This is a genomic window from Streptomyces sp. NPDC104096, assembly GCF_055584385.1.
This window is the reverse complement of sequence record NZ_JBVJMD010000001.1, coordinates 260,209-375,257: the sequence shown is the minus strand read 5'-3', so window position 1 is coordinate 375,257 and position 115,049 is coordinate 260,209. Positions and strand designations below refer to the sequence as shown.

Below are 115,049 nucleotides of genomic sequence, written 5' to 3'. Positions count from 1 at the left end.
GGCCGGGCCGGTCCTGCCGGTGCCGCCGGCTCCTCCCCCGGCTCCACCGCGAGATGCGGCAGCCGCTTGTCCAGCCAGGCCGGCAGCCACCAGTTGGAGTCGCCCAGCAGATGCATCGCGGCCGGCACCAGCGCCGTACGCAGGACGAACGCGTCCAGCGCCACCGCGGCCGCCAGTCCGACGCCCGCCACCGCCGCGCCCGCGTCGCCGCTCAGGACGAACGCCAGGAACACACAGACCATGATCAGGGCCGCGCTGTTGATGACCCGGCTGGTCTCCGCCAGGCCCACCCGGACCGCGCGGGCGTTGTCACGGGTGTGCACCCACTCCTCGTGCATCCGGCTGACCAGGAACACCTGGTAGTCCATCGACAGGCCGAAGAGCAGCGAGAGCATGATGACCGGCAGGAAGGCGTTGATCGGCCCCTCCTTGCCGAGGCCGAGCAGGCCCAGGCCCCAGCCCCACTGGAAGATCGCGACCAGCACGCCGAAGGAGGCCGCCGCGGCGATCAGGTTCATCACCGCGGCCGTCAGCGGCACCATCAGGGAGCGGAAGGCGACCAGGAGCAGCAGGAAGCTCAGGCCGATGATGGTGACGACGAACAGCGGCAGCCGGTCGCCGGTGACGGTCGCGAAGTCCTTGGAGACCGCGGTGACCCCGCCGACGTGCGCGCTCACGCCCGAGCGCGGGATCACGTCGTCGCGCAGGGTGTCGATGAGGTCGTCGGTCTCCTCGGACTGGGGTGAGGTGGTGGGCACGACCTGGATGACGGTGACACCCCGCGCGGGCGGCAGCGCGGCGACCCGGGCCACCCCGTCGGTCGCCTCGATCCCCTTGACGAGCGCGGTCGTGGCGGCGTCGGACGTGACCACCTGGAGCGGGCCGTTGAAGCCGGGCCCGAAACCCTCGGCGAGCAGGTCGTACGCCTGCCTGGTGGTGGTCGTGGTGTCGTCGTTGCCCTGGTCGGTGGCGCCCAGCCGCAGCGACAGGACGGGCACGGCGAGTACGGCCATCACGGCCACGGCGACCACCGCGACCAGCCGGGGACGCCGCTGCACGCCCGCCGACCAGCGGGCCGCGATCCCGCTCGCCCGCTCCGGCTCGGGCCCCTCGGCGGCCAGCCGGCGCCGCTGCCCGCGGCTGAGGACGCGCGGGCCGAGCAGGCCGAGCAGCGCGGGCAGCAGGGTGGTGGCCGCGAGCACGCTCAGCACCACGGTGAGGGAGGTGCCGATGACCACGCCGTCCAGGAAGCGCAGGTTCGTCACCAGCATCCCGGCCAGCGCGATGCACACCGTGCCGCCCGCGAACAGCACCGCCCGGCCCGAGGTGTTCAGGGCGGTGACCGCCGCCTCCTCCGGGTCGACGCCGCGCAGCAGGCCGCGCCGGTGCCGGGTGACGATGAACAGCGCGTAGTCGATGCCGACGCCGAGGCCGATCAGCGAGGAGAGCAGCGGGGCCAGGTCGGGGATGGCGGTGACGTGGCTGAGCAGCTGGGTCGAGAACAGGCCCGTGCCGACGCCGAAGATCGCCACGCCGATCGGCAGGGACATCGCGGCGAGCGAGCCGAAGGCGAGGAACAGCACGACCGCCGCGGCCGCGAGGCCGACCATCTCGGCCAGGCCCGTGGGTGGTTCCTGCGCGCGCTGGATAGCCTGGCCGCCCAGCTCGACCTGGAGTCCCCCGGCCTGGACGCCCACCTTCCGCGCGGTGTCGACGACGTCCTGGACGAGCTCCTTCGGGACGGCGTTGGCCCGCTCGGTGAAGGTGATCTGGGCGTAGGCGATGCGTCCGTCGCCGCTGATCTGCGCCGCGCCGCGCGGGGTGTAGGGGTCGACGACCTCCCCGACACCGTCCATCTTCGCGATCTCCGCCAGCGCGGGCTCGATCCGCTCCCGTACGTCCTGGTCCCGGACCGTGCCCCGGTTGCCGTCGTCGACCTTCCACACCACCGTGTCGGTGTCGCCCGCGCGCTCGGGGAAGGCCTTCTCCATCAGGTCGTAGGCCTTCGTGGAGTCCGTGTCCGGCAGGGCGAAGACGTTCGCGTAGTCCGTGCCCGCCGTCGAGGCCGAGAAGCCCAGACCGAACAGCGCCCCCACCCACAGCAACAGGACCACGAGCCGGTGCCGGTAGCACCACCGTGCCAATGCCGCCACGTTCACATCTCCTTGTTCGATGACCGGCCGGTCGACCGGTCCCCCCGGGCCAGGGCAACAGCATCGGCGGCGCCGGGCGCGCGGGGACACGGCCCACGCACGACTCTCAAGGAACTCCAAAGCGGCAACCCGCCCGGCGCCGGGCCCGCGCACCGATACTGGGGGCATGTCGACCGCCCCCGGCACCGTGCTGGTCGTGGAGGACGAGCCGAGCATCGCGGACGTCCTCGCCATCGCGCTGCGCTACCACCGCTTCGAGGTGATGACCGCGGGCACGGTCCGCGAGGCGCTCGCCCTCGCCGACCGCACCCGGCCCGACGTCGCGCTGCTCGACGTCATGCTGCCGGACGGCGACGGCCGCGCCCTGGGCCGCGAACTACGCTCCATTCAACCGCAGTTGGCGCTGGTGTTCCTGACCGCGCGGGACTCCCCGGCCGAGATCGTCGGCGCGCTCGGCTTCGGCGACGACTACATCACCAAGCCGTTCAACATCGACGAGGTGGTCGCCAGGATCACCGCGGTGCTGCGCCGCACCAGGTCCGTCGACGTCCTGCCGCAGCGGCCCCCGCTGCGCCACGGCGACCTGGAACTGGACGAGACGACGTACTCGGTGCACCGCGCCGGCCGCACGGTCGAGCTCACCCCCACCGAGTACGCGCTGCTGCGCTTCCTGGTGCGCAACGGCGGGCGGATCGTGCCCAAGGAGCAACTCCTGCGCCATGTCTGGCAGTACGAGCACAACCCGCCGGAGTCGACGGTCGTCGAGACCTACATCAGCTATCTGCGCCGCAAGCTGCACATCCCGGGAGAAGCGCCGGTGATCACCACCCGGCGGGGTGTCGGATACGGACTGGCATGAGACTCCCGGCGCTGCCGTACCCCGCGCTCCCGCGGCCCCGCCGTGCCCGGGGCACCTACTCGCTGCGCGTCAAGCTGACCCTGGCCAATGTGGCGCTGCTCGCCCTGGGCATCATCGCCGCCACCGCCGTCAGCATCATGGGCATGCAGCACTACCTGCTCGGCCAGATCGACTCCCAGCTCACCAAGACCCGTGACTCGCTGTCCGGTTCGCATCTGACGCTGCGGCAGATCGACTCGTTCGCCGCGCTGGGCCTCATCCGTGAGCACATCACCTCCGAGCGGACCGAGGACCGCCCGGCGCCGGACACCGTCTTCGTCGCCGTGGACGGCGAGACGGGCACCGCCGTCTCGGTCCTCGGGGTCGCCCCGACCGACACCCAGCGCGGACTGGCCCGCGCGGTCGGCGACCCGCGCGCACTCGTCGACGACGCCGAACCCCGGGACGTGACGGTGGACGGCACCCCGTACCGGGCCACCGCGATCCGGCTGTCCGACGGCACGGACATCCTGCTGGCCATCTCGACGGACGTCCTGCACAAGGGCATCGCCAAGGCGCTCAAGCTGGACCTCGCCGTCGGCACGCTGCTGCTGGCGCTGCTCGCCTGCCTCACCCTGTTCAGCGTGCGCCGCCGGATGCTGCCGCTGGAGGACATGGTGGAGACCTCGTCGGCGATAGCCGAGGGGGACCTGACCCGGCGGATACCCTCCCGGCACCAGCCGACGCACGAGGTCGAACAGCTGCGGCTGGCCCTCAACGCCATGCTCCACCAGGTGGAGTCGGCCTATCGCACCCGCGAGCGCACGGCGGCCCAGCTCCGCCGTTTCGTCGCCGACGCCTCGCACGAGCTGCGCACCCCGTTGTCCGCGATCCGCGGCTACCTCCAGCTCTACGACCGGGGGATGCTGCGCGAGCCCGCCGAACGCAAGCGGGCCTGGGACCGGATGATGGCGGAGGCCGACCGCATGGGGCATCTGGTGGACGAGCTGCTGCTGCTCGCCCGTCTCGACCAGCAGCCCGAACTGCGGCTGCGCAACGTCGACGTCAGCGCCCTGGTGCGGGACGCGGCCGAGGACCTGCGGGCGCAGCAGCCCGGACGGCCCGTCTCGGTCGGCGCCGACGGCGCGCTGCTGGTGCGCGCCGACGAGTCGGGGCTGCGCCAGGTGCTCGGCAACCTGGTGGCCAACGTCCGCACCCACACACCGCCGGACGTGCCGGTGCGGCTCGGGGTGGAACGCTCCGACGGTGTCGTACGGCTGTGTGTGGCGGACGAGGGGCCCGGGCTGGCGGCGGAGGACGCGGCGCGTGTCTTCGACCGCTTCTTCCGGGCGGGCGGCGGTGCGGGCAGCGGTCTGGGCCTGGCGATCGTGCAGGGCGTCGTACGGGCGCACGGCGGGGACGTCGCGGTGCGCACGGCGCCCGGCGCGGGCCTCGCGGTGACCGTGACGCTGCCCGCGGCCCGTGGCACGGCCGTGCGGGCCGGCTCCGGCTGAGGCGGTGTGCCCGGGTTCTGTCCGGTGTTCAGGCGCCGGGGGCCACGACCAGCGCCCAGACCGTCTTGCCGTGCCGTCCCCGGCTCCACACCCCCCAGGCCGCGGCGACCCGCTCCACGAGGTGCAGGCCCCGCCCGGCCTCCGCGTACTCCTCGACCACCCGCAGCCGGGGCTGCACCCGGCCCTCGTCGGACACCTCGATGAGACAGGAGCCGTCGGCGAGCGCGGTCACCGCCACCTCGAACTCCCGCTCCCGCAACGGCCCGTGGCGCACGACGTTGGTGGCCAGCTCGGACACCAGCAGCACCGCGTCGTCGAGCGCCGGTTCGCCGGGCGAGTGCCCCCAGTCGGACAGGTGGTCCCGCACCCGGCGCCGGGCCAGTCCGACCGACGCCGGATGCCGGGGCAGCCGGAAGGAGTTGCGTCTCATCACGTCTGCTCCCCGTCCCGCGCACAGCTTCGCCACAGAGTGCCGCGTGGGGTGACTGCCCGCCGCGGCCCCGGTCCAAGCGGGGTACCCGGGTCCGGTCCGGGCGCGCTGGTCAGATCCAGGTCAGCCGCCAGAGCCGGAACATGCCGTTGCCGTCCGAGAGGTACTGACCGCCGCCGACGTCCTCGGTGCTGACGACGTACTCCTTGCGCTGCCACAGCGGGATCAGCGGTACGTCCGCGGCGACGTCCGCCTGGAGCGCCCGGAAGTCGTCGGCGACCCGGCCGCGGTCGGCGGTCTGCCGGGTGGCGAGGATCAGTTCGTCGACGTGACGGTTGCGGTAGCCGGTGTTCATGGTGCTGCCGGTGCCGACGAGCGGGGCGGCGAAGGTGTCCGGGTCGGGGTAGTCGGCGACCCAGCCGACGGCGTACGCGTCGAGTCGGCCGGCGGCCCACCGCTTCTGGAAGTCGGTCCACTCGTAACCCTTGACCGTCACCCGGAACAGGCCGCCGGTCTCCAGCTGGCGCTTGAGCTCCGCGGCCTCCTCGGCGGCGGCACCGCTGCCGCGGGCGTAGCCGTAGGCGAGGCGGACCGGGGTGCTCACCCCGGCCTCGGCCAGCAACCGCGCCGCCCGGGCCGGGTCCGGGCCGGGGTAGGCGTCGAAGAACGAGGTGCTGTGGCCGGTGATACCGGCCGGGATCAGCGAGTACAGCGACTCGACGGTGTTCGCGTACACGGTCGCGGCCAGCCGGTCCCGGTCGACCAGCCAGGCCAGGGCGCGCCGGACGCGGGGGTCGTGCAGCGGGGAGTCCGCGCGGGTGTCGAGGTAGAGGTTGCGGGTCTCCGAACCGTCCGCCTCGAAGACCCGCCGGTCGGGGTCGCTCGCCGAGAGGCCGGTCAGGAACCGGGGCGGCAGCTGTCGCCCCGCGACCTCGACCCGGTGGCCGCTCCAGGCGCTCTCCAGCGCTCCGGCGTTCTGGTAGTAGCGCAGTTCGACGGGCCGCCCGATGCCCAGGGCGCCCTTGTACCGCTCGTTGGGCGACAGGACCGCCGTCCGGCCCTTCGTGTACGACGACAGGGCGTACGGCCCGCTGCCGTCGACGTCGGAGCCGGTGCGCAGGGCGTCCCCCGGATAGCGCGCGCTGTCGACGATCGAGCCCGCTCCGGTGGCCACCTTGAACGGGAAAGTCGCGTCGGACGCCGACAGATGGAAGGTGACGGTCGAGCCCTGGGCGTCCACCGAGGCGAGGGTGGAGAACAAGGACGCCGGCCCGACCGGTGAATTGATCTTCTTGATCCGGTCGAAGGAGAACTTCACGTCCTCGGCGGTCATCGCGCGACCGTCGGTGAATGTGACGTCCTTGCGTAACTTGCACGAATAGGTGCGTAAGCCGCCGTCCGGGAAGGAACAGCTCTCGGCCGCGTCCGGCACGGGTTCGCTGCCGCCCGGCTCGAAGGTGAGCAGCGACTGGAAGACATTGCTGTACAACGCCCAGGATCCGGCGTCGTAGGCGCCGGCCGGGTCGAGCGACGTCACGTTGTCCGTCGTGCCGACCGTGATGGTCCGGTCCTTGTCGCTGTTCGACGGCAGCAACTGCCGGCCGCCTGCCGCGACCGCCGCCAGCACGAGCAGCGTCGCCAGAATTCTTCCGCGAACGGATCGCACGGTGCCCTCCCCAGGCGCCCCAGCGCAATGCCGCTCCTCTCGGGGCCTGCCCGGCAGGCCCTGGCGGCGCCGTCACCCAACCACAGGTGATTCCGGTGGGGGAAGTGAATTCTGGTGAGTTTCCGGTGACCGGAGAAAGAACATGTCGGCGGTTATTCACGACGGGTCGCACAGGCTTCTCACAAGGCGCTGGTGAGGGCCCGGAATCCACTGGGCAAAGAGTTTCGGAACGAATTCCGATCACTCTTGACCCGATCACCTTGATTCGATCAGACCTGATCTGATCAGGCTTGCTTCGACGCCAATTCGATCACGGTGATATCCGAAGGCGCGCCCACCCGGGTCGGCGGCCCCCAGGCGCCCGCTCCCCGGGAGACGTACAGCTGGGTGTCGCCGTAGCGCTCCAGGCCCGCCACCGTCGGATTGGCCGCCGCCGCGATGAAGTTGCCGGGCCACAGCTGGCCGCCGTGGGTGTGACCGGAGAGCTGGAGGTCGACGCCGTGCTCGACCGCCTGGTGGATCTGGACCGGTTGGTGGGCCATGAGCACGCACGCGCGTGCCGGGTCGCGGTCGTCGAGCGCCTTGGCGAAGTCCGGCCCCTGGCCCTCGCTCTCGCCGCGCAGGTCGTTGACGCCCGCGAGGTCGAAGTACGGCATCTCGGTACGGGCGTTCTCCAGGGGGTGCAGGCCCAGACGGCGGACCTCCGCCACCCACTGCGCGGCGCCGGAGAAGTACTCGTGGTTGCCGGTGACGAAGAAGGACCCGTGCCGCGCCCTCAGCTGCGCGAGCGGTGCCGCGGCCGGGCCCAGGTCCTTGACGCTGCCGTCGACCAGGTCGCCGACGACCGCGATCAGATCGGGCTGGGTCGCGTTGATCGTGTCGACGACCTTCTGGGCGAAACCGCGGCCGAGGACCGGGCCGAGGTGGATGTCGCTGACGACCGCGATCCGGTAACCGTGGGCGGCGCGCGGGAGTTTGGCCAGCGGGACGGTGACCCGCTTGACCCGCGGGCCGCGCAGGACGCCGTAGGTGCCGTAGCCGACCGTGCCGACGGCGGCCGCGGCCGCGGCCCCGGCCACGACGCGGGAGACGAAGAGCCGACGGGAGGGGTCGGCGGGCGGAGGGGCCGACTCGGGGGATCCCGCCGGGTCGGCGGGGGCCGCCGGGTCGGCGGGGGCCGCGGGGTCGGCGGAGGTCGCCGGGGCCGGGGAGGCGGACGGGGCTGCGGAGTCCTGGAGCGGGGGGTCCGCGGGCGCGGAAGGGCCCGCGGGGGCCGGGGAGTCCGGGAGCCCGGCCCGCTGCGTATCGGCCTGCGGCACGGTCGCCGGTACGGTCTCGCGCCGCGGTACGGCCACGGTGGCGTCCGCCCGCCGGTCGAGGAAGCGGCGCAGCAGAGGACGTACGGCCTCGCCGGCCAGCACCGCGAGCAGCAGGTAGATCGACAGGGCCAGCCACAGGAAGCCCGGCCAGGCCAGCGTCCGCTGGAGCCAGAACGGGGCGCCGGCGCGCTCGGCGACGAGGGCGCCGACCGCCAGTGCCCAGCCGCCCGCGATGACGAGGGCACCCGCGCGGCGCGCGCGTCCGGGGCCACGGGTCGTGTCGCGGAACAGCCGTTGCCACAGGTAGCGGTTGGCCGCCACCAGCACGCCCAGGACCGTGAGGGCGACCAGCCCGAAGACGATGACCACTGTGCCGTATCCCCTGTGTCCGTTATGACGTGCGGCGCAGTGCGCGCAGTCCGCGCAACCCGATGAGCCCGATGACCGTCCCCCATGTGAAGGAGGCGACGGCGAGCGCCAGATGCACCCAGAAGTACGCGGTGGGATGCCCGTCGTCGAACGCGAGCCCGCTGACGTCCTTGATCAGGTTCTTTACGAAAGTGACCCAGATGACCAGACTCCACACCCCGAAGGCGAGCAGGAACCAGGAGACCCGGCGGCTGAGCTTCATGCGTTCAGTATCGCCGCCCGGCGTCCGGCTCCGTGACCGGGGTGGGGTGGCTGCTGGGAGTTCACGGGGTGTGGCATGTACGTTCTCGATCGTGCCCGCACCTCATACGACCGTCAGGCGATCCCTGCTGGTCGCTTCCGCGACCTTTTTGTCCCTCGCGCTGACCGCGCCCGCCTCCTTCGCGACCCCGAGTCCGTCGACGAGCCCCTCCACGAGCCCGTCCACGAGCCCGACGCCCACTCCCCCGGCGAACATGTCGCGGGTGGGCGGTGAGCGGCTCGGGCGGGCGGGGGCGCAGGTCGATCTGGGCGCCGGCGCCCCGGTACTGCCGAAGGACCTGACCGCGCGCTCCTGGATCGTCGCCGACGCCGAGTCCGGCCAGGTGCTCGCCGCGGCCAACGCGCACTGGCGGCTGCCTCCGGCGAGCACGCTGAAGATGCTGTTCGCCGACACCCTGCTGCCGAAGTTCCCCAGCGGCGAGAAGCACAAGGTCACCACCGCCGACCTGGCGGGCATCGGGTCCGGCTCCAGCATGGTGGGGATAAAGGAGGAGGAGACCTACACGGTCCACGACCTGTGGCTCGGTGTCTTCCTGCGCTCCGGGAACGACGCGGTGCACGTGCTGTCGGCGATGAACCAGGGCGTGGACAGGACCGTCGCGGAGATGAACGAGCACGCCGAGGAACTCCAGGCGCTCGACACGCATGTGGTGACGCCGGACGGCTACGACGCCGCGGGGCAGGTCTCCTCCGCCTACGACCTCACCCTGTTCGCGCGCTCGGGGCTCCAGAAGAAGGACTTCCGCGAGTACTGCTCGACCGTGCGGGCCGAGTTCCCCGGCAAGACGTCGAAGAACGCCAAGGGCAAGACGGTCCGCGAGACCTTCGAGATCGAGAACACCAACCGACTGCTCAGCGGCGACAGCGACCTCTCGGTCTACCAGGGCATCGCGGGCGTCAAGAACGGCAACACCACCAACGCGGGCGCCACCTTCACCGCTGTCGCCGAGCGAGGCGGCCGGGTGCTGCTCGTCACCGTCATGCACCCGGGCAAGGACGAGCACAACGAGGTCTACAAGGAGGCCGCGAAGCTCCTGGACTGGGGCTTCGAGGCGGCGGGCAAGGTGCGGCCGGTGGGCGAGTTGGTGGCGCCGAGGGGCGCCGCCCGGTCCACCGCCCAGCCGGGCGTCACCGCCCCCGCCGCGGAGGACCACGGCACCGGATCCGACGCGGACGGCGGCATCGCGGGATCCGCGAAGCCGGTGGCCTCGGCGTCCGGCGGCGGCTCCAGCGGGATGGGGATCGCGCTGGCGATCAGCGGCGGCCTGCTGGTGCTCCTCGCGGCCGGCGCGTTCCTGGTCAACCGCCGTTGGCCGCTGCCGGATCTGATGCGCCGCCGCCGCTGACCCCGGCGCCGCCGGTCTCGGCGGCCGCGCCGGGCGTGGCCGTCCAGGCGGCGCAGAACAGCAGCAGCTTCGCGGTGAAGTTGATCCACAGCAGCAGGGCGACGGGCACACCGAACGCCCCGTACATGCTCTTGGTGGCCACCCCCTGCATGTAGCCGCTCAGCAGCAGCTTCAGCAGCTCGAAGCCGACCGCGCCGAGCAGCGCGGCCACCAGGAGCCGGCGGCGCTGCGGTTCGACGCCCGGCAGCAGGGTGAGGAGATAGAGCAGCAGCAGGAAGTCGGCGAGCGCGGAGACGGCGAACGCGGCGACCCGCAGCAGGACGTCGCCCCAGCCGTGCTCGTCGAGCCCGACGCTCCGGGCGCCCCACCCGACCGCGGACGAGGCGAGGGTGGACGTGCCGAACGTGATCATCAGGGCGCCGCCGAGGCCGACGAGCACACCGGCGTCCTTGGCCTTGCGCAGGAGGGGGTTCTCCTCGCTGTCGGGCAGCTCCCAGACCGCGCGCAGACAGTCGCGCATCTGGCCGACCCAGCCGATGCCGGTGACCAGCAGCAGGGCGGCGGCGATGAGACCGACGGTGCCGGCGTTCTGGATCAGGGCGTCGAGGTCCAACTGGTCGGAGATGCCGGGGACCTGCTCGGCGATCTTGTCCTCGATGTCCTTCTGCCGTGCGGGGCTGAGGGTGGCGGCGGCGATCGCGGCACCCACCGTCAGCAGCGGGAAGAGCGCGACGAAGCTGATGAAGGTCATCGCGGCGGCCAGTCTGGTCCACTTCACCCGGTCCAGACGTTCGTACGAGCGCCACGCGTGCGTGGCCATCAGGCGCGTGACCGACGGCCCGATCCCGGGGAGCTTCTTCAGCCAGTCCATGGTCCGCCCCTGCCCTCTTCGCTGTCGTCGGGCCCGTGCCCGCGCCCGTGCCCGTGTTCCGCGTGAAGGAACACCGGTGTCCTCGTACCCCGAGAGCGCGGGATCGTGACCACCGCCGCGCCGACGGCCGTCCCATCGGCCGGACGGAAGGGACGGGAGCGTCGGGCGGGAGTCGCGGGACGGGCTCGCCGGGCGGGAGTCGCGGGACGGGCTTGAGCGGAACGGGCTTGAGCGGGCGGGCTCTAGCGGGTCGGGAGGGTGTCCTGTTCCACGTCCGCGTGGGTGCTCTGCGACGGCACCATCGAGCCGCCGAAGGGGAAGTCCCGCAGTTTGCGCCACACCCCGTCGGGGCCCTGCTCGTACAGGGCGAAGCCGGTGCACAGCCAGTCGGCCTCGTAGTCGGCGAGCTCGGCGAAGGCGCGGTCCATGGCGGCGTCGTCGATGCCGTGCGCGACCGTGACGTGGGGGTGGTACGGGAACTGGAGCTCGCGGGCCACCGGCCCGGAGGCGGCGCGGATCTGCTGCTGGAGCCAGGCGCAGGACTCGGCGCCCGCCACGATCCGCATGTACACCACCGGCGACAGGGGCCGGAAGGTGCCCGTGCCGGACAGCCGCAGCGGGAAGGACCGGCCGGCGCACGCGACCTCGACGAGGTACGCCTCGACCGCGGGGACCAGGGCGCCCTCGATCTCGGTCGGGGGCAGCAGGGTGATGTGCGTGGGGATGGCGTGGGCCGCGGCGTCGCCGAAGCCCGCGCGCAGCTCCTGGAGGGCGCTGCCGTGAGGCTCCGGGACCGCGATCGACACTCCGATCGTTACGGTCCCCACGTCATCTCCTGTCGTCGTGTCGGATGTGCTCGGCGGGTGCCGGTGGTGTGCCGGGTTTGTTCTCAGCCGTCCGGCTTCGACTGTACGGCCACGACCGCGCTCTGGGCAGGCGCAGCCGTAGTGATGTGCAGCGCTCTGCCCGGTGGTGCGTGTGTGCGGTGGTGCGCCTCAGTGCTTGGCGGGCAGGAAGCCGACTCTGTCGTACGCCCGGGAAAGGGTTTCCGCGGCGACCGCGCGCGCCTTCTCCGCGCCCTTGGCGAGGACCGAGTCGAGGGTCTCCGGGTCCTCCAGGTACTGCTGGGTGCGCTCCCGGAACGGTGTGACGAACTCGACCATGACCTCGGCGAGGTCCGTCTTGAGCGCGCCGTACATCTTGCCCTCGTACTCCTGCTCCAGCTCGGCGATCGACCTGCCGGTGAGGGTGGAGTAGATGGTGAGGAGGTTGCTGACGCCCGGCTTGCCCTCGGCGTCGTAGCGGATCACGGTGTCCGTGTCGGTGACCGCGCTCTTGACCTTCTTCGCCGTCGCCTTGGGGTCGTCGAGAAGGTTGATGAGGCCCTTCGGCGTGGACGCCGACTTGCTCATCTTGATCGACGGGTCCTGGAGGTCGTAGATCTTCGCCGTCTCCCGGAGGATGTACGGCTTCGGGATGGTGAAGGTCTCGCCGAAGCGGCCGTTGAAGCGCTCGGCGAGGTCGCGGGTCAGCTCGATGTGCTGGCGCTGGTCCTCGCCGACCGGGACCTCGTGGGCCTGGTAGAGCAGGATGTCGGCGACCTGGAGGACCGGGTACGTGAACAGGCCGACGGACGCCCGGTCGGCGCCCTGCTTGGCGGACTTGTCCTTGAACTGGGTCATCCGGGAGGCCTCGCCGAAGCCGGTGAGGCAGTTCATGATCCAGGCGAGCTGGGCGTGCTCGGGGACGTGACTCTGCACGAAGAGCGTGCAGCGCTCCGGGTCGAGGCCGGCCGCGAGGAGTTGCGCGGCCGCCAGGCGGGTGTTCGCGCGCAGCTCCGCGGGGTCCTGCGGGACCGTGATCGCGTGCAGGTCGACGACCATGTAGAACGCGTCGTGGGACTCCTGGAGTGCCACCCACTGGCGGACGGCGCCGAGGTAGTTGCCGAGGTGGAACGAGCCTGCGGTGGGCTGGATTCCGGAGAGCACGCGGGGTCGGTCAGAGGCCATGTTCATCATTCTCTCAGGTCTCGCGGTGCGGTCCTGAACTGGTGGGGAACTGATGGAGGAACGGGCCCGCCACGGGAGTTGCGGAACCCGTGTCGTCCGGAGGGCCTCGCCGGGCCCGAAGGGCAGGGAGGGGGAGGGGATGGGATCCCGGGGCAGACGAGGGGAACGTGTGAGCGGGCGTCGCGGCGGGCGTGCCGACGGGTGCCGAAGCGGACGTCGGGGCGGGCGCACGGCGGCGCGGGGCGGGTCCGTCGCGCTGCTGCTGGCGGCCCTGTGCGAGGTGGCCCTGTGCGGCGCGCCCGCGGCCGCGTCGACCGCGCGGACCCCGGACCGCGACGTCCCCGACCTGGCCCTGATCGTCGCGGACCACACGGGACGGACGCGGACCCTGCGCTTCGGACAGCCCGGCTTCGACGACCTGTGGCAGCTTCTGCAACCGATGCGCACGCGGACCGAGCCGGTGGCGGACGCCTGGGCGGAGGGCCGGTATCCGTCGGTGCGGATCACCGTGGTCTGGGGGCTCACGGGTATCGGAGGCTGGCCGCAGACCCGCCGGGCGCCGGGCGCCGACGTCGCCATGGAGCGGGAGGACCAGTTGTTCGTGGCCGCGGACGGCACCCCTTGGGTGCGCTCGGACCTGTCGCCGGACGTGGAGGACGACGACATCCGCTGGAACCGGCTCTCACGGCCGCTCTACGAGCGGGTGGACCGGACGGGGCTGCTCGGTACGGCCGGGGACGGACCCGGTGCGGGTTCGTCCGGCGCGACCGGTTGGCCGGAGCGGGCCGGCTGGGCGGCGGCCGGTCTGGCCGCCGGGGTCGGCGGCACGCTGCTGGCGCGCCGCGCGGCGGCCCGGCGCGAGGCCGGACCGCCCGGGGAGGAACCCCGGCAGGAGCTGATCGATCTGTAGTCCGCGCCGCCGGGGTCCGGGCGCGCCGGTCAGGCGCCGAGGTCGATCTCCGGGTACAGCGGGAAGCCCGCGACCAGGTCGGTGGCGCGGCGGGAGATCTCGTCCGCGATCTTGGGGTCGAGGACGTGCTGGGCCTTGGAGGGGGCGCCCTTGGCGGTGGTGCCGGCCTCGGTGGTGGTCAGGACGCGGTCGATGAGTCCGGCGACCTCGTCCATCTCGGCGGTGCCCAGACCGCGGGTGGTCAGGGCGGGGGTGCCGATGCGGATGCCGGAGGTGTACCAGGCGCCGTTGGGGTCGGCGGGGATGGCGTTGCGGTTGGTGACGATGCCCGAGTCGAGCAGGGCGGCCTCGGCCTGGCGGCCGGTGAGGCCGTAGGAGGAGGCGACGTCGATCAGGTTGAGGTGGTTGTCGGTGCCGCCGGTGACCAGGGTGGCGCCGCGCCGGATCAGACCCTCGGCCAGGGCGCGGGAGTTGTCGACGATGCGCTGGGCGTAGTCCTGGAAGGACGGCTGCCGGGCCTCCGCCAGGGCCACCGCCTTGGCCGCCATGACGTGCGGGAGCGGGCCGCCGAGGACCATCGGGCAGCCGCGGTCGACCTGGTCCTTGAGGGAGTCGTCGCACAGGACCATGCCGCCGCGCGGGCCGCGCAGCGACTTGTGGGTGGTGGTGGTGACGATCTGGGCGTGCGGGACCGGGTCGAAGTCGCCGGTCAGGACCTTGCCCGCGACCAGGCCCGCGAAGTGGGCCATGTCGACCATGAGCGTGGCGCCGACCTCGTCGGCGATCTCGCGCATGATCCGGAAGTTCACCAGCCGGGGGTACGCGGAGTAGCCCGCGACGACGATCAGCGGCTTGAACTCGCGGGCCTGGGCGCGCAGGGCGTCGTAGTCGATCAGGCCGGTGGCCGGGTCGGTGCCGTAGGAGCGCTGGTCGAACATCTTGCCGCTGATGTTGGGCCGGAAGCCGTGGGTGAGGTGGCCGCCCGCGTCCAGGGACATGCCGAGCATCCGCTGGTTGCCGAAGGCCTGGCGCAGCTCGGCCCAGTCGGCCTCGGAGAGGTCGTTGACCTGGCGGGCGCCGGTCTTCGCCAGGAAGGGGACCTCGACCCGGTCGGCGAGCACGGCCCAGAAGGCGACGAGGTTGGCGTCGATGCCGGAGTGCGGCTGGACGTAGGCGTGGCGGGCGCCGAACAGCTCGCGGGCGTGCTCGGCGGCGAGGGACTCGACGGTGTCGACGTTGCGGCAGCCGGCGTAGAAGCGGCGGCCGACGGTGCCCTCGGCGTACTTGTCGCTGAACCAGTTGCCCATGGCCAGCAGGGTGGCCGGCGAGGCGTAGTTCTCGGAGGCGATCAGCTTGAGCATCTCGCGCTGGTCGGCGACCTCCTGGCCGATGGCGTCGGCGACACGGGGCTCGACGGCTCGGATCACGTCGAGGGCGGCGCGGAAGGCGGTGGACTCGGTGGAGAGGGGCTGCTGCTCTGTCATCTCGGCCTCCGGGTGGCGTGGCATCGAATGCGGTCACGGTTCACGGCACGGCCCAGGCGCACGGCACTGGTCACTACCGGGCCGCTCCCCGATGGTTCGTCCCATCCCAGCGCGCCAGTCACGGCCCGCGGGAAAGCCTACCGGGCTCGTCGTGGCGCATGGTCCCGCGTCCATCATGCGAGCGACGATAGGAAGGGGGCCCGTCCCACGTCCTGGAGGGCACCGTGACCGCCACAGAGTCCCTGGTCCGAGCGGCCGAGGAGCACAGCGCGCACAACTACCACCCGCTGCCGGTGGTCGTCGCCACCGCCGACGGCGCGTGGATGACCGACATCGAGGGGCGCCGGTACCTGGACCTGCTGGCCGGTTACTCCGCGCTCAACTTCGGGCACGGCAACCGACGGCTGATCGAGGCGGCGAAGGCCCAGCTCGACCGGGTGACGCTGACGTCCCGGGCGTTCCACCACGACCGCTTCGCGGCGTTCTGCGCCGAGCTCGCCGAGCTGTGCGGGATGGAGCTGGTGCTGCCGATGAACACGGGCGTGGAGGCGGTCGAGACGGCCGTGAAGACCGCCCGGAAGTGGGGCTACCGGGTCAAGGGCGTGCCGTCGGAGATGGCGAAGATCGTGGTCGCGGGCAACAACTTCCACGGCCGTACGACGACGGTGATCAGCTTCTCGACCGATCCGGAGGCCCGGGCGGACTTCGGGCCGTACACGCCGGGCTTCGAGATCGTGCCGTACGGCGATCTCACGGCGCTGCGGTCGGCGCTGACCGAGAACACGGTGGCCGTGCTGCTGGAGCCGATCCAGGGCGAGGCGGGCGTACTGGTGCCGCCGGCCGGCTATCTGCCGGGGGTGCGGGAGCTGACCCGGGAGCGGAACGTGCTGTTCGTCGCCGACGAGATCCAGTCGGGCCTCGGCCGGACCGGACGTACGTTCGCGTGCGAGCACGAGGGTGTGGTGCCCGATGTGTATGTGCTGGGCAAGGCCCTGGGCGGCGGGATCGTGCCGGTGTCGGCGGTGGTGTCGAGCACCGAGGTGCTGGGGGTGTTCCGGCCCGGGGAGCACGGGTCGACGTTCGGCGGGAACCCGCTGGCCTGCGCGGTGGCCCTGGAGGTGATCGCGATGCTGCGCTCGGGCGAGTACCAGGCCAGGGCCGCCGAGCTGGGCGAGCACCTGCACCGGGAGCTGACCGGGCTGACCGGGAGCGGCCGGGCGACGGCGGTGCGCGGGCGCGGACTGTGGGCGGGCGTCGACATCGCTCCGGCGTACGGGACGGGCCGGGAGGTCTCCGAGAAGCTGATGGACCGGGGCGTACTGGTGAAGGACACCCACGGCCCGACCATCCGGATCGCACCCCCGCTGGTGATCGCGAAGGAGGACCTGGACTGGGGGCTGGACCAGCTGCGCGCGGTACTGGACGTGTGAGCGGGCGGCGGGCCGCCTGCTCGCCCTAGAGGATCACGTGGGGCAGGAAGCGGGCGTACTCGTCCGTGATCGGGCCGGTGGACTCGCGGATCCCGAGACCGGCCGACTCGTCCCCGACCACCCAGGCACCGAGGACGACGTGGTTGCCGTCGAAGACCGGCAGCTCCGCCAGTTCCTGGTAACAGCGGGGTTCGTCACCGGGCGCCGGGGCTGCGGGAGCGGCGGAGCCGGGCTCGTGGATCGTCACCCCGGCGCCTTCGCGGCCGAGGAGGGGCTTCGCGACGTAGCCGGTCGTGGCCGCCAGGTCTCGGGGGCCGTCGAGGAAGGCGGGGAGCAGGTTGGGGTGCCCCGGGTACAGCTCCCAGAGGATCGCCAGCAGCGCCTTGTTGCTGAGGAGCATCTTCCAGGCGGGCTCGATCCAGAGGGTGGAACCGGTGCCGCCGCCGTTGTCCAGGGTGTCGAGGACATGGCGGGCGAAGGCGTCGGTGGTGAGCCATTCCCACGGGTAGAGCTTGAAGATGCTGCGGATGAAGCGGAGCTGCCGGTCCACGAAGCGGCCGGAGAGGGTGTCCCAGCCGATCTCCTCCATGGAGATCCACTCGGTGGCGAGGCCGGCCTGCTCGGCGGTCTCCTTCAGATAGGCGACCGTCATCAGGTCCTCGCCCAGTTCGTCGGCGGAGGAGTGCGCGAAGTGCAGGGGGCTGCCGGGCGGAAGCAGCCCGGCCTGCTTGCGCCAGCTGTCGACCAGCCGTTCGTGCAGGGAGTTCCACTGGTCGGCGCCGGGAAAACGTTCCTCCATCCAGAACCACTGGGGTGAGGCGGCCTCGACCAGGGAGGTGGGCGTGTCGGCGTTGTACTCCAGCAGCTTGGCCGGGCCGGTGCCGTCGTAACGGAGGTCGAAGCGGCCGTACAGCGAGGGCAGTTCGGCACGCCGGTGCCAGGCCTCGGTCACGGCCGCGGCGACCCGCGGGTCGGTGATGCCGAGGTCGGCGAGACGGTCCTGCGCCACGATGTGCCCGGCCGCGGCGAGGCACATGCGGTGCAGTTCCTCGACGGTCTCCTCCAGCGCCTCGACCTCGTCGAGCGTGAAGACGTAGTAGGCGCTCTCGTCCCAGTAGGGGCGCAGCGAGCCGTCGGGATGACGGGTGAGGGGGTAGACGAGTCCCTGTCCCTCGACGGTCTGCTGCCAGCCGGGGCGAGGGGTGGTCGTACGGCGTTCCACGGTCCGGATACCCGTCAGCCGCCGGAGCTGCCGTGGCCGCCGCCGAAGCCGCCGCGGTGGACCCCGCTCTTGTGGCTGTCGTCGTCCGAGGAACCGCGCGAACCCGAACCGGAGCCGGAGCCGGAGCCCTTGCCCGGCTTGGTGAAGGAGCCCCCGGTGACCCAGGACTTCTTCTCCTTGCCGCCGTAGTACCAGGCGCCGTTCACGGAGGTCTTGGACGTCTTGGAGGTCGTGGTGGACCTGGTGGACTTGCAGTTCTTGTCGGAGACGACCTTGTAGCCCTTGGCGAGCTGGTAGCTGTTCCGGTCGACACAGCGCTGGTCCGGGGCGGAGGAGCAGGCGGTCAGGGCGGTGGCGAGCAGGCCCATGCCGCCGAGGACCACCGTGCCGGAGCGTAGTTGTCTGCGTGTGTCCGCCATTGTCGTGTCCCCCGTCGGTCGGTGATGTCCGGCGGTCATCCTAAGGACAGGCGCGCCGGACCCGGCAGGGGGCCCGGCGGTCTCCCGCTCCGTTGGAGTCGCTTTCGTGCTGTTCGGGATGGTGTGTGCGCTCGGTGCCGCGGTGTGTTTCGGCACGGCGACGGTTCTCCAGGCGATGGCCGCGCGGGAGGCGGGCGCGGCCGGCGGCGGCGGGGATGCCGCGCTGCTGCTGCGGGCGCTGCGGCAGTGGCGGTATCTGGCCGGACTCGCGCTGGACGGGCTGGGGTTCCTGCTCCAGATCGCGGCGCTGCGTTCGCTGCCGATCTACGCGGTGAGCGCCGCGCTGGCCGCGAGCCTCGCGGTGACGGCGGTGGTGGCGGCGCGCCTGCTGAAGGTGCGGCTGAGCGGGGTGGAGTGGGCCGCGGTCGCGGTGGTGTGTCTGGGGCTGGCGATGCTGGGCCTGGCGTCCGGGACGGAGGGGGCCGAGGACGGGCCGGGGGCGCTGCGGTACGCGATGGTGGCCACGGCCCTGGCGGTGCTGCTGCTGGGCCTGCTCGGCGGACGGCTGCACGGGCGCACCCGGGCCCTGGTGCTCGGACTGGGCGCGGGCTTCGGCTTCGGGGTGGTCGAGGTGTCGGTCCGGCTGGTCGACTCGTTGCGGCCGGTCGACCTGCTGACCGACCCGGCCGTCTATGCGCTGCTGCTCGGCGGGGGCGCCGCGTTCCTGCTGCTGACCTCGGCCCTGCAACGCGGTTCGGTGACGACGGCGACGGCCGGCATGGTGATCGGCGAGACGATCGGTCCGGCGGCGGTGGGCGTGATCTGGCTCGGCGACCGCACCCGGGAGGGGCTGACCTGGCTGGCGGCGCTGGGATTCGCGGTGGCGGTGGCGGGCGCGCTGGCGCTGGCGCGGTTCGGGGAGGCGCCGCAGGAGACGTCGGCAGCGCAGGCCCCGACGGTGCCGCCCCCTACGGCAACGCCCTGAGCAGTGCCTCCAGCGTGCCGGTCCACGCGTGGTCCGGCGGGGTGCCGTAGCCGACGACCAGGGCGTCCAGCGGCTCCACGGTGGCCAGTTCATGGCGGAAGCGGGACAGGCCCTGGACGGCCAGTCCCTGCCAGGCGGCCGCCCGGACCACCGACTGCTCGGTTCCCGGCGGCAGCCGTACGACGGCGTGCAGGCCCGCCGCGATACCGGTGACGCGGATGCCCGGCGCGCGGTCGGCGAGGGCCGCGACCAGGGCGTCGCGGCGGCGGCGGTACCGCTGGCGGACGGCACGCACATGACGGTCGTAGGCGCCGGAGGCGATGAACTCGGCGAAGGTCAACTGGTCCAGCACGCCGGTGGCGGATGTCTCCCCCACCACCTCCTCGGGGGCCAGGGACGGCGGCAGCACCAGCCAGCCCAGGCGCAGGCCGGGGGCGAGGGACTTGCTGGCCGTGCCGAGGTAGACCACGTGCTCGGGGTCCAGGTCCTGGAGGGCGCCGACGGGCTGACGGTCGTAGCGGAACTCGCCGTCGTAGTCGTCCTCCAGGATCAGACCGCCGGTGCGACGGGCCCAGTCGACCAGCGCGGCCCGGCGTTCGGGACGCAGCGCGACGCCCATCGGGAACTGGTGGGCGGGGGTCAGCAGCATCGCCCGTACGCCGGTCAGGTCCCCCGGACGGGTGCCGCGTTCGTCGAAGGGCAGCGGGACGGTGCGCAGGCCGGTGCGCTCGACGAGGTCGCGGTGCGCGTCGAGGCTGTACGACTCCACGGCCAGGGTGCGCAGCCCGCGGGCGTGCAGCAGTTCGCCGAGCAGCCGCAGACCTTGGGAGAACCCGGAACAGACGAGGATGCGGTCGGGGTCCGCGCGCACGCCTCGGGCCCGGGAGAGGTAACCCGCGAGCGCGGTGCGCAGTTCGACGCGGCCGCGCGGGTCGCCGTAGCCGAGGGCGTCGTTCGGGGCGGCGGCCAGGGCGCGGCGGGCGGCCCTGAGCCACTCGGCGCGCGGGAAGGTCGCGAGGTCCGGGTTGCCCGGGAGAAGGCTGTAGGCGGACCGGCCGGGCGGGCGCGGCCGGAGTGCGGGGCGGCCGGCCGGCCGGGGCAGCGCGCTCCCCCACTGTCCGAAAGACGTGGGAGGTACCCCCATGGCGACCCGGGTGCCGGAACCCTGCCGGGCGGTCAGCCAGCCCTCGGCCACCAGATCGGCGTAGGCGTCGGCGACCGTGTTGCGGGCGATGCCCAGGTCGGCGGCGAGGGACCGGGAGGACGGCAGCCGGGTGCCCGCGGTCAGCCGTCCGCTGCGGACCGCCTCGCGCAGGGCGTCGGTCAGCCCTCGGCGCAGGCCCGGTCCGGACGGTTCCAGATGCAGGTCGATGCCCAGATTGGCCCAGGGTTCAGCCATGGAAATGGACCATACCCGCGGGCTGCCTCGCGCCTAGGGTCGACGTCATGAGTACGAACGACGACCACGACAGCCACGACGCCCACGCCTCCGACCCGACCGGCACGTCCTCAGCCACCGAGTACGCCCCCGAGCACACTCCCCGGCTCGCCTGGGCCCGGCACTCGCCCGAGGTCTACAAGGCGATGGTCCAGCTGGACCGGGCCGCGCGGGCCGGGCTCGATCCGCGGCTGGCCGAGCTGGTGAAGATCCGCTCCTCGCAGCTCAACCACTGCGCGTTCTGCCTCGACATGCACACCAAGGACGCGCTCGCGGCGGGCGAGAGCGTGGAGCGGATCATCCAGGTCGCCGCCTGGGAGGAGTCCCGGCACTTCTACACGGAGAAGGAGCTCGCGGCGCTGGAGCTGACCGAGGCGGTCACGGTCCTCACCGACGGGTTCGTACCGGACGAGGTGTACGAGCGGGCCGCCAAGCAGTTCGACGAGGCCGAGCTGGCCCAGCTCATCGCCGCGATCACGGTGATCAACGCGTGGAACCGGTTCGCGGTGACCACCCGGATGGTGCCGGGGCACTACCGGCCGGGACAGCACGGATGACGGGGACGGGACGCCGACCGTGAACAAGGCCGAGACCTTACGCGCCCTGCACCTGGGCCGCTCGCCGGACGACCCGCTCGTCCTGCCCGGCCCGTGGGACGCGGCGAGCGCCCGGGTGTTCGCCGACGCCGGGTTCCCGGCCCTGGCCACGCCGAGCGCCGGAGTCGCCGCCTCGCTGGGATACGCGGACGGGGCGACCCCGGCCGACGAGATGTTCGCGGCGGTGGCGCGGATCGTACGGGCCGTGGACATCCCGGTGTCCGCGGACGTCGAGGACGGGTACGGACTCCGGCCGAGGGAGCTGGTGGAGCGGCTGCTGGAGACGGGGGCCGTGGGCTGCAACCTGGAGGACTCCTCGGGCGGCGTCCTCAAGGATCCGCGGGAACACGCCGACTGGCTGGCCGAGGTGCGGTCGGCGGCCGCCGGCCGGCTCTTCGTCAACGCGCGGGTCGACACCTTCCTGCGCGGGGTCACCGACCCCGGTCAGACCGTCGAACGGGCCGCCCGGTACGTGGCCGCCGGGGCCGACTGCGTCTATCCGATCGGCGCCCCGGCCGAGCTGCTGCCGCGGCTGCGGTCGGGCATCCGGGGCCCGCTCAACGTGTTCGCCCGGCTCGACGGCGACGGCCCCTCGCCGGGCGAGCTCGGCGCGCTGGGAGCCACCCGGATCACGTTCGGGCCCGGCCTGCAGAAGTGGTCGTCCCACGCGCTGCTGAGCATGGCCGAGGAGCTGCGGAAGCGGTGAGCGGTGCCTGGCCGGAGGGCGGTCCCCGGCCCGCTCTCCGACCGGGCCGCCATCAGCTCCCGCACCCGCCGCCCGGTGGGCAGAAGGACGTGACCGCCGTGGTGAGCGGGGCGCGGACCAGGTCGGCGGCGAGGTTTTCCGGACCGCTGGAGCGGATCGCGTAGAGCGTGCCGTCGGCGGCCCGGAAGCGGTGGTCGATCACCTGGCGGGGGCCGGTGTCCGCGTCGTCGTAGCGGTAGGTCAGCTCGGCGAAGGCGGTGTCGGACCGGCGGTCGAGGACCCGGTAGCCGGGCTGGCGGGCGAAGCCGTAACCGGGGTCGTGCTCGGCGAGGTCCAGGGACTCGGCCGGGGTGCTCTCGGCGAGCGCGAAGATCTGGAGCCGACGGCCGTCGTCCGGCGAGTCGTAGGAGACGACCGGGGCCAGCTCGCCCTGCTTCTGCCTGCGGGTCCAGCCCTCGGGGACGGCCACGGTGTAGCCGACCGGGTCACGGGCCGTGCGGTAGCCCGGGGCGGCCGTCCCGGTCGGCGCGGCGGGCGACTTCGCCGGTGCCGTGGCCGCCGGCGGTGCCGAGGTCGCGTCGGCGGCCGGGGTGGTCGCGGTGTCCTCGCCGGTGGCGGTGTCGTCGGTGGTCGCGGTGCCCCCGGAGACCGGGGCGGCGACGGTCGGGGCGGCCCCGGGCAGGGTGACGGGGTCGCGGGTGAGGTACCAGAGCCCGGTTCCGACGCCCCCGCCGAGGACGACCGTGGCGGTGGTCACGAGCAGCAGACGCGCCACCCGGGAACGGACGGGGGCGGAGACGGGAGCGGGCGCCGGGGTGTGACCGGCGGCGGGTGCCCAGGGGGGCGGGAGGGGAGTCGGGGGCCGGTCCGGCGCGGGTGTCCACGGCGGTGGCAGCGCTGTGCCGGTCCGGGTCTCGGCCGACGCCCACGGCGGCGCGGAGCCCTCCTCGCCCGGCTCGTACCCGAAGCCGGGCTCACGCCCCGCGCTGGACTCGTGCCCCGCGCTGGACTCACGCCCTGAGTTCGGCTCACGCCCTGGGTTCGGCTCGTAGCCTGAGCCCGACTCATGTCCCGCGCGCGGCTCGCGTCCTGAGCGAGGCTCATGTCCGAAGCCGGCGTCACGTCCGGCACCCGGCTCGTGCGCCGGACCGGAGCCGTCCCATCCGAATGCGTCCATCACGGACCCCCCGAACGCCCTGTTGGCCACCGCTTTCGACGTTAGCGGCGAAAACGGCCACAGGCCCCGTTCCGGTCGGAACCGGAACGGGGCCTGTGCGAGGTCGTGACAGAACCGCGAAGGCGGATCGGCCCAGGACGGCTCAGATGAGGCCGAGGCCGCGGACCGCGTCGCGCTCCTCCTCGAGCTCCTTGACGGAGGCGTCGATGCGGGCACGCGAGAACTCGTTGATGTCCAGGCCCTGGACGATCTCGTACTTGCCGTCCTTGGTGGTGACGGGGAAGGAGGAGATCAGGCCCTCCGGGACGCCGTAGGAGCCGTCCGACGGGATGCCCATCGAGGTCCAGTCGCCGTCCGCCGTGCCGTTGACCCACGTGTACACGTGGTCGATGGCGGCGTTGGCGGCGGAGGCGGCGGAGGACGCGCCACGGGCCTCGATGATCGCGGCACCGCGCTTGGCGACGGTCGGGATGAAGTCCTCGGCCAGCCACTTCTCGTCGTTCACGACCTCGGCGGCGTTCTTGCCGGCGACCGTGGCGTGGAAGATGTCGGGGTACTGGGTGGCGGAGTGGTTGCCCCAGATCGTCAGGCGCTTGATGTCCGCGACCGTGGTGCCGGTCTTCTTCGCGAGCTGGGTCAGCGCGCGGTTGTGGTCGAGGCGGGTCATCGCGGTGAAGCGCTCGGCCGGTACGTCCGGAGCGGCGGCCTGCGCGATGAGCGCGTTGGTGTTGGCCGGGTTGCCGACGACGAGGACCTTGATGTCGTCCGCGGCGTGGTCGTTGATGGCCTTGCCCTGCGGCTTGAAGATGCCACCGTTGGCGGAGAGCAGGTCACCGCGCTCCATGCCCTTGGTGCGCGGACGGGCGCCCACGAGAAGGGCGACGTTCGTGCCGTCGAAGGCGACGTTCGGGTCGTCCGTGATGTCGATGCCCTGAAGCAGCGGGAACGCGCAGTCGTCCAGCTCCATGGCCGTGCCCTCGGCCGCCTTCAGCGCCGGGGTGATCTCCAGCAGGCGCAGCTTGACCGGCACGTCCGCGCCGAGCAGCTGACCGGAGGCGATGCGGAAGAGGAGGGCGTAACCGATCTGGCCGGCCGCGCCGGTGACGGTGACGTTCACGGGAGTGCGGGTCATGGCGTTCTCCGTATGACAGCTGGCGGTGGGGCGTCCCTGCCCCGGGGGTCCGGGATCCCCGCCGTCGGCTCGTGACCGGCGCCGGCCGCGATGATCGATCACCGGTACGAATGATCGATCTCTTGGCGTCAAGAGAGATCCAGCGGTCAGGCTATCGCGCATCCGGGATGCCGCACGCGCGGGCCCCTGTGGCCCGCCCCACAGAGGGACGCCGACCGGGCCAACGACCGGGCGGAAAAGGGTCGATCGGCGTTCACCCCGAAGGGTGAGGACGGCGGCCGGGCCTACGGCCCGAAGAGTGAGCGGGAGCGTCGGACGGGCTGACGACCCGGAAGGTCGGCGCGGCGGCCGGGCTCACGGCCCGGAGGGCGAGACCGGCGGCCGCCGGTCTCGGAGAGGACACGGGCGGCCGCCGTGGGGTGCCGGATCACCGGACTCCCGTGGGGGTGATGTCCGCCTGCCCCGGATGCCGACGACCATGCGTGTCCGGCACCGAATTGTTCGTGACGCCGGTCGCGCCCCACGATTCGCACCGTCACGGCCCGCGCGGACCGCACCACTACGCCCCGGACCGCTACCGCGCACATCCCCACGCTCCGGACCGCTACCGCGTGCACCCCTTCGGCCCGGACGCCAGGGTCGCGCACGCCTTCGCCTCGGCCGCGTTCTTCACCGCCAGCATCGGCGTGTACGCGATGGTGTCCCCGGCGGCCGTGATGCTGCCGGACTGCCGGGCGGCACCGACGGCGACCTGGACCTCGTCCCCCCGCGCGGCGCCCGTGATGCGCCCCCACGCGGCCTTGCAGGTCTCGCTGTAGCGGACCTCGACGACGGTCGTGGCGACGGTGGCCTTCTCGGCGGTGGTCACCAGGGCACCGCTGCACCCCATGCTCTCCGCGTCCTTGCCGGTGCAGCCCGCTCCGCTGCACTTCACCCCGGCGGGCAGCGCGACGGTGGTGCCGACCGACGCCGAGGGCGAACCGCCCGTCCCCGCCTTCCCCTTGCCGTCGCCGTCGCCGGTGGCGAACCAGAACACTCCGGCCATGACGACGAGGACACCGACGAGACCCGCGAGGAACATCGTCGCCCGCCGCTTTCCGGGCGAGCCGGCCGAGTCGTCGGCCGGACCGGCGGCTCCCGGACCGTCGCCCCGCGGCGGCGCGCCGTACGGACTCGGGTCAGGGCCTGGACCCGGGCGCGGGCTCGAACCGAGGTGTGCGGCGTGGTCGCGCCGCCGGACGTCGGTGTCGGGTCTTCCCGACTGCTGCGGCACTGTCGGGGCGACCCCCGCGGGGCCCGCGGTCCCGGGGGTCACCGTGGCGCTGCCGCCCTGCCGGGCCGCTCGGCCCGGCCGGGCCTTCCCGGGCGGCTCGGCGTTCACCGGCGGGGCGCCGAACTCCCCCAGCGCGGCCCGCGCCTGGGAGATGCGGAAGGCCTCCATGGTCATGTCGTGACGCATCTCCGAACGGCTCCAGGCGCGTTCGGCGAGTTCCCACATGGTGGTCAGATGGACCGGGCTGGTGCCGGTCACCTCGGCCAGGGCCACGATCGCCCCTTTGGGCGCCAGGAGCCGGCCGTTGAGATAGCGCTCCCAGGACGTCTTGCTGTAGCCCGTGCGGTCGGCCACCGCAGCGACGCCCAGACCGCCGCGGTCCACCAGCCGCCGTAACTGGCTGACGAACTCCCTCACCTGCGGATCGAGTTCATCCGGCAAGGCCCTCCAACGAGGCATCGAACCCCCCCTCTTCCCCCGGTAGGTGCCGATCGTTCCCGTGCGTGACGCCCTCCGCCAGGCCCCCGTTCCGGCTACCCACAGAGATGCGTCCGGCCGTGGTCCCAGTTCCCGGGACGACGGCGCACGGGAGTGCGCGGACCGCGCGCGGGCGGCTCCGCACGCCCGACTGATCACCGGACGCCCCGGACCACCCCGACCCGTCCTGGACCGTCCTCATTGGACACGTTAGTCGCGGTGTACGGCCGGTTCGGGACGCTTTCCGAACTTGTCAACTCATCGACACAGTGGGCACACAAGCGTGACCTCACATGCCTCAAATGCCTCCGGATCACCGGTCGAGGCAGCACGCCCGCGGCAGCACGCTCACGGCGTCACGCCCCTGGCAGCACGCTCACGGCAGCACGCTTGTGGCATGGCGCGGACACGGTAGCGGAACGGTCACTTCCGTGACACAGCGCGTCGGCAGCGGTTGAACCGCGCGTCCGCGGCGGGGGAGGGTGGTGTCCGGCGGCGGGCCGTCCTCCGACGGGGGTGAGGACGGACCGCCGTACGTCGTACGCGGGGATCAGCCGCTGACGCTGAAGTGCAGCGCGCCCTTCAGGAAGGGGATCACCAGCCACGGGTCCGGCTGCGCCATCAGGGCGAGCAGCACGATGGCGAGACCCAGCACTCCGTACGTCGCGATGTCCGTGAAGCGGGAGCGCACCGCGAGCATGCCGACGCCGGGGAGCATCCAGCGCATGACCGCTCCGGCGAGGAGGGCGGCGCCGATCAGGATCGTCCCGACCCGGAACTGGTCCAGCGCCGTCAGCAGCAGGCCCAGCCCGACCACGACCAGCACCGCGAGGATCGGCCACTGCCGCGCGGGGGCCGGCGCGTCGCCGGGCGCGGCCCGGCCGCCGCCCTCGGGGCGCGCGGTGTCCTTGGTGAACAGCGGGAACCGGCGCGTCGCGCGCTTCGGCCGCCCGGCGGCGTCGGGCGCGCTGATCGGGTCGAGGACGGTGGGCTCCGCGTCCGCCTGCTCGCCGCCCTGCCCACCGGCCCGCGCGTCGACGCTGGCGTCGGCCTGTCCGTCGACGTGGGCGTCACGTTCCCCGTCGGCCCGCTCGCCGTCCCGGCTCCCGTTCCGCACGTCGCCCTCCGCGGGGTCCGGCGCGGCGACCCGCGCGGACGCCCGTACGGAGGTCTGCGCGGAGGTCCCTGCGGCCCCCTGCCGGGTCTCGTCCGCCTCAGCCGGCACTGCGCTCCGCCGCCTCGACCACGTTGACGAGCAGCTGGGCACGGGTCATCGGGCCGACCCCGCCCGGGTTCGGGGAGATGAAGCCGGCCACCTCGGCGACGCCCGGGTGGACATCCCCGACGATCTTGCCCTCGGCGTTGCGCGAGACACCGACGTCGAGGACGGCGGCACCCGGCTTGACGTCCTCGGGACGGATCAGGTGCGCGGAACCGGCCGCGGCGACGATGATGTCGGCCCGCTTGAGGTGGGCGGCCAGGTCACGGGTGCCGGTGTGGCACTGGGTCACCGTCGCGTTCTCGCTGCGCCGCGTCAGCAGCAGCGGCATCGAACGCCCGATGGTGACGCCGCGGCCGACGACCACCACCTCGGCGCCCTTGGTCTCCACGCCGTAGCGGCGCAGCAGCGTCAGCACACCGTTGGGGGTGCAGGGCAGCGGGGCGGGCTCGTTGAGCACCAGGCGGCCGAGGCTGGTCGGGTGCAGACCGTCGGCGTCCTTGTGCGGGTCCATCAGTTCGAGGATGCGGTTCTCGTCGATGCCCTTGGGCAGCGGCAGCTGAACGATGTAGCCGGTGCACGCCGGGTCCTCGTTCAGCTCCTGCACGACCGCCTCGATCTCGTCCTGCGTGGCGGTGGCGGGCAGTTCGCGCTGGATGGACGCGATGCCGACCTCGGCGCAGTCGCGGTGCTTGCCGGCGACGTACTTCTGGCTGCCGGGGTCTTCCCCGACGAGGATCGTGCCGAGGCCGGGCGTGACGCCCTTCTCCTTCAGCGCCGCAACGCGGGCGGTCAGATCGGACTTGATCTCGGCTGCGGTGGCCTTGCCATCGAGAATCTGGGCGGTCATGACCCCATCCTCCCGGATGACCGCCCCCGTGTTCCAATCCGGGTCCGTCACACGGTGCCCACATCCGCCACAACAGCCGAAACCCCTGGATCCGCCCATGATCGGCGATGTTGCACTTGCACAACACATGCGGAATGCCGCTGGACAAGTAAGAGGCGTCTAAAGAACGATGAGCAGCGCAGTGTCGCGGGCAGTACCGGGGGGACGGACCGCATCTGTAGAACTTTCCTCCGAAACCGTGCCGCGCGTCGTCCCCGCACCTGGGCAACACGGAGGAAGGACCGCCATGAGTTTCGGCGACCCGAACAACCCCTACGGGCAGCCGCCCCAGCAGCCGCCGGCCGCTCCCGGTTACGGCTACCCCCAGCAGCCGCCCGGCGTCCCGCCGCAGCAGGGCTACGGATACCCGCAGCAGGGCTACCCCGGCTACGCCGGTGTGAACGCGATGCCGCAGACGATGCCGGGTCTGATGACGACCGCGCGGGTCCTGCTCTACATCGTCGCGGCCGTGCAGGTCATCCTCGGCTTCGTCGCGATCTTCGGGGCCGCCGCGGTCAACGACGTCTCCAACTCGGGCGAGGACACCTTCGGCAGAAACGGCTTCTCCGACATCGGTCACGCGTCGGCGGGCATCTTCTTCGTCGTCGCGGTGCTCTTCCTGGGCCTCGCGGGGCTGTCGATCACCCTCGGTGTGAAGTTCGGCCGCGGCGGCCAGGGCATCCGCATCACCACCATGATCTACGGCATCCTGGGCGCCCTGTTCGGCGTCCTCATCCTGATCAGCGCGGCCAGCGCCAGCTCCTCGGCCGCGCTGGTGTGGGCGCTGCTGTGGATCGGCTTCGGCGGCATCATGGCGGCGGCGATGATCGTCCCGTCCGGCGCCGCCTGGTTCAGCCGTCCGCGGTACTGACCGGACGACGCGCGCGGCAGCAGCCGTACCGGCACGTCCAAGGGCCGTGTCCCGTCCCCGCGCAGGGGAGGGACACGGCCCTGGTGCTTTCCCGCCGTGGCGGCCCGGGCCCGACACGGGCCGGACCGCCACGGCGGGGCCTGCGGTCAGTGGAAGAAGTGCCGCGTCCCGGTGAAGTACATCGTGACGCCCGCCTTCTTCGCGGCCTCCACGACCAGCTCGTCACGGACCGAACCGCCGGGCTGGACCACGGCCTTCACCCCGGCCGCGGTGAGGATCTCCAGACCGTCGGGGAACGGGAAGAAGGCGTCGGAGGCGGCGTACGAACCGCGCGCCCGCTCCTCGCCGGCCCGCTCCACGGCCAGCTTCGCGGAGTCGACCCGGTTGACCTGGCCCATGCCCACGCCGACCGAGGCGCCGTCCTTGGCGAGCAGGATGGCGTTGGACTTCACGGCCCGGCACGCCTTCCAGGCGAAGGCGAGCTCGGCCAGTTCGGCCGCGTCGAGCGCCTCGCCGGTGGCGAGGGTCCAGTTGGCGGGGTCGTCGCCGTCGGCCTGGAGACGGTCGGTCACCTGGAGCAGCGCGCCGCCGTCGACCGGCTTGACCTCGACCGGGTTCGCGGGGGCGCCCGCCGCCTTCAGCACCCGGATGTTCTTCTTCTTGGCGAGGGCCTCCAGCGCCCCCTCCTCGTAGTCGGGCGCCACGATGACCTCGGTGAAGATCTCCGCGACCTGCTCGGCCATCTCCTTGGACACCGGGCGGTTGACGGCGATCACACCGCCGAACGCCGACAGCGGGTCGCAGGCGTGCGCCTTGCGGTGCGCCTCGGCGACGTCCGCGCCGGTCGCGATGCCGCACGGGTTGGCGTGCTTGATGATCGCGACGGCCGGCTCGGCGTGGTCGTACGCGGCACGGCGGGCGGCGTCCGTGTCCGTGTAGTTGTTGTACGACATCTCCTTGCCGTGCAGCTGCTCGGCCTCGGCGAGGCCGGAGCCCGAACCGTCGACGTAGAGGGCGGCCGGCTGGTGCGGGTTCTCGCCGTAGCGCAGCGTGCTCTTGCGCTCCAGCGTGGTGCCGAGGAAGTCGGGGAACTGCGAGTCGTCGACGGGCGCGTAGGAGCTCGCGAACCAGCCCGCGACCGCCATGTCGTACGACGCCGTGTGCTGGAAGGCCTCGGCGGCGAGCCGCTTGCGGGTGGCGAGGTCGAAGCCGTCCTCCTTGACCGCGGCGAGGACGTCGCCGTAGCGGACCGGGCTCGTCACCACGGCGACCGACGGGTGGTTCTTGGCGGCGGCGCGGACCATCGACGGGCCGCCGATGTCGATCTGCTCCACGCACTCGTCGGCGGAGGCACCCGAGGCGACGGTCTCGCGGAACGGGTAGAGGTTGACGACGACGAGGTCGAACGGCTCGACGCCCAGCTCGGCCAGCTGCTCGCGGTGGCTGTCCAGCCGCAGGTCGGCGAGGATGCCGGCGTGCACCTTCGGGTGCAGGGTCTTGACCCGGCCGTCCAGGCACTCGGGGAAGCCGGTGAGCTCCTCGACCTTGGTGACGGGGACGCCGGCGGCGGCGATACGGGCGGCGGTGGACCCGGTGGAGACCAGCTCGACTCCGGCCTCGTGGAGCCCGCGGGCCAGCTCTTCGAGCCCGGTCTTGTCGTAGACGCTGACGAGCGCGCGACGGATGGCCCGCTTGTTCTCGGCGGTCACTGGATAACTACCTTTCGTCCCTCAATGCGATAGCCGTTGCGGGCGAGCCGCCCCACGACATCGACGAGCAGCCTTCGCTCGACTTCCTTGATGCGCTCGTGCAGAGCGCTCTCGTCGTCCTCGTCCCGGACCTCCACCACGCCCTGCGCGATGATCGGCCCGGTGTCGACGCCGTCGTCGACGAAGTGGACGGTGCAGCCGGTGACCCTGGCGCCGTACGCGAGCGCGTCCCGCACACCATGGGCTCCGGGGAAACTGGGCAGCAGGGCGGGGTGCGTGTTGACGAACCGCCCGCCGTACCTGGCGAGGAATTCCTTCCCCACGATCTTCATGAACCCGGCCGACACCACGAGGTCGGGCTCGTGGGCGGCGACGGCCTCGGCGAGGGCCGCGTCCCACTCCTGCCGGCTGCCGTGGTCCTTGACCCTCGTCACGAAGGTCGGCAGTCCGGCGCGCTCGGCGCGGGCGAGCCCCTCGATGCCGTCGCGGTCCGCGCCGACGGCCACGATCTCGGCTCCGTACGCCTCGCTGCCGACGCTCTCGATGGCGTCGAGGAGCGCCTGGAGGTTGGTGCCTGATCCGGAGACCAGCACGACCAGGCGCTTGACCACGGGCTTGGCGGCCACGATGGGGCCCTTTCTCGGGGAAGCGTTTGTACAGTCGTACGAATGCTTCGCGCTCCCGGATACGGGGAAGTCTACGAAGCGGCCGACCGCCAGCAACGATACCGGCACACGAAGCGGCCCCCACGGGACGGGGGCGTGGCCGGAAGGTAGCGTCTGGGAGGAGCGGGCTCGGGAACGCCGTCGGTCTGCGACGCGTTCACCAGGGAGACGGCTCACGGAGACAGCTCACGCAGGATCCGCCGCGCCACCCGTCGTATTCACCAACGCGACATCAGTCGTACTCACCAAGGGGAAGACGCTCACTTGATGCCGGACCGCAGCCAGCGACTCCTCACGCTCGCCCCGCAGTCGCCGCAGGGCGTGGTGCGCAGCGGCGTACTGCTGCGCGAGCGCCCCAGCTCGCCGCCCGACGCGCCCTCGGGCCGCGGCGGCGGTGGCGAGCAGGGCGGCGGCGACGGACCGGCCCGGGAGGACAACCCGTACGCGCCGCCGCCGGAGGGCACGCCCGACCGGCCGTGGCAGCCCCGCCGTCCGGCGGGCGGCGAGAGCGAGGGCGGCGGCTCCCCCTGGGGCGGCCACTGGAGCGACCGGCAGCCCGGCCGCTCCCAGGGCGGCTTCGGCGAGCGCCCCGGCGGCAACGACAACGGCAACGGGCCCGAGGGTCCGTCCGGCGGCGACCCCTCCTCCGGGACGCGCTGGGACCCGATGGACCCCGCCCAGCGCCGTGCGCGCTACGCCCTGCTGGGCGGCATGTGGGCCTTCTTCTTCGCGCTCTTCGGCTGGTCGTACCTGAGCCTGCTGCTCGGCGCCCTGGCCGTGTACTGGGGCGTCAGCGCCCTGCGGATCAAGCCCCGCACCCCCGACCCGAACACCCCGGCCCAGCCCACGACCGGGCGTCCGCAGACCACCGCCGCGGTGAGCGGCCTGGTCACGGCGTCGCTGGCCATCGCCCTGGTCGCGGCGGGCTTCACCGCCCAGCTCGTCTACCGCGACTACTACACCTGCACGAACGACGCCCTCACCAACGCGGCGAAGCAGTCCTGCAAGCAGCTTCTCCCGGAGGAGCTCCGCGGGGTGCTGAGCACCGACTGACAACCGGCCCCGCGTCCCCTGCCCCCCCCGCCTCCCCGGGCGGGGGCCGGGCGCGTGGGGAGGCGGGGTGCGCAGGAGTCGCGGCGGGCAGGGAGCCGTGACGGCAAGGGTGCTCACCGGGCCTGGATTCCCGACGGGCCGGGGCTCTCGGCGGTTCCCCGTGTCCGGCTTCAGGGGCGTGGTCCGGTGGTGTCGTCCGGTGGGCCGGACGCGTCCCGCAGCGCCGCCCAGCGTGCCTCGCGCGCCGCGTCGCCGTGCCAGGGTCCGGGCAGCGGCTCGACGGCGGGGGGATCGGCGGGGAGCAGGTCGTACGGGCTCTCGTCCTCGCGGCGCCGTGCCGCACCCCGAGCACTCCCCGGCTTCGTCCCGGGTCCTCTCGAACGCCGGCCCCGCGGCAGTCGGCCGGGCGCCGGGCGCCGCGGCTTCCAGAACCGGCGCCCGTGCGCGTCCCGGCCTTCCTCCGTCCGCCCGGCTTCCGCCGTCGACGCCCGCTCCGGTACCGGCCGGGGCACCGGCTTCGGCGCCTCCCCCGGCCCCGTCGGCCGGTCGGTCCGCGTGCGCCCCGGGAGGCGCGGCAGACGTCGGCGCGCACGCGCCCCCTGCTCCGTCTGCTCCGCCTGGTTCCCCTGCGTCTTCGGCGGCTGCCCGGCGGCCGTCCCTGTGCCCGTCTCCGGTGCCTGCCCCGGCTTCGGGGCCGGGTTCGGCTTCGGGGCCGGCACCGGGTGGGGCGCCGCCTCCGGCGTCGGGTGCGCGGACGGGTTCGGCACCGTCCTCGTCCTCGTGATCAGCCTCCACGTCCGCTTCGGCTTCGCCCCCGACGTCGACGCCGATGCCGACGCCGATGCCGGAGCGAGTACCGGTGCCACGGCGGGTACCGGGTCCGAGGCCGATGCCGGAACCGAGGGCGGCATCGGCTCCGGCATCGGCATCGGCGTCGTCCTCGTCCTCGTCCTCGTGATCAGCCTCCACGTCCGCTTCGGCTTCGCCCCCGGCCTCGGGGCGGGTGTCGGCGCGGGCTCGGCCGCCTCGGCCCGTTGTCTGCCGATCGTCGATTCGGAACCCCGCGCCGGGGCGGTGCCCCGGTTCCGCCACCACCGCGCCGCCAGCGCCACCGGCGCACCCACGCCCGCCGTCCAGACCAGCGCCGCGCAACCCACCTGCCACCACACCGGCCCGAACCGGGCGAGCGCGGCGACGCCGAGCGGGCCGCCCGCCAGCGCGGCCAGTACCGCGAGCGCCCCCGCACACAGCACGGCCGCAAGACCGGCCGAGGCCGCGGTCCGCTCGCGCGACCAGCCCCGGGTCCCCGGCCTGCGCAGCGCCGCCCTGGCCGTGAACCAGCCCACCGTCACCCCGGCCGTCACCGGCACCGCCGCGGACGCCCAGTTCAGCGGCGTACCCGGCCCGGCGTCCGGCACCGCGGCCAGCAGCGGGAACGGCGGGAACAGCGGAGCGGGTGCCGAGTGGACGGGGGCCGTGACATGGCCGACGCCCAGTGCGAAGCCGGGGCCGAGGGCGTACGCGGCCGCCCACACCACCGCGTTCGGCATCAGCGCGAGACACAGCAGCAGCACGGCGAACCGCCCCGACCAGCCCTCCGTGAGCTGCCAGAAGGACGCGCGCGCCGCGTCCCCGTGCCACACCAGCGACACCCCCACCAGCAGCGCGCCGCCCCCGAAGTACACCGCCGTCCCGGCGGCCGCGGTCCGTACGGCGGCGCCGAGCCGCGCCCGCGCGTCCGCTCCGAGGACGAGCCGCCGCAGCGCGCCCGGCAGCAGGGCCAGCATCCTGTCGACCGGCCGGCGGGGTCGCCCGTACGCCGTCCAGACGCCCGCCCCGGCCATCACCACGGCGACCAGCGGCAGGCTCACTCCCGTCGATCTCCACGAGGGGCGCAGATCGCCGCCCGCGGCATAGAGGGCGGCGGCCGCGCCGACGGCCAGGTAGCCGAGGACGACACCCGCCCAGGCCGTGTGCGCCGCGACCGGTGGCACGTCCGCGTCCACATCCGTGTCGCCGTCCACCGCGTCCCGTGCCGCCCGGTACACCAGCCAGGCAGGCAGGGCGCACAGCAGCAGCGGGGTGACGCCCACGGGGGCCGGGACACCGGAGAGGGTGTCGGTGCGGATCAGTTCGGCGCCGTGCGCCAGCAGCCACAGGGCGGCGGCGACGTGCAGGGCGCCCCCCGGGCCGCTGTCGGGATACGGCGAACTGATCCAGAGCACCATCACGAGCACGGCCAGTGCGCCGAGCCCGAGCCCCGCGGCGACGGCACCGCCCAGGAGGCTGGGGCCCAGTCCCGGCGAACGGTCGCGCATCCGCATGAGCAGGGGCGACAGCAATGATCGGCGAGCGGTCATCTGGATCACGTCGCCATGCTCCCAACGACACGCGCTTTACCGTCGTAACAGGCGAACCTCCGACGTGTCACTCAATATAAATTTATGTACTTTTTCGTACGGAGGGGCGTCCTGTGACACAGAGCCCTGCACCCCCGCTCCCCTCGCCGGGCGAACGTCGACGCCTTCGCGAGCAGGGCGCGCTGACGCAGGATCAGGTCGCCGCGCGGCTCGGCGTGCCCCTGAAGACGGTGCGGGCGTGGGAAGCCGGCCGCACCGCTCCACGCGGCCGGAAGCGGGAGGAGTACGCCAGGCTGCTGGCCGCGTTCGCGGAACCCGGCCCCGACATGACGGCCGGTCGGGGGACGGACGGGACCGGGACGACCGCGCCGCAGGAGCGGCAGACGTCCCCGGACTCCGAACCGTCGCGGGCCGCGCAGGCGGCCGGAACCCTGACACCGGTTCAGGCCTTCGACGCGCTGTACTCGTTCTGCGCCCCCGCTCTCGTGCGGCAGGCGTATCTGCTCACCGGCCGCCGCGCACTCGCCCGCGAGTCGGTCGAGCGCGCCTTCCAGCTCGCCTGGCAGCGCTGGCCCGAGGTGGCCCAGGACCGGGACCCGGCCGGCTGGGTGCGGGCGACGACGTACGAGTACGCGCTCTCGCCCTGGCACCGGTTCCGTCCGAGTCACCGGCGCGGCGAACCCCCGCCCGCCGACGCGGCCGACCGTGTGCTGCTGGAGGTGTTCCTGCGGCTCCCGCCGCCGTACCGCCGCACCCTTCTGCTGCACGACGGGGTCGGTCTCGGTCTGGCCGAGACGGCGGCGGAGACGGAGGCGAGCAGACGGGCGACCGCGAAGCGACTGCTGCACGCGCGCGAGGCCGTCGCGGCGCGGCTGCCGGAGCTCACGGACCCGTCCGGCCTGCACCGGCGGCTGACCGAACTGGCCGCCGCCGAACGCCTGCAGACGACCAGGCCGACGACGGTGCGGGTGAACGGGGAACGCAGGACGCGTTTCTGGACCCAGGCCGCGATCGCGTTCACGGTCGCCCTCATCGGCGTGACCTCCCTGACCCTGCGCTCCGCGCCCACGCGCTACGAGCCGCCCGCGCCCGCCGGGGAGACGGTCCAGGGAGTCCCGCCGAAGACGGCGCCGGGCCCGCTGTCGTACGAGCAGGTGACCTTGCGGGACAAGCTGCGCTCGCAGACGCAGAACGGACCGGAGCGGCTGGTGCCGGAGGTCCGGTGAGGGCGCCCGCCGCCATCGGCGCGGGGAAGGGCGACACGCCCGGTGCCCGGAGGCGGGGCGGCGGGCGACATGCGGCAGGGCCCGCACCCCGGTGGGGGTGCGGGCCCTGCCGCGGCCGCGACGCGCGGGGCGTCCGCCGGCCGGTGGTCCGGTGTCCGGTCAGCCGGCGAGGATCTCGCGCGCCAGCTTCGCCGTCTCGGTCGGCGTCTTGCCGACCTTGACGCCGGCGGCCTCGAGGGCCTCCTTCTTCGCCTGCGCGGTGCCGGAGGAGCCGGAGACGATGGCGCCGGCGTGGCCCATGGTCTTGCCCTCGGGCGCGGTGAAGCCCGCGACGTAGCCGACGACCGGCTTGGTCACGTTGGCCTTGATGTAGTCGGCCGCGCGCTCCTCGGCGTCGCCGCCGATCTCACCGATCATGACGATCAGGTCGGTGTCGGGGTCGGCCTCGAACGCGGCGAGCGCGTCGATGTGCGTGGTGCCGATGACCGGGTCGCCACCGATGCCGACGGCCGACGAGAAGCCGATGTCACGGAGCTCGTACATCATCTGGTACGTCAGCGTGCCGGACTTCGACACCAGGCCGATGCGGCCCGGCTTGGTGATGTCGCCCGGGATGATGCCGGCGTTCGACTGGCCGGGGGTGATGAGACCCGGGCAGTTGGGGCCGATGATGCGGGTCTTGTTGCCCTGCGACACGGCGTACGCGTAGAACGCGGCCGAGTCGTGGACGGCGATGCCCTCGGTGATGACGACCGCGAGGGGGATCTCCGCGTCGATCGCCTCGACCACGGCGGCCTTGGCGAACGCCGGCGGCACGAAGAGGACGGACACGTTCGCGCCCGTCTTCTCCATCGCCTCGGCCACCGAGCCGAAGACCGGGATCTCGGTGCCGTCGAAGTCGACGGAGGTGCCCGCCTTGCGGGGGTTCACGCCACCGACGATGTTCGTGCCGTCGGCCAGCATGAGCTTGGTGTGCTTCATGCCCGTGGCACCGGTCATGCCCTGGACGATGACCTTGGAGTCCTTGTTGAGGAAGATAGCCATGGCTGTCTGAGTCCCTCTTCCTTACTTCGCAGCCGCGAGCTCGGCGGCCTTGTCGGCCGCGCCGTCCATGGTGTCCACGCGCTGGACCAGCGGGTGGTTGGCGTCGGAGAGGATCTTGCGACCCAGCTCGGCGTTGTTGCCGTCCAGACGGACGACGAGCGGCTTGGTGACTTCCTCGCCCTTGTCCGCGAGCAGCTGGAGCGCCTGCACGATGCCGTTGGCGACCTCGTCGCAGGCGGTGATGCCACCGAAGACGTTGACGAACACGGACTTGACGTCCGGGTCGCCCAGGATGATCTCCAGGCCGTTCGCCATCACGGCCGCGGACGCGCCGCCGCCGATGTCGAGGAAGTTGGCGGGCTTGACGCCACCGTGGTTCTCACCGGCGTACGCGACGACGTCCAGGGTGCTCATGACGAGACCCGCGCCGTTGCCGATGATGCCGACCTCGCCGTCGAGCTTGACGTAGTTGAGGTTCTTCGCCTTGGCGGCGGCCTCGAGCGGGTTGGCGGACTCCTTGTCCTGGAGGGCCTCGTGCTCCGGCTGGCGGAACTCGGCGTTCTCGTCCAGGGAGACCTTGCCGTCCAGGGCGATGACGTCGCCGGAGGCGACCTTGGCCAGCGGGTTGACCTCGACGAGGAGCGCGTCCTCGGCGATGAAGGTCTTCCACAGGGTGACCAGGACGTTCGCGACCTTGTCGGCGACCTCGGCCGGGAAGTTCGCGGCCTCGACGATCTCGCGCGCCTTCTCCGGGGTCACACCCTCGTTGGCGTCGATCGGGGTCTTGGCGACAGCCTCCGGACGGGTGGCGGCCACCTCCTCGATCTCCATGCCGCCCTCGACGGAGGCGATGGAGAGGAAGGTGCGGTTGGCACGGTCCAGGAGGAAGGAGACGTAGTACTCCTCCAGGATCTCCGGGGCCGTCTCGGCGATCATCACCTTGTGGACCGTGTGGCCCTTGATGTCCATGCCGAGGATGTCCGTCGCGCGGGCGACGGCCTCGTCCGGGGTCGCGGCCAGCTTCACGCCGCCGGCCTTGCCGCGGCCACCGACCTTCACCTGCGCCTTGACGACGGACTTGCCACCGAGACGCTCGGTGGCTGCGCGGGCCGCCTCAGGCGTGTCGATGACTTCACCGGCCAGCACCGGTACATCGTGCTTGGCGAAGAGGTCCCTCGCCTGGTACTCGAACAGGTCCACGCGCTTCCGTCCCTATCAGTGATCTCGCGGTTCGTTGGATGCGTGGGCGTGCCGCGAGGGCAACGTGACGACCGCTGTGTCACAGGGGGTGCGCACACGGTGTCCGAGCGCGCGGCATGTCCGTCTCGCAGGTTATCGCCGGTTGCGGAGGGTCTCTAAATCGAGGGTCACACCGCAGCGGTGATACCTGTCACATGATGCCGTGTATGCGCCACACTTTGGCACGCCGTGCCGCGAAGGCGGGGTCTCACCGGGCTGGGGTTGACCCGGTGAGACCCCTGGAACGGACCCCGGAAGGGGCCAGGACGGCTGATCCTCTCCCCAATGAGGATCTTTCCGTCCTCCTCCGCCGGAACCGTCCCGGACCGACCGACGGCTTTCGGCCGTCCGGGTCCTTCGGTTCCGCGGAGTCGCTTGTCCCGCCGGGCGTGCATGCTCTGCGTGCACGCCCGGCGTGCACAGAACGTCCGGCCCACGATCCCGCGCGCCCCGCAGGCCGACGGCGCGGGAAGGACTCGTCCCGCTAGGCGGGGGACACGGGGATGTCCCGGTGCCCGTCCCCGGTCCCGGTGGCGTCCGCGCCCGCCGTGGGGCCGGACACGAACCACGGCGGAAGCTTCCGGTCCAGCGGGACGGCCCGCGCGTCGCCGTGGCGCGGCGACGCGTCGTCGAGGTCCGACCGGCCGGCCTGCACGCTGCCGGGAACACCGGACCGCGGCTCGTACGACGCGCCCGGCGCCCGGACACCGCCCACCGCGACCGCGGGGACGGCGGAGGCCGGTACGTGAGCCGGGGCGAAGGCGGGAGCGACGGAAGGGGCGGAGGCCGGAGCGGAGGAAGGGGTGGAGAAAGGGGCGGAGGTCGAGGCCGGGGCGAAGGCGGCGGCCGGTGCGCGAGCCGGAGCCGGGGCGGCGGCCCGGGAAGGTGTGGCCTCCGCCGCGTGCGCCCGCTCCCCGCAGAGGAACCCCAGCGCGAACAGGCCGCCCGCCAGCAGCACGCCTTGCAGCGCACGCCGCCCGGCCGCCGTGCGCACCACGCGCAGAGCGGCTCCGGACAGGACGGCCGGCCAGATCAAGACGGGGGAATCCTCGGATGCGGCGGAACGGGTGACAGGTGATCGGCGGCGTCGATCCTCGCACGCGCGTCCCGTCGTCGCGCAAGCCCCCTGTTACCGATGAGTAGTCATGTCCGTTTTCCGCTTCACCCGGTGTCCGGCACCGGGATCGGCCGTTTCTCGATCGCCGCCGCCATCACCTCCGGGAACAGGTCGGGTGTGCAGGCGAACGCCGGTGCCCCCAGTGCGGCGAGCGCGGCCGCGTGTTCCCGGTCGTAGGCCGGTGCCCCCTCGTCCGACAGCGCGAGCAGCGTCACGAACTGCACGCCCGACGCCTTCATCGCCGCGACCCGCTTGAGCATCTCGTCGCGTATCCCGCCTTCGTAGAGGTCGCTGATCAGCACGACCACCGTCTCCGCGGGCCGGGTGATCTGCGACTGGCAGTAGGCGAGCGCCCGGTTGATGTCCGTCCCGCCGCCGAGCTGGGTCCCGAAGAGGACGTCCACGGGGTCGTCGAGCTGGTCGGTCAGGTCGACGACCGCAGTGTCGAAGACGACGAGCCGGGTGCTGATGGACCGCATGGAAGCCAGCACCGCTCCGAACACGGACGCGTAGACGACGGACGCCGCCATCGACCCCGACTGGTCGATACAGAGGACGACCTCCTTCTTCACGGACTGCGAGGCACGTCCGTACCCGACGATCCGCTCCGGCACGACCGTGCCGTACTCCGGCAGGTAGTGCTTGAGGTTGGCCGCGATCGTGCGGTTCCAGTCGATGTCGTGGTGGCGCGGCCGGGTGATCCGGGCGCTGCGGTCGAGGGCGCCGGTGAGGGTGGCCCGGGTGCGGGTGGCGAGCCGCTTCTCCAGGTCCTCCACGACCTTGCGCACGACGGCCCGTGCGGTCTCCTTCGTGGTCTCGGGCATGACCTTGTTGAGAGAGAGCAGGGTGCCGACGAGGTGCACGTCGGCCTCCACCGCCGCCAGCATCTCCGGCTCCAGCAGCAGCGCGGACAGCCCGAGCCGGTCGATGGCGTCGCGCTGCATGACCTGGACGACGGAGGAGGGGAAGTAGGTCCGGATGTCGCCGAGCCAGCGGGCCACGGACGGCGCCGACGCCCCCAGCCCCGCCGCCCGGTCCCGCCCCGACTGCGGCCGGTACCCCTTTCCGTAGAGGGCGGCGAGCGCCCCGTCCATCGCGGAGTCCTGCCCGGACAGCGCGTACCCGGTGCCGTCGGCCTCGTCGCCGCCGAGCACGAGCCGCCAGCGCCGCAGCCGCTCCCCCGCCGGGTCCGCCGGGTCGGTCACCGTCATGTCCGTCACCGCCCTGTCCGTCACCGCTCGATCCGCGGCGACCGGATCCGTCGCAGCCGTCGGTCCGGTCGTCATGTGTCCACCCCCACCAGGTCGTTCGTCGGGCTGTCGGGTACGTGGTCGGCGGCGGACGTGGGGTCGGTGTCGGGGCCGGTGCCGAGGCCGAGCAGCAGCCGCACCACCGGCAGCACCGCGTCCGCGCGCTCGGTGTCCGGCCGCGGGTCGAAGCCGGGTATGCCGGAGCCCGGACCGCCCGCCGTCCGCCCCGCTCCTCGGGGCCCGCGCCGCACCAGCTCCCCGAGCGTCCTGCGCACCCCCGGTTCGTACGCCGAGAAGGTGCGCCGCAGCAGCGGCAGCACGTCCGTGAACGCCCGGGCGGGTACGGCGGTGAGCCATCCGTCGACCAGGGCGAGCAGCCGCTCGTCGTGCACCAGGAGCATGCCGCCCCCGCCGCCGGCGAAGCCCTCGATCCACGCGGCCGCGTCCGCGGGCGGTGTCCCCGGTGACAGGGCGAGCCCCATGAGGCGGGCCGCCTCGTCCTGGGCCAGCTCCCCGTCGTCCAGCAGCAGTCGCACGGCACGCCCGCGCACCACGCCGGGAACGGTGTCCCGTCCCGACACCACCCCGAGCACCCGGTGCCAGCGCCCCCGCAGGTCCGCGCGCTCGGGTGCGAGCACGTCACCCAGCAGGGCCACCGCCCCGTGCACCTCGTCGAGCCGGCGTCGCATCTCGTCGGCCGCGTCCGCGTCGAGTCCGGCGCAGGCCGGGGGCAGGCCGACGAAGATCCGCTCGGCGAGGCCCGCGGCGACCTCGGCGAGCGCCCCGGTGTCCGTACCGCGCACATCGCCGTAGCGCAGGGAGCGGACCAGGGCGGGCAGCGCCTGGGCGAGATGGCCCACGTCCGTGTCGAGGGCCGCGCGGTCGGCGAGGACCCGCATCACCGTGGGGAGCGCCGCGGGGAGGCCGGCCAGCAGACAGTGCTCGGCGAGCGCGGTGACATCGGCGAGGCTCCGCGCGCCGACGGCGTCGGCCCGGGCCTTGCCGGTCGCGGCGGCGAGCACGGTGGTCCCCCACACCCCGGCCTCGGCGACCCGCACGGACAGCTCCGGCTCCCAGCACAGCCGCCAGGTCTCCCGGAACGTGCCCGTGCTGCCCCGCGAGGCGGTCGGCTCGCCCCAGCCGACGTCCAGCAGCCGCAGCCGGTGCAGGAGGGTGCTGCGGCCCGCGTCGGTCTCCTTGCGCAGGTCGAGTTCCAGGTCCCGCGCCGACGCCTCCGGTCGGAGCCGCAGCCGGCGCTGCGACCGGTCGAGGTCGCGCTGCAACGGCACCGCCGGGGCGGTCCGCGGCACCTCGCCCAGGACGTCCCCCACCACCAGCCGGTCGTGCACCAGCGCCAGCGGCACGTCCGAGCCGTCGCACATCACCGCGCGCACGGCGTCCGTCATCTCGCTCAGTCCGGGCAGCGGGCGGCCGCGCATCGCCGCCAGTGTGTCCGCGAGCCGCACCGCCTCGATGACGTGCGCGGAGGAGACCGGCCGGTCCTCCTCGCGCAGCAGTCCGGCGACCCTGGTCATCCAGCGCTCGACCGGCCGGTCCGGCGCGGCGAACAGATGCCCGTACCAGCCCGGCGAGTCGACACCGGCGCCGTACCCACCGGCTCTGGAGAGGCGGCGGTGGGTCCACGGCACCCAGGTGACTTCCGTCCTGACCTTGGGCAGCCCTTTCAGCAGGGCCCGGTCGGCGGCCGCGGTGGTCCGCTGCCGGAGCGCGGGCACGTGCCAGGCGCCGCACACCACGGCGACACCGTCCCCGAACTCCCGCCGCGCCGCCCGCAGCCGGAGCCGCATGTGCGCCTCCCGCACGGGATCCCGGTCGTACCCCCCGCTGCCGTACGTCGCGCGCAGCGCCGCCATGGCCTCCTCCAGTGCCGTGAACGGTGCGAGCGCGTCGCCCTCCCCCGCGCCCCGGTGCTCGACGACGTCCTCCCACCAGCGCTCGGGATCGTCGTGACCGGCGATCCCGGCGAGCACGCCGAGGGGGTCGATCCGCAGATCGGCGCCGGGAGTGCGCCCCTCCGCCCCACCGGCCGCGTCGCCCCCACCGCCCGCGTCCGCACCGTCCCCGTCGGCCTCCGCCGGTCCCCAGGCCAGGGTGTGGGCGGCCGGGAGGTCGATGAAGCGGGCCGGCACGCCGTGTTCCAGGGCCCAGCGGATCGCCACCCACTCCGGGGAGAACTCCGCCAGCGGCCAGAACGCCGAACGGCCGGGCTCGTCGACGGCATGGGCCAGCAGGGCGACCGGCGGCCGCATGTCCTCGTCGGCGGCCAGCGGGATCAGGACGCCGGCCTCGGCCGGTCCCTCGACCAGGACCGCACCCGGCCGCGCGGCGTCCAGCGCGGCCCGCACGGCCCGCGCCGACCCCGGCCCGTGATGCCGCACGCCCAGCAGCAGTGGTTCCCGCCCGCCCCCGGTAGTCATCCCGCCCCTCCCCCTCGTCCCCTTCGTCCTCGACGGCGTCGCTGTCGGTGCTGCCCTCCACGGCACCCCGTGGGCCGGTCCGGGAGGCAGCGCCCGGTGGCGGTCATCCGCTCACCTCCCGGCAGGCGCGGTAGAAGTCCTGCCAGCCGTCCCGCTCGCGCACGACCGCCTCCAGGTACTCCCGCCAGACCACCCGGTCGGCGGCCGGGTCACGGACCACGGCGCCGAGGATGCCCGCGGCGACGTCACCCGCCCGCAGCACGCCGTCGCCGAAGTGGGCGGCCAGCGCGAGGCCGTTGGTGACTACGGAGATCGCCTCCGCGGTGGACAGGGTGCCGCTGGGCGACTTCACCTTCGTACGGCCGTCGGCGGTGATCCCGTCGCGCAGTTCGCGGAAGACGGTCACCACGCGGCGGATCTCGTCGATGCCGTCGGGCGCCGGCGGCAGGTCGAGGGAGCGGCCGATCTGGTCGACGCGGCGCGCGACGATGTCGACCTCCGCGTCGACGCTCTCCGGCAGCGGCAGCACGACCGTGTTGAAGCGCCGGCGCAGCGCGCTGGACAGGTCGTTGACGCCGCGGTCGCGGTCGTTCGCCGTGGCGATCAGATTGAACCCGCGGACCGCCTGCACCTCCTGGCCCAGCTCCGGGATGGGCAGCGTCTTCTCCGACAGGATGGTGATGAGCGTGTCCTGCACATCGGCCGGGATGCGGGTCAGCTCCTCGACGCGCACGGTCATCCCCTCCGCCATGCCCCGCATGACGGGGCTCGGCACGAGGGCGTCGCGGCTCGGGCCGTGGGCGAGCAGCTGCGCGTAGTTCCAGCCGTAGCGGATCGCCTCCTCCGGGGTGCCCGCCGTGCCCTGCACCAGCAGGGTGGAGTCACCGCTGACCGCCGCGGCCAGATGCTCGGAGACCCAGGTCTTCGCGGTGCCGGGCACCCCGAGCAGGAGCAGCGCGCGGTCGGTGGCGAGGGTGGTGACGGCGACCTCGACGAGGCGGCGCGGGCCGACGTACTTGGGTGTGACGACCGTGCCGTCGGGCAGGGTGCCGCCGAGCAGATAGGTCGCCACCGCCCAGGGCGACAGCTTCCAGCGGGCCGGGCGCGGACGGTCGTCCTGCGCGGCCAGGGCGGCCAGTTCGGCGGCGAAGGCGTCCTCGGCGTGCGGCCGCAACGCCTCCCCCGCACCTCGCGCGGGCGGATCGACCACCGTCGGTTCCACGGACACAGTCATGGCTGAGGTCCCCTCCAGCTCGGCCGGTTCGGATCTGGTGTCCACCGTGCACCACGCCACTGACAATCCGTTCCGACCTGCGCGGATACCGGATCCGCAGGGGGCCGGTCCCGGCCTCGGGGCCGATTGTCAGTGGGGGGACCTACCTTCGATGTCATGACTCAGCAGGGGGTGCGCTGGACGGCGGACCAGGTGCTGGCACTGGCACCTGACGCCGCCTCACGCAAGGCGGGGAGCAGGCTCGGTGAGGCCGGGCCGTGGTCCGAGGCGGGCAGTTCCGACGAGGGGGCGGTGTGGGGGCTGTGCAAGGGGAGCGGCAGCGATCCGTACCGGACGGTGGTCGATGTCGCGGACGCGTCCGGTCCGGCGTACCGGTGCAGTTGTCCGAGCAGGAAGTTCCCGTGCAAGCACGCGCTCGGACTGCTGCTGCTCTGGGCGGGCGGGGACGGCGCGGTGCCGCCCGGGCAGCCACCGGCGTGGGCCGGGCAGTGGCTGGCGGGGAGAAGGAACCGGGCGCAGGCACAACGGACGGAGGGCGCCGGGGGTTCCGCGCCGGGGAGCGCCGATCCCGAGGCGGCGCGGCGCAGGGCGGAGCGCAGGGCCGCCTCGGTGACGGCGGGGGCGACCGAGCTGGAGGAGCGGCTGGCGGACCTGCTGCGCGGCGGTCTGGCCGCGGCGGAGCAGACGGGGTACGGGCTGTGGGAGGAGACGGCGGCCCGCATGGTCGACGCCCAGGCGCCCGGACTGGCCTCCCGGGTGCGGGAGCTGGGGGCGGTACCGGCGTCCGGTTCCGGCTGGCCCGTGCGGCTGCTCGAGGAGTGCGCCCTGCTCCACCTGCTGGCCCGGGGCTGGCTGCGCCGCGAGCTGCTGCCGGACGGCCTGGCGGCGACGGTCCGTTCCCGGGTCGGCCTGCCCGGCGCGGCGGACGGCCCGCCGCTGCGCGACCACTGGCTGGTCCTCGCCCAGTACGACACGGGGGACACGAAGCTGACGACCCGCCGGATCTGGCTGCACGGTGCCACGACAGGGCGTACGGCGCTGCTCCTCTCCTACGGGGCCGCCGGCCGGTCCCCGGAACTCGCGCTGCCGGTGGGGCTGTCCCTGGAGGCCGAGGTGTCCGCCTACCCGGGCACCGGGCAGCCGCGGGTGGCGCTGGGCGAGCAGTTCGCGTCCCCCGTGCCCACGCGGACGCGGCCGGCCGGTGTGTCGACGGCCGCCGCGACCGCCCGCTACGGCGCGGCGCTGCGGGACGATCCGTGGCTGGACTCGGTCCCGGTGACGCTGGAGCGGGTGATACCGGTCCCGGACGGCGACTCCTGGCAGCTCGCCGACGCCGAGGAGGACACGGCCCTGCCGCTGACGCCCGCCGCCCGCTCCCGGCCCGGCCTGTGGCGACTGGTCGCCCTCTCGGGCGGCGGCCCCGTCAAGGTCTTCGGCGAGTGCGGCCACCGGGGTTTCACCCCGCTGACGGCCTGGCCCGAGGGCGCGGGCGAGGCGGTGTCCCTGTGCTGACCCGTCGCCCGTCGCACGGCCCTGACCTGCCGCACGACTCCGGTCTGCCGCACGACTCCGATCTGCCACTCGGCCCCCTTCTGCGGGAAGGAACCCGATGAACAGGACGTCCCCGCCTGTGGACCCGCCCGCGCCGGGCTCCTGGGAGGACCTGGTCACCACGGCGCTGCTCGGCACCGACCGGCGTACGCCCGCCGTCTCCGTGCCGGGCCGGGCGGCCCCGTCGGCGCTGCTGGACACGGCGGCCGTCCAGACCGTACGCAGACGGGCCGGACTGCGGCCGGCCCGCGCGGCCGGGCGACCGCAGGCCGCGCCCGCCGACCCGCGCCCGGCGCTGCCCACGGCGGCGGCGCGCCGGCTGACGATGCTGCTGGCCGACCGTCCCGGTGCGGGCGGCGGAGGCCGCAGGGGTACCGCGCCGGACCTGCTGGAGCTGCTGCCCCAGTGGCTCCAGGTGGCGAACTCCCACGGCTTCGCCGCACCGCCCCAGACGATGCCCGCCCTGCTGGACGCGGCCCGCGGTCGTACGGATCTGCGGCCTGCGGTGCTGAGGTTCGTGGGTCCTCGTGCCGTGTGGCTGGCGCGGCTGAACCCGGACTGGAGGTTCGCCCTGCGGGCGACGCCCGGTGCGGGGGCGGCGCTGCCGGATCCGCGGGAGGCCGACCGGGTCCGGCTGCTGTGGCAGGAGGGTCTGTTCGCCGAGCGGGTCGCCCTGTTGTCGGCGATCAGGGCGCGGGAGCCCGAGGCCGCTCGCGAGCTGCTCGACTCGACCTGGGCGACGGAGCGCGCGGAGGACCGGCTGATGTTCCTCGACTCGCTGCGCACGGGCCTCGGCCCGGAGGACGAGGACTTCCTGGAGCGGGCGCTGGCGGACCGCAGCCGCAATGTGCGGGCGACGGCGGCGGAGCTGCTGTCGGCGCTGCCGCACTCCGCACTCGCCGCCCGGATGGCGGTGCGGGCCGGGGCGTGCGTGGCCGTCGATCACATGCGGACCGCGCCGACGCTGGCCGTGGAGGCACCGCACGCGTGCGACGCGGACATGGAACGCGACGGGGTGGTGGCCAAGGCACCGGCGGGCCGTGGGGAAAGATCCTGGTGGTTCGGCCAGCTGGTGGAGGCGGCGCCGCTCGCCACCTGGCCGGCCCGGCTCGGCGGGCGCACGCCCGGGGAGATCGTGGCGCTGCCCGTGGCGGACGACTGGCAGGGCGAGCTGCACGCGGCCTGGTGCCGGGCGGCGGCGCGGCAGGGGGACGCCGGGTGGGCGCGGGCGCTGCTCGGCACCCCCTCGGCCCCCGAGGCGGGCGGGCCGGGGGCGGTGTCCCTCGCGGAGCGGGCGAAACTGCTGGGGACGCTGCCCTCGGGCGAGCGGGCCGAGTGGGTCGCCCGGTTCGTCGCCGCGCACGGCCTGTCCGAGGCGTTCCAGCTGCTCGGGGTGTGTGCGGTGCCCTGGGCCGAACCGCTCGGCCGGGCGGTGGTGGACGCGCTCAACATCGCACGGGACGCCGGAAGCTATCCGTGGAGCTTCAGCGGGGTGATGGGGCTGGCCGAGCGCTGTCTCGACCCGGCGGAGGCGGGCCGGCTGGACGGGCTGCTGGCGGTGCCGGACGAGCCGGAGGACGCGTCGCCGGGTGCCGGGGGCTACTGGGCGGAGGCGTTCCAGCGCCTGGTGACCACCTTGCGCCTGCGCGCGGTCATGATCCATGAGCTCGGGGCGGCGGCCGCCGATCACCACTCGCCGCCACAGCCCACCGTTCCGCCCCACTCCACCCCGGACGCCCCAGCCCCAGGCCACTTCACCTCGGACGTCCCAGCCCTGGACCACGACACCCCGGACCACTCCACCCCGGACAACCCCGTCCCGGACGCCCCCGCCCCGGAACGCACCGAGACGCACCGTCCGTAGCAGGGGCCCATCCAGCGACGCGCTCATCCGCAGGAACGCGCCCCTCCGCAGGAACGCGCAAACGGAGCGCCACGCCCGTGCGCAGCGAGGCGCCCGTCCACGCCGGCGTGGCCGTCCGCGGCGGCGGCCCGTCCGTAGCAAGGCGCCCGTCCACAGCGGCAGGGCCGTCCGTGACGGCGGCCCGTCCGTGGCGGGGCGCTAGGCCCCCGTGGGCTGGCGGGCGTTGGCGCGGACCCAGTCCACGATCGACGCCGTGGTCGCGCCGGGTGTGAAGATCTCCGCGACGCCCTTCTCCTTCAGCGACGGGATGTCCGCCTCGGGGATGATCCCGCCGCCGAAGACCAGGATGTCCTCCGCGTCCCGCTCCTTGAGCAGGTCGATCACCGCCCCGAAGAGCGTGTTGTGCGCCCCGGAGAGGATGGACAGCCCGATGGCGTCCGCGTCCTCCTGGATCGCCGTGTCGACGATCTGCCCGGGGCTCTGGTGGAGCCCGGTGTAGATGACCTCCATACCGGCGTCGCGCAGGGCTCGCGCGATCACCTTGGCCCCACGGTCATGACCGTCGAGCCCCGGTTTGGCCACCACGACGCGGATCGGGCCGGCTGCCACACCCATCACTGCCTCCATGAAGCGACTGCATCCATCCCTACCGACGAGTACCGCACACACCGCGCCGTCCGGGAAGTGAACGAACGTTATCGCCAGCATCCCGCAACCGGCAGTTTCGCGAAGGTGGCCAGAGGGGAAATCACACGATGGGACACGTTCGCCGCGCACCGTTCCGAGTCTCCGCGGCCCCCGAGCCACACACCCGTGCGGCCGAGGGGCGAGGAGGGAACCCGCGCACGGGAGCCGCAACGAGGTCGCCGCACCACCGGGCCGCGGAGCCGCGCGCCCCGGCGGTACGGCGGGTCGACACAGGAACGCCGGGCACACCGACCGCACAACCCACCCGGAGCACCCGCTCGGGGCACACCGTCCGATCAGAGCCGCAGAGCGCTCGGAGCACCAGGAGCGCGGAAGGCAGAGGGAACAGAGAGCCGCAGGAGACCATCGCGCACCCGGCGCGCCCCCACCGACACGCTCCGTCGCGACTTCCACGAGAGCACACGGGGAACAGAGCCGTCCTCCGCGTGCCGACAGGAGGTCGGCCATGAAGGTCACCCGGGCGCTGCCGCCCTTTCTGCCGCTCTGCCAGCGGATTCTGCCGGTGCTGCCGGTCAGGCTGGCGGGCCTCTCCCTGACCCTCCTGAAGGCCACGGCCCTGGAGATCGCGATCCTCGCGGGACATCTGCTTCTCTACCCGTCCGGAATCGTCCAGGAGCGAAGCGCGTCGGCCGCCCTGGACAGCACCGGAACCTCCGGCACCCCGCAGCTGCCGGCCCGGCCCGATCCACCCGTCGTCCTGCTGCACGGCTTCATCGACAACCGCTCCGTGTTCGTCCTGCTGCGGCGCTCTCTCGCGCAGCACGGCCGGCACCAGGTGGCCTCCCTGAACTACTCGCCGCTCACCTGTGACATCCGCACCGCCGCGGAACTGCTCGGCCGCCACATCGAGGAGATCTGCGAGCGCACCGGCAGCACGCAGGTCGACATCGTCGGCCACAGCCTCGGCGGCCTGATCGCGCGGTACTACGCCCAGCGGCTCGGCGGCGACCTGCGCGTGCGCACCCTGGTCACGCTCGGCACCCCGCACTCCGGCACCCGGGTCGCGCGCCTGGCGAACGCGCACCCCATCGCGCGCCAGATGCGGCCGGGCTCGGCGGTCATCGAGGAACTCTCGCTGCCCGCGCCCGGCTGCCGTACGCAGTTCGTCAGCTTCTGGAGCGACCTCGACCATGTGATGGACCCGCTGGAGACGGCCTGCATCGACCACCCGGACCTGCTGGCGCAGAACGTGCGGGTGAGCGGTATCGGGCACCTCGCCCTGCCGGTGCACCCGGCCGTCGCGACCGGCATACGGCAGGCGCTCGACACCGTACGCCAGACGGCCGCGGACATCGGTGCCGGCACCACCGGGCGCCCCGGCGACGCGACGGTGGCCTGAGGGCCCGACAGAGACAACGGACATAGGGAATATTCCACCCGGGAGGCGGCGCATCGGGGCCGCCTCCCGCGGCCCTGAGAGCCCTTCATATTCGAACAATCCTCGAACGCCAGGCCAAACTCGTGCCCGCAGTCCCCCGAAACGCGGCCGATTGCCCGTTTCCCGCAAGCACGAAACCTGGCGAAGATTGTCGTGCGCTCATACCGACGGGTACAGTCGCCGCACTGCTCTGGCAGCCCCTGTTGTCGAGGCGAAAGAGAAGTTGGTGAACGACCGTCACCCGTCGGGGACCATGACCACCCCGGCTCCGGCTTCCGAGCCCGCCTCGGCGCACTATGCGCCGTACGGCACCCAGGAGGCCCAGTACGGCGGCTTCACCACGTACGGCGTCGGCTACGACGCGAGCGGTTTCGGCACGGTCGGCTTCGACCCCGGAGCCCACGCCTCCGGGACCTTCCCGGCCGGCCCCTTCCACGGCGACGGCAGCCTCCAGGGCAACGCCCCCGACGCGGGCGCCTACGACAGCTCGTACCACGCCGGCGGCACCTACGACACCGGCGCGTACGACGGCGGTCACCACACCGGCCACCATCACACCGGTCACCACACCACCGGCCACCACACCGCTCACGACTCCGGCTCCTACGACGCGAGCCAGTGGTCGGCCGACGCGCACCAGAACCAGGCCTACGACCCGTACGCGGCCCAGCATTCCGGCTACGACACGGGGTCGTACGAGACGACGGCCTGGTCCACCGGTCACCAGCAGTTGTCCGCCGTACCGCCGCAGGCAGCGGCCTCCGACACCTCCGGGCAGTGGGACGCGCACACCTGGCTCCAGACCGACGGCGCCCCGGCCGACCCGACCCAGCAGTGGGAATGGGGCACCCAGGCCTTCGACACCGGCGCCTACGACGCCACGCAGTGGAACACCGACGGCGACACGCCGGACCTGTCCGACGAGCACCCCGAAGCCCCCTCCGAAGAGCCCTCCGCCGAGGAGCCGGCCCCGGGGGCCGAGGAGGAGCCCACCGCCACCGGTGAGCTCCCCGCCGTGGCACCGCTCCTCGACGACCAGGAGGAGCTCACCCCGCTCCCGGCACCACGCACGACCTCCCGCTCCCGCCGCCGTACGCCCGCCAGACGCTCCGCGCTGCTGACCGTGGCGGTGCCCTCGGTGTGCGTGATGGGTGTCGCCGGGGTCGCGGCCGCCTCGGTGGTGGGCAACCTGACGGACGACGGCAGGGAGACGACGGCGTCCGCCTCGGACGCGAAGGCGGTGAAGCCCTCCGCCGCCAACAACAAGCTGGACAGCCAGCTCCGGAGCCTGTCCGCCGGCGCCGACGACTTCGCCGACCGGGCCAGCCGTACGCAGGAACGCATCGACCTCAGGGCCCAGCAGGAGTCCGAGAAGAAGAAGGCGGCGGCGGAGGCGGCCCGCAAGGAGCGGCTGCGCCCGAAGTACGCCATTCCGGTCGAGCGCAAGGGCCTGAGCGCCTACTTCGGCCAGGCCGGGGTGAACTGGATGTCGGTGCACACCGGCATCGACTTCCCGGTCTCCTACGGCACTACGGTGATGGCCGCGACCGACGGGACCGTCCGCACGCAGTGGAACAGCGCGTACGGCAACATGATGATCGTGACGGCGATGGACGGCACGGAGACCTGGTACTGCCACCTCTCCACCTACCGCGTCGCCTCCGGTACGACGGTGAAGGCCGGCGACCCGATCGCGTACTCCGGGAACTCGGGCAACTCGACCGGTCCCCATCTGCACTTCGAGGTGCGGCCCAGCGGCGGCTCGGCCATCGACCCGCTCCCCTGGCTGCGCAGCCACGGTCTCGACCCGACGTAACCCCGCACCACCCCCGAATCGGTGTCACCGCCCCCGAATCGGTGTCGCCGACCGAATCCGTGTCGATCGAGCCCCCGGGAGATCCCGAGGGCCCTTTCCACGACCGCTAGAGCTTCTCCACCGGCGCGTACCGCAGCAGCAGCCGCTTCGGCTTGGTGTCGCCGAAGTCGATCGTCGCCTCCGCGTTCGAGCCCGTGCCCTTCACACCGACGACCGTGCCGAGTCCGAACTGGTCGTGCGTGACCCGGTCACCGACGGACAGGGAGACCACCGGCTTCTCGGAGGTCCGGCGCGTGGCGAAGCCCGCCGCACCGGACGCCGACGAACGCGAGCGCGAGGACGACAGCGAGGCCGCCGGTCCCGAGGCGGGACCGGAGGACATGGGTGCCGTGGCGCCCGTCCGCTTCCACTCCAGGTGGGCCGGCGGGATCTCCTCCAGGAAGCGGGAGGGCGGGTTGTACGAGGGCTGCCCCCAGGCGCTGCGCAACGCCGACCGGGTGAGGTAGAGCCGCTCACGGGCGCGGGTGATGCCGACGTACGCCAGCCGGCGCTCCTCCTCCAGCTCCTTGGCCTGACCGAGGGCGCGCATGTGCGGGAAGACGCCGTCCTCCATGCCGGTCAGGAAGACGACCGGGAACTCCAGTCCCTTGGCGGTGTGCAGGGTCATCAGCGTGATGACGCCGTCGCCGTCCTCCTCGTCGGGGATCTGGTCGGAGTCGGCGACCAGCGCGACCCGCTCCAGGAAGTCGGAGAGCCCGCCCGGCGCCTCGCCCTCGCCGGCCTCCTGCTCGAACTCCAGGGCCACGGCGGCGAGTTCCTGGAGGTTCTCGATGCGGGTCTCGTCCTGGGGGTCGGTGGAGGCCTGCAACTCGGCGAGGTAACCGGTCCGTTCGAGGACGGCCTCCAGGACCGTCGCCGGGCCGGCGCCCGACTCGACGATCGTGCGCAGGTCGTCCATCAGCACGTTGAAGCGCTGGACGGCGTTGGTGGAACGCGCGGCCATTCCGTACGCCTCGTCGACGCGCCGCAGCGCCTGCGCGAAGCTGATCTTCTCGCGGTGGGAGAGGGCGTCGATCATCGCCTCGGCGCGCTCGCCGATACCGCGCTTGGGCACGTTGAGGATGCGGCGCAGCGGGACCGAGTCCTCCGGGTTGGCCAGGACGCGCAGGTAGGCCAGGACGTCCCGGACCTCCTTGCGCTCGTAGAAGCGGACACCGCCGACGACCTTGTACGGCAGGCCGACCCGGATGAAGATCTCCTCGAAGACACGGGACTGGGCGTTGGTGCGGTAGAACACCGCGACATCGCCGGCCTTGGCCTGGCCCGCGTCGGTGAGGCGGTCTATCTCGTCGGCGACGAACTGCGCCTCGTCGTGCTCCGTGTCGGCGACGTATCCGGTGATGCTCGCGCCCGCGCCGGCGTTGGTCCACAGGTTCTTGGGACGGCGGGACTCGTTGCGCTCGATGACCGCGTTGGCCGCGGAGAGGATGGTCTGCGTGGAGCGGTAGTTCTGCTCCAGCAGGATCGTCGTCGCGTCCGGGTAGTCCTCCTCGAACTGGAGGATGTTGCGGATGGTGGCACCGCGGAAGGCGTAGATCGACTGGTCGGCGTCACCCACGACGCACAGCTCGGCGGGCTGGAGGTCGAACTCGCCGGACGGCGCGTCCACGGGGTGTTCCGAGGTGCCGACGAGCTCGCGGACCAGGGCGTACTGGGCGTGGTTGGTGTCCTGGTACTCGTCGACGAGCACGTGCCGGAAGCGGCGGCGGTAGTGCTCGGCGACGTCCGGGAAGGCGCGCAGCAGGTTGACCGTCGTCATGATCAGGTCGTCGAAGTCGAGCGCGTTGGCCTCGCGCAGCCGCGACTGGTACATCGCGTAGGCCTGGGCGAGGGTCTTCTCGAAGCCGTCGCCGGCCCGGGCCGCGAAGTCCTCCTCGTCGATCAGCTCGTTCTTCAGGTTGGAGATCTTGGCGCTGAAGGACTTCGGCGGGAAGCGCTTGGGGTCGAGGTCCAGGTCGCGGCAGACCAGGGCCATCAGACGCTTGGAGTCGGCGGCGTCGTAGATCGAGAAGGACGACGTGAAGCCGAGGCGCTTGCTCTCGCGGCGCAGGATGCGCACACACGCGCTGTGGAAGGTCATCACCCACATCGCGTGGGCGCGCGGGCCGACGAGCTGCTCGACGCGCTCCTTCATCTCGCCCGCGGCCTTGTTGGTGAAGGTGATCGCGAGGATCTGGCCCGGGTGCACGCCCCGCTCGCCGAGCAGGTGGGCGATGCGGTGGGTGAGCACCCGGGTCTTGCCGGAGCCTGCGCCGGCCACGATGAGCAGCGGCGAGCCGGAGTGGACGACGGCGGCGCGCTGGTTGTCGTTCAGCCCCTCCAGGAGGGCGGCCGGATCGACCGCCGGACGCGGGGCGCCGTCGCGGTAGTAGTCGTCCCGGTCCGGAGGCAGGTCGAACTTCCCGCCGAACAGATCGTCCGGAACCGGCTCCGGCACGTGCTCGTCCTCGGGCGGAGGCGGGGGCTCCTCCCCATGGGCCCGGGGGGCCTGGAGATCCGCCAGGAAGCTGTCGTCAAAGAGGCTGCTCATCGCTCTCCGAGTCTAGGGCGCCGCACCGACAACCCGCCGCCGTCCCGGGAACATCCCCGCCGCCGTCCCGGGAACATCCCCGTGGCCGGGCGGCCTCGACCGTAGGGCCGGGAGGGGAACGTCACACTCCGCAGCCGGGTCGGAAGGGGCCCTCGCCACCCTCGGTGGCCCGGGTGCCGCGGTACGGCAAAGCGGGAAAAGATGTCCGAGCACCATCAAGCGTGAGCATCCGTGCCGGATCGACCGCACCCCGGCACAGCCGAGTCCCAGGTCACGAAAATGTATCGGGCATATCGCCCATCAACCTTCACAAGGGCCACAGGAGTTGGCTAGCGTGCCGGGCGGGCCGCACGACCCCCACCGGCGAACGTCGCCGGGCCGCGTGGCCTCCGCCGAGTCCAGTACGCCCGCACGGCGACCGGAGCCGGGGACCCGACCGAGACCTGGGGTGAATCGGCCCCCGTCCCCCATCGGGGACCGGCCGTAGGGCAAACCTTCCGATCATCCGCCCGAACCCGACAGCTAACCCGGTAGGCGGAGTGTGGAAGGAGTCGCCTCCCTTGGCGTCGCACCGCAAGTCGCGTCCCACCGGCACACGCGCAGCAGGCATACGGACCCCCGCCCTGGCCACGGCGGCCCTCACCTCCGTCGCCCTGTTCTCCCAGACGGCCCACGCGGTCCCCTCGGCCGACGACAGCCGGCCGAGCCTCGAAGAGGTCGAGAAGAAAGTCGACGACCTGTACCGCCAGGCCGAGTCGGCGACCGAGAACTACAACGCGGCCAAAGAGAAGACCACCAAGCAGCGCAAGCACGTCGACACCCTGCTCGACAACGTCGCCCGGCGCACCCAGAAGCTCAACGAGGCACGCGAGGAACTCGGTTCCTTCGCCGCGGCCCAGTACCGCACCGGTGCCACCGCGCCGGACACCGCGACCTTCCTGCTCGCGGACTCGCCCCAGGACTACTTCGACCAGGCCCAGCTCATGGGCCGGCTGACCTCGCGGCAGAAGGGCGCGGTCGACGACTACGTCACCGAGCAGGCCGCGACGATGAAGGAGCGCCGCAAGGCCACCGAGAGCCTCGACACGCTCACCGACGCGCAGAACGATCTCCAGACCGCCAAGGCGACCGTCCAGAAGAAGCTCGCCGCCGCGCGGGTGCTGCTGTCCCGGCTGACGGCCGAGGAGAAGGCCCGGCTGGCCGCGATCGAGAAGCAGAAGCAGGAGGCCGCGGTCAAGGCGGCGGAGCTCGCGAAGCAGCAGGCGGAGGCGGCAGCGGCGAAGGAGAGCGCGGCATCGAGTTCGGACTCGTCCTCCTCGTCCGGCTCCTCGTCCTCGTCCTCCTCCTCGTCCTCGTCCTCCTCCTCGTCCGCGGACTCCGCCGTCGGCACCAAGGCCGAGAAGGCGCTCGCGTTCGCCCGCGCGCAGATCGGCAAGCCGTACGTCTGGGGCGCGACCGGGCCCGGCTCCTACGACTGCTCCGGCCTCACCCAGGCCGCCTGGAAAGCCGCCGGGGTCACCCTGCCGCGCACCACCTACGACCAGGTGAACGCCGGCACCACCGTCTCCCTCGCCGACGCCCGGCCGGGTGACCTGGTCTTCTTCTACGACGACGTCAGCCACGTCGGCATCTACATCGGCGACGGCATGATGATCCACGCCCCCAAGCCCGGCGCGTACGTCCGCGAGGAGTCGATCTACTACGACGGCGAGTCCGGGATCCACAGCGTGGTCCGCCCGGCCTGACGCCCGGCCCCGGCACCGCCCGTCCGCCCGGCACCTCCACGCAGGCGCCGGGCGGACGGGCGGTGCCTGCGGCCGCGGGTATTTACGGGTGCCCGCGCGCGTGCCCCGCTCGCGACGCGCACGGCGCTCCCTAGCATCGGCGCATGCCCTCCACCCCCCGTATCCCACCGCTCCGCGCCCGGTGGGCGTGGCGTGAGCCGGCGACCGGAGCCGCGGTGCTGGCGACCGGCATCCTGTCGGTCGGACTGGAGCAGACCGGGCACGAGGTGCTGTCCCGGATCGCCCTGGTGCCGGCCTGCGCCGCCTGGCTGGCCCTGGCGGCGGGGTTCGCCGTCCAGCTGCTGTGGGAGCGGGAGGCCTGGGTGCGCCGGGCGACCGCACCGGCCGCGCTCACCGCGGTCGCCGCGACCGCGGTGCTCGGCAGCCGCTTCTCGCTGCTGGGACGGCAGACCCTGGCCGAGGCGCTGCTGGCGCTGGCCGCCGTGCTGTGGCCGGGGCTGCTCGTGGCCGTCCTGCGGCACTGGGGGAACCGTATGGCGGGAGCCGTGTTCCTCGCGTGCGTGGCCACCCAGGGGCTCACGGTGCTGGCGGCCACCCTCGCCGCGGCCCTGTCGACGGCCTGGCTCGCGCATACGGCGCTGGTGCTGTTCTGGCTGGGGCTGGTGCTCTACGGCCTGGCGCTGGCCCGCTTCGACCCGCGCCAGGTGGTCGAGGGCGCCGGCGACCAGTGGGTGGCCGGCGGGGCGCTCGCCGTCTCGGCGCTGGCCGGCGCGCAACTGCTAGCCGCCGACAGCGCGCGCCTTTACCTGTGGAACGACGACGACCGCGGCGTCCTGCGCGCCGTGACCGCCGCCCTGCTCGCGCTGGACCTGTGCTGTTACGCCGTGCTGCTGGCGGCCGAGCTGCGGTGGCCGCGGCTGCGCTACGACGTGCTGCGCTGGTCGACCGTGTTCCCGATGGGGATGACGGCGGCAGCGGCGTCGGCCGTCTCCTCGGCCCTCGGTGTGCCGTGGCTGAAGGGGATCGGGGAGGTGCTGCTGTGGGTCGCGGTGGCCGTGTGGCTCACGGTCGCCGTGGCGGCTCTGCGGGCGGTCCCGGAGGCCGTCCGCGCCGATGTCAGGTCCACAGCACCGCGATGAAGACGTTCGCCGTGGTCAGCAGGCCCACCAGGCCGAACAGACCCTTGTCCACCGTCTCGTCGTCCCGCTTCACGTAGACGAGGCCGAGGATCACGATCAGCAGGGCCAGTTTCACGCCGATCTTGATGTTGTTGACCGGGTGGTCGTCGGCCTGATCGAGGCCGACCAGGATCACGCCGGTGACCAGCATCGTCGCCGCGCCGTGCAGCATCGCGGGGACGAAGCGGGCGGCGCCGCGGCCCATCGCCTTCATCTGGGTGAGGAAGCCGCCGAGGAGCGCGGCGATGCCGATGATGTGCAGGCCGACGAAGAGATGGATGAGTACGTCCATGAGGCCGGAGCCTAACCAGGGGCGTCTCCACCGCCCGACACCACCCCGTCGGCGATGCCTGCATATATGCGCGCCATAGCACCGCGTAACCCGCCTGCGTCCGGAAATCCTGCCATCGGTCATCACACTGCGTGAAGGCGACGGCTCCCGGTTCGGATCCCGGTCACTCGAGGCCATCATTCGATCCACTCGCGACAGTTCCGTACATGACGTTATCCACCCGACATAAACGGGCCTAGCGTCCTCCCCCAGGTGACCGGCTCCCCACCGCCGCCCGGACCAGGGGCGGCAGTCGGCCACCACCGCCGAGAAGGTCCGGCGGCGGCCCGCTCCCCCTGTGTGTGGTCGCCGCCGGACGCGTGGACCGCCCCCGGGCGGCCGTACGTCCGCTCCCCTGGCGGCCGTGCGTCCGCCCGGGAGCCGTTCCGGGACGGGCGGTCGTACGAAAGGACGTGCAAGGCCACGTGGCAGCGCACCGCAAGCCCCGACCGCGCTCGCTCAGCGGCAATACGGTCCGTACCGCCGCCACGCTCGCCCTCGCGGGCGCGGCGACCGCCACCGTCTTCGACGGGACCGGTCACGCCGAGCCGAATCTGACGCCGGGGCAGGTCAGGGCCAAGGTGGACCAGTTGTACCGGGAGGCCGAGGCGGCCACCGAGAAGTACAACGGCGCGCACGAGAAGGCGCAGGCCGCCGAGAAGCGGCTGGGGACCCTGCGCGACGAGGCGGCCCGCCGGGAGGAGCGGCTCAACTCGGCCCGGGACGCCCTGGGTTCGATAGCCGCCGCCCAGTACCGCGCCGGCGGCATGGATCCCGCGCTGCAACTCGCGCTCTCCGACGACCCCGACCGGTACCTCGACGGTGCCGCCTTCGCCGAGCGGGCCGGCGACCGGCAGGCGGGCGCCGTCGCCCGGGTCCGCGGGCAGTTACGGGAGATCGAGCAGTTGCGCGGGGCCGCACGCGTCCAGCTCACCTCGCTCAAGGCCCGGCAGGCGGAACTGCGGCGCGAGAAGCGGACGATCACCGGGAAACTGGACGCGGCACGGCAGTTGCTGGCCCGGCTGCCGGCCTCCGAGCGCGCGCGGTCGGCCGGCGTCGGCGGCGGCACGACGAGCCGGGCCTCGCGGGGGACGGCGGACGCCCGCGTCGGCCTCCGGGCGCCGGGCGCCGCGACGGCCTCGGCCCCCGACGCCCGGGCGGCGGACGCCGTCGCCTACGCCTACTCCAAGCTCGGCAGCCCCTATGTGTGGGGCGCCACCGGGCCGGACGCCTTCGACTGCTCGGGGCTCGCCCAGGCCGCGTACCGCGCCGCCGGGGTCTCCCTGCCCCGCACGACGTACACCCAGATCGGCGCGGGACGACGCATCTCCCGCTCCGAACTGCTCCCGGGCGACCTGGTGTTCTTCTACTCGGGCATCACGCACGTCGGCATCTACGTCGGCGACGGCCAGATGATCCACGCCCCCAACCCCTCGGCGCCGGTGCGGCTCGCGCCCATCGACGAGATGCCGTTCGCGGGGGCGACGCGGGTGGTGTGAGGGCCGCGGCGGACGGGCCACGAGGACGGGCGACGAGGTGCCCGGCGAGCCCGACGACGGTCGGCAGCCGCGCGGGTACGGCCGGAAGAGGGCGGACGCGGCGACGCCGTGACGATCAAGTGCGCCACGGCACGGTAGCGTCGGCGCGCGGAGCGGCAGTGTGCCGCCCGTACGCCGTCCGCCGTCGCGCCGTCCGAGAGGGTCCCGATGCCCGGGTCCATGCTGCCGCCTCCCCCACCGCCGCCCCACGACCGGACCTGGCCGGACCGCGGGGCGCTGCTGGCCGACCGGTCGCGGGCGCTGGAGGAACTGCGGGGGCACAGTCTCGGGGTGCACCGGGTGCTGCTGCTGTGGCTGCTGGCGCTCGCGGCCGTCATCGGCTGGTCGCTGCTGGTCCTGCCGCTCCAGCAGCGCGAGGAGGCGCACCCGACGGGCCTCCTCCTCGCTCCCCTCTTCGTGCTCCTCGGCCTGGCCGCCCTCACCCCGCCGCTCGTCGCCGTCTTCCGCGCCATCCACCGGGACCGCCAGCTGAGCGGGCTCCTCGACGCCTGGCTGGCCCTGGACAGCCACCCGCAGACGGACGCCCGGCTGCGCTCTCCCGGTCTCAGCCTGTTCTGGCTGCTGTCGTCCTCGGCGATCGGCGCCACGGGGCTGTGGGCGTCCCTCGCGGCCGCGGCGGGCGCGGAGCCCGGCCGCTCGACCTACGGCGATGTCGCCCTGCGCATGGGCGTCGGCACGATCCTGTGGCTGACGGGCCTGATCGGCGTGGTGAAGGCGGTACGGCACTACCGGTGGGCGCTACGGGCACTGGGTCCCGCGCCGACCCCGGGGCACCGCTGAAGAGCTTGGAGGCCGCCGCTCACACCAGCCGTCGCGCCGTCGCCCACCGGGTCAGCTCGTGCCGGTTGGAGAGCTGGAGTTTGCGCAGTACCGCCGAGACATGGGACTCGACGGTCTTGACCGAGATGAAGAGCTGCTTGGCGATCTCCTTGTAGGCGTACCCGCGGGCGATCAGGCGCAGCACCTCCCGCTCGCGCTGGGTGAGACGGTCGAGGTCCTCGTCGACCGGCGGGGCGTCGGTGGAGGCGAAGGCGTCGAGGACGAACCCGGCCAGCCGCGGGGAGAAGACCGCGTCGCCGTCCTGGACGCGGAAGACGGAGTCGACCAGATCGGTGCCGGTGATCGTCTTCGTCACATAGCCCCGCGCGCCGCCGCGGATGACCCCGATCACGTCCTCCGCCGCGTCGGAGACGGACAGCGCGAGGAAGCGCACCGGCCGTTCGGCGTCGGCCATCAGCGGGGCGCAGCGGCGCAGCACCTCGACCCCGCCACCGCCCGGGAGATGGACGTCGAGCAGGACCACCTCGGGCCGGGTGGCGGTGATGACCGTGACCGCCTGGTCGACGTCCGCGGCCTCACCGACGACCTCGACACCGGTCTCGTCGGTCCGTCCGATCTCGGCCTGCACCCCGGTACGGAACATCCGGTGGTCGTCGACGAGGACCACGCGCACATGACGCCCGGCCCCACCGCCCGTCCCCGCCGTGCCGTTCGTCTCGGTCGGCTCGCTCATGACGTCTTCTCCGCCCTCTCCATCTCCAGTTCGACCTCCGTGCCGCCGTCCGGCACCGCCCGCAACCGGGCCGTGCCGCCGTACCGCTCCATGCGGCCGATGATCGATTCTCTGACGCCCATGCGGTCGGCGGGTATCGAGTCGAGGTCGAAACCGGGACCTCGGTCCCGGACGGACACGAAGACCGACCTCCCCTCGACCTCCGCGTAGACCTGCACGGCGCCGCCGTCGCCACCGTACTTGGCGGCGTTCACCATTGCTTCCCGCGCGGCCTGCATCTGTGCGCCGGTCCGTTCGTCGAGCGGGCAGTCGCCGACGACCACGACCTCGATGGGGACGCCGTGCTTGTCCTCGACCTCGGCGGCGTTGCGCCGCACCGCGTCGGCGAGGGTGGTCGGCTCGTCGGCCTCGTCCTTGCCGGTGCCCTCCGGCTTGTACAGCCAGGTGCGCAGGTCGCGCTCCTGGGCGCGGGCGAGCCTGCGCACCTCGCTCGCGTTCTCCGCGTTGCGCTGGATCAGGGTCAGGGTGTGCAGCACCGAGTCGTGCACGTGGGCGGCGACCTCCGCGCGCTCCTGGGCGCGGATGCGCATCAGCCGCTCCTCGGAGAGGTCCTGGGTCATCCGGACCAGGTAGGGCCCGGCGAGCAGGGTGATGCCGACGAGGACCGCGAGGGCCGCCTGGAGCACCGAGCCGAGGTGGGCGGCGGAGCCCTGGAGCACGAAGATGCCGGAGACACCCGCGGTGACCAGCAGGACACCGCCCACGGCGCGCAGCAGGGACAGCGTGCGCCGACGCCGCCCGACCTCCACCCAGCGGGCCCGCCGGGCGTTGTCCGCCTGGCGCCAGACGAGGGCGACGCCCGCGCCGACCAGGACGGCCGGCACGAGGTACGCCTTGGCGCCGCTGCCCAGGTTCACACTGCTGACGAAGATCATGGCCACGGAGACCATGAGCAGCAGGGCGACGATCTGTCCCTTGTCCGGCTTGCGCGCCACGAGTCTGCGCCGACCGTCGGGCGAGGTCTCGGTGCTGACCAGGGACGGGGGTTTCTGGTCGCCCACGCCGCCGACGCCGAGCGGGACGAAGAACCAGAACGCGGCGTACAGCAGGGCGCCGAGGCCGTCCGCCATGAACAGGCCGACGAAGACGAGCCGCACCCAGATCACGGGCAGCCCGAGATGTCCGGCGAGCCCCCGCGCCACACCGCCGAGCCAGCGTCCGTCGCTGCTGCGGTAGAGCTTGCGCGGGGGCCGTGGTTCGGCGAGGGGCTCTGTGACGACGTCCGGCATGCCACCGATGGTCACACGGACGGCAGGTCCGGGACATCAGGGTGGAGCCCCGAGACTCCCCTGATCTCCGCCGGGTCCGACGGGCGCCCTCCCGGGGGCCGAAATATCAGGGTCCGGCCAGGGTCGTCCCGGCTGCCGTCACGGTGGCCCGCCCGTCACCATGGACCCATGACCGATCACCCGCGTGCCGCGGACGCCGTGCCGGACGAGGACGCCTCGTCCGGCGCGCACGCCGACCCGGCCGCCGGTGAGGAAGCGCGCGCGGCGGAGCGGGCGGGAGCAGGCGAGGGGACGAACGTGGCGGAGGAGGCGGTGATGGCCGGCGCGACGGGAAGGACCGGGGACCGGACGTCGGCCGACGGTACCGACGGGGCGGCGGGAGCCGGCCGGGCCGGGAGCGCGACCGGCCGTGCCGACGGTGAGGCCGGTCGGGACGACGACGGCCGGTCGCCCGTCACGCCTCACGGATTCCGGCGGGACCGGCGGTACAAGACGCTCGCCGGGGTGTGCTCCGGGCTCGGGCGGCACTTCGACATGGATCCGGTGATCTTCCGGATCACGCTCGCGGTGCTCGCCGCGACCGGCGGCGTCGGCCTGATCTTCTACGGCTTCGCCTGGCTGTTCGTCCCGTACGAGGACGAGGACGAGAACGAGGTCCGCAAGCTCCTGACCGGCCGGGTCGACGGCCAGGCGCTGACCGCCGTGCTGTTCGCGCTGGTCGGCTGCGGGGTCTTCCTGTCGATGCTGAACAACGGCAGCGTGCTCGCCTTCGCCGTCGTCCTCTCCTTCCTCCTCGCGGGCGCGGGGTACTGGTCGCAGCGGCGCGGCGCCCCCGACCCCGATCCGCTGGCCGCGCAGGCCGTGGCCGACGCTCCGCCGGAGGCCCAGGCGCCACCGGTGCCCGCGGCCTACCCGTCCTGGTGGCGCGACCCGATCGTCAAGGACGGGACGCATGTCGGCGGCACGGGCTATCTGTGGGGGCCCGCGGACTCGCGCCGCCGTGACGTCGACGCGGCCGTCGGCACCGGCCCGGTCGGCGACGCGCGCGGCCACGACGGGAGCGGCACCTGCCGGACCCGTCGTTCCGGGCCGCGCCGGATCGGCGGCCGGATCTTCCTGCTCGCCCTGCTCGCGGGAGCCCTCGGCAGCCATCTGACCCGGCAGGACCATCCGTTCGGCACCAGTCTCCAGATGGGTCTGGCCTGCGCGCTCGTCGTCTTCGGCGTGGGCATCGCGGTCAGTTCGCTGCTGGGCCGCACCGGGGCGGGGTCGGTGTTCCTGGCGGTGGTCACGGCCGCGCTGCTCGGGGTCGCGGCCGCGCTCCCGGCGGACGTCGACGCGCACTGGACGCACACGACCTGGCGGCCCGCCGCGGTGGCGGACGTCGCGCCGAAGTACGACCTGGGCAACGGTGTCGGGAAGCTGGACCTGTCCCGGCTGGAGCCGGCCGAGGGCACCACGGTGTCCACCGAGGCAAGTGTGGGGGTGGGCCGGCTGCTGGTGGTCGTACCGCCGGAGGCGACGGTCCGGCTGAGCATCGACGTCGGGCTGGGTGACATCCGGTTGCCGGGCGACAACGCGAAGGACGTGGACGTGGAACCGGGCAAGCACACGCAGGTGACCCTGCCGCCCGTCTCGGGCGGCACGCGGGCCGGCACGCTCGATCTGGATCTCCAGGTCGGCGCGGGACAGGTGGAGGTGGCTCGTGCCGCGTCATGAGTTCCAGCCGGGGAGGCTGGTCGCCGGGTTCTTCCTGGGCCTCGCGGGCGTGGTGTTCGCCGGTGACGCGGGCGGGCTCTGGCGGACCCCGTGGTTCGCGGTGATCCCGCTGGTGGTGGGCGGCCTCTGCCTGGCGGGTGCCGCCGGGATCCTGGCCAAGGGGATACGTCTGCGCCGGCGCCGGAACCGCGGACCCGAAGCGGGGGCGCGGCAGAGGACGCCGGTCTGACCTCGGACTCTGCTCGGGGTGAGGCGCCGGTGACCGGGGAAAGCGACCGGCGCCCCGCCACCGGCTACGCGTAACTGCCGCGTCGTCGCCGTGCGCTCAGCAGGGCGTCCAGGGAGAACACCGGGGCGCCCGCGAGGACCAGGGGCAGCCAGGCCATCAGATAGGGAAGATCGTTGCCGAAGTAGTAGGGGTCGGTGGACCAGCTCACGGTCAGCCAGAGACTGAGGGAGATCAGCGCGCCGCCGAGTGCGGCGAGGCGTGACAGCAGACCGAGCAGGGTGCCGAGACCGACGGCGAGTTCACCGAAGGCGATGGCGTAGCCGAAGCCGACCGGGCTCTTCAGGGCCAGGTCAACGAGGGCCGGGATGGCCGAGGAGTCGCGGACGGCACGCATCGTCTCGCCGATCGACCCCGCGCCGGAGGCTTTCATGAAGGCGCTGTCGGTGAGTTTGTCCAGTCCGGCGTAGACGAAGGTGACGCCGAGGAAGATCCGGAGGGGAAGCAGGGCGTAGCGGCTCGCGGTGTCCCGCAACGAGCCGCCGCCGTTGAGATAGGAGGAGTGCGTATCCGTACGAATGCCATGAGTCATCGCTCGTAGTCGCCTCTCGCCGCAGGACGTGGTCCCTGGACAGACCATACGTACGAAAGGGGCCCGCGGCTCACCCCCGGCACCGCCGTTTTCCGATTTCCGCCCCCGGCAGCGCACCGTGGCCGGCGTGGTCCCCGTCCACCCCGAGGACCGACGGCCGGCTGCCGCGTCAGTCCGTCACGTCGATCTCGTAGCGGTTGGTCTCCACCCCGGCCGCGGTGACGACCTGCACCTCCACCCGTCCCGGTTCCACGTCCGCCGGGACCGGCACCGTCAGCAGGGCGTCCGTGGGGTTGCTGAAGCCGCCGGTGACCGGGACCAGGGGCACGTGGACGTGCACCGGGCCGATGCGCACGACCATCCGGGACAGCCGGTCCGCGCCCTGCGCGCCGGGCGGTACGAAGCCGGCCCCGCGGATCTCGATGTCGTCGCCCGTGCGGATGGGGGCGTCCAGGTCTCCGGCCTCCCGGGCCCGTACGACGGAGAGGATCACCGGGCGGCCGCCCTCTGCGTACTTGCCCGCCAGGTAGGTGGCCGCCGACACCAGGACCACCACGGCCAGCCCCCAGGGCAGGTCGGGCAGCTGGTCCGGACGGCGGGCCAGCCGGACCGCGCCGAACAGCAGGGCGACCGTGCTGATCACGACGTACTGGATGTCGGCGAACGTGCCGCGTCCGTCGTCGTCGGTGAGCAGGTCGGCCGCGCGGGGGCGGTGGGCGCGTACCTTCTGGAGCTTCTGCCCCAGCACCCGCAGCCCGACCACCCGCCGCACCAGGACGGCGATCCCGCACACCACCGCGAGCACGGTGACCACGCCCGCCCCGCGGGCCAGTTCGAAGCCGGAGATCAGCGCGTCCCGCTCGGCGTGGTCGGAGGCGGCGGCCAGCCGGCCCACCAGGACGAGCACGGCGTAGGCCACGAACAGCACCCAGGCGGCCGCGACCGCACGCGAGGTCGACAGACGGTTGTCCTCGCCGATGACCGGGGCCAGCGCGCCACCGCGCGTCCGGTGCAACCACGACGCGGCGGTCAGGGCGCCGGCCACCACCAGCGCCGCCAGCAGTCCCGCCGTGCGGGCGGCCGTCCAGCCCGCGCCGATCGCCGTCAGCGCCTGGGCCAGCAGCAGGGCCACGACCACCGTCCACGCGGTGCCGGCGGTGCGCCCCCACAGCCGGGCCAGCCAGGCCCCGCCCTCGGCCCGGCCGCGTTCGGCGACGGCCTCGGCGGACTGCGTCAGCTCCTCCGAGACCCACTGGCGGGAGGCCGGGACCGAGTGCGCCACCGCCGCCGGCAGCCCCTGTCCGGCGGCGAACCCGTCCCGTTTCAGCAGGAACGCGGCGACCGCGCGCCGATGTCCCTCGCGGGCCCCGTGCGGGCAGTCACCGCAGGTGCAGCCGCCCGCGTGCGCGCCCGTCTCCGCGCTCTGTCCAGCCTCCTGTGCCGCCACGCCCGACGCCCCGCTCTCCCGCAACCACGACCATGACCAACCGGACCGGCGGCTCTGCCCGGAGCCCGGACACCGCCGTCGCCCCCTCCCGGACAACTCCGGTGCGACAACAGCGAATTGTGCCCTACGACACATGGCGCGCATTCGGCAGGTCCGGTCGGGGCGGGACACGGGACGACAGCCCCGGCGACCCGCTCGGATCCCGGCGGGCGCTCAGCTCAGCAGGTCGGGTTCGCTCCGGCTGATGTCCTGCCACGTCGGCTGGTAGTTGATCCATGCCACCAGGTCGCCGCCGAGCTGTTCCCGGGTGGCCGCCGCCAGCTTGTGGTCGATGAGCACCGGACGGCCCGCCGCCTTCGCCATCAGCTGCACCTGGCAGGACCGCTCCAGCGACAGGAACCACCAGGCCGCCGCGTCCACCGAGTCGCCGACGGTGAGCAGGCCGTGGTTGCGCAGGACGAGCGCCTTGCGCGAGCCGAGCGCCTCCGCGACACGCCGGCCCTCCTCGGCGTCGACGGCGACACCGGTGTAGGCGTCGTAAAGGGCGTGGTCCTCGTAGAAGGCACAGCTCTCCTGGGTGATCGGGTCCAGGAGGTCGCCGAGCGCCGACAGGGCGCGGCCGTGCACCGAGTGGCAGTGGGCGACGGCGACGACGTCGGGGCGGGCCGCGTGGACCTGGGAGTGCACGGTGAACGCCGCCTGGTTCACGTGGTAGCGGCCCTCGATCACCTGCCCGTCCTGGTTGACCAGCACCAGATCGCTGACGGTGACGTGCTTGAACGGCATTCCGAACGGGTTGACCCAGAAGCAGTCGCTGAACTCGGGGTCGCGCGCGGTGATGTGCCCCGAGACGCCGTCCTCGAAGCCGAGCCGCCCGAACACCCGCAGCGCGCCGGCCAGCCGCTCCTTGCGATGCCTGCGCTCGTCCTCGGGCGCGTCGTGCATCGGCGGCATGGCGAACCGCAACTGGTCGGTGGGCAGGGGCGGGGGCGGGGTCCCGTGCATAGGTCCTCCAGCACTGAGTTTCTTACCGGGCGGAAGTTACCGTCGGTCAGCGCAGGAGAACAGGGATGTTATGCAAAGATGACGCGCGCCACAGAAATTCACGGGCCACGGAAATTCACGCGCCACCTATACCTGACAGCAGATGTCCGGTATAGGCCCAAGACTGGTCCGTATGACCTGGGCAGACTTCTCCGCGGCCGAACCCGAACTCGCCGGAACCGTCGAAGAACGGTTCGGCGCCTTCACTCATCACGTCCTGGCGACCCTGCGCCGGGACGGCTCCCCGCGCACCAGTGGCCTGGAGGTGCGCTTCCTGGCCGGCGAGCTGTGGTTCGGCATGATGCCGGACTCGCTCAAGGCGCTCGACCTGCGCCGCGACCCGCGCTTCACCCTCCAGGCGAACCCCGGGGACGGCACCGGGATGGGTGGCGGGGACGTGCGGATCGGCGGACGGGCGGTCGAGGTGGACGACCCGGTGACGAAGGGCGCGTACGTGAAAGAGGTGGAACCGCCGCAGCCGTTCCACCTCTTCCGCACCGAGTTGACGGAGGTCGTGCGGACCTTCGTCGAGGACGACACCTATCTGGTCGTCCAGGTCTGGCGGCCCGGAGCGCCGGTGCGGACGCTCAGGCGGACCTGACCTTCACCTGCAGGAGGGCTACTCCCACTCGATGGTGCCCGGGGGCTTCGAGGTCACGTCGACGACGACGCGGTTGACGTCGCGGACCTCGTTGGTGATCCGCGTGGAGATCTTGGCGAGGACCTCGTACGGCAGTCGGGACCAGTCGGCGGTCATGGCGTCCTCGGAGGAGACCGGGCGCAGCACGATCGGGTGGCCGTAGGTGCGGCCGTCGCCCTGGACGCCGACGCTGCGGACGTCCGCGAGCAGGACCACCGGGCACTGCCAGATCTCGCGGTCGAGGCCGGCCGCCGTCAGCTCCTCGCGGGCGATGGCGTCGGCGTCGCGGAGCAGGTCGAGCCGGTCCTTGGTGACCTCGCCGACGATCCGGATACCGAGGCCGGGGCCGGGGAACGGCTGGCGCTGGACGATCTCCTCCGGGAGCCCGAGCTCCTGGCCGACCATCCGCACCTCGTCCTTGAAGAGCTTGCGCAGCGGCTCGACGAGCTGGAACTCCAGGTCCTCGGGGAGGCCGCCGACGTTGTGGTGGGACTTGATGTTGGCCGTGCCGGTGCCGCCGCCGGACTCGACGACGTCCGGGTAGAGCGTGCCCTGGACCAGGAAGGCCACCTCGGGACCCTCGTCCGCGATGATCTCCGCCTGGGCCTGCTCGAACACGCGGATGAACTCGCGGCCGATGATCTTCCGCTTCTCCTCGGGGTCGCTGACCCCCTTGAGCGCGGTGAGGAAGCGCTCCTCCGCGTCGACGACGACCAGCTTGACGCCGGTCGCGGCGACGAAGTCCTTCTCGACCTGCTCGGTCTCACCCTTGCGCATCAGGCCGTGGTCGACGTAGACGCAGGTCAGCTGGTCACCGATGGCGCGCGCGACGAGCGCCGCGGCGACCGCGGAGTCCACGCCGCCGGACAGGCCGCAGATGGCGCGCCTGTCGCCGACCTGCTCGCGAATGAGGGCGACCTGCTCCTCGATCACGTTGCCCGTGGTCCAGGAGGGGGTGAGGCCCGCGCCGCGGTAGAGGAAGTGCTCCAGCACCAGCTGGCCGTGCGTGGAGTGCATGACCTCGGGGTGGTACTGGACGCCGTAGAGCTTCTTCTCGTCGTTCTCGAAGGCGGCGACCGGTACGACGTCGGTGGAGGCCGTGACGGCGAAGCCCTCGGGGGCGGCGGAGCAGGCGTCGCCGTGCGACATCCACACGTGCTGCTCGTCCGGGGTGCCCTCGAAGAGGGTGGAGCCCGACCTGGAGACGTGCAGGTCGGTGCGGCCGTACTCGCGGGCGCCGGTGTTGTCGACGGTGCCGCCGAGGACCTGGGCCATCAGCTGGAAGCCGTAGCACATGCCGAAGACCGGGACGCCGGCCTCGAACAGCTCGCGGTCGAGGCGGGGGGCGCCCTCCTCGTACACGGACGAGGGACCACCGGAGAGGATGATCGCCGCCGGGTTCTTCGCGAGCATCTCCGCGACCGGCATGGTGCTCGGCACGATCTCGCTGTAGACCCGCGCCTCGCGGACTCGACGGGCGATGAGCTGGGCGTACTGCGCGCCGAAGTCGACGACCAGAACGGTGTCGGGAGCGGCGGCGGCGGGACTCGCTGATGACACGGGTTGCCTTCCGGCGGCTGGGCAAGGGGTCTGTGCTAACGATTCTACCGGGGTGGGCGCGAAGGGCCGCCCGTGCCGGTGACGGGGCCGACGTGGACGCCCGTCCGGGACGTGACCGACCCGACGTGGACGCGCGCCGTCGCCACGTGCATACTGGCCGCATGCTCACGCAGACGACCTTCCTGTTTACCTATGGCAACCGGCCCACCGGCTGCCATGGTCGTGCTGCTTGAGCAACTGACAAGCGACTTCCCAGGCGCCCCGGGCCGACAAGGCCCGGGGCGCCTGCCGTTTCCCGGGTCCTGCCGCTCCGGGGCACCTCACCGCAAGCGACCCGATGAGGAGCCCCACCATGGCCGACGTACTCGACAGGACCGGCGCCCGCACCGACGAGGCAGCCGACGTGATCACCGGTGCCCGTGAGCGCATCGACGCCCTCGACGACCGGATCATCGGTCTCGTCCAGGAACGGATGGCCGTCTCGTCCGTCATCCAGGAGGCCCGGATCGCGTCCGGCGGCCGCCGCGTGAACCTCGCCCGCGAGATGGAGGTGCTGAGCCACTACCGGGAGGCGCTGGGCAAGCCCGGCACCTCCGTCGCGATGCTGCTCCTGGAGCTGTGCCGGGGTCGCATCTGAGTTCGGGCCCGCTCTCACCCGTACGGCGCGTGACCGCCACGAGCGCCGGTTCGTTGATCAGGTTGTCCGTGTCAGCCAGGGGCGGGCCCGAAACACCACGCGTGGCTCGCTGGAGCGATGAGGCGTACGGATCGTGCCGTGCGTCGTGGGACCTCGCTCCGGGGAAGTGACCGGACGGCAGGGGACAGCGGTCCGGTCACCCAAGAGAACGGTCGGCTCCGGGGACGCTCGGGGCCGACCGGCGGGAAACTGCAAAAATGCACAATGCTGGGTCAAACGGTTGCGGAGGCCGCGTCCATCCAGCACGATTCGTAGAAGGCCCCACATCCCGCCGTACACAACCGCATGGCATTGCGCTGCCCGACCGCCAGAGGTCGAGACCACCCGTGCGCCTCCCTCGCGCCCTCCGCGCGCCGGGGCGCCGACCCGGGGCGATCCAGAGGCAGTGCACGACAAGCGGCGCAACCCCCCGGCGCCGCTCCCAGGCACCGGCGCTGCCCTGACGTCGGTGCTGACGGAAGAAGGGCCCCGCGGCTTCGTCCCGCGGGGCCCTTCGCCATGCCCCGGATGCCGAACGGTCGGCGGCCGAAACAGAACGATCACATCGCAGCTGTAAAAAGTCTGTGACCGACGTACAACCATTCACCGGTGCCGGTGATCAAACCATGCGACTCACGGGCCACCCGCGCCCCCCTGAGCACAGGCTTCCCACCACCGTGCCCCGCGGCCACGATGTCGCAGCTCACCGGACTTACCGAGGTCTTCATGAAGATTCGCCGAGCCCTGGCCACCGCGGCAGCGACCGCGGTCATAGCGCCGCTCGCGCTGCTCTCGGCTCCCGTAGCGTTCGCCGACGACAACACCCCCGCAACACCCCCGACCTCCGCCAGCACCCCCGCGGACGACCAGCTGCCCGAGGCCGGTGCCGACACCTCCACGGCCACGTCGACGGCCACGGAGACGAGCGGCTCCGGCACGGAGACCGGCGCGGGCACGGGCTCCGGGTCCGGTACCGAGGGCGAAGCGGGGACCGGAACCGAGCCGGGAGCCGGCACCGACAAGACGCCCGACTCCGGCAACACCACCGACACCAAGGGCGGCTCCACCCCGAGCGGCGGCTCGACCGAGTCGTCCGAGCCCACCGACGAGCCCGACGCCTGCCCGGTCGACGAGGACGGCGTCGACGCCGACTCCCAGCTCACCCTGGACGTGTCCGGCCTGCCCGGCAAGATCGTCGCGGGCAGCGGCTGGCACAAGTTCGAGCTCGTCGCCGCCAACCACAGCGACAAGTCCCTCGGCACGGTGACGTGGCTCGCGTTCATCGACAACGACGCGATGAGCGACGACGAGAGCGACTGGCTGAGCGACTACGCCAAGGTCGAGTACTACAACCCGCAGACGAAGGTCTGGGAGTCGATCTCCGACGAGATCGGCGACGGCCTGTACTTCGGCGAGACGGAGCTCGGTCCCAAGCAGACCGTCGACATCAAGCTGCGCGTGAACATCACCGCCAAGGCGCCGGCCGGCGACGGCTACACCGTGGGCATGGGCGGCTACCTCGACTCCGAGAAGAACTGCGTGCACAACGCGTTCTCGGTCTACGAGTTCACCGTGCTCAAGCCCGGCAGCAGCAACGAGGACCCGGGCGAGGCCAAGCCGGGCAAGGACACCAAGCCGCCGGCCGGCGGCAAGCAGCCGCAGGGCGGCGCCGCCGAGATCCCGGCCACCGGCACGCTCGCCTCGACCGGCTCCAGCTCCGCCCTGCCGGCGATCGGCCTGGTCGGCGGTGTCGCCGTCGTGGCCGGCGCGGGTGCGCTGTTCATGGTGCGCCGCCGCAAGGCCGACGCGCAGGCGTGAGGCACGCCGCACAAGACGTACGGCAGGACCGGGTGACGCCCGAGGCGTGACCGCGGGATGCCGGCAACGGAGAGGGACCTGGGCTCGGAGGGGGGCTCGGGTCCCTTTCCGCTTCCGGTCGTCACTCCGTCGCCGGCTGTTCCTCCGCCTTCGGCCGCTCCACCGGCTTCGGGGGCATCGCGGGCATCCCGAGGAACGGCAGCCGCAGCGCGCCGAACGCCTCCGCCGGGACCACCGGCGACTTCGGCTCGACCGGACGCAGCCGTTCGTACGCCGCCCCCTGCGCGGGGCGCGGATCCGCGTCGCCCTTGTTGGGCCAGTACGACATCGCCCGCTCGGCCTGCGCGGTGATCGTCAGGGACGGGTTCACCCCCAGGTTCGCCGAGACCGCGGCACCGTCGACGACCGAGATCCCGGGGTGGCCGTGGAGGCGGTGGTACGGGTCGATGACGCCGGTCTCGGAGGTGGCGCCGATCGGGCAGCCGCCGAGGAAGTGGGCGGTCATCGGGGTGCCCGTCAGCTCGCCCACGTTCGAGCCCGCGAAGCCGTTGATCTCGGCGGCGACGGCCGAGGCGGCCTCGGAGGCGGCCCTGATCTGCTTGGGGTTGGGGGCTCCATGACCCTGACGCGCGGTGAGCAGCCCCTTGCCGACGCCGCTCGGCTTCAGATACGTCGTCAGGGAGTTGTCCAGGGACTGCATCACCAGGCCGATGATGGTCCGCTCCGACCAGTGCCGGTTGGACAGGGAGCGCAGCACCAGCACGGGGTGCCGGGCGGCGTTCGCCAGCCAGGCCGCCAGCCGGGAGGAGCCCTCCGCGTAGGGGACCTGGAGGATCGACAGGCTGCCCATCGAGTTGGAGCCCTTGCCGTAGCGGACCGGCTCGATGTGGGTGTTCTCGTCGGGGTGGACCGAGGAGGTGATGGCGACCCCGCGCGTGAAGTCGACCTTCGGCTCGCCGGTCGCCCGGCGGTAGCGCCGGTTGTCGGTCTGGGCGCCCACCAGCGCCTCGGAGTTGGTACGGGTCAGATCGCCGAGCCGGTCCGAGAGGTACGGCAGCTGCCGGCCCGCCTTCATGCGGTGCAGCAGCGTCTGGGTGCCGTAGGTACCGGCGGCGAGGACGACCCGGCGGGCCGTGAAGACGCGGCCCTCGCCCTTCTTCTTCCGGTCCGTGGGGAGCGTGGCGACCGCGTAGCCGCCCCGCGAGTCGTCCGTCACCGACATGACGGTGGTCATCGGGTGCACGACCGCGCCCGCCCGCTCGGCGAGGTACAGGTAGTTCTCGTTGAGGGTGTTCTTCGCGCCGTGCCGGCAGCCCGTCATGCACTCGCCGCACTCGGTGCAGGCGCGCCGCGCCGGGCCCGTCCCGCCGAAGTAGGGGTCCGCCGCCTGCTCGCCCGGCTTCGCCCTGGCCGCGCCGTCGGCGTCCTGGCCGTCCCCGAAGAACACCCCGACCGGTGCCATGTGGAAGGTGTCGCCCACGCCCATCCGCTGCGCCGCCGCCTTGAGGTGGACGTCGGACGGGGTCATGGTCGGGTTGAGCCGCACCCCGAGCATCCGCCGGGCCTGGTCGTAGTACGGCGCCAGCTCCTCCTGCCAGTCGGTGATGTCCCGCCACTGGGGATCGTCGAAGAAGGGCTTCGGCGGGACGTAGAGGGTGTTGGCGTAGTTGAGGGAGCCGCCGCCGACCCCCGCGCCCGCCAGCACCGTCACATTGCCGAGCAGGTGGATGCGCTGGATGCCGTACATGCCGAGCCTGGGGGCCCACAGGTAGTTCTTCAGGTCCCAGGAGTTCCTGGGCAGGGACTCGCGGGTGAAGCGGCGGCCGGCCTCCAGGACACCGACCCGGTAGCCCTTCTCGGTCAGGCGCAGGGCGGTGACGGAGCCGCCGAAGCCGGAGCCGACGACGATGACGTCGTAGTCGTGGCCGGAGCCGTCGTCGTCCTGGGTGGGGACAGAGCTCTCCTGTGACACGTGCTCTCCTCGTTGAGAACGGCCGGCGGACGGCGGCCGGCGGGCGGCGGGCGGCGGGCGGCGGGGTCAGCGGAAGCGGAACGCCTTCATGACCTTCAGGCTCCGGCTCATGAACTCCGCGTACTTCTCGTCGCTCATCCCCAGCGCGGGCGCCATCGGCAGCAGTCGCTGCTGGGCGACCGTCTGGGCCTCGGTGTACTTGAGGATGCCCTCGGAGCCGTGGCGGCGGCCGAGGCCGGAGTCCTTCATGCCGCCCATGGGCGACTGGACGCTGCCGTAGGCGGGGGCGTACCCCTCGTTGACGTTGACCGTGCCGGTGCGCAGACGGGCGGCGACCGCCCGGCCCCGCCGGCCGTCCTTCGTCCAGACCGACGAGTTCAGACCGTACGCCGTGGAGTTGGCGTGCTCGACCGCCTCGTCGTCGGAGGCGAAGCGGTAGATCGACACGACCGGGCCGAAGGTCTCCTCGGCGCACACGGACATCGGGGCCTCGACGCCGTCCAGGATGGTCGGCTCGAAGAAGTAGGGGCCGATGTCCGGGCGGGCGACCCCGCCCGCGACGACCCTGGCGCCCTTGGCGACGGCCTCCTCCACATGCCGCTTCACGGTCTCCAGCTGGCGTTCGCCGACCAGGGAGCCCATGTCGGCGCCGTAGGCGAGGGAGGTGCCCAGGCGCATGGCCCGGGTGCGGGCGGCGAAGCGCTCCAGGAAGGCGTCCGCGATCGACTCGTGGACGTACAGCCGCTCGATGGAGATGCAGAGCTGGCCGGCGGAGGAGAAGCAGGCGCGGACGGCGCCTGCGGCCGCCTTCTCGATGTCGGCGTCCGCCAGCACCAGCATGGCGTTCTTGCCGCCGAGTTCGAGGGAGACGCCCACCAGCCGGGCGGCGGCGCCCTGGGCCACCTCGCGGCCGGTGCGGGTGGAGCCGGTGAAGGAGACGTAGTCGGCGTGCCTGACGACCTCGGGGCCGACCACCGGTCCGTCGCCGAGGACGACCTGGAAGACGTCGGCGGGCAGCCCGGCCTCGATGAGCAGGTCACGGGCCCACAGCGCGGTCAGGCAGGTCTCGGTGTCCGGCTTCATCACGACCGCGTTGCCCGCGACGAAGGCCGGCAGGGCGTCGCCGACGGACAGTTCGAGCGGGTAGTTCCAGGGCGCGATCTGGCCGACGACACCGCGCGGGTGGCGCAGCTCGGTGACCCTGGTGAGGGTGGGCATGGCGCCCGCGTGCCGCTTGGGCCGCAGATAGGCGGGCGCCTTGCGGCCGTAGTGGCGGGCGGCGACGGCGACGGCCTGCACCTCCTCGTGGGCGTGCAGCCGGGCCTTGCCGGTCTCCAGCTGGATCAGGTCCAGCACCTCGGCCTGGCGGGCGAGGACGAGGTCGTGGAAACGGAGCAGGACGGCGGCCCGCTGCCGTACGGGGGTCCGCTCCCAGACGGCCTGGGCGGCGCGCGCCGCCTCGAAGGCCCGGCGGACGTCCTCGGGCGTGGACTCGGGCAGATCGGCCAGCTTCTCGCCGGTGAACGGCGTGTGGTTGGCGGTCCGGCCCGAGCCGGCCACGCCCTTGGTGAGCTGGGCGACCAGCTCGGGGGTGACCACGTCGGCGGCGGTGCGGGCGCCCGCGGGCGCGGGGGCGAGGGGGTTGGTGCCGGTCTGTCCGGGGGTGCCCGTACCGGTCTTCTCCGGGGCCTGCGAGTCCGTCATGAGCCGCAGCGTATGCCGGTGCGGAGGCTTTGGGTACCCGTCGGTAATCGGGATTCACCGAGTACGCACATGTCGCCAGTGGTCACTGGCAACAAAGGCGCTGATCAGGGCGTGGTCGTGTCGGTTCCCGGCCGTTCACGGACGCTCGCGAACATCGCGGCTCCCGGAGCCGGACCGGATCCGTCCCGCCCGGGACCTATCCGGCCCAGGGGACGGGCGTGAAGGCACCGCCCCCGCGCCGCACCTCCATCACCCCGGTTCCGCCGAAGTGCGCCGGGATGACCAGCTCGCCCAGTTCCGAGGCCCGTTCGAGAACACGACGGCGGCCGGCCGCGGCCCGGCGCGGATCGAGGCAGAAGCAGCTGCTGCACTCGGGGTGCATGATCTGCACCGGGCTGTGCAGCACGTCCCCGACGAACACCGCCCGTTCGCCCCGGGAGGCGACCCGCAGGACGGCGGAGCCGGGGGTGTGACCGGGGACGGACTCCAGGGTGAGGTGCGCGTCGACCCGGTGGACGCCCTCCCAGAGCAGGGCCTGCCCGGCGCGGTGCACGGGCGCGACGCTGTCCTCGTAGGTCAGCCGGTCGTCCACCCGTACGCCGCCCCCGTAGCCGCCCGTGGGGCCGAAGTGGGCGTCGTCGGCGGCCGGGAACAGGTAACGGGCCCGGGGGAAGGTGGGCACCCACTCCCCCGCCTCGTCCCGGGTGTTCCAGCCGACGTGGTCGCCGTGCAGGTGGGTGTTGACGACGACGTCGACGTCCTCGGGCCGGACACCGGCCCGGGCCAGCCGCCCCAGGAAGTCCCCTCGGCGCTGGTGGAACAGGGGGTTCCCGGGCCGTTCACGGCCGTTGCCCACACCGGTGTCCACCAGTACGGTCCGTCCGCCGGAGCGCACCACCCAGGTCTGGAGCGCGACCACGGCCAGGTCGCCGTCCGGCTCCCAGTGGTCGGGGGCCAGCAGCTCCCGGTGCTCCTTCCAGACCTCGGGACCGCAGTCGGGGACGAGGGCGCGGGTCGGCGCGTAGGGGGCCTGCCACTCGACGATGCGGAGGATCTCGACGTCGCCGAGGGTGAGACTCTGCACGTGTTCATCGGTCATGGCGGCAAGCCTAGGAAGGGATCGGTGAGCTTCACGATGCCCGATTGACTCCTGTCGATACGCGAACGTCTCACCGTCGAGCCATTGGATGTCTAGGCTGACCCCATGGACGTGGTCAGCGACGCGATCTCCGCCATGCGTATCGGGCGCCCCTCCTCCCAGCGGTTGCGGGTGGACGGACGCTGGTGCACCCGGCTCGCCCCGTACGAGGGCGCCGGCTTCCACGTGGTGCTGGCGGGCGGCTGCTGGCTCCTGCCGGACGGCGGAGGCGAGCCGGTCACCCTGGGGCCGGGCGACGCGGTGCTGCTGCCGCACGGGACGGGCCATGTGCTGGCCGACCGGCCGGTGGACCCGGCGGAGGCGGACCGGGCGGTGCCGTTCGAGGAGGTGCACGGACCCGGACCGGGCACCGGCAGTGCCGGTGGCGTCGGGCGGGCGACCGAGCTGCTGTGCGGGAAGTACCGTCTGGACCGCAGCCGGGCGCACCCCCTGATGGCCGAGCTGCCGGAGGTGGTGCATCTGCCCAACCGGGTCGGCGACCACCCCGAACTCCGCGCCGCCGTGGACCTGCTGGCCCGCGAGCTGGACGACCGGCGCCCCGGTTCCTGCCTCGCCGTGCCGAGCCTGCTCGACCTCCTCCTCGTCTACATGGTCCGTGCCCGGACGGCGGACGCGGAGGCGGGCGCATGGCCCGCGGTGCTGAGCGATCCCGTGACCACGGCCGCCCTGCGCGCCCTGCACTCCGACCCGGCCGCCCCCTGGAGCAACGACCGCCTGGCCGCCGAGGCGGGCGTCTCCCGCGCCACCCTGGCCCGCCGCTTCACCGGACTCGTGGGCCGGCCGCCGATGGCGTACCTCACCTGGTGGCGGCTGACGCTGGCGGCGGCCCTGCTCCGGAGCTCGGACGCGCCGCTGGCCTCGGTGGCCCGACGGACCGGGTACAGCAGCCCCTACGCCCTCTCGCACGCGTTCAGCCGGGAGTTCGGCGTCACGCCCGGGAGGTACCGGCTCCCCGCCCCGAGCGGCACCCCTGACCGGCCCGGCCGTAGTACCGGCGACGTCGCCCGGCCGTAATGCCGGCAGCCGCCGGATCTCAGGTCCGTACGAACGTGTCGACGGCGACGTCGAAGTACTCCCGGGCCTCCCGCACCTTCCCCACCGGCGCGGACACCCACACGTCGTACATCCGCCCGTTCTCCTCCCAGCACAGGTCGAAGGTGTGCCGGGGCCCCTCGGCCGTGCTGAAGCCGTTCCAGCTGAACTCCCAGAGGGCGGCGGGCCGTCCGTTGTGGGCGGTCTCGACGACCCGGCCGTCGTGGTAGCCGGGGTTGGTGTCCGGGCCCTCGGCGGCGGCGCTCCGCATCACCGCGAGCGGGCCGCCCGGCTCGGTGCCGGTCACCTTGATGCCGAGCCGGAAGACCTCCCCCGGTGACATGTAGAAGACCCGCTCGCCCTGGGGCTCGCGGGTGAAGTCGTCCGGCACCGCGAGCGAGAAGCCGGCCGGGTCGTCGGCGACCCGGTAGCCGGAAGGGGCGGTGGGGCGGTTCTCGGACGCGGGGGCGGGCGAGTGCGTCACGGCCGCGGTGTCCGTCCCGGAGGCGGGGGCGGAGGCCGGACCGGTGGAGCTCGCGGCGCCCGTGGCGCCGTGCGACGGCGAGACCGGCCGTGAGCTGACGGAGCCGTGCGAGGGCGAGGACACCGGCGTGCCGCTCCCGTCGCCGCCCCCGTGCATCAGCAGGGCCGCGGCCGACACTCCCGCCCCCGCCATCGCGGCGACCAGCAGCGCGGCCACCAGCACCCCGCGGGTGGAGGGGGCCCGGTCGGCCGGGGCGGGCTCCGCCCCGCCGTGCGGCTCCGCCCGGCTCTGCGACTCGGGCCGGCGCTGCGGCTCGGGGCGCGTCGGCGTGTGGCCGGAGGACGCCGGTTCCGGCGTACGGCCGGTCTCCAGGAAGGCCCGCAGCATCCGCTCCGCCTCCCCCGCCTCCAGCCGCCGTTCCGGATCGCGTTCGAGCAGGCCCCGTACGACCGGAAGCAGTGGCTCGGCCTGCTCGGGCGTACGGATGTCGGCGGAGACGACGGCGTGCAGGATGCCGCCCAGGGAGTCTCGCCGGAAGGGCGATGCGCCGCTGAGGGCCGTGCACAGCAGCGCCCCCAGGGACCACAGGTCGGAGGCCGGTCCGGTACCGGCGCCGGACATCCGCTCGGGCGCGGTGTACTCGGGCGAGCCGACGAAGGCCCCGGTGTCGGTGATCGTGGTGGCACCCGCGACCTGGGCGATGCCGAAGTCGGTGAGGACGACCCGGCCGTCCTCACCGACCAGGACGTTCGCCGGCTTGATGTCGCGGTGCAGGACACCCGCGGTGTGCGCCGCGCGCAACGCGCTCAGCAGGGCGATGCCGATCCGGGCGGCCTCGCCGACGTCGACCGGGCCGCGCCGGGCGATCCGGTCGGCCAGCGAGCCGCCGTCGATCAACTCCATCACGATGTACGGGCGTTCGTCCTGCTCGACGACGTCGTGCACGACGATGACGTGCGGGTGGCGCAGCTGGGCGACCGCTCGGGCCTCGCGCAGCGTACGGTCGTGCTGCCTGCGGGTCTCCTCCGGGGAGAGCGTCTCGTCGAAGGCGACCTCCTTGACCGCCACCTGCCGGCCCAGCAGTTGATCGGTGGCACGCCAGACGACGCCCATGCCGCCGCGCCCCAGCCGGGCCTCCAGCCGGTACCGGCCCGCGATCACGCGGGAGTCGTCCCCCTCGGTCCCCATGAGCCCCATCATGCCGCACCGGACGGCCGCCCTCCGGGCCGCCCACCGGCCAAATCCACCCACCCGGGGCCGATTCACGACCGGTGGGATCCGTCACAACGAGCCGGTCACGAACGGTCGTTCACACCCGGCCGGAAGCACCGGGCGAGACGAGGGCCCTGAACGGCCGGGCGGAACGACCCGGCCGGTCAGGACGTCACGCCTCGGGCTGCCAGCTCTGGAGGAGCTTCTTGAACTGCTCCTGCGTGGTGGGCCAGTCCTCGGCGGGCGAGGACATGTACAGCGCGTACTCCACGCCGTTGCGGCCGATGTACACCTCGTCGATCGCGTGCCGCGGTCCGGGGAACTTCGTGTCCTTGGCCAGCGCCGTCCACGTGTACTCCCACAGCGAGGCCCGGCGGTCGCGGTAGGTGTTCGCCCCCAGCTGGAGCTTCTTGTAATCGACCAGACGGGTGAGCTGCTGGTCGAGGTCGAGCTGGTGCTGGTAGGGATCGGCGAAGTCCGGGGACTTGTCGAGGGCGATCCGTACGAAGTGCTCGCCGCCGTCGGGCGAGTAGTCGATCTGCGTGAGGTCGCCGTCGTCGCTGAAGACCGACCGCTTCCAGCCCTTGGGCAGGGCGATGCTGAAGCCCAGCGGGTCGGGGACGGTCTCCCAGTTGTCGGGGGCCGTCGCCGGGTCGGTGTCGGACGTGCCCGACGGGCTCGACGTCGGGTCCGGCGACTGGCTGGAGGAGGCGGCGTCGTCCTGCCGGCGGCGGCTCTTGTCCCACTGGTGCAGCCCCACCGCCGTGGCTCCGCCGACCAGGGCGGCGAGCACGACCACCAGGACGAGCGAGCGCAGCCGGCGCCTGCCGGGGCGTGCGGACGGCGCGGTCCCGGCCGGGACCGCGCCGGTGCCGGGCGGCCCCATCGGCGTCGGCCCCACGACCGTCGCCCCGGTCCCGGGCCGGGTGGCCGGAGCCCCGTACGCGGGCCCGTACGCCGTCGCGCCGGTCCCCGTCTCCCGCAGCCCGGGAGCGACGGACCCGCCGTGCTGCGTCGGTACGAACGCCTGCGCGGCGCTGGGCCGCCGGCCCTCCGCCGCCTCGGCGAGCATCTGCTCGGCCTGCGCCGCATCCGGACGGGCGGCGGGGTCCTTGCGCAGCAGGGCGCCGATCACGGGCTCCAGCGGACCGGCGTGCTGCGGCTCGGCGACCTCCTCCTCGACGACCGCCTGCATGGTGGTCAGCGGCGAGGTGCGGCGGAACGGGGAGCGGCCCTCCACCGCCGTGTACAGCGTCGCGCCGAGCGCCCACAGGTCGGAGGAGGGGCCGGGGTCGTGGCCGCGGACGCGCTCGGGCGCCAGGTAGTCGACGGAGCCCACGACCTCGCCGGTGCGGGTGATGGTGCTGTCGCCCTCGATCTGGGCGATGCCGAAGTCGGTGAGCAGGACGCGGCCGTCGTCGCCGAGCAGCACGTTGCCGGGCTTGACGTCCCGGTGCAGGACGCCCGCGGTGTGCGCGGCGGTCAGGGCGCGCAGCACCCACAGCCCGATCCGTGCGGCCTCGGTGGCCTCGACACGCCCCTGCTCCTTGACCTCGTCGGCCAGCGAGCGGCCCTCGACCAGCTCCATCACGATCCACGGCCGGCCGTCGTGTTCGAGGACGTCGTGCACGGTGACGACGGCCGAGTGGTTGATCCGCGCGGCGGCCCGCGCCTCCGCGCGGGTACGCGCGAGCAGCACGCCCCGGTCCCCCTCGGAGACGTACAGCGCCGCGGTCAACTCCTTGATCGCGACGGTCCGGTGCAGCAACTCGTCGTGCGCTCGCCATACGCGGCCCATGCCGCCGCTGCCGATCGGGTCGGCAAGCCGGTAGCGACCCGCGAGGAGCAGGCCCTGCATCTGATTCACGTTGCCCCGCAATGCTCTTGACAGGCTCAGACTAAGGACCGGTCCGCGTCCAGGGAACACGCGGAGCGCCAAGGACACCGCACTGTGACGGTTGTCGCTTCTGGTCCGCCGCGGGAACCGCGGCCGCACGGTCCGCGAAGCGGCGCGGCGCGCCGGTGCGCCGCTTTCCGGTTCAGCCGGTGAACTGGTAGGTGGAGGACGCCTGCTCGTACAGCTTCGTCACCTCGTCGCGCTCGGCCTCGGGGCCGCGCACCTGCACCACGTGGTAGCGCCCGTCGACGAGGATCGCCAGGTTGCGCACGAACAGTTGGCGCCCGCCGGCGTCACTCCAGGTGAACTGACCCTCGGCCATGGTCCGTCCGCCCACCTCGATCGTCCGCAGCCCGCCGGAGGTGGCCCAACTGGACGAGCGGTACGGTCCCAGCTCGTACTCCTTCTCGCGCTGGTAGACCATCGGATCGGTGCCGTACGCCGACGCGCGGTCCCGGCCGGGCACCACGATCAGTTCGAAGTCTCCGTGGTGGTAGACGACTTGGCCGAGTCCGTTCTTCGGGGTGCGGTCCCAGCCGTTCGCCACCGCGACCTGGAAGCCCTCGGCGTCCTTGCGCACGGTGAAGCCGTCGGCGACGTCGGGGCCGCCGCTCTGCGTACCGGTGGGACCGGCGGACGCGGAGGGGCCCTCGTCGGCCGCGGGCGAGGTCTGGTCGGGGCGGGGCTCGCTGCTCGCCTCGGGGGCGGTGTCCCCCTGCGCGGGCGTCGTGCGCGCCGCTCCGGCGGTGTCGGCCGCGCCGGTGTCGGTGGCTTTCGGCATGAACAGCACGGCGTACGCGATCGTCCCGGCCAGCACGAGCAGGATCAGCAGGAGCAGGGTGCGGCCCAGGCGGCGCGGCGAGCCGGACGGTTCCCTCCTGGCCCGCTTGTGCCGGCCGTGCGCCGTGGTGGCGGGCAGCCCGGCCCGCCGTCTGCGCACCAGTTCGCCGCGCCGCCGCACGATCGGCAGCCGGCTCGGGTCGACGGGCGGCGCCGCCACGACGTGCGCACCGGCGTCCGGCTCCGGCGCCGAGCGCACCAGCGAGCGCAGCCAGCCGCCCAGTTCCTCGAAGTCGATGCGTTCGGTGGGGTCCTGACGCAGCAGCGACTCCACCACCGGGCGCAGCGGTCCGCACTCCTCGGCGAACGCGGGCGGCTCCGCGCACACCAGCTGGACCAGCTCGGCCGTCGACTCCTCGGGATACGGCGCGTGCCCCTGTACGGCCCTGAAGAGCAGCGCGCCCAGCGCCCACAGGTCGGTCGCGGGTCCGATGGGGGCGGCGAGCTGCCAGTTCTCGTGCACGGGCCCCGCCTGCTCCGGCGCCCAGCGCTCGGTCACCGGGCCCACGAGCGCCATCCGCGCCTGCCTGGCCCGCTCGGCGGCCAGCGCCGTCGCCGGACCGCGCCGGGCGGGGGCGCCGGGGGCGCCATCGCCCCAGCGGGCCGGGGGCTGCGCGGGGTCGGCGGGCAGGAGGGCGCCCACGGCCCCGGGCGCGGGGGCGACGGCGCGCGGCTCCGCCCCCCGCCAGGGCGCTCCGCGCACGCCGTAGGGGTCTGCTATCTGCCCCGGCGGCACACCGGCGCCGGGGTTCTGCACCGTGCCGGTCGTGTGCTGTCCACCGCCGCCGGGGACGTACGGCGGCTGCGACCGGCCGTCGGAGCCGGCGCCGTCGGGAGCCTGACGGGCCCCGGGCAGGGCCGGCCGGCCGTTCTGCTGCAGGTCCTGGACCCGGGCCGCCGCCCGCGCGCCCGCGCGGTACGCGGCGATCGCGCCGGCCCGCGCGGCCCGGACGTCCCCGCCGCTCGCTGGCGCCGCCCTTGGGGCCACGGCGGCCGAGGCGCCACCCGTGCCCGCGGCCGGGTCGGTACCGGCCTGCGGCAGCCCTCCGGCGGCCCGTGCCTCGATGGCGGCCCGCCGGGCGGCCTCGGGATCGACGGTACCGGCGCCACTGCCGGTACCGGCCGCCCCGGCGCCGCCCAGGGCGCCTCCGGGGCCCGTGGAGCCCGCGGGCCCGCCGACGGTCCCGGGGCCGCCCGCCGTGCCGCCCTCGGTCCCGTCCTCGGCCGGTACGGGGTCGTACCCGCACAGCGCCTCCTGGGCCGTGCCGACGGCGAGCCCGGTCAGCATGACCCGGCCGTCCTCGCAGACCAGCACCGTGCGCGCGGTGATGTTGCGGTGGACCCAGCCGTGCGCGTGCAGCACCCGCAGTGCCATGAGCACGTCGGAGGCGACCTCGGCCGCCCGGTACGGCGACAGCGGTTTCTCGGCGAGCAGCGCCGCCAGCGGCCGCGCGGCCACCAGCTCGCTGACGACCCAGAGCGAACCGCCCTCGGCGAACACGTCGAAGACCTGGTCGAGCCGTGGGTGGTCGGGGATCCGGGCGGCCGCCTGGGCGGCCTCCACGGCCCGTCGCACCACGGGATCGGCCGGCCGTCGTGTGCTCCCGTCCGTGCGCGCACGTGCCGTCGGCCTCCGGGCCGCGCGGTCACGCGCCGTGAACCCCTCGGGCAGCCCTTCGGCGTCCAGCACCTCGGCCTCGACGACCTCCGGCAACGGCACCTGCCTGACGAGGACTTCCTGTCCGCTGTAGGTGTCGAAGGCGCGGCTCTCGGTGAGTTCGTACTCGTCGGAGGGCGGCAACGGCAGGCGGTAGCGGTCGGCGAGCACCCGGCCCGCGTAGTCGTCCACTGTGCCTCCCCCTGCCGCCCGGTCGGTCAATTCCGTTCGTCTCGCGGCCCGTTCCGACCGCATAGCGGGATGCGTACGGTCCGCAAGTACTCACGATACGTGCCGGAGGCAACCCGCAAAGAGAGGTTGACCGATCTCGGGCCCCCGACCCTCGGGGACCGGCCCGCTCACTTCTTCGGCTGGAAGGTCTCCGTCAGCGTCTGCCAGGTGCTCTTGCGCAGTGCGCCGTCCCAGTCCGACGCCTTCGCCGTGTACATCAGGGCGTACCCGAGGTGGTCGTTGACGACGAACCCGCGGTCGACGGTCCGGTACTGCGTGCCGCCGTCCACGTAGGTGAACTCCCAGTCGGCGGTGTTCCAGCCGCGGTACTGCACCGTCTGTATCCGGATCTTCTTGTACTGCGAGCGCGTCATGTAGCGCTCCTGGTTCTCCCAGTCCGCCTTCGGGTCGCCCTTGGGCGTGGTGGTCCAGGCGACCAGCAGCTTCTGTCCGTCGGGCCCGGTGAAACGGTCCCCCGCGGAGTCCGAGGTCTGGTACTTCCACCCGGCGGGCAGGCCGATCGAGTACCCCTGGCCGCCGTCGTGCGTGGACGCCACCGCGGCGGCGGTGTCGCTGGAGGTGCCGGTGTCGTCGTCCGTGTCGGACGAGCCGCCCGACGACGCGTCCGACGACGAGCCGTCCGTGGACCCCGTCGTGGAGCCCGACTTCGTGTCCTGGGAACCGGACTGCGAGGTGTCGTCGTCCTTGCCGGACCCGCCGCTCGCGTCCTCCTTGGTGCCGACGCTCGCGCTCTGACTGGCACCGGCCTTGGTCCCGCCGCCGTTCCCGTCGTCGGCGGCGCTGCCGTCGCCCCCGCCGAGGGTGAGGGCCAGCACGGTACCGAGCACCGCCAGCGCCACCACCACGGCGATGATCAGCAGGGTCCGCTTCGGCACCACGTCGGTGAGCGGCGCCTTGGGCACGGACCTGGGCGGCAGATCCGGCAGATCCGGCGGCGTCATCACGGGCCAGCCCGAACTGCGCCCGGCCGGGGTGGCGTTGCCGCCGGCCTGGGCGGTCCTCTCACCCGTGCCCGCGCCGAGGCCGGCACCGGCGGACCCGGCCGCCGTGCCCGCGGACGCCGGCGCGCCGGCGGACCCCGACGGGGACGCCGAAGCCGCCGTACCCGCGGCAGCGCCGGCGGACTTGGTGCGGGTCGCGGCGGCCGAGGTCGTCGCACCGGCCACCACGGCGGCCTTGCGCACGGAGCGCAGGGCCCCGCGCAGCTTGTCCGCCGCCTCCTCGCCGCGCTTGTTCCCGGATCCCGCCGCGCTCCCCCGGTCCTCGGGCGAGTCCGGCGGCACGGGCAGCGGCACGACCTTCGTCGCGTCCACCGGCTCCCGCTCGGCGGTCTTGGGCGCGGACGCCTTGATCACCTTGTTCAGCATGACCCGCGCGCCCGCGTCGTCGAGGCGCAGCGCCGGATCCTTGGTGAGCAGTCCGTAGATGACGTCCCGCAGCGGGCCCGCGTTCTTCGGCTCCTCCAGCGGTTCGGTCATCACCGCCGTGAGCGTCGCTATCGCGGAGCCCTTGTCGTACGGCGGAGATCCCTCGACCGCCGCGTAGAGCAGTCCGCCGAGCGACCACAGGTCGGCGGCGGGACCGGGCTTGTGACCGCGGGCGCGCTCCGGGGAGATGTAGGAGGGTGCGCCGACGAGCATGCCGGTGGAGGTGATGGACGGGTCGCCCTCGACCTGCGCGATGCCGAAGTCGGTGAGCACGACCCGGCCGTCCTCGGCGATCAGCACGTTCGACGGCTTCACGTCACGGTGCAGGATGCCCTCGCGGTGCGCCGAACGCAGCACGTCGAGGATCGCCAGGCCGACCTCCGCCGCGCGCCCGGGCTCCAGCACTCCGTCCTCGCGGATGGCCTCGGCGAGCGACTTGCCCTCGACGAGCTCCATCACGATCCACGGCCGGTCGTCCTCGTCGACCACGTCGAAGACCGTCACCGCGCTGTTGTTGCGGATTCTGGCGATGGCCTTCGCCTCGCGCAGCGTCCGCGTGATCAGCCGGCGCTTCTCCTCGTCGTCGATGTTCGTCGGGAACCGCAGCTCCTTGACGGCGACCGTGCGGCCGAGGGTCTCGTCCTCGGCGCGCCACACCGTTCCCATGCCGCCGCGGCCGAGCACGTCTCCCAGCCGGTACCGCCCGGCGAGGAGACGTGCGCTCTTCCCCTGACGGGATGTCCCCGCCCGCTCCGCCTCCGACATGCGTCCCCTCATGCAACCCGCCCTGACAGAGCCTCCATTGTCCCCCACCCGACAAGTGCTCGACGCCCAGGGTGCCCATCGCCGCGCGAGGGGGTCCGGACACCCGGACCGCGGGTCCCCCGGAACCCGTCCGCCAATCCCGCCGACCGATCCCGGCCAGGGCTTCCAGCGATTTCCGGCCAAGGGGCGGAGCGGGTCCCGGCCCGGGCCGCAACCCGGTCCTGACCTGGTCCCGGCCCGGGTCCCCACCCCGCTCCGGCCGAGTCCCGGCAACCTGCGCATCCGGTGAAACCGGCGCCCCACCACCGGGCATGATGGCCCGTGACAAGGGAGGAACCGGGATGCCACCGCTCCGGACACTGCTCGCCGTGCCCGTCTCCCTGCTGCTCCTCAGTCTGGCCCCGGCCGGCTCACAGGCACGCTCCACCCCGCCCACGGACACGGTCCTCGCGCAGCTGACGACCCGGGGCAGGGCGCCCGCGGCGGCCCTGTTGGCCCGCGACGGGACGACCACCCGTTACGCCCGGTCAGGTCCTGGAATCTCCCGCTCCGACCACTTCCGCGCGGGCAGCATCACGAAGACCCTGATTGCGACGGTCGTCCTGCAACTGGCCGCCGAACACCGGCTGTCGTTGTCCGACACGGTGGAGCGGCACCTGCCCGGTCTGGTGCGCGGGGCGGGCAACGACGGGCGCACGCTGACCCTGCGCTCCCTGCTCACCCACACCAGCGGCCTGTACGACTTCACCCGGGACACCGGGGGCGCCGTCCCCCTCACCGCCACCCGGTCCGTGCGCCTCGCGCTCACCCACCCTCCGGCCGAACGTGGCCGATTCTCCTACTCCAACACCAACTACGTCGTCCTCGGCCTGGTCGTCGAGCAGGTCACCGGTCACTCGTACGCCACCGAGACCACGCGCCGCGTCATCGCTCCACTGGGCCTGACCGGCACCTCCTTCCCCGGCTCCCACAGATCCCTGCCCTCCCCGCACGGCCGCGCCTACGCCGCCGACGGCTCCGACGTCACCGCGCTCGACCCACGGGTGGCCGGGGCCGCGGGCGAGCTGGTGACCACGCTCGCCGATCTGGACCGCTTCTACGCGGCACTGCTGGGCGGCGAGCTGCTGCCCCCGCGCGAGATGCTCGAGATGCTCGACACCCGCGCCGCACACGGCTCGTACGGCATGGGGCTGTTCCCCGTGAAACTGCCCTGCGGGACCACGGTGTGGGGGCACAACGGACGCATCACCGGCAGCTACGTGCGCACCGCGGCGACCTCTGACGGCCGTCATGTCCTCACCTTCCGGGTGAACACGACGGAGATCGCGGACCCCGACCTGGAACCGGCCCTCCTCACCGCCGAGTTCTGCTCCGGCACCTCGTAGAACGGTCGGCGTCCGCGCCGGGATCCCGGCTCGCGTCACTCGTTCGAGCGGGACGTGCCGCAAGCCGTCCGCACGGACCCACAGCCGCACGGCCGCCCTACAGCGGCACGATGTCCGGCGCCCCCAGCCGGGCCGCGTCCGCCGTCAGGTCGTCCGGCTGGAGCTGCGACTCCCGCTCCGCCTCCACCCGCTTCTCGTAGTGCTCGATCTCGCGCTCGATCTGGTTCTTGTCCCAGCCCAGCACCGGCGCCATCAGCTCCGCGGCCTCACGGGCGCTGAGCGTGCCCCGGTCGAAGGTCTCGATGGAGATGCGGGTGCGCCGGGTCAGCACGTCGTCCAGGTGCCGGGCGCCCTCGTGGGAGGCGGCGTAGACGATCTCGGCGCGCAGGTAGTCGTCGGCCGCCCGCAGGGGCTCCCCCAGCGAGGGGTCGCCGGCGATCAGGTCGAGGAGTTCCTGCGCCGCGGAACCGAAGCGGTTCAGCAGATGCTCCACGCGCACCACGTGCAGTCCGGTCTTCGCGGCGATCCGCGCCCGCGCGTTCCACAGCGCCCGGTAGCCCTCGGCGCCCAGCAGCGGGACGTCCTCGGTGACGCACTCGGCGACCCGCATGTCGAGCCCGTGCACGGCCTCGTCCACCGCGTCCTTGGCCATCACCCGGTAGGTGGTGTACTTGCCGCCGGCCACGACCACGAGCCCCGGCACGGGATGGGCCACGGTGTGCTCGCGGGACAGCTTGCTGGTGGCGTCCGACTCGCCTGCCAGCAGCGGGCGCAGTCCCGCGTACACGCCCTCGACGTCGTCCCGCGTCAGCGGCACCGAGAGCACCGAGTTCACATGCTCCAGCAGATAGTCGATGTCGGCGCTGGAGGCGGCCGGATGGGCCTTGTCGAGGCTCCATTCGGTGTCGGTGGTCCCGATGATCCAGTGCCGGCCCCAGGGGATGACGAAGAGGACGGACTTCTCGGTGCGCAGGATCAGCCCGGTGGAGGAGTTGACCCGGTCCTTGGGCACGACCAGGTGGATGCCCTTGGAGGCACGGACGTGGAACTGCCCGCGCTCGCCCACCATCGCCTGCGTGTCGTCGGTCCACACCCCGGTCGCGTTGACGATCTGCTTCACGCGGACCTCGTACTCCCCGCCGCCCTCGACGTCCTGGACCCGGGCGCCGACCACGCGCTCGCCCTCGCGCAGGAAGCCGGTCACCCGCGCCCGGTTGGCGGCATGGGCGCCGTAGAAGGCGGCGGTGCGCACCAGTGTGGCCACGTAACGGGCGTCGTCCATCTCGGCGTCGTAGTACTGGAGGGCGCCGACGAGCGCGTCCTTCCTCAGGCACGGGGCGACCCGCAGGGCGTGACGCCGGGTCAGGTGCCGGTGCCTGGGCAGGCCCCGGCCGTGGCCACGGGCCATCGACATGGCGTCGTAGAGCGCCACGCCCGAACCGGCGTACAGCCGCTCCCAGCCCTTGTGCTGCAACGGGTACAGGAACGGGACCGGCTTCACCAGGTGCGGCGCGAGGCGCTCCAGCAGCAGGCCGCGCTCCTTCAGCGCCTCTCTGACCAGCGCGAAGTCCAGCATCTCCAGATAGCGCAGGCCGCCGTGGATCAGCTTGCTGGATCTGCTCGACGTGCCCGACGCCCAGTCGCGCGCCTCGACCAGTCCCGTGGACAGGCCGCGCGTCACGGCGTCGAGAGCGGTGCCCGCGCCGACGACACCACCGCCGACGACGAGCACGTCCAGCTCACTCTCGGCCATGGATGCCAGTGACTCGGCGCGCTGCGCCGGTCCCAGTGTCGCTGTCCTCACCGCTGCCTCCCGCTCGTCGGTCGCGCCGGGCACACCCTGTAGGGGCAGGACCGGGCCCGCATCCCCCATGCCCCAATCCTGACCGGGATGCCCGACTTCAGCCACCAGTCGCTCCCAGCCTGTGGACAACATTCGCGGGACTGCCGGGAAACACAGCCGACCAATACCGCATCAAGGTCATATTTACTCCTAGTGTGACATTGCGCCTCGCTCGTCTTGTCCACACGGCTTGCGCACCTGTCCCGCTTCGGTTATTGGGAAGGACGGCCCACGTCATGCCCGCAGATCTCGCCGTCATCGGACTCGGTCCTCTCGGCCTGCCCCTGGCCCAGGCAGCCATCGCCGCCGGTATCGCCACACTCGGGTACCGGACCGGGCCGGAAACCGGCTCGCTCAGCCCCGCCGAACTGCGCCGGATGCTCTCGGGGGGCTTCCGGACCGCCGCCGGGCCGGCCGAGCTCGGCCGGGTCCGCACCGCCGTCATCTGCGCGCCGACCCCGCGCGGCGCCGACGGCGGATTCGACCTGAGCCAGGTGGAGGCGGCCGCCCGCACCCTGGCCGAGCGGCTGCGGCCGCACACCACCGTGATCCTGGAGTCCCCCGTGTACCCCGGGACGACCGAGGAATTCCTGCGGCCGCTGCTGGAGGAGGTCTCGGGACTGCGGGCCGGCCGCGACTTCCACCTCGCCTACGCGCCGGGCCGGGTGGACCCCGGCAACCGCGACTTCACCCCGGCGAACACCCCCAAGGTCATCGGCGGCCTCACGCCCGCGTGCACCGAGTCCGCCGCCGCCTTCTACGGCCGGCTCACCGACAAGGTGGTACGCGCGCGCGGCCCCCGCGAGGCCGAGACCGTGCACCTGCTGGAGACCAACTACCGGCACGTCAACATCGCCCTCGTCAACGAGATGGCCGTCCTCTGCCACGACCTGGGCGTCGACCTGTGGGACGTCATCCGCTGCGCGGAGACCAAGCCGTTCGGTTTCCAGGCCTTCCGTCCCGGCCCCGGCGTCGGCGGCCACGCCGTCCCGCAGGACCTGGCCGGCCAGGCGGGCCGCACCCTGCGGATGGTCGAGCTGGCCCAGCAGGTCAACAGCCGGATGCCCCGGTACGTCGTGCAGCGCGCCGCGGCCCTCCTCAACGAGCACGGGAAGTCGGCGCGGGGCGCGCGCGTACTGCTGCTCGGCGTCACCTACAAGGCCGACCTCGCCGACCAGCAGGCCACCCCCGCGCACGAGATCGCGATCCGGCTCATGGAGCTCGGCGCCGCGGTCAGCTACCACGACCCGCACGTTCCGTCCTGGAGCGTCCTGGACCGCCCGGTGCCCCGCGCGGACTCCCTCTACGAGGCGGCGGCCCACGCCGACCTCACGATCCTCCTCCAGCAGCACCGCACGTACGACATGCAGGGCCTGTCGGTCAAGGCCCAGCTCCTGCTCGACACCCGGGGCGCCACTCCGACGGGATCGGCGCACCGGTTGTGACCGGGGAAATTCCCTGACTAGTTGTCACTCCCTCCTGCTAACGTGCGCTAGCTCTCGCACACCAGTGCGCCCGCGACGCGGGCGCCCTCAGGTGTGTGCCGACGTCCCGCGCACACCATGGGCGCGCCCGCATCCCTGGGGGGATCCACATGAGCCAGACCACGCCTCCGCCCGTCCCACCGGCCGACAACCCGTACGCGGAGCAGTCCGACCGGGCGGACCGGCCCGACCAGGCCCGGGGGTTCGCACAGACCGGTGACCCGCAGGGCACACCGCAGCCGGGCTTCCCGGTCGCGCCCGCCGCCCCCGCCGCACCGGCGCACGACAACTTCGTGCTCGGTCTCGCCGCCGCCGTCGGCGCCGGTCTGGTCTCCGCCATCCTGTACGGCGTCGTCGTCGGCCTCACCGAGCACGAGATCGGCTACGCCGCCGTCGGTGTCGGCTTCCTGGTCGGCATCGCCGCGGGCCGCGCCGGCGGTCGCAGCCAGACGCTGCCGGTCGCCGGTGTGATCGTCTCGGTGGCCGCCGTCTACCTCGGCCAGCTCATCGGTACGGCCATGCTCGGCGCGAAGGAGCTCGGTGTCGGCTTCAACGAGGTGTTCTTCGACCACTTCGACGTGGTCCAGGAAGCCTGGCAGGAGACGGCCGACCCACTGACCTTCGTCTTCTTCGCGATCGCCGCGTACGTGGCGTTCCAGAGCACCCGGAGGAACGGGGTCCGGTGATTCCTGTCTGGCTGTTCCTGTTCCTGCTCGGCCTCCCGGCCACGGTGGCCGGGGGCCGGATCGCCTTCGACGTGCGAGGCGCCGCCACCGCGATGGTGGCCTCCCAGCAGCGCGACCACGAGCTGCGTGCCGCGGCGAGGGGCGACTTCACGCCACCGGACAAGTGGATCAGCGTCTTCGGCTTCCGGGTCCTCTACGCGTCCGTCTGCCTGGTCGGCGTCGCCCTGCTCCTCGGGGGCGTCGCCGAGCTGCTGACGGCCGGCTGACGACGACCGCCGTACGGAGAAGGGCCCGACCCACCACTCGGTGGGTCGGGCCCTTCTCCGTACGGGCGTACGGGCGTACGGGCGCGGCGACCGTGAGGACTACCGCTTGTGCTGCGAGTCCGCCACCGTCACCTCGACGCGCTGGAACTCCTTGAGCTCGCTGTAGCCGGTGGTGGCCATGGCCCGGCGCAGGGCGCCGAAGAGGTTCATCGAGCCGTCCGGGGTGTGCGAGGGGCCGGTGAGGACCTCCTCCAGCGTGCCGACCGTGCCGAGGTCGACCTTCTTGCCGCGCGGCAGCTCCTCGTTGACGGCCTCCATGCCCCAGTGGTGGCCCTTGCCGGGCGCGTCCGTGGCACGGGCGAGCGGGGAGCCCATCATCACCGAGTCGGCGCCGCAGGCGATCGCCTTGGGCAGGTCGCCGGACCAGCCGACCCCGCCGTCCGCGATCACGTGCACGTACCGGCCGCCGGACTCGTCCATGTAGTCGCGGCGGGCGGCCGCCACGTCGGCGACGGCCGTGGCCATCGGGACCTGGATGCCCAGCACGTTGCGCGTGGTGTGCGCGGCACCGCCGCCGAAGCCGACCAGCACACCGGCCGCGCCGGTGCGCATCAGGTGCAGGGCCGCGGTGTACGTGGCGCAGCCGCCGACGATCACCGGGACGTCGAGCTCGTAGATGAACTGCTTCAGGTTCAGCGGCTCGTGCGAGCCGGAGACGTGCTCCGCCGACACGGTCGTACCGCGGATGACGAAGATGTCCACGCCCGCGTCGACGACCGCCTTGGAGAACTGGGCCGTGCGCTGCGGGGAGAGCGCCGCCGCCGTGACCACGCCGGAGTCGCGCACCTCCTTGATGCGCTGCCCGATCAGCTCCTCCTTGATGGGAGCCGCGTAGATCTCCTGGAGGCGCCGGGTGGCGGCCTCGTCGTCCAGCCCGACGATCTCGTCGAGCAGCGGCTGCGGGTCCTCGTACCGCGTCCACAGGCCCTCGAGGTTCAGCACGCCCAGGCCGCCCAGCTCACCGATACGGATCGCGGTGGCCGGGGAGACGACCGAGTCCATGGGGGCGGCCAGGAAGGGCAGCTCGAAGCGGTAGGCGTCGATCTGCCAGGCGATCGAGACCTCCTTCGGGTCCCGCGTACGGCGGCTGGGGACGACGGCGATGTCGTCGAAGGCGTACGCCCGGCGGCCGCGCTTGCCGCGCCCGATCTCGATCTCAGTCACGTCTGTGGCCTTTCCCTCTGCGTTTCAGCGTCTACCAGTATCGCCGACCGGCACGCCGAGGGCGGCCCCGGAGCTCCGGAGCCGCCCTCGTCCACGCCTCGGACGTGCCGTCGTACCCGACCCGGCGTGCTCTCGTACGACGTCACGCGCGCGCGTGCCGGTACGGCGTCACGCGCGCGTGCGGGTCACTTGCTGCGGCTGTAGTTGGGTGCCTCGACGGTCATCTGGATGTCGTGCGGGTGGCTCTCCTTGAGGCCCGCGGAGGTGATCCGCACGAAGCGGCCCTTGGACTCCATCTCCTCGATGGTGGCGGCGCCCACGTAGCCCATGGTCTGGCGCAGGCCGCCGACGAGCTGGTGCAGCACGTTCGCGAGCGGGCCGCGGTAGGGCACCTGGCCCTCGACGCCCTCGGGCACGAGCTTGTCGTCGGAGGAGACCTCGGCCTGGAAGTAGCGGTCCTTGGAGTAGGAACGGCCCTGGCCGCGGGACTGCATGGCACCGAGCGAGCCCATGCCACGGTACGACTTGAACTGCTTGCCGTTGATGAACAGCAGCTCGCCCGGCGACTCCTCGCAGCCGGCCAGCAGGCTGCCCAGCATCACCGTGTCGGCGCCGGCGGCGAGCGCCTTGCCGATGTCGCCGGAGTACTGCAGGCCGCCGTCGCCGATCAGCGGGACGCCGGCCGCGCGGGCGGCGAGGGACGCCTCGTAGATGGCGGTGACCTGCGGGACGCCGATGCCGGCCACCACGCGGGTGGTACAGATGGAGCCGGGGCCCACGCCCACCTTGATGCCGTCGACACCGGCGTCGATCAGCGCCTGCGCGCCGTCGCGGGTGGCGACGTTGCCGCCGATCACGTCGACCGACACGCTCGACTTGATCTTCGACATCCAGCTGAGGGCGTTGCTGTTGTGGCCGTGCGAGGTGTCGACGACCAGGAAGTCCACACCGGCCTCGGCGAGGGCCTGGGCGCGCTCCAGCGCCTCGGGGCTGGCGCCGACGGCGGCACCGACGAGCAGGCGGCCCTCGGCGTCCTTGGCGGCGTTGGGGTACTTCTCGGCCTTGACGAAGTCCTTGACCGTGATGAGGCCCTTGAGGACGCCCTCGTCGTCGACCAGCGGAAGCTTCTCGATCTTGTGCTTGCGCAGCAGTTCCATGGCCTCGACACCGGTGGTGCCGACCTTGCCGGTGACCAGCGGCATCGGCGTCATGACCTCGCGCACCTGGCGGCCGCGGTCGGACTCGAAGGCCATGTCGCGGTTGGTGACGATGCCGAGGAGCTTGCCGGCCGGGTCGGTCACGGGCACACCGCTGATGCGGAACTTCGCGCAGAGCGCGTCCGCGTCGGCGAGCGTCGCCTCCGGGTGGACCGTGATGGGGTCGGTGACCATGCCGGACTCGGACCGCTTGACCAGGTCGACCTGGTTCACCTGGTCCTCGACCGAGAGGTTGCGGTGCAGCACGCCGACACCGCCGAGGCGGGCCATCGCGATCGCCATGCGGGACTCGGTCACCTTGTCCATGGCGGCCGAGAGCAGCGGAATGTTGACGCGCACGTTGCGCGAGATGCGGGACGAGGTGTCGACCGCGTTGGGGAGCACTTCCGATGCGCCCGGCAGCAGCAGCACGTCGTCGTAGGTCAGCCCGAGTGTCGCGAATTTTCCGGGCACTCCGTCGACGTTCGCAGTCATGACACCATCCCCAAATAGCCTTGATCGGTGCGGATGTCCATGCTAACGGGAAGCAGGGGTCGCTCATTCCACGGTTCGGGGCGGCTCTCGGCTTCGTATGTTCGTACGGGAACGAGGGATCGCCCGTTCAGGTCCGGCGCGCGACCGACGGCCCGAACGGCCGGACCGATCCCCTGCCACCGACCGGCGGTTCGGCCCGGTGACATGACCCGCTCACTGCTCGGCGAGCGCCCGCAGTCGGCTGAGCGCCCGGTGCTGAGCCACCCGGACCGCGCCGGGTGACATTCCCAACATCTGGCCGGTTTCCTCCGCCGTCAGCCCCACCGCGATCCGCAGCAACAGCAGCTCACGCTGGTTCTCGGGAAGGTTGGCCAGCAGTTTCTTCGCCCACTCCGCGTCGCTGCTGAGCAGCGCCCGCTCCTCCGGTCCCAGCGAGTCGTCGGGGCGTTCCGGCATCTCGTCGGACGGGACGGCCGTCGAGCCGGGGTGGCGCATCGCGGCACGCTGAAGATCGGCCACCTTGTGCGCGGCGATGGCGAAGACGAACGCCTCGAAGGGGCGGCCGGTGTCCCGGTAGCGGGGCAGGGCGAGGAGGACCGCGACGCAGACCTCCTGCGCCAGGTCCTCCACGAAGTGGCGCGCGTCACCCGGCAGCCGGGACAGCCGGGTGCGGCAGTACCGGATCGCCAGGGGGTGGACGTGGGCGAGCAGGTCGTGCGTGGCTTGATCGTCCCCGTCGACGGCACGGTGGACCAGTGCACCGATCGCCCCCGGGGCAGTGGCCACGTCGTCCTCACGCATCGGACCATGGTGCCCTGCGGCCGATTGGTCCGTGGCACCGCGCCCATCGTTGTGCACCGAAGCGTTATGAGCAGGTGCGCCGGAACTCATCTCCTGCGCCCTCCTCTTCCGCTCGACCGACTCGTCCCCGAGGAACTCCACACCTCAAGGATGCGGCATCCGCGGCGAAACAGGCAGCGGGCAGCGGGCGAGCCCGGTTGCCATCCCCGCCCACCTTGAGGTAGGCGGGGACCACCTGGGACTTCCTACGGGTTCTGCTGCCCCCGCGACGACGCGCCCGGTCCATCCGGCACGCCTAGCGCACCAGGCCCCAGCGGAACCCGAGCGCCACCGCGTGCGCACGGTCCGAGGCGCCGAGCTTCTTGAAGAGGCGTCGGGCGTGCGTCTTGACGGTGTCCTCGGAGAGGAACAGCTCCCGGCCGATCTCGGCGTTGGAGCGGCCGTGGCTCATGCCCTCCAGGACCTGGATCTCACGCGCGGTGAGGGTGGGCGCGGCACCCATCTCGGCCGAGCGCAGGCGGCGCGGGGCGAGGCGCCAGGTCGGGTCGGCGAGGGCCTGCGTGACGGTGGCGCGCAGTTCGGCGCGCGAGGCGTCCTTGTGCAGATAGCCGCGGGCGCCGGCGGCCACCGCGAGGGCGACTCCGTCGAGGTCCTCGGCGACGGTGAGCATGATGATGCGCGCACCGGGGTCGGCGGACAGCAGCCGCCGTACGGTCTCGACGCCGCCCAGGCCGGGCATGCGTACGTCCATCAGAATCAGGTCCGAGCGGTCGGCCCCCCAGCGGCGGAGGACTTCCTCGCCGTTGGCCGCCGTCGTCACGCGCTCGACGCCGGGCACGGTCGCGACCGCGCGGCGGAGCGCCTCTCGGGCAAGCGGGGAGTCGTCGCAGACGAGGACGGATGTCATGGCCGCCCTCCGCAGCTGATGCGCGTCACCTTGTGCCTCCAGGCTGGTACGAAATCTTCACCTGTGCGGTCGACCGTCTCGGACGCCTGCCCGAGCGTTTGCGTTCTCAACCGCATCCGCACTCTCAACGACGGTCACTCGAAAGAGTTACGGGGCTCTGTGCCATCTTCGGCACTCTACGTGAGGGGACGGACACGGGGCAGTCGCGCGCGGCTGTCCTACCGCCTTTCATCACAAGCCATGCCCCATTTAGACCCATTTCTTCCCATCTGTTGGTGTCCGAGGCTAGATTCGCAATGAGTCATATTTTCATCTCCTTAGATCGTAGATGTACGGTCGTGAGCACCGTATCCGCTCAGAACGGCTGCAAGGGGTCACGTAATGGCAGATTTCTCCCGCCTTCCCGGACCGAACGCGGACCTGTGGGACTGGCAGCTCCTCGCCGCCTGCCGCGGGGTGGACAGCTCGCTGTTCTTCCACCCGGAGGGCGAGCGCGGGGCGGCCCGGAGCGCTCGTGAGAACTCGGCCAAGGAGGTCTGCATGAGGTGTCCGGTCCGCGCGCAGTGCGCGGCACACGCACTGGCGGTGCGCGAGCCGTACGGCGTGTGGGGCGGATTGACCGAGGACGAGCGCGAAGAACTCATGGGCCGGGCGCGCAACCGGCTCGTATCGGCGTCGGCCAACGGCATGGACGCTGGCTCGAACACCTGAAGGAACGTTTTTTCATATACGCCTGGACATCACGCACAGACATCACGAGGCCATGGCGGAACGCGATGGCCCCCATGGACGACGCCTCGGACGCTTCGGACGCGCCCCGGCGCTCTCGTCGTGCGGCACCCCGGCGCCCGGGACGCCCGACGTCCGCGGCGCCTCAGCGGACGGCCGCGCGTTCCAGTTCCGCCAGCGTCGCCGCCACCGCCGGCACCTGAGCCAGATCGGGCAGCGTGAGCGCGACGATGCTCCGCCGCACCGCCGGCTCCACCGTCACTGTGCGTACCCCCCTGGGACGTACGGACTCGACCGCGAGCTGCGGCAGCACGGCGACGCCGAGTCCGGCACCCACCAGGCCGACCACCGCGGGGTAGTCGTCGGTGGCGAAGTCGATGCGCGGGGTGAAGCCCGCGCTCTCGCACGCCTCCACCAGTTGTCCGCGACAGCGCGGGCAGCCCGCGATCCACGGTTCCCGGGCGAGGTCGCCGATGTCCACGGACTGCGCGCGGGCGAGCCGGTGGTTCTCGGGCACCAGGCCCACCAGGCGGTCGGTCAGCAGGGGGCGTACGACGAGGTCGTCCCACTCCTCCGCGCCCGCCGCGCTCTCGTAGCGGAAGGCGAGCGCCACGTCGCAGTCGCCGTCGCGGAGCTTCTCCACCGACTCGGGCGGCTCGGCCTCCTCCAGGGAGACGCGGGTGCCGGGATGCGCGGCGCGCAGGGCGGCGAGGGCGGCGGGCACGAGGGTGGAGCTGCCGCTGGGGAAGGAGACCAGCCGGACCCGGCCCGCGCGCAGACCGGCGATGGCGGCGACCTCCTCCTCGGCGGCGGTGAGTCCGGCCAGGATGCCGGCCGCGTGCCGGACGAGGGCCTCGCCGGCCTGGGTCAGGCGCATCTCGCGTCCGCTGCGGATGAGCAGCGGGGTGCCGACCGACGCCTCCAGGGCCTTCATCTGCTGACTGACGGCGGGCTGGGTGCAGCCCAGCTCGCGCCCCGCCGCCGAGAAGGAGCCGGTGGCGGCGACGGCGCGCAGAACACGGAGATGGCGGGCCTCGATCACCCTTCGAGCATAAGCGCTTCTTGGATGCGGCGCCCGATAATGCGTCGACGCTTTGGGGCCGGGCCCCTTACCGTGCGTCCATGGAGCTTCTCTCGGTGAACCTGGGCCGTCCGCGGACCGTCCCCTACACGGATCAGGCGGAGAGCCTGACCGGCATCGACAAGCGGTCGGCCGACGGGCCGGTGCGGGTGGCGGCGCCCGGGCCGAAGGGGACCGGCGGGAGCGGGCTGGCCGGGGACGCGGTGTGCGACAGACGGCACCACGGCGGCGACGACCAGGCCGTGTACGCGGTCGCGCGCGAGGACCTCGACGACTGGGAACGCGAACTGGGCCGCACGCTCGCCAACGGCGTGTTCGGCGAGAACCTCACGACCCTCGGGGTCGACGTGTCCGGCGCGCGGATCGGCGAGCGCTGGCGCGTCGGGCGCGCGGTGGTGCTGGAGGTGACCTCCGGGCGGATCCCGTGCCGCACCTTCCAGGGCCACCTGGGCGAGGCGGCGTGGGTGAAGCGGTTCACGCAAAAGGGTGCCCCGGGCGCCTATCTCCGGGTGATCGAACCCGGTGAGATCAGGGCGGGCGATCCGGTCGAGATCGTGCACCGGCCGGACCACGACGTGACCGTGGCCCTCCAGTTCCGGGCGTCGACGACCGAGCGGGAGCTGCTGCCGCGACTGCTCCTGGCCGGTGGGGCGCTGCACCCGGAGTCGTTGGCGGCGGCCCGGAAGTACGTGGACCGGCACCGGCCCTGAACCGTCGTCACGCGCCCCCCGGGAAGCCTCGTGCGCCCCGGGGAGTCTCGTGCGCCGGACGGACCGGGGCCGTCCGGACGCCCTGCCGCACCGAGCGGACCGATACCGTCCGGGTAACTACCCTTGGGCCATGACAACGGCTCTGATTACGGGATCGACGGCGGGCATCGGTGCCGCGTTCGCGCGGCGGCTGGCCGCGGACGGGCACAACCTCGTGCTGGTGGCACGCGACACCAAGCGGCTTCGGGAGCAGGCGACCGAACTGCACGACCGGCACGGCATCGAGGCGGAGGTGCTGACGGCGGACCTCGCGTCGGACGACGGCATCGACCTGGTGGCGGACCGGCTCGCCGACCGCAGGAACCCCGTCGACCTGCTGGTCAACAACGCGGGCTTCGGCAACAAGGGCCGTTTCCTCGACGTGACGATGGCCGACGAGCTGAAGATGCTCAAGGTGCACTGCGAGGCGGTGCTGCGGCTGACGGCCGCGGCGACCGGCGGGATGCGCGAGCGCGGTCGCGGCGGAGTCGTCAACGTCGCCTCGGTGGCGGCCTTCGTGCCCCGGGGCACGTACGGGGCGTCCAAGGCGTGGGTCGTTCAGTTCACGCAGGGAGCCGCGCGGGACCTGGCGGGCAGCGGCGTACGGCTGATGGCGCTGTGCCCGGGATTCGTGCGGACCGAGTTCCACCAGCGGGCCGGGATGGGCACGGACAACATCCCGGGCTGGATGTGGCTGGACGCCGACAAACTGGTCGCGGCGGCGCTCGACGATCTGGCGCGCGGGAAGACCCTGTCCGTTCCCGACCCGCGCTACAAGGTGCTGATGGGCCTGGTGAAGGTGACCCCACGGGGGCTGCTGGGCGGTGTCACCTCGCGGACGGGGCGCAAGTACGGGCCCCAGTGAGCGCCGGCGCGATCGCGTCGCCGCCGGACAGGTGACGCCGCCGCTCCGGTGGGAGAATGACCGGAGGGAACCGGACCCAGGGGGGCCGGAGGCGGCGTCATGACGTTCGTACAGCTCATCGAGTGCAGGACGAGCCGGTTCGACGAGATGAACCGGCTGCTGGACACCTGGGTCGAGGAGACCAAGGGCAGACGGAGCGCGACGCACGATCTGATCGGCAAGGACCGGTCGGACGACGCGCACTTCGTACAGATCGTGGAGTTCCCCTCGTACGAGGACGCGATGCGCAACTCGCATCTCCCCGAGACCGACCGGATCTTCCAGGAGATGGCCGCCCTCTGCGACGGGATGCCGACCTTCACCGATCTGGAGGTGGTGCGCGACGAGCAGTTGTACGCGGCCAACGCGCGCAGACTCCTCGAGCTCATCGCCACCGAGGGTGAACTGCCCCCGTTGAACGACGTGATGGCGGAGCACTACCACGACCACGACCCCGCCAACGAGCAGGACACCCTCGGGCTGGACAACATGCGGCGCGAGTTCGAGGTGTGGCGGGGCGCCTTCGACTTCGCGTTCACCGTGGACGAGCAGATCGCCCAGGGCGACCGGGTGTGCACCCGCTGGACCTGGCAGGGCACGCACCGCGGCGACTTCCCGGGAATCCCGGCCACCGGCCGCCGGGTGTCGATGACGGGCACGACCGTCTTCCGCTGCGGCGAGGACGGCAAGCTCGTCGAGGGCTGGTGGCAGTACGACCGACTCGGCCTGATGGCACAACTGGGAGCACTGGACGCACTGGAGGACTGAGCCACCGGCTCCCCACGGACCCGCGAGGGGCGAAGCCCCCGTTCCCCGGATGCCGGGGAACGGGGGCTTCCGCCGTGCTGCGCCACTCAGTGGTGGTACCGGGCCTTACCGTCTCCTGCCAAGAGCGGAAGTCGTCGGCCGACATCAGTACGGCGTCGCCGCCCCTGGAGGTGATCTCGACCGGCTCGTGGTCGTCGTCGACCTGCTGAATGAGCGGGAACAGTCCGGCTCGGGCCTCGCCGGCGGTGACGGCCATGGACTCGCCCTCTCAAGAAGTGGTACCGGATTGCGGTACCACCCAACCGGTACCGCAATCCGGTACCAGTGAGGGCGCGAGCTCGCCGGGCAGCACTTCGCCCCGCCGCGAGATGTCGCGGCGGGGCGAAGTGGTCGGGCTTGAAGCCGTCGGCGTCAGTCCTGTCGGGTGGACGCCGACGGTGAGTCAGGGCCCGTCCGGGTCACCGGGGTGGGTCAGTGGGAGTGGCCGTGGCCGTGGCCCGCCTCGGCCGGCTCCTCTTCCTTCTTCTCGACGACCAGGGTCTCGGTCGTCAGCAGGAGGGAGGCGATGGAGGCGGCGTTCTCCAGGGCGGAGCGGGTGACCTTCACCGGGTCGATGACGCCGGCCTTGACCAGGTCGCCGTACTCACCGGTGGCGGCGTTGAAGCCCTGGCCCTTGTCGAGGTCGGCGACCTTGGAGGTGATGACGTAGCCCTCCAGGCCGGCGTTCTCGGCGATCCAGCGCAGGGGCTCGACGACCGCGCGGCGGACCACGGCGACACCGGTGGCCTCGTCGCCGGTCTTGTCGAGGTTGCCCTCCAGGACCTTGGCGGCGTGGACCAGCGCGGAGCCACCACCGGAGACGATGCCCTCCTCGACCGCGGCGCGGGTCGCGGAGATGGCGTCCTCCAGACGGTGCTTCTTCTCCTTCAGCTCCACCTCGGTGGCGGCGCCGACCTTGATCACGCACACGCCGCCGGCCAGCTTCGCGAGGCGCTCCTGGAGCTTCTCGCGGTCCCAGTCGGAGTCGGTGTTCTCGATCTCGGCCTTGATCTGGTTGACCCGGCCGTGGACGTCCTCGGTCTTGCCGGCACCGTCGACGATCGTGGTGTCGTCCTTGGTGACGGTGACGCGGCGGGCCGAGCCCAGCACGTCGATGCCGGCCTGGTCGAGCTTGAGGCCGACCTCCTCGGAGATGACCGTGGCGCCGGTGAGGATCGCCATGTCCTCCAGCATCGCCTTGCGGCGGTCACCGAAGCCGGGCGCCTTGATGGCGACGGCGTTGAACGTGCCGCGGATCTTGTTGACGACCAGGGTCGACAGGGCCTCGCCCTCGACGTCCTCGGCGATGATCAGCAGCGGCTTCGAGGAGTTGGTCTGGATGACCTTCTCCAGCAGCGGCAGCAGGTCCTGGATGGAGGAGATCTTGCCCTGGTTGATGAGGATGTACGGGTCCTCCAGGACGGCCTCCATGCGCTCCTGGTCCGTCACGAAGTACGGCGACAGGTAGCCCTTGTCGAAGGCCATGCCCTCGGTGAAGTCCAGCTCCAGACCGAAGGTGTTGGACTCCTCGACGGTGATGACACCGTCCTTGCCGACCTTGTCCATCGCCTCGGCGATGAGCTCGCCGACCTGCTGGTCCTGGGCGGACAGCGCGGCCACGGCGGCGATGTCGGACTTCTCGTCGATCGGGCGGGCCGAGGCGAGCAGGTCCTCGGAGACGGCCTTGACCGCGGCGTCGATGCCCTTCTTCAGGGCGGCCGGGGAGGCGCCGGCGGCGACGTTCTTGAGGCCCTCGCGCACGAGCGCCTGGGCGAGCACCGTGGCGGTGGTGGTGCCGTCACCCGCGACGTCGTTCGTCTTGGTGGCGACCTCCTTCACCAGCTGGGCGCCGAGGTTCTCGTACGGGTCCTCGATCTCCACCTCGCGGGCGATGGTCACGCCGTCGTTGGTGATGGTCGGGGCGCCGAACTTCTTGTCGATGACGACGTTGCGGCCCTTGGGGCCGATCGTCACCTTGACCGTGTCGGCAAGCTTGTTGACGCCGCGCTCGAGGGCGCGACGGGCGTCCTCGTCGAACTTCAGGATCTTCGCCATGGGAGCGTTTGCCCTCTCGGAAATCTCGAGGTGAATCAGGATGAACGACTGCGCCCCCGACGCCCGGCTGATTAATGGTCGCGGGGGCCAGGGGCGCAGTTCAAGAACAAAGTGCTTCGCGAGGAAGCGAGGTGACTACTTCTCGATGATCGCGAGGACGTCGCGAGCCGAGAGGACGAGGTACTCCTCGCCGTTGTACTTCACCTCGGTGCCGCCGTACTTGCTGTACAGCACGATGTCGCCGGTCTTGACGTCGAGCGGCAGGCGCTCGCCGTTCTCGAAGCGGCCCGGGCCCACGGCCAGGACGACGCCCTCCTGGGGCTTCTCCTTGGCAGTGTCCGGGATGACCAGGCCAGAGGCCGTGGTCTGCTCGGCGTCCAGCGGCTGGACCACAATGCGGTCCTCGAGCGGCTTGATGGCAACCTTGGAGCTGGTGGTCGTCACGATCCGACCTCCCCCTTCGGAGATCTCACGGGGTTAACTGTCTGAGGTGGCGACCAGGTGGATCCGTCGTCGCGGGTGCCGGACCTGCCCGTCGCGTGTTGGCACTCTCCAGTGGGGAGTGCCAGAGCCGAGACTATGACCGCGATTAGCACTCGGTCAAGCGGAGTGCCAATTGCGGACGGCGCGGCGCGGTTTTTCGCGTCCGGCCGACGGCTGTCCGGGGCTCGGCGGGCGGCGGCGCGGGGCTCGATGGGCGGCGGCGCAGGGCCCGATGGGGGTGCCGTTCGCCGCGCGGAACACGGTTCGCGCGCGCCGGCAGAGCCGACGGGCCGGTGGCCGGGCTACAGGTAGTCCTCCAGCCGAGCCACCGTCAGTCCCTGTTCCTGGATCCGGCGCAGCAGATGGGTGGTGCGCCTTCTGAGGCTCGGGGCCTGGGTCTCGTCCGGGCTGATGGCCACGATGTCGCCGGGGAGCAGTCGGTGCGGACCCCGGGCGTACCTCAGGCCGACCGCGCCCATCGACACCCGCCACAACACCACCGTCGAGATACCGCACCCGGCGGCGGCCCGCAGGGTGGCGTGGTCGTACGACCCGTAGGGCGGCCTGAACAGTCGCGGACGCAGGCCGAAGCGGGTCCTGAGCTTCTCCTGCTGCCCGCAGATCTCCGCGCGCTGGCCGACGTAGGGCAGTCCGCGCAGGGAGGGGTGGTCGAGGGTGTGGTTCTGGAGGCTCGCGCCGACCGAGCGCAGCCGGGCGAAGTGTCCGTACCCCGGTCCGGCGACGCTGTCGGTGAGGAACATGCTGACCGGGAGCCGCAGTTCACGGACCATGTCGACGAAGCGCGGGTCGCGTTCGGCGCCGTCGTCGTAGGTGAGGAAGACGACCCGGTCGTGGGTCCTGACCCGGTGGACCACCTCGGGCAGGCCCGATGCGGTGGCGGTGAGCGGCCGGGCCGCCCGCCGGGGGGCCGGGGCCAGCGGGGCCGAGAGCCCCCAATGACGGTACGTCTGTGGGACGGCCGGGCCGTGCGGCCGTACCCGCTGGGCCGCCTTCTTGCCCAGCCGTTCGATCGGGTCGACGGACTGGGCGCAGCCGGTGAGCAGCAGCACCGCCGACGCCAGCACTCCCGCGGTCAGTGCCCGCAGCCTCACAGGTAGTCCTCCAGGCGGGCCACCGCGTACCCCTCGTCGGTCACCTTCTTCAGGAACCGGCGGACCATGTCGGGCATGGTGCCCTGCCAGTCGGAGCGGCCCCGGAAGTGGCTCAGGACGATGTCGCCGGGGTGCAGGTCCTGGTCCCACTCGCGGTACTCCCAGTGGTCGACGAAGACCTCCTCGTCCCAGATCGGGGCGTACTTGATGCCGCAGGCCTTCGCGGCGACCAGGGTGTCCCGGTTGTAGTTGCCGTAGGGCGGGCGGAAGACGGTCGGGCGCCTGCCGTACTGACGCTCGATCACGTCCTGCATGCCGCAGATCTCCTGCTTCTGCCGCTCGTACGACAGTCCGGGGAGGTAGGGGTGGTGCAGGGTGTGGTTGTTCAGGACCACCCCGTTGCGCTGCATCTTCCCGAAGTAGCCGTAGTCGTCCTTGATCAGGTAGTCGCTGAGGAAGGCGGTGTACGGGATCTTCAGCTCGCTCATCATGCGCAGGAACGCCGGGTCCTTCTCGGCGCCGTCGTCGATGGTGAGGAAGAGGATCTTCTTCTTGGTGGGGATCGTGGTGAAGACCGGGGGCAGGTTCCGCTCCTCCTGGCCGTCGACCTCGAAACCGGCGCGTGCGGTGATCCGCGGCTTCCTCGCGGGTGGCGCCGGGGCCGTCAGCGGGACCCGGGCCAGGCCCCAGCGCCGGGCCGCGGCCACCCGCGCCGCGTACTCGGCGCGCAGCCGGCCCGCGTAGGCGTCGAGGGCGCGGGCCGGGGGTGCCTGAAGCAGCGGCTGTCCGGGGGCCGGGCGCACCTGGGCGGACTCGCCGCCCTGGACACAGCCCGAGGCGACGGCGGCGACGGCGAGCGCGGCGACACCGCCGCGGATCCGGGAGGCCCGGCAGGCGCGGGAGATCCGGCAGGCGCGGGAGATCCGAGAGATCCGGGAGCTTTTCGAAGTCCGAACAAAACCATTTTTTTCAGCTTGTACGACTACTCGCATGTTGCTGGATCCTCCCAGCCCACGGCAGCCGACCGGCCCCGACACCGCCACCGGAGGCGCGCCGTCCACCGACTGGCCCACAATGAGCCGGTGAACGACCTGCACGCCCTCCTCACGCCCGAAGGCCGCGCCCTCCTCCACGAGGTCCGCGACACCGCCCCGGCCGACGAACTCGCCGTCGCCACCCGGCTCCGCCGCGAGCACCCCGCCGACCTGGTGTCGGCGGCGCTCGGCCAGGCACGGCTGCGGCAGCGGGCGGCGGCGAAGTTCCCGGCCGAGGATGCGCGGCGGATGTTCTTCACGCCCAACGGGGTGGAGCAGTCCACCCGGGCGACGGTGGCCGGCTACCGCGCGCGGCGGTTCGAGGAACTCGGCGTGACCTCGGTCGCGGACCTGTGCTGCGGCATCGGCGGCGACGCGATCGCGCTCGCCCGCGCCGGCATCCGGGTCCTGGCCGTGGACCGCGACCCGACGACGGCGGCCGTGGCGCGCGCGAACGCCGACGCGCTGGGGCTCGCCGATCTGATCGAGGTGCGCGAGGCGGACGTCACGGAGGTGGACGTGTCGTCGTACGACGCCGTCTTCGTGGACCCGGCGCGCCGGGGCGGACGCGGCCGCATCTTCGATCCGGAGGCGTACTCGCCGCCGCTGTCCTGGGCGGTGCGGACGGCCCTGGCGGCGCCGCGCGCCGCGCTGAAGGTCGCGCCCGGCATTCCGCACGAGGCGGTGCCCGCCGAGGCGGAGGCCGAGTGGATCTCGGACGGCGGGGACGTGAAGGAGGCGGTGCTGTGGTTCGGGACGAGCCCGGGCGCGGTGCGCTCCACCCTGCTGCCCGGCCCGCGCACCCTGCTCTCACGCGGCCTGCCCGACCCCGAGGTCCGTTCCGTCGGACGCTACTTGTACGAGCCCGACGGCGCCGTCATCCGTGCCCATCTGGTGGCCGAGGTGGCCGAGGAGGTCGGCGGCGGCCTCGTCGACGAGACGATCGCGTACGTGACGTCGGACGAACTGCGCCCGACCGTCTACGCCTCGGCGTACGAGATCACCGACCAGCTCCACTTCAGCGTCAAGCGGCTGAAGGCGCTGCTGCGGGAGCGGGAGGTCGGGGTGCTGACCGTCAAGAAGCGCGGGTCGGCGGTGGAGCCGGAGGAGCTGAGGCGCAAGGTCAAGCCGCAGGGGCCGAACGCGGCGACGGTGTTCCTCACCCGGGTGGCGGGGGCGCCGACGATGCTGATCGGCCGTCCGGCCGGGGAGGCCTGAGCGCCCGCCGCCGGAACCCGGGGCGCCGCCCGCGCCGCCCGCGGGCCGGTCGCGCGGTTCCCCGCGGCCCTTCAGGACTCGGTTCAGGACTCGGCTCAGGACTCGGCTCAGGACTCCGTCCGGCGTAGCAGCAGTTCCCGTTCGCGTTGGTTGCGGGCCAGGGCGGCCGCCCTGGCGAACTCCGCGCGCGCCTCCGCCGTGCGGCCCAGCCGTGCCAGCAGGTCCCCCCGGACGCTCGGCAGCAGGTGGTAGTCCCGCAGGGCGGGTTCGGCGGCCAGGGCGTCGACGATCTCCAGGGCCGGGGCCGGGCCGTCCGCCATCGACACGGCCACCGCGCGGTTGAGTTCGACGACCGGGGAGGGGGCGCGGACGGCGAGCAGGCCGTAGAGGGTCGCGATGGCCTGCCAGTCGGTGTCCTCGTAGGTGTGGGCGTGGGCGTGGCAGGCGGCGATCGTGGCCTGGAGGACGTACGGGCCGGGGATGCCGGTGGTGACGGCGTCGGCACGGGCGAGGGCGTCGACACCGCGGGCGAGGAGCATGCGGTTCCAGCGGCGGCGGTTCTGGTCCTTGAGCAGGATCGGCTCGCCGTCGGGGCCGGTGCGGGAGGCGGTGCGGGAGGCCTGGAACTCCAGCAGGGACGCGAGGCCGTGCGCCTCCGGCTCCTTGGGCATCAGCGCCGCGAGCTGCCGGGCGAGGCGCAGGGCGTCCTCGCACAGCGCCGGGCGCAGCCAGTCGTCCCCGGCGGTGGCCGCGTACCCCTCGTTGAAGATCAGGTAGATGACGTCGAGGACCGAACCGAGGCGGGCCTCGCGGTCGGGGCCCGAGGGCACCTCGAAGGCGACGTTCCTGGCGGCGAGGGTCCGTTTCGCGCGGACGATGCGCTGGGCGACCGTCGGCTCCGGGGTGAGGAAGGCGCGGGCGATCTCGGACGTGCCAAGCCCGCCGAGCAGGCGCAGGGTGAGGGCGGTGCGGGCCTCGGCGGACAGCACCGGATGGCAGGCGGTGAAGACCAGCCGGAGCAGGTCGTCGTCGATGTCGTCGGGGTCGGCGGGCTCCTGCGCCGGCACCGTGGTCTCCAGGTCGCGGCCGATCTCCGCGAGCTTGCGGGCGTAGTTCTCCCGGCGGCGTACCAGGTCGACGGCGCGGCGGCGGGCGGTGGTGACGAGCCAGGCGCCCGGGTTGTCGGGCACCCCGTCCCGCGGCCACTGCTCCAGGGCCGCGACCAGGGCGTCCTGGGCGAGTTCCTCCGCGATGCCGATGTCACGCACGATCCGCGTGACGGCGGCGACGACGCGAGGGAACTCCAGGCGGAAGACGGTCTCGATGGCGCCGCGCGGGTCGGCGGGGGGTTGCGGGCTCACAACCCCCCATCGAACACCTCCGCACTGACACCGCCCAGGGCGTGTTTCGAAAGTGGCGTCGTCCGCCCGAAGGGCGGGCCCGGCGGCGTCTGGTGCGTGCGATCGCAAGGCGGAGGGTCACCCCGATACCGGATGTATCGGGGTGATCCCGACAACGCGGCGAGCGCGCGTGCCAGACGCCCCCGATCAGCCGCGTCAACAACCCTGCGGGTCAATACACCTAGGGCGTGACCGCTCAGCCCTCGGCGATCTGGCGCACCTCGCAGGTCACCGTCCAGAACTCCTCGTGCACCTTCAGGAAGCGCTTGGTCCACTCCACGGCCTCGGCCATGTCCTTGCACTGCATGATGGCGTAGCCGCCGACGACCTCCTTGGCCTCGGTGAAGGGGCCGTCGGTCACGGACAGTTGCCCGCCCGCGTAGTGGACGCGCTTGCCCTGCGCGCTGGGCGTCAGGCCCTCCGTCTGGAGCATGACACCGGCCTTGGTGATCTCCTCGATCAGTTCGCCCATCCGCCGCATCAGCTCGGGGCTGGGTCCCTCGGCGGGTGCGGTGGCTTCGTCGATCTGCACGAGCGAAAGGAAGCGGGGCATGGTGACTCCTCACGGCGGTGGGCGACCCGTACGGTGCCGAGTCTCCCGGGCGGGGTCCTTCCCCGCCTCTCACCTGTGCGTCGAACAGGGGGCGGCCGGATCGACACGGTCGCCGGAATTCTTCGAAGAATCTTCTCCGGGGTACGTATCCGCAGGTCAGCGGCACAGCTCGAACGACAGAACGGCAGAACGACAGGACCTAGCGCAGGGACTCCCACAGTTCGCTCGCCGCCGGTTCCCGGGCCACCACCCGGTTGGGGTCCGACGGGGCGGTCACCACCGGCATCATCACCGTCTCGACCCGGTCGGCCGCCAGGCCCCTCAGGCTCTCGCCCAGGCCGGTGAGTTCGCCCAGCGAGTCGAGTCCGGTGTCGGTGGTCAGGCTGCCGGTGACGGCGTCGGCGACCCCGTAGAGCTCGGTGGGGTCGGTCAGCAGGTCGATCGAGGCGATCTGCTCCAGCAGCGCCTTCACCAGCTTCTGCTGGAGGCCGATGCGGCCGAGGTCGCTGCCGTCGCCTATGCCGTGCCGGGTGCGGGCCAGGGCGAGGGCCCGCTTGCCGTCCAGGTGGTGGGTGCCCGCCGCGAGGTGCAGATGGCTGTCGTCGTCGTCGATGTCCTCGTCGGTGGTGACGGTGACTCCGCCGAGCGCGTTCACCAGTTTCGCGAAGCCGGAGAAGTCGATCTCGATGTAGTGGTCCATCCGTACGCCGGTGATCGACTCGACGGTCTTCACCGCGCAGACCGGACCGCCCACCGCGTACGCGCTGTTGAACATCGCGCCGTAGGCCACCGCGGTCGAGCGCCCCGACGACAGCGGGCAGGACGGACGGGTGACGAGGGTGTCGCGCGGGATGCTGACCACGGTGGCCGTGGTGCGCCCCGCGTCGAGGTGCACGACCATCGCCGTGTCGGAGCGGGCGCCGGAACTGCTGCCGCCGCCGAGTTCCCGGTTCTCGGCGCCGCTGCGCGAGTCCGAGCCCAGCACGAGGATGTTCAGCGCCCCGGTCGCCGGCGCGGAGGCGGCGGGCGAGGGGGACGCCGACCCGCCGGACGTGGGCGTGGCCACCGCCCTGGCCGGGCGGTCGTCGCCGAGCGCGCTGTTGATGTCGACGCTCTTGATGTTGTTGTTCAGGTGCCAGTAGACCCAGCCCGTCGCCGCTGCGCCGAGCACCAGGGCGCCCGCGAGGGTGAGGCCGGCGGCCCTGAGGACGATCGACCGCCGGCCTCCGCGTCTGCCCGTGTCCCAGTCCTGTTTCTCGTCGTGTCCGGTCACGCAGAGGAACTTAAGTCCCAATTATGACAACGGGCTTACCTGGGACACTTTTCTTCAGAAAATCTCACTTTTCTCAGGACGGGCTCGGTGCGATCTCAGCCCAGGGTCACCGTGGGCAGCGGATTGCTCCCGCTCCAGGACGCGTTGAACCCGAACGTCACCGAACCGCCGTCCGGGACCGACCCGTTGTAGGAGGAGTTCGCGCACGAGACGGCCGCGCCCGACTGGGTGCAGGTCGCGTTCCAGGCCTGGGCGATCTGCTGGCCCGCGCCGTACGTCCAGACCGCCTTCCAGGAGGAGAGCGAGGCCCCGGAGCAGGCGATCCTCACCTGGCCGGTGAAGCCGGTGTTCCACTGGTTGACCACGCTGTACGTCGCCGTGCAGGCGCCGGTGGAGGGCGGCGGCGTGGTCGTCGTCCCGCCGAGCGCCTCGGCGACGCCGTAGTACGCGGGTTTCGGGGCGTAGTTCGCGTCGTACAGCGTCGCCGCCCCGTACCCCGGGAAGGTGTTGTCGACCCAGGAGTCGGAGTCGGTGAAGCCCCAGACGGTCAGGTTGACGCAGCGCGTCACGGCCACGCAGGCGGCGGTGACCGCCTTGTAGTCGGCCGCCTGCTGGGCCAGTTTCGCGCTGTCGGCCGGCAGCGCCATCCGGATGTCCAGCTCGGTGATCGCCACGTCGACGCCGAGGTCGGCGAAGCGCTGGATGTTCTGCTGGAGCGTGGACGGCACCTGGCCGAGGATCAGATGGGCCTGGAGGCCGACGCCGTCGATCGGGACGCCGCGCTCCTTCAGGGACTTGACCAGGTTGTACAGGGCGGTGCTCTTGGCGTTGACGCCCTCGACGTTGTAGTCGTTGATGTACAGCCTGGCGGCCGGGTCGGCGGCCCGTGCCCAGGTCAGGGCGCTGGCGATGTAGTCGGCGCCGAGGCCGTTGTACCAGAGGGTCGAACGGTAGGTGCCGTCCTCGTTGAAGGGCTCGTTGACCACGTCCCAGGCGGTGATCCTGCCCTGGTAGCGGCCGACCTCGGTGCCGATGTGGTTCTGGAGCAGGGTGCCGAGCTGGGCGGACGTCCAGGTGCCGTTGGTCAGCCAGCTCGGGTTCTGGCTGTGCCAGACCAGGGTGTGGCCGCGCACCTGCTGGTTGTGCGCCTGCGCGAAGGCGACGATCTGGTCGGCCTCCGCCCAGTTGAAGGTGCCCTGGGTCGGCTCGACCGACCCCCACTTCATGGCGTTGCCCGGGGTGAGCGAACCGAACTGGGCCCCGGCGATGTCGCCGTAGCTGCCGGTGAGCTTGGAGCCGGTGACCGCCGTGCCGACGACCTTGCCCTTGGCGGCCGCGAGGTCGCGCAGGGGCGTGTCGGCGGCCTGGGCGGACGTCATGCCGGCGGCGAGCAGGGCGCCGACGGCGGTGACGCCGGTGAGCAGGGCGGCGAGCCGGGTGCGTAACGATGACGATCTGGAGGTTCTCATTGCGGGTGCCTCCGAAAGTTTCGGTCGTCCAGCCGATTGACTTCGGTGGAGTGTGGAGGCACCGACCCCACCCGTCAATACGTCAACTTCCGGCCGCAGGAGCCGCAGGGGCCTCGGGATCCGCAGGGGCCGCGGGTGCCACGGAGGCCGCAGGGGCCGCGGGTGCCACGGAGGCCGTGGGTGCCGCAGGGGCCGCGGTGCTGGACCGCACCACCAGGCTGGTGGCCAGCTCCACCCGGGTCGCGGTCGGCGCCCCCTCGCCGCGCGCCAGCTCCAGCACCAGCCGGGCGGCCGCCTCCGCCATCTCGGTCAGCGGCTGCCGTACGGTCGTCAGCGGCGGCCCCACCCAGCGCGCCACCGGCAGATCGTCGAACCCGACCACGCTGAGGTCGTCCGGGATGCGCAGCCCCAGCTCGCGGGCGGCCTCGTAGAGCCCGAGCGCCTGGAGGTCGTTGCCGGCGAAGACGGCGGTGGGCCGGTCCGGCCGGCTCAGCAGTTCGCGGCCGAGCCGGTAACCGGCGTCGTGGTGGAAGTCGCCCGCCCTGATCAGCCCGGCGTCGACGGGCAGGCCGGCCGTCTCCAGGGCGGCCCGGTAGCCGTCCACCCGGGCGCGGCTGCACATCATGGTGGCCGGTCCGCTGATCGCGCCGATGCGGGTGTGCCCGAGGTCGATCAGGTGCCGGGTGGCGGCGAGGCCGCCCTGCCAGTTGGTGGCGCCGATGGACGGCACGTCGGCGCCCGGGTCGCCGGCCGGGTCCATCACCACGAACGGGATGGACCTGCTGGTCAGCAGGGCGCGCTGGGACTCGTCGAGCCCGGACAGGACGAGGACGACGCCGTAGGGGCGACGGGCGGCGACCTGGTCGGCCCAGGTCCGCCCGGGGGTGAGCCGGCCCGCGCTCTCGCTCAGCACGACGCTCAGCCCGGCGTCCCGGGCCACGTTCTCCACGCCTCGGATGACCTCCATCGCCCAGGCGCTCTCCAGCTCGTGGAAGACCAGGTCGATCAGCGGCGAGCGGCTGGCCTCGGCCCGGCGGCGCCGGTAGCCGTGGACGCGCAGCAGCTCTTCCACCCGGTTGCGGGTGGCGGGGGCGACATCGGCACGGCCGTTGAGGACCTTCGAAACAGTCGGCGCCGACACGCCGGCCTCGCGGGCGATCTCGGCAAGCGTCGCGGTCCGGCTGGACCGCCCTGTCATCTGGGCTTCGGCAGGCTCCGGGGCTGTCATGGCGGCGATCGTATCCCTGCACGACCTCTTGACGAACCCCCTGTCGCACCATAGGTTCCCGGAACATTCGAATTGCATATCGAAACATTCGAGTTGCACCCTCGGCACTGGCGTCATCAGCACCCCGAACACCTCCTACCGAGTGGAGCTTCATGACCACCGCCGCCTGGCGTGACCCCGCTCGGTCCGCCGCCGCCCGCGTCGACGACCTCCTGGCCCGGATGACCCTGGAGGAGAAGACCGCCCAGCTCTACGGAGTGTGGGTGGGAGCTGACACCGACACCGCCGGCGACGGGGTCGCCCCGCACCAGCACGACATGACCGACGGCCACTCCGCCGCCGACTACGCCGAGCTGATCACCCTCGGCCTGGGCCAGCTCACCCGTCCCTTCGGCACCGCCCCCGTCGACCCGGACCTCGGCGCCCGGGCCCTGGCCGTGGCCCAGCGCCGCATCGCCGCGGCCGGCCGCTTCGGCATCCCGGCCGTCACCCACGAGGAGTGCCTGGCCGGCTTCACGGCCTGGCGCGCCACCGCGTACCCCGTACCGCTGGCCTGGGGAGCCAGCTTCGACCCGCCGCTGGTCGAGGAGATGGCCCGGCGCATCGGCCGCGACCTGCGCTCGGTGGGCGTGCACCAGGGCCTGGCCCCGGTCCTGGACGTGGTCCGCGACCCCCGCTGGGGGCGGGTCGAGGAGACCATCGGCGAGGACCCGTACCTGGTCGGCACGGTCGGCAGCGCCTATGTGCGCGGCCTGGAGTCGGCCGGGATCGTCGCCACGCTCAAGCACTTCGCCGGGTACGCGTCCTCGGTGGGCGCCCGCAACCTCGCGCCGGTCCGCGCGGGCCTGCGCGAACTCGCCGACGTCACGCTGCCGCCCTTCGAGATGGCGCTGCGCGAGGGCGGGGCGCGCAGCGTGATGGCGGCGTACAACGAGACGGACGGCGTGCCGGCCTCGGCCGACCCCTGGCTGCTGACCGATCTGCTGCGCGAGGAGTGGGGCTTCACGGGCACGGTGGTCGCCGACTACTTCGGCATCGGCTTCCTCCAGGCCCTGCACCGGGTCGCCGGTTCGCCCGCCGAGGCGGCCGGGCTGGCGCTCACGGCCGGCATCGACGTGGAGCTGCCGACGCTGAAGTGCTACGGACGGGACCTGGTCGCGGCCGTGCGGGAGGGGACGGTCCCGGCCGACCTGGTGGACCGGGCGGCCCGCCGCGTCCTGCTCCAGAAGTGCGAACTGGGTCTGCTGGACGAGGACTGGTCCCCGGAGCCGACGGCCTCCGTCGACCTGGACTCGGCGGCGAACCGCGCGCTGGCCCGGCGCCTCGCCGAGGAGTCGGTGGTCCTGCTGGACAACCCCGACGGCGTCCTGCCGCTGGCCCCCGACGCGCGCGTGGCGGTCGTCGGCCCCCGGGCGGCGGACCCGCTCGCGATGCTGGGCTGCTACTCGTTCCCCTCGCACGTGCTGACGCACCACCCGCAGGTGCCGATGGGCATCGACGTCCCCACGGTGCTCCAGGCGCTGCGCGCCGAGCTCCCCGACGCGAAGGTCACCTTCGCCGAGGGCTGCGGGGTCTCGGACCCGGACGACTCGGGCTTCGAGGAGGCGGTGGCGCGGGCCTCGGAGGCGGACGTGTGCGTGGCGGTCCTGGGCGACCGGGCCGGTCTGTTCGGCCGCGGCACGTCCGGGGAGGGCTGCGATGTGGCGGACCTGGACCTGCCGGGCCGCCAGGGCGAGCTGCTGGACCGGCTGGTGGCGACCGGCGTCCCGGTGGTCCTGGTCCTGCTGACCGGCCGCCCGTACGCGCTCGGCCGCTGGCAGGGCAGGCTGGGTGCGGTGGTCCAGGCGTTCTTCCCCGGGGAGGAGGGCGGCCCGGCGGTGACGGGGGTGCTGTCGGGCCGCGTCAACCCCTCCGGGCGGCTGCCGGTGAGCGTGCCGCGGCTGCCGGGCGGCCAGCCGTGGACGTACCTCCAGCCGCCGCTGGGCCTGGCGGGCGAGGTCAGCAACCTCGACCCGACCCCGCTGTACGCCTTCGGCCACGGACGTTCGTACACGGAGTTCTCGTGGGAGGACTTCGACGGTCCGCAGGCCCGGACCGGCACGGACGGTTCGAGCGACGCGGGTGGCGCCGACGGCACGTACGACGTGTCGGTGACCGTCCGCAACACGGGCGGCCGGGCGGGCGCCGAGGTGGTGCAGCTGTACCTGCACGACCCGGTGGCGTCGGTGACCCGACCCGACGTCCGGCTGATCGGCTACCGACGGCTGGAACTGGCGCCCGGCGAGGCGCGGCGCGTGACCTTCCACTTCCACCCGGACCTGTCCGCCTTCACCGACCGCGCGGGCCGCCGGGTCGTCGAACCGGGCGCACTGGAACTGCGGCTGGGGGTCTCCAGCGCGGAGATCCGGCACACGGCCAGGCTGACCCTCACGGGCCCGGTACGGGTCCTGGGCCCGGACCGCCGACTGCGGTGCGAGGTGAGCGAAGGCGCGTGCGGGAGGCCGCGTGGCCGGAAGGCGCGTGCGGGAGGCCGCGTGGCCGGAAGGCGCGTGCGGGAGGCCGCGTGGCCGGAAGGCGCGTGCGGGAGGCCGCGTGGCCGGAAGGCGCGTGCGGGAGGCCGCGT

The 115,049-nt window shown here is 72.7% G+C and carries 92 protein-coding genes, 1 pseudogene and 2 riboswitches (1 of these 95 running past the window's edge); of the genes and pseudogenes, 35 read left to right on the top strand and 58 right to left on the bottom strand.

Annotation, left to right across the window (positions count from 1 at the left end; genetic code table 11):
• Positions 1-2,144: the 5' portion of an MMPL family transporter gene (locus tag ACZ60B_RS01790; RefSeq protein WP_469383549.1), read on the bottom strand. The gene continues 295 nt to the left of window position 1, outside the view; 2,144 of the gene's 2,439 nt are visible here — the first part of the coding sequence; it begins with the start codon at positions 2,142-2,144; the stop codon falls past the left edge of the window.
• A gap of 175 nt (positions 2,145-2,319) precedes the next feature.
• On the opposite strand from ACZ60B_RS01790, the gene ACZ60B_RS01785 reads away from it, so the two are divergent.
• Both ACZ60B_RS01785 and ACZ60B_RS01780 read left to right on the top strand, forming a co-directional pair.
• Positions 2,320-3,012, top strand: coding sequence for a response regulator transcription factor (locus tag ACZ60B_RS01785; protein WP_469383326.1), 693 nt, complete (start codon positions 2,320-2,322; stop codon positions 3,010-3,012).
• Positions 3,009-4,505, top strand: a complete 1,497-nt coding sequence (locus ACZ60B_RS01780; protein WP_469383325.1) for a sensor histidine kinase — start codon at positions 3,009-3,011, stop codon at positions 4,503-4,505. Before ACZ60B_RS01785 ends, ACZ60B_RS01780 begins: the two co-directional genes overlap by 4 nt.
• A 28-nt stretch (positions 4,506-4,533) precedes the next feature.
• Here the strand turns inward: ACZ60B_RS01780 and ACZ60B_RS01775 are convergent, their stop codons facing one another.
• The 4 genes from ACZ60B_RS01775 to ACZ60B_RS01760 all read right to left on the bottom strand — a co-directional run bounded on the left by ACZ60B_RS01775 (position 4,534) and on the right by ACZ60B_RS01760 (position 8,551).
• The gene (locus tag ACZ60B_RS01775) at positions 4,534-4,938 is read right to left on the bottom strand and encodes an ATP-binding protein (RefSeq protein WP_469383324.1); all 405 of its coding nucleotides are present in this window, start codon (positions 4,936-4,938) and stop codon (positions 4,534-4,536) included.
• A gap of 109 nt (positions 4,939-5,047) precedes the next feature.
• On the bottom strand, positions 5,048-6,601 hold the full coding sequence (locus tag ACZ60B_RS01770) for an ABC transporter substrate-binding protein (protein ID WP_469383323.1): 1,554 nt from the start codon (positions 6,599-6,601) through the stop codon (positions 5,048-5,050).
• A gap of 284 nt (positions 6,602-6,885) precedes the next feature.
• Positions 6,886-8,289 (bottom strand): metallophosphoesterase, encoded by a 1,404-nt coding sequence (locus ACZ60B_RS01765; protein WP_469383322.1) that lies wholly within the window; start codon positions 8,287-8,289, stop codon positions 6,886-6,888.
• A 22-nt stretch (positions 8,290-8,311) separates the two neighbouring features.
• Complete coding sequence (locus tag ACZ60B_RS01760; protein ID WP_469383321.1) at positions 8,312-8,551, bottom strand: SCO4848 family membrane protein; 240 nt, start codon at positions 8,549-8,551, stop codon at positions 8,312-8,314.
• Positions 8,552-8,642: 91 nt separating this feature from the next.
• On the opposite strand from ACZ60B_RS01760, the gene ACZ60B_RS01755 reads away from it, so the two are divergent.
• Positions 8,643-9,956 carry a D-alanyl-D-alanine carboxypeptidase family protein gene (locus ACZ60B_RS01755; protein WP_469383320.1) on the top strand — a complete coding sequence of 438 codons (1,314 nt, stop codon included), beginning with the start codon at positions 8,643-8,645 and terminating at the stop codon, positions 9,954-9,956.
• Here the strand turns inward: ACZ60B_RS01755 and ACZ60B_RS01750 are convergent.
• The 3 genes from ACZ60B_RS01750 to trpS form a co-directional block, all read right to left on the bottom strand.
• Positions 9,910-10,827, bottom strand: a complete 918-nt coding sequence (locus ACZ60B_RS01750; protein WP_469383319.1) for a YihY/virulence factor BrkB family protein — start codon at positions 10,825-10,827, stop codon at positions 9,910-9,912. The genes ACZ60B_RS01755 and ACZ60B_RS01750 overlap by 47 nt on opposite strands.
• Positions 10,828-11,069: 242 nt before the next feature.
• Positions 11,070-11,654 (bottom strand): 2'-5' RNA ligase family protein, encoded by a 585-nt coding sequence (locus tag ACZ60B_RS01745; protein ID WP_469383318.1) that lies wholly within the window; start codon positions 11,652-11,654, stop codon positions 11,070-11,072.
• Positions 11,655-11,822: 168 nt separating this feature from the next.
• The gene (gene trpS, locus ACZ60B_RS01740) at positions 11,823-12,836 is read right to left on the bottom strand and encodes a tryptophan--tRNA ligase (protein WP_469383317.1); all 1,014 of its coding nucleotides are present in this window, start codon (positions 12,834-12,836) and stop codon (positions 11,823-11,825) included.
• 286 nt (positions 12,837-13,122) lie between these two features.
• On the opposite strand from trpS, the gene ACZ60B_RS01735 reads away from it, so the two are divergent.
• Positions 13,123-13,746, top strand: coding sequence for a hypothetical protein (locus ACZ60B_RS01735; protein ID WP_469383548.1), 624 nt, complete (start codon positions 13,123-13,125; stop codon positions 13,744-13,746).
• Between the two features lie 29 nt (positions 13,747-13,775).
• Here ACZ60B_RS01735 and ACZ60B_RS01730 read toward each other — a convergent pair whose 3' ends face one another.
• The gene (locus ACZ60B_RS01730) at positions 13,776-15,230 is read right to left on the bottom strand and encodes a glycine hydroxymethyltransferase (protein ID WP_469383316.1); all 1,455 of its coding nucleotides are present in this window, start codon (positions 15,228-15,230) and stop codon (positions 13,776-13,778) included.
• 43 nt (positions 15,231-15,273) lie between these two features.
• Positions 15,274-15,362, bottom strand: a riboswitch (ZMP/ZTP riboswitch).
• A 92-nt stretch (positions 15,363-15,454) separates the two neighbouring features.
• On the opposite strand from ACZ60B_RS01730, the gene rocD reads away from it, so the two are divergent.
• Complete coding sequence (rocD, locus tag ACZ60B_RS01725; RefSeq protein ID WP_469383315.1) at positions 15,455-16,660, top strand: ornithine--oxo-acid transaminase; 1,206 nt, start codon at positions 15,455-15,457, stop codon at positions 16,658-16,660.
• Positions 16,661-16,685: 25 nt separating this feature from the next.
• Here the strand turns inward: rocD and ACZ60B_RS01720 are convergent, their stop codons facing one another.
• The gene (locus tag ACZ60B_RS01720; protein WP_469383314.1) at positions 16,686-17,882 is read right to left on the bottom strand and encodes a glutathionylspermidine synthase family protein; all 1,197 of its coding nucleotides are present in this window, start codon (positions 17,880-17,882) and stop codon (positions 16,686-16,688) included.
• Positions 17,883-17,896: 14 nt separating this feature from the next.
• Entirely contained in the window at positions 17,897-18,301 is a 405-nt protein-coding gene (locus ACZ60B_RS01715; protein ID WP_469383313.1) for a hypothetical protein, read from the bottom strand.
• 118 nt (positions 18,302-18,419) lie between these two features.
• On the opposite strand from ACZ60B_RS01715, the gene ACZ60B_RS01710 reads away from it, so the two are divergent.
• Positions 18,420-19,286, top strand: coding sequence for a DMT family transporter (locus ACZ60B_RS01710; protein WP_469383547.1), 867 nt, complete (start codon positions 18,420-18,422; stop codon positions 19,284-19,286).
• On the opposite strand, the gene pdxR is transcribed toward ACZ60B_RS01710, so the two are convergent.
• Positions 19,270-20,685, bottom strand: coding sequence for a MocR-like pyridoxine biosynthesis transcription factor PdxR (gene pdxR / locus ACZ60B_RS01705; RefSeq protein WP_469383312.1), 1,416 nt, complete (start codon positions 20,683-20,685; stop codon positions 19,270-19,272). The genes ACZ60B_RS01710 and pdxR overlap by 17 nt on opposite strands.
• Before the next feature lie 47 nt (positions 20,686-20,732).
• On the opposite strand from pdxR, the gene ACZ60B_RS01700 reads away from it, so the two are divergent.
• Entirely contained in the window at positions 20,733-21,281 is a 549-nt protein-coding gene (locus ACZ60B_RS01700) for a carboxymuconolactone decarboxylase family protein (protein WP_469383311.1), read from the top strand.
• 19 nt (positions 21,282-21,300) lie between these two features.
• The gene (locus tag ACZ60B_RS01695) at positions 21,301-22,026 is read left to right on the top strand and encodes an isocitrate lyase/PEP mutase family protein (RefSeq protein WP_469383310.1); all 726 of its coding nucleotides are present in this window, start codon (positions 21,301-21,303) and stop codon (positions 22,024-22,026) included.
• A 52-nt stretch (positions 22,027-22,078) separates the two neighbouring features.
• Here ACZ60B_RS01695 and ACZ60B_RS01690 read toward each other — a convergent pair whose 3' ends face one another.
• From ACZ60B_RS01690 to ACZ60B_RS01670, 5 genes are all read right to left on the bottom strand, one after another.
• Entirely contained in the window at positions 22,079-22,801 is a 723-nt protein-coding gene (locus tag ACZ60B_RS01690) for a hypothetical protein (protein ID WP_469383309.1), read from the bottom strand.
• Between the two features lie 544 nt (positions 22,802-23,345).
• On the bottom strand, positions 23,346-24,335 hold the full coding sequence (locus ACZ60B_RS01685; RefSeq protein ID WP_152893564.1) for a malate dehydrogenase: 990 nt from the start codon (positions 24,333-24,335) through the stop codon (positions 23,346-23,348).
• A gap of 604 nt (positions 24,336-24,939) precedes the next feature.
• Positions 24,940-26,067, bottom strand: a complete 1,128-nt coding sequence (locus ACZ60B_RS01680) for a helix-turn-helix domain-containing protein (protein WP_469383308.1) — start codon at positions 26,065-26,067, stop codon at positions 24,940-24,942.
• Positions 26,068-26,635: 568 nt separating this feature from the next.
• Positions 26,636-27,058 carry a DUF3017 domain-containing protein gene (locus tag ACZ60B_RS01675; protein WP_469383546.1) on the bottom strand — a complete coding sequence of 141 codons (423 nt, stop codon included), beginning with the start codon at positions 27,056-27,058 and terminating at the stop codon, positions 26,636-26,638.
• A gap of 241 nt (positions 27,059-27,299) precedes the next feature.
• Positions 27,300-28,154, bottom strand: a complete 855-nt coding sequence (locus tag ACZ60B_RS01670; protein ID WP_469383307.1) for a bifunctional methylenetetrahydrofolate dehydrogenase/methenyltetrahydrofolate cyclohydrolase — start codon at positions 28,152-28,154, stop codon at positions 27,300-27,302.
• Positions 28,155-28,440: 286 nt separating this feature from the next.
• Between ACZ60B_RS01670 and ACZ60B_RS01665 the strand changes: the two genes are divergently transcribed.
• Positions 28,441-29,064: a hypothetical protein gene (locus tag ACZ60B_RS01665; RefSeq protein WP_469383306.1), complete on the top strand. Its 624-nt coding sequence runs from the start codon at positions 28,441-28,443 to the stop codon at positions 29,062-29,064.
• Positions 29,065-29,210: 146 nt separating this feature from the next.
• Here the strand turns inward: ACZ60B_RS01665 and purH are convergent, their stop codons facing one another.
• Together purH and purN are read right to left on the bottom strand one after the other, a co-directional pair.
• Positions 29,211-30,773, bottom strand: a complete 1,563-nt coding sequence (gene purH, locus ACZ60B_RS01660; protein ID WP_469383305.1) for a bifunctional phosphoribosylaminoimidazolecarboxamide formyltransferase/IMP cyclohydrolase — start codon at positions 30,771-30,773, stop codon at positions 29,211-29,213.
• On the bottom strand, positions 30,770-31,399 hold the full coding sequence (gene purN / locus ACZ60B_RS01655; protein WP_469383304.1) for a phosphoribosylglycinamide formyltransferase: 630 nt from the start codon (positions 31,397-31,399) through the stop codon (positions 30,770-30,772). The genes purH and purN overlap by 4 nt, the downstream gene beginning before the upstream one ends.
• Positions 31,400-31,705: 306 nt before the next feature.
• Here purN and ACZ60B_RS01650 point away from each other — a divergent pair, with 306 nt between their 5' ends.
• Positions 31,706-32,491, top strand: coding sequence for a hypothetical protein (locus tag ACZ60B_RS01650; RefSeq protein WP_469383303.1), 786 nt, complete (start codon positions 31,706-31,708; stop codon positions 32,489-32,491).
• Positions 32,492-32,661: 170 nt separating this feature from the next.
• Here ACZ60B_RS01650 and ACZ60B_RS01645 read toward each other — a convergent pair whose 3' ends face one another.
• Positions 32,662-34,851 (bottom strand): cell division protein PerM, encoded by a 2,190-nt coding sequence (locus ACZ60B_RS01645; protein WP_469383544.1) that lies wholly within the window; start codon positions 34,849-34,851, stop codon positions 32,662-32,664.
• Positions 34,852-34,964: 113 nt separating this feature from the next.
• Between ACZ60B_RS01645 and ACZ60B_RS01640 the strand changes: the two genes are divergently transcribed.
• Positions 34,965-36,077 (top strand): helix-turn-helix domain-containing protein, encoded by a 1,113-nt coding sequence (locus ACZ60B_RS01640; protein ID WP_469383302.1) that lies wholly within the window; start codon positions 34,965-34,967, stop codon positions 36,075-36,077.
• Positions 36,078-36,236: 159 nt separating this feature from the next.
• Here ACZ60B_RS01640 and sucD read toward each other — a convergent pair whose 3' ends face one another.
• From sucD to ACZ60B_RS01610, 6 genes are all read right to left on the bottom strand, one after another.
• On the bottom strand, positions 36,237-37,121 hold the full coding sequence (sucD, locus tag ACZ60B_RS01635) for a succinate--CoA ligase subunit alpha (RefSeq protein WP_469383301.1): 885 nt from the start codon (positions 37,119-37,121) through the stop codon (positions 36,237-36,239).
• A 21-nt stretch (positions 37,122-37,142) separates the two neighbouring features.
• The gene (gene sucC / locus ACZ60B_RS01630; protein ID WP_162469963.1) at positions 37,143-38,321 is read right to left on the bottom strand and encodes an ADP-forming succinate--CoA ligase subunit beta; all 1,179 of its coding nucleotides are present in this window, start codon (positions 38,319-38,321) and stop codon (positions 37,143-37,145) included.
• A 523-nt stretch (positions 38,322-38,844) separates the two neighbouring features.
• Positions 38,845-39,396, bottom strand: a complete 552-nt coding sequence (locus ACZ60B_RS01625; protein ID WP_469383300.1) for a hypothetical protein — start codon at positions 39,394-39,396, stop codon at positions 38,845-38,847.
• Between the two features lie 125 nt (positions 39,397-39,521).
• A complete protein-coding gene (locus ACZ60B_RS01620) occupies positions 39,522-40,688 on the bottom strand; it encodes a VWA domain-containing protein (protein ID WP_469383543.1) in 1,167 nt (388 codons plus the stop codon).
• A gap of 71 nt (positions 40,689-40,759) precedes the next feature.
• Complete coding sequence (locus tag ACZ60B_RS01615; RefSeq protein WP_469383299.1) at positions 40,760-43,165, bottom strand: DUF5682 family protein; 2,406 nt, start codon at positions 43,163-43,165, stop codon at positions 40,760-40,762.
• 103 nt (positions 43,166-43,268) lie between these two features.
• Positions 43,269-44,399, bottom strand: coding sequence for an ATP-binding protein (locus tag ACZ60B_RS01610; protein WP_469383298.1), 1,131 nt, complete (start codon positions 44,397-44,399; stop codon positions 43,269-43,271).
• Positions 44,400-44,555: 156 nt separating this feature from the next.
• Between ACZ60B_RS01610 and ACZ60B_RS01605 the strand changes: the two genes are divergently transcribed.
• Both ACZ60B_RS01605 and ACZ60B_RS01600 read left to right on the top strand, forming a co-directional pair.
• Positions 44,556-45,911: an SWIM zinc finger family protein gene (locus tag ACZ60B_RS01605; RefSeq protein WP_469383296.1), complete on the top strand. Its 1,356-nt coding sequence runs from the start codon at positions 44,556-44,558 to the stop codon at positions 45,909-45,911.
• A gap of 97 nt (positions 45,912-46,008) precedes the next feature.
• Entirely contained in the window at positions 46,009-47,814 is a 1,806-nt protein-coding gene (locus ACZ60B_RS01600; RefSeq protein ID WP_469383295.1) for a DUF5691 domain-containing protein, read from the top strand.
• A gap of 198 nt (positions 47,815-48,012) precedes the next feature.
• On the opposite strand, the gene ACZ60B_RS01595 is transcribed toward ACZ60B_RS01600, so the two are convergent.
• Positions 48,013-48,429, bottom strand: coding sequence for a cobalamin B12-binding domain-containing protein (locus tag ACZ60B_RS01595; protein WP_469383294.1), 417 nt, complete (start codon positions 48,427-48,429; stop codon positions 48,013-48,015).
• Positions 48,430-48,967: 538 nt separating this feature from the next.
• Between ACZ60B_RS01595 and ACZ60B_RS01590 the strand changes: the two genes are divergently transcribed.
• A complete protein-coding gene (locus ACZ60B_RS01590) occupies positions 48,968-49,861 on the top strand; it encodes an esterase/lipase family protein (protein WP_469383293.1) in 894 nt (297 codons plus the stop codon).
• A 292-nt stretch (positions 49,862-50,153) separates the two neighbouring features.
• The gene (locus ACZ60B_RS01585; protein WP_469383542.1) at positions 50,154-51,716 is read left to right on the top strand and encodes a M23 family metallopeptidase; all 1,563 of its coding nucleotides are present in this window, start codon (positions 50,154-50,156) and stop codon (positions 51,714-51,716) included.
• Positions 51,717-51,822: 106 nt separating this feature from the next.
• Here the strand turns inward: ACZ60B_RS01585 and pcrA are convergent, their stop codons facing one another.
• A complete protein-coding gene (gene pcrA / locus ACZ60B_RS01580; RefSeq protein ID WP_469383292.1) occupies positions 51,823-54,306 on the bottom strand; it encodes a DNA helicase PcrA in 2,484 nt (827 codons plus the stop codon).
• 380 nt (positions 54,307-54,686) lie between these two features.
• A riboswitch (cyclic di-AMP (ydaO/yuaA leader) is annotated at positions 54,687-54,858 on the top strand.
• A gap of 8 nt (positions 54,859-54,866) precedes the next feature.
• Between pcrA and ACZ60B_RS01575 the strand changes: the two genes are divergently transcribed.
• Positions 54,867-56,051, top strand: a complete 1,185-nt coding sequence (locus ACZ60B_RS01575) for a C40 family peptidase (RefSeq protein ID WP_469383290.1) — start codon at positions 54,867-54,869, stop codon at positions 56,049-56,051.
• Positions 56,052-56,194: 143 nt separating this feature from the next.
• The gene (locus tag ACZ60B_RS01570; RefSeq protein ID WP_469383289.1) at positions 56,195-57,190 is read left to right on the top strand and encodes a tellurite resistance/C4-dicarboxylate transporter family protein; all 996 of its coding nucleotides are present in this window, start codon (positions 56,195-56,197) and stop codon (positions 57,188-57,190) included.
• Here the strand turns inward: ACZ60B_RS01570 and ACZ60B_RS01565 are convergent.
• Positions 57,168-57,521 (bottom strand): hypothetical protein, encoded by a 354-nt coding sequence (locus tag ACZ60B_RS01565; protein ID WP_469383287.1) that lies wholly within the window; start codon positions 57,519-57,521, stop codon positions 57,168-57,170. The two genes, ACZ60B_RS01570 and ACZ60B_RS01565, sit on opposite strands and share 23 nt — an antisense overlap.
• Positions 57,522-57,985: 464 nt before the next feature.
• Between ACZ60B_RS01565 and ACZ60B_RS01560 the strand changes: the two genes are divergently transcribed.
• A complete protein-coding gene (locus ACZ60B_RS01560) occupies positions 57,986-59,059 on the top strand; it encodes a C40 family peptidase (RefSeq protein WP_469383285.1) in 1,074 nt (357 codons plus the stop codon).
• 219 nt (positions 59,060-59,278) lie between these two features.
• The gene (locus ACZ60B_RS01555) at positions 59,279-59,899 is read left to right on the top strand and encodes a hypothetical protein (protein ID WP_469383284.1); all 621 of its coding nucleotides are present in this window, start codon (positions 59,279-59,281) and stop codon (positions 59,897-59,899) included.
• A 19-nt stretch (positions 59,900-59,918) separates the two neighbouring features.
• On the opposite strand, the gene ACZ60B_RS01550 is transcribed toward ACZ60B_RS01555, so the two are convergent.
• Entirely contained in the window at positions 59,919-60,632 is a 714-nt protein-coding gene (locus tag ACZ60B_RS01550; RefSeq protein WP_469383283.1) for a LuxR C-terminal-related transcriptional regulator, read from the bottom strand.
• Complete coding sequence (locus ACZ60B_RS01545) at positions 60,629-61,921, bottom strand: ATP-binding protein (protein WP_469383282.1); 1,293 nt, start codon at positions 61,919-61,921, stop codon at positions 60,629-60,631. The genes ACZ60B_RS01550 and ACZ60B_RS01545 overlap by 4 nt, the downstream gene beginning before the upstream one ends.
• 168 nt (positions 61,922-62,089) lie before the next feature.
• On the opposite strand from ACZ60B_RS01545, the gene ACZ60B_RS01540 reads away from it, so the two are divergent.
• Positions 62,090-63,640: a PspC domain-containing protein gene (locus ACZ60B_RS01540; protein ID WP_469383280.1), complete on the top strand. Its 1,551-nt coding sequence runs from the start codon at positions 62,090-62,092 to the stop codon at positions 63,638-63,640.
• The gene (locus tag ACZ60B_RS01535; protein WP_469383279.1) at positions 63,627-63,869 is read left to right on the top strand and encodes a hypothetical protein; all 243 of its coding nucleotides are present in this window, start codon (positions 63,627-63,629) and stop codon (positions 63,867-63,869) included. Before ACZ60B_RS01540 ends, ACZ60B_RS01535 begins: the two co-directional genes overlap by 14 nt.
• Before the next feature lie 64 nt (positions 63,870-63,933).
• Here the strand turns inward: ACZ60B_RS01535 and ACZ60B_RS01530 are convergent, their stop codons facing one another.
• From ACZ60B_RS01530 to ACZ60B_RS01520, 3 genes are all read right to left on the bottom strand, one after another.
• Positions 63,934-64,458, bottom strand: coding sequence for a DoxX family membrane protein (locus tag ACZ60B_RS01530; RefSeq protein ID WP_469383277.1), 525 nt, complete (start codon positions 64,456-64,458; stop codon positions 63,934-63,936).
• Between the two features lie 169 nt (positions 64,459-64,627).
• Positions 64,628-65,905 (bottom strand): hypothetical protein, encoded by a 1,278-nt coding sequence (locus ACZ60B_RS01525; RefSeq protein WP_469383275.1) that lies wholly within the window; start codon positions 65,903-65,905, stop codon positions 64,628-64,630.
• Positions 65,906-66,118: 213 nt separating this feature from the next.
• On the bottom strand, positions 66,119-66,910 hold the full coding sequence (locus ACZ60B_RS01520) for a class II aldolase/adducin family protein (RefSeq protein WP_469383273.1): 792 nt from the start codon (positions 66,908-66,910) through the stop codon (positions 66,119-66,121).
• A gap of 172 nt (positions 66,911-67,082) precedes the next feature.
• On the opposite strand from ACZ60B_RS01520, the gene ACZ60B_RS01515 reads away from it, so the two are divergent.
• Positions 67,083-67,550: a pyridoxamine 5'-phosphate oxidase family protein gene (locus ACZ60B_RS01515; RefSeq protein ID WP_469383271.1), complete on the top strand. Its 468-nt coding sequence runs from the start codon at positions 67,083-67,085 to the stop codon at positions 67,548-67,550.
• A gap of 18 nt (positions 67,551-67,568) precedes the next feature.
• Here the strand turns inward: ACZ60B_RS01515 and guaA are convergent, their stop codons facing one another.
• Positions 67,569-69,149, bottom strand: coding sequence for a glutamine-hydrolyzing GMP synthase (gene guaA, locus ACZ60B_RS01510; RefSeq protein WP_469383269.1), 1,581 nt, complete (start codon positions 69,147-69,149; stop codon positions 67,569-67,571).
• A gap of 337 nt (positions 69,150-69,486) precedes the next feature.
• On the opposite strand from guaA, the gene ACZ60B_RS01505 reads away from it, so the two are divergent.
• Both ACZ60B_RS01505 and ACZ60B_RS01500 read left to right on the top strand, forming a co-directional pair.
• Positions 69,487-69,786, top strand: a complete 300-nt coding sequence (locus ACZ60B_RS01505; protein WP_450662632.1) for a chorismate mutase — start codon at positions 69,487-69,489, stop codon at positions 69,784-69,786.
• Positions 69,787-70,551: 765 nt separating this feature from the next.
• A complete protein-coding gene (locus tag ACZ60B_RS01500; RefSeq protein WP_469383267.1) occupies positions 70,552-71,643 on the top strand; it encodes an LPXTG cell wall anchor domain-containing protein in 1,092 nt (363 codons plus the stop codon).
• Between the two features lie 121 nt (positions 71,644-71,764).
• On the opposite strand, the gene ACZ60B_RS01495 is transcribed toward ACZ60B_RS01500, so the two are convergent.
• The 3 genes from ACZ60B_RS01495 to ACZ60B_RS01485 all read right to left on the bottom strand — a co-directional run bounded on the left by ACZ60B_RS01495 (position 71,765) and on the right by ACZ60B_RS01485 (position 76,418).
• Positions 71,765-73,615 carry a GMC oxidoreductase gene (locus ACZ60B_RS01495; protein WP_469383265.1) on the bottom strand — a complete coding sequence of 617 codons (1,851 nt, stop codon included), beginning with the start codon at positions 73,613-73,615 and terminating at the stop codon, positions 71,765-71,767.
• 66 nt (positions 73,616-73,681) lie between these two features.
• On the bottom strand, positions 73,682-75,319 hold the full coding sequence (locus ACZ60B_RS01490; protein ID WP_469383263.1) for a succinic semialdehyde dehydrogenase: 1,638 nt from the start codon (positions 75,317-75,319) through the stop codon (positions 73,682-73,684).
• 196 nt (positions 75,320-75,515) lie between these two features.
• Positions 75,516-76,418, bottom strand: a complete 903-nt coding sequence (locus ACZ60B_RS01485) for an MBL fold metallo-hydrolase (protein ID WP_469383262.1) — start codon at positions 76,416-76,418, stop codon at positions 75,516-75,518.
• Positions 76,419-76,523: 105 nt separating this feature from the next.
• Here ACZ60B_RS01485 and ACZ60B_RS01480 point away from each other — a divergent pair, with 105 nt between their 5' ends.
• Positions 76,524-77,492: an AraC family transcriptional regulator gene (locus ACZ60B_RS01480; protein WP_469383260.1), complete on the top strand. Its 969-nt coding sequence runs from the start codon at positions 76,524-76,526 to the stop codon at positions 77,490-77,492.
• Positions 77,493-77,511: 19 nt separating this feature from the next.
• Here ACZ60B_RS01480 and ACZ60B_RS01475 read toward each other — a convergent pair whose 3' ends face one another.
• The 4 genes from ACZ60B_RS01475 to ACZ60B_RS01460 form a co-directional block, all read right to left on the bottom strand.
• Positions 77,512-79,182 (bottom strand): serine/threonine-protein kinase, encoded by a 1,671-nt coding sequence (locus tag ACZ60B_RS01475; RefSeq protein WP_469383259.1) that lies wholly within the window; start codon positions 79,180-79,182, stop codon positions 77,512-77,514.
• 196 nt (positions 79,183-79,378) lie between these two features.
• A complete protein-coding gene (locus ACZ60B_RS01470; protein ID WP_469383257.1) occupies positions 79,379-81,064 on the bottom strand; it encodes a serine/threonine-protein kinase in 1,686 nt (561 codons plus the stop codon).
• Between the two features lie 181 nt (positions 81,065-81,245).
• Complete coding sequence (locus ACZ60B_RS01465; RefSeq protein ID WP_469383256.1) at positions 81,246-83,792, bottom strand: protein kinase; 2,547 nt, start codon at positions 83,790-83,792, stop codon at positions 81,246-81,248.
• Positions 83,793-83,959: 167 nt separating this feature from the next.
• Positions 83,960-86,044, bottom strand: coding sequence for a serine/threonine-protein kinase (locus tag ACZ60B_RS01460; RefSeq protein ID WP_469383254.1), 2,085 nt, complete (start codon positions 86,042-86,044; stop codon positions 83,960-83,962).
• A gap of 341 nt (positions 86,045-86,385) precedes the next feature.
• Here ACZ60B_RS01460 and ACZ60B_RS01455 point away from each other — a divergent pair, with 341 nt between their 5' ends.
• Positions 86,386-87,429, top strand: a complete 1,044-nt coding sequence (locus ACZ60B_RS01455; protein ID WP_469383252.1) for a serine hydrolase domain-containing protein — start codon at positions 86,386-86,388, stop codon at positions 87,427-87,429.
• Between the two features lie 97 nt (positions 87,430-87,526).
• Here ACZ60B_RS01455 and ACZ60B_RS01450 read toward each other — a convergent pair whose 3' ends face one another.
• Positions 87,527-89,233 carry a glycerol-3-phosphate dehydrogenase/oxidase gene (locus tag ACZ60B_RS01450; RefSeq protein ID WP_469383250.1) on the bottom strand — a complete coding sequence of 569 codons (1,707 nt, stop codon included), beginning with the start codon at positions 89,231-89,233 and terminating at the stop codon, positions 87,527-87,529.
• Positions 89,234-89,508: 275 nt separating this feature from the next.
• Here ACZ60B_RS01450 and ACZ60B_RS01445 point away from each other — a divergent pair, with 275 nt between their 5' ends.
• The 3 genes from ACZ60B_RS01445 to ACZ60B_RS01435 all read left to right on the top strand — a co-directional run bounded on the left by ACZ60B_RS01445 (position 89,509) and on the right by ACZ60B_RS01435 (position 91,708).
• Positions 89,509-90,717 (top strand): nucleotide sugar dehydrogenase, encoded by a 1,209-nt coding sequence (locus ACZ60B_RS01445; RefSeq protein ID WP_469383248.1) that lies wholly within the window; start codon positions 89,509-89,511, stop codon positions 90,715-90,717.
• Positions 90,718-90,866: 149 nt separating this feature from the next.
• Entirely contained in the window at positions 90,867-91,442 is a 576-nt protein-coding gene (locus tag ACZ60B_RS01440; RefSeq protein ID WP_469383246.1) for a hypothetical protein, read from the top strand.
• On the top strand, positions 91,439-91,708 hold the full coding sequence (locus ACZ60B_RS01435; RefSeq protein ID WP_469383244.1) for a hypothetical protein: 270 nt from the start codon (positions 91,439-91,441) through the stop codon (positions 91,706-91,708). The genes ACZ60B_RS01440 and ACZ60B_RS01435 overlap by 4 nt, the downstream gene beginning before the upstream one ends.
• Before the next feature lie 99 nt (positions 91,709-91,807).
• On the opposite strand, the gene ACZ60B_RS01430 is transcribed toward ACZ60B_RS01435, so the two are convergent.
• The 4 genes from ACZ60B_RS01430 to ACZ60B_RS01415 all read right to left on the bottom strand — a co-directional run bounded on the left by ACZ60B_RS01430 (position 91,808) and on the right by ACZ60B_RS01415 (position 96,331).
• Complete coding sequence (locus ACZ60B_RS01430; RefSeq protein ID WP_469383242.1) at positions 91,808-92,932, bottom strand: GuaB3 family IMP dehydrogenase-related protein; 1,125 nt, start codon at positions 92,930-92,932, stop codon at positions 91,808-91,810.
• Between the two features lie 185 nt (positions 92,933-93,117).
• Entirely contained in the window at positions 93,118-94,623 is a 1,506-nt protein-coding gene (gene guaB / locus ACZ60B_RS01425) for an IMP dehydrogenase (RefSeq protein ID WP_469383240.1), read from the bottom strand.
• A gap of 213 nt (positions 94,624-94,836) precedes the next feature.
• Entirely contained in the window at positions 94,837-95,424 is a 588-nt protein-coding gene (locus ACZ60B_RS01420; protein ID WP_152887323.1) for a sigma-70 family RNA polymerase sigma factor, read from the bottom strand.
• 295 nt (positions 95,425-95,719) lie between these two features.
• The gene (locus tag ACZ60B_RS01415; RefSeq protein WP_003948568.1) at positions 95,720-96,331 is read right to left on the bottom strand and encodes a response regulator transcription factor; all 612 of its coding nucleotides are present in this window, start codon (positions 96,329-96,331) and stop codon (positions 95,720-95,722) included.
• Positions 96,332-96,712: 381 nt separating this feature from the next.
• On the opposite strand from ACZ60B_RS01415, the gene ACZ60B_RS01410 reads away from it, so the two are divergent.
• Positions 96,713-97,042 carry a WhiB family transcriptional regulator gene (locus ACZ60B_RS01410; protein WP_469383238.1) on the top strand — a complete coding sequence of 110 codons (330 nt, stop codon included), beginning with the start codon at positions 96,713-96,715 and terminating at the stop codon, positions 97,040-97,042.
• A 163-nt stretch (positions 97,043-97,205) separates the two neighbouring features.
• Here the strand turns inward: ACZ60B_RS01410 and ACZ60B_RS01405 are convergent, their stop codons facing one another.
• On the bottom strand, positions 97,206-98,102 hold the full coding sequence (locus tag ACZ60B_RS01405) for a LysR family transcriptional regulator (protein ID WP_469383236.1): 897 nt from the start codon (positions 98,100-98,102) through the stop codon (positions 97,206-97,208).
• Positions 98,103-98,182: 80 nt separating this feature from the next.
• Here ACZ60B_RS01405 and ACZ60B_RS01400 point away from each other — a divergent pair, with 80 nt between their 5' ends.
• The 3 genes from ACZ60B_RS01400 to ACZ60B_RS01390 all read left to right on the top strand — a co-directional run bounded on the left by ACZ60B_RS01400 (position 98,183) and on the right by ACZ60B_RS01390 (position 100,562).
• Positions 98,183-98,851, top strand: coding sequence for an MOSC domain-containing protein (locus ACZ60B_RS01400; RefSeq protein WP_469383234.1), 669 nt, complete (start codon positions 98,183-98,185; stop codon positions 98,849-98,851).
• Between the two features lie 130 nt (positions 98,852-98,981).
• A complete protein-coding gene (locus tag ACZ60B_RS01395) occupies positions 98,982-99,755 on the top strand; it encodes an SDR family NAD(P)-dependent oxidoreductase (RefSeq protein ID WP_469383232.1) in 774 nt (257 codons plus the stop codon).
• A 99-nt stretch (positions 99,756-99,854) separates the two neighbouring features.
• Complete coding sequence (locus tag ACZ60B_RS01390; RefSeq protein WP_469383230.1) at positions 99,855-100,562, top strand: ester cyclase; 708 nt, start codon at positions 99,855-99,857, stop codon at positions 100,560-100,562.
• 106 nt (positions 100,563-100,668) lie between these two features.
• Here ACZ60B_RS01390 and ACZ60B_RS01385 read toward each other — a convergent pair.
• The 5 genes and pseudogenes from ACZ60B_RS01385 to ACZ60B_RS01365 all read right to left on the bottom strand — a co-directional run.
• Positions 100,669-100,818 (bottom strand): annotated as a pseudogene (locus ACZ60B_RS01385) (type II toxin-antitoxin system Phd/YefM family antitoxin); the annotation flags it as partial.
• Between the two features lie 215 nt (positions 100,819-101,033).
• Positions 101,034-102,656, bottom strand: a complete 1,623-nt coding sequence (gene groL / locus ACZ60B_RS01380) for a chaperonin GroEL (protein ID WP_469383227.1) — start codon at positions 102,654-102,656, stop codon at positions 101,034-101,036.
• Positions 102,657-102,791: 135 nt separating this feature from the next.
• Complete coding sequence (gene groES / locus ACZ60B_RS01375; protein ID WP_003998759.1) at positions 102,792-103,100, bottom strand: co-chaperone GroES; 309 nt, start codon at positions 103,098-103,100, stop codon at positions 102,792-102,794.
• A 341-nt stretch (positions 103,101-103,441) separates the two neighbouring features.
• Complete coding sequence (locus tag ACZ60B_RS01370) at positions 103,442-104,251, bottom strand: polysaccharide deacetylase family protein (RefSeq protein WP_469383225.1); 810 nt, start codon at positions 104,249-104,251, stop codon at positions 103,442-103,444.
• The gene (locus ACZ60B_RS01365) at positions 104,248-105,243 is read right to left on the bottom strand and encodes a polysaccharide deacetylase family protein (protein ID WP_469383223.1); all 996 of its coding nucleotides are present in this window, start codon (positions 105,241-105,243) and stop codon (positions 104,248-104,250) included. Before ACZ60B_RS01365 ends, ACZ60B_RS01370 begins: the two co-directional genes overlap by 4 nt.
• 90 nt (positions 105,244-105,333) lie before the next feature.
• Between ACZ60B_RS01365 and ACZ60B_RS01360 the strand changes: the two genes are divergently transcribed.
• Positions 105,334-106,503, top strand: coding sequence for a THUMP-like domain-containing protein (locus tag ACZ60B_RS01360; RefSeq protein WP_469383221.1), 1,170 nt, complete (start codon positions 105,334-105,336; stop codon positions 106,501-106,503).
• A 107-nt stretch (positions 106,504-106,610) separates the two neighbouring features.
• On the opposite strand, the gene ACZ60B_RS01355 is transcribed toward ACZ60B_RS01360, so the two are convergent.
• The 5 genes from ACZ60B_RS01355 to ACZ60B_RS01335 form a co-directional block, all read right to left on the bottom strand.
• Positions 106,611-107,864, bottom strand: a complete 1,254-nt coding sequence (locus ACZ60B_RS01355) for an RNA polymerase sigma factor (protein ID WP_469383219.1) — start codon at positions 107,862-107,864, stop codon at positions 106,611-106,613.
• Between the two features lie 235 nt (positions 107,865-108,099).
• Positions 108,100-108,456, bottom strand: coding sequence for a YciI family protein (locus tag ACZ60B_RS01350; protein WP_469383217.1), 357 nt, complete (start codon positions 108,454-108,456; stop codon positions 108,100-108,102).
• Positions 108,457-108,655: 199 nt separating this feature from the next.
• Entirely contained in the window at positions 108,656-109,729 is a 1,074-nt protein-coding gene (locus ACZ60B_RS01345; protein WP_469383215.1) for an LCP family protein, read from the bottom strand.
• A 95-nt stretch (positions 109,730-109,824) separates the two neighbouring features.
• Positions 109,825-111,198 carry a glycoside hydrolase family 10 protein gene (locus tag ACZ60B_RS01340; RefSeq protein ID WP_469383213.1) on the bottom strand — a complete coding sequence of 458 codons (1,374 nt, stop codon included), beginning with the start codon at positions 111,196-111,198 and terminating at the stop codon, positions 109,825-109,827.
• Positions 111,199-111,280: 82 nt separating this feature from the next.
• Positions 111,281-112,426: a LacI family DNA-binding transcriptional regulator gene (locus tag ACZ60B_RS01335; RefSeq protein WP_469383211.1), complete on the bottom strand. Its 1,146-nt coding sequence runs from the start codon at positions 112,424-112,426 to the stop codon at positions 111,281-111,283.
• Positions 112,427-112,578: 152 nt separating this feature from the next.
• On the opposite strand from ACZ60B_RS01335, the gene ACZ60B_RS01330 reads away from it, so the two are divergent.
• The coding region (locus tag ACZ60B_RS01330) for a beta-xylosidase/alpha-l-arabinosidase (protein WP_469383209.1) at positions 112,579-115,049 on the top strand (2,471 nt) is incomplete at its 3' end.

What these genes read in the sequence shown, in the direction of transcription:
- ACZ60B_RS01785 (WP_469383326.1), top strand. Translation starts at nt 2,320, where the DNA reads ATGTCGACCGCCCCCGGCACCGTGCTGGTCGTGGAGGACGAGCCGAGC.
- ACZ60B_RS01780 (WP_469383325.1), top strand. Translation starts at nt 3,009, where the DNA reads ATGAGACTCCCGGCGCTGCCGTACCCCGCGCTCCCGCGGCCCCGCCGT.
- ACZ60B_RS01760 (WP_469383321.1), bottom strand. Translation starts at nt 8,551, where the DNA reads ATGAAGCTCAGCCGCCGGGTCTCCTGGTTCCTGCTCGCCTTCGGGGTG.
- ACZ60B_RS01750 (WP_469383319.1), bottom strand. Translation starts at nt 10,827, where the DNA reads ATGGACTGGCTGAAGAAGCTCCCCGGGATCGGGCCGTCGGTCACGCGC.
- trpS (WP_469383317.1), bottom strand. Translation starts at nt 12,836, where the DNA reads ATGGCCTCTGACCGACCCCGCGTGCTCTCCGGAATCCAGCCCACCGCA.
- ACZ60B_RS01730 (WP_469383316.1), bottom strand. Translation starts at nt 15,230, where the DNA reads ATGACAGAGCAGCAGCCCCTCTCCACCGAGTCCACCGCCTTCCGCGCC.
- ACZ60B_RS01715 (WP_469383313.1), bottom strand. Translation starts at nt 18,301, where the DNA reads ATGGCGGACACACGCAGACAACTACGCTCCGGCACGGTGGTCCTCGGC.
- ACZ60B_RS01710 (WP_469383547.1), top strand. Translation starts at nt 18,420, where the DNA reads ATGGTGTGTGCGCTCGGTGCCGCGGTGTGTTTCGGCACGGCGACGGTT.
- pdxR (WP_469383312.1), bottom strand. Translation starts at nt 20,685, where the DNA reads ATGGCTGAACCCTGGGCCAATCTGGGCATCGACCTGCATCTGGAACCG.
- ACZ60B_RS01700 (WP_469383311.1), top strand. Translation starts at nt 20,733, where the DNA reads ATGAGTACGAACGACGACCACGACAGCCACGACGCCCACGCCTCCGAC.
- ACZ60B_RS01685 (WP_152893564.1), bottom strand. Translation starts at nt 24,335, where the DNA reads ATGACCCGCACTCCCGTGAACGTCACCGTCACCGGCGCGGCCGGCCAG.
- ACZ60B_RS01680 (WP_469383308.1), bottom strand. Translation starts at nt 26,067, where the DNA reads ATGCCTCGTTGGAGGGCCTTGCCGGATGAACTCGATCCGCAGGTGAGG.
- ACZ60B_RS01670 (WP_469383307.1), bottom strand. Translation starts at nt 28,154, where the DNA reads ATGACCGCCCAGATTCTCGATGGCAAGGCCACCGCAGCCGAGATCAAG.
- ACZ60B_RS01665 (WP_469383306.1), top strand. Translation starts at nt 28,441, where the DNA reads ATGAGTTTCGGCGACCCGAACAACCCCTACGGGCAGCCGCCCCAGCAG.
- ACZ60B_RS01650 (WP_469383303.1), top strand. Translation starts at nt 31,706, where the DNA reads ATGCCGGACCGCAGCCAGCGACTCCTCACGCTCGCCCCGCAGTCGCCG.
- ACZ60B_RS01645 (WP_469383544.1), bottom strand. Translation starts at nt 34,851, where the DNA reads ATGACCGCTCGCCGATCATTGCTGTCGCCCCTGCTCATGCGGATGCGC.
- sucD (WP_469383301.1), bottom strand. Translation starts at nt 37,121, where the DNA reads ATGGCTATCTTCCTCAACAAGGACTCCAAGGTCATCGTCCAGGGCATG.
- ACZ60B_RS01620 (WP_469383543.1), bottom strand. Translation starts at nt 40,688, where the DNA reads ATGACGGTGACCGACCCGGCGGACCCGGCGGGGGAGCGGCTGCGGCGC.
- ACZ60B_RS01615 (WP_469383299.1), bottom strand. Translation starts at nt 43,165, where the DNA reads ATGACTACCGGGGGCGGGCGGGAACCACTGCTGCTGGGCGTGCGGCAT.
- ACZ60B_RS01610 (WP_469383298.1), bottom strand. Translation starts at nt 44,399, where the DNA reads ATGACTGTGTCCGTGGAACCGACGGTGGTCGATCCGCCCGCGCGAGGT.
- ACZ60B_RS01605 (WP_469383296.1), top strand. Translation starts at nt 44,556, where the DNA reads ATGACTCAGCAGGGGGTGCGCTGGACGGCGGACCAGGTGCTGGCACTG.
- ACZ60B_RS01600 (WP_469383295.1), top strand. Translation starts at nt 46,009, where the DNA reads ATGAACAGGACGTCCCCGCCTGTGGACCCGCCCGCGCCGGGCTCCTGG.
- ACZ60B_RS01595 (WP_469383294.1), bottom strand. Translation starts at nt 48,429, where the DNA reads ATGGGTGTGGCAGCCGGCCCGATCCGCGTCGTGGTGGCCAAACCGGGG.
- ACZ60B_RS01590 (WP_469383293.1), top strand. Translation starts at nt 48,968, where the DNA reads ATGAAGGTCACCCGGGCGCTGCCGCCCTTTCTGCCGCTCTGCCAGCGG.
- ACZ60B_RS01585 (WP_469383542.1), top strand. Translation starts at nt 50,154, where the DNA reads ATGACCACCCCGGCTCCGGCTTCCGAGCCCGCCTCGGCGCACTATGCG.
- pcrA (WP_469383292.1), bottom strand. Translation starts at nt 54,306, where the DNA reads ATGAGCAGCCTCTTTGACGACAGCTTCCTGGCGGATCTCCAGGCCCCC.
- ACZ60B_RS01570 (WP_469383289.1), top strand. Translation starts at nt 56,195, where the DNA reads ATGCCCTCCACCCCCCGTATCCCACCGCTCCGCGCCCGGTGGGCGTGG.
- ACZ60B_RS01565 (WP_469383287.1), bottom strand. Translation starts at nt 57,521, where the DNA reads ATGGACGTACTCATCCATCTCTTCGTCGGCCTGCACATCATCGGCATC.
- ACZ60B_RS01555 (WP_469383284.1), top strand. Translation starts at nt 59,279, where the DNA reads ATGCTGCCGCCTCCCCCACCGCCGCCCCACGACCGGACCTGGCCGGAC.
- ACZ60B_RS01550 (WP_469383283.1), bottom strand. Translation starts at nt 60,632, where the DNA reads ATGAGCGAGCCGACCGAGACGAACGGCACGGCGGGGACGGGCGGTGGG.
- ACZ60B_RS01545 (WP_469383282.1), bottom strand. Translation starts at nt 61,921, where the DNA reads ATGCCGGACGTCGTCACAGAGCCCCTCGCCGAACCACGGCCCCCGCGC.
- ACZ60B_RS01540 (WP_469383280.1), top strand. Translation starts at nt 62,090, where the DNA reads ATGACCGATCACCCGCGTGCCGCGGACGCCGTGCCGGACGAGGACGCC.
- ACZ60B_RS01530 (WP_469383277.1), bottom strand. Translation starts at nt 64,458, where the DNA reads ATGACTCATGGCATTCGTACGGATACGCACTCCTCCTATCTCAACGGC.
- ACZ60B_RS01520 (WP_469383273.1), bottom strand. Translation starts at nt 66,910, where the DNA reads ATGCACGGGACCCCGCCCCCGCCCCTGCCCACCGACCAGTTGCGGTTC.
- ACZ60B_RS01515 (WP_469383271.1), top strand. Translation starts at nt 67,083, where the DNA reads ATGACCTGGGCAGACTTCTCCGCGGCCGAACCCGAACTCGCCGGAACC.
- ACZ60B_RS01505 (WP_450662632.1), top strand. Translation starts at nt 69,487, where the DNA reads ATGAGGAGCCCCACCATGGCCGACGTACTCGACAGGACCGGCGCCCGC.
- ACZ60B_RS01500 (WP_469383267.1), top strand. Translation starts at nt 70,552, where the DNA reads ATGAAGATTCGCCGAGCCCTGGCCACCGCGGCAGCGACCGCGGTCATA.
- ACZ60B_RS01490 (WP_469383263.1), bottom strand. Translation starts at nt 75,319, where the DNA reads ATGACGGACTCGCAGGCCCCGGAGAAGACCGGTACGGGCACCCCCGGA.
- ACZ60B_RS01485 (WP_469383262.1), bottom strand. Translation starts at nt 76,418, where the DNA reads ATGACCGATGAACACGTGCAGAGTCTCACCCTCGGCGACGTCGAGATC.
- ACZ60B_RS01480 (WP_469383260.1), top strand. Translation starts at nt 76,524, where the DNA reads ATGGACGTGGTCAGCGACGCGATCTCCGCCATGCGTATCGGGCGCCCC.
- ACZ60B_RS01475 (WP_469383259.1), bottom strand. Translation starts at nt 79,182, where the DNA reads ATGGGGACCGAGGGGGACGACTCCCGCGTGATCGCGGGCCGGTACCGG.
- ACZ60B_RS01470 (WP_469383257.1), bottom strand. Translation starts at nt 81,064, where the DNA reads ATGCAGGGCCTGCTCCTCGCGGGTCGCTACCGGCTTGCCGACCCGATC.
- ACZ60B_RS01460 (WP_469383254.1), bottom strand. Translation starts at nt 86,044, where the DNA reads ATGTCGGAGGCGGAGCGGGCGGGGACATCCCGTCAGGGGAAGAGCGCA.
- ACZ60B_RS01455 (WP_469383252.1), top strand. Translation starts at nt 86,386, where the DNA reads ATGCCACCGCTCCGGACACTGCTCGCCGTGCCCGTCTCCCTGCTGCTC.
- ACZ60B_RS01445 (WP_469383248.1), top strand. Translation starts at nt 89,509, where the DNA reads ATGCCCGCAGATCTCGCCGTCATCGGACTCGGTCCTCTCGGCCTGCCC.
- ACZ60B_RS01440 (WP_469383246.1), top strand. Translation starts at nt 90,867, where the DNA reads ATGAGCCAGACCACGCCTCCGCCCGTCCCACCGGCCGACAACCCGTAC.
- guaB (WP_469383240.1), bottom strand. Translation starts at nt 94,623, where the DNA reads ATGACTGCGAACGTCGACGGAGTGCCCGGAAAATTCGCGACACTCGGG.
- ACZ60B_RS01420 (WP_152887323.1), bottom strand. Translation starts at nt 95,424, where the DNA reads ATGCGTGAGGACGACGTGGCCACTGCCCCGGGGGCGATCGGTGCACTG.
- ACZ60B_RS01415 (WP_003948568.1), bottom strand. Translation starts at nt 96,331, where the DNA reads ATGACATCCGTCCTCGTCTGCGACGACTCCCCGCTTGCCCGAGAGGCG.
- ACZ60B_RS01410 (WP_469383238.1), top strand. Translation starts at nt 96,713, where the DNA reads ATGGCAGATTTCTCCCGCCTTCCCGGACCGAACGCGGACCTGTGGGAC.
- ACZ60B_RS01400 (WP_469383234.1), top strand. Translation starts at nt 98,183, where the DNA reads ATGGAGCTTCTCTCGGTGAACCTGGGCCGTCCGCGGACCGTCCCCTAC.
- ACZ60B_RS01395 (WP_469383232.1), top strand. Translation starts at nt 98,982, where the DNA reads ATGACAACGGCTCTGATTACGGGATCGACGGCGGGCATCGGTGCCGCG.
- ACZ60B_RS01390 (WP_469383230.1), top strand. Translation starts at nt 99,855, where the DNA reads ATGACGTTCGTACAGCTCATCGAGTGCAGGACGAGCCGGTTCGACGAG.
- groL (WP_469383227.1), bottom strand. Translation starts at nt 102,656, where the DNA reads ATGGCGAAGATCCTGAAGTTCGACGAGGACGCCCGTCGCGCCCTCGAG.
- ACZ60B_RS01365 (WP_469383223.1), bottom strand. Translation starts at nt 105,243, where the DNA reads ATGCGAGTAGTCGTACAAGCTGAAAAAAATGGTTTTGTTCGGACTTCG.
- ACZ60B_RS01350 (WP_469383217.1), bottom strand. Translation starts at nt 108,456, where the DNA reads ATGCCCCGCTTCCTTTCGCTCGTGCAGATCGACGAAGCCACCGCACCC.
- ACZ60B_RS01340 (WP_469383213.1), bottom strand. Translation starts at nt 111,198, where the DNA reads ATGAGAACCTCCAGATCGTCATCGTTACGCACCCGGCTCGCCGCCCTG.
- ACZ60B_RS01335 (WP_469383211.1), bottom strand. Translation starts at nt 112,426, where the DNA reads ATGACAGCCCCGGAGCCTGCCGAAGCCCAGATGACAGGGCGGTCCAGC.